This window comes from Neisseria sp. DTU_2021_1001991_1_SI_NGA_ILE_055 (genome assembly GCF_032342915.1).
In the GTDB taxonomy this organism is placed as follows: Bacteria; Pseudomonadota; Gammaproteobacteria; order Burkholderiales; family Neisseriaceae; genus Neisseria.
In genome coordinates this window covers 1038088-1153430 of record NZ_CP135440.1, presented here as the reverse complement: position 1 = coordinate 1153430, position 115343 = coordinate 1038088, and the positions used below count along the sequence as shown (strand labels likewise).

General features: G+C 50.7%; 100 protein-coding genes, 8 tRNA genes and 5 pseudogenes (1 of these 113 running past the window's edge). 52 read left to right on the top strand and 61 right to left on the bottom strand.

What is annotated here, in order from left to right:
* Positions 1–71, bottom strand: partial view of an O-acetylhomoserine aminocarboxypropyltransferase/cysteine synthase family protein gene (locus RRV97_RS05410; RefSeq protein WP_315612193.1) — the start only. It extends 1207 nt beyond the left edge of the window; 71 of the gene's 1278 nt are visible here — the first part of the coding sequence; it begins with the start codon at positions 69–71; its stop codon lies beyond the left edge, outside the window.
* A 193-nt stretch (positions 72–264) separates the two neighbouring features.
* On the opposite strand from RRV97_RS05410, the pseudogene RRV97_RS05405 reads away from it, so the two are divergent.
* Positions 265–472 (top strand): annotated as a pseudogene (locus tag RRV97_RS05405) (IS30 family transposase); the annotation flags it as partial.
* A 248-nt stretch (positions 473–720) separates the two neighbouring features.
* Here RRV97_RS05405 and RRV97_RS05400 read toward each other — a convergent pair.
* A tRNA-Ser gene (locus RRV97_RS05400) sits at positions 721–811 on the bottom strand.
* Positions 812–890: 79 nt separating this feature from the next.
* Positions 891–1670 carry a peroxide stress protein YaaA gene (gene yaaA, locus RRV97_RS05395; RefSeq protein WP_315612192.1) on the bottom strand — a complete coding sequence of 260 codons (780 nt, stop codon included), beginning with the start codon at positions 1668–1670 and terminating at the stop codon, positions 891–893.
* Between the two features lie 170 nt (positions 1671–1840).
* On the opposite strand from yaaA, the gene RRV97_RS05390 reads away from it, so the two are divergent.
* Entirely contained in the window at positions 1841–2230 is a 390-nt protein-coding gene (locus RRV97_RS05390; protein ID WP_003746001.1) for a RidA family protein, read from the top strand.
* A gap of 69 nt (positions 2231–2299) precedes the next feature.
* Positions 2300–3130 carry a symmetrical bis(5'-nucleosyl)-tetraphosphatase gene (locus RRV97_RS05385; RefSeq protein ID WP_049347976.1) on the top strand — a complete coding sequence of 277 codons (831 nt, stop codon included), beginning with the start codon at positions 2300–2302 and terminating at the stop codon, positions 3128–3130.
* A 54-nt stretch (positions 3131–3184) separates the two neighbouring features.
* Here RRV97_RS05385 and RRV97_RS05380 read toward each other — a convergent pair whose 3' ends face one another.
* Together RRV97_RS05380 and RRV97_RS05375 are read right to left on the bottom strand one after the other, a co-directional pair.
* Entirely contained in the window at positions 3185–4558 is a 1374-nt protein-coding gene (locus RRV97_RS05380) for an FAD-binding oxidoreductase (protein WP_315612191.1), read from the bottom strand.
* Between the two features lie 95 nt (positions 4559–4653).
* Positions 4654–4920, bottom strand: a complete 267-nt coding sequence (locus RRV97_RS05375) for a hypothetical protein (protein ID WP_003746007.1) — start codon at positions 4918–4920, stop codon at positions 4654–4656.
* Positions 4921–5428: 508 nt separating this feature from the next.
* On the opposite strand from RRV97_RS05375, the gene RRV97_RS05370 reads away from it, so the two are divergent.
* The 4 genes from RRV97_RS05370 (at position 5429) to RRV97_RS05355 (ending at position 15339) form a co-directional block, all read left to right on the top strand.
* Positions 5429–5911, top strand: coding sequence for a peptidylprolyl isomerase (locus RRV97_RS05370; RefSeq protein ID WP_003683125.1), 483 nt, complete (start codon positions 5429–5431; stop codon positions 5909–5911).
* 217 nt (positions 5912–6128) lie between these two features.
* Complete coding sequence (gene glgB / locus RRV97_RS05365; RefSeq protein ID WP_315612190.1) at positions 6129–10415, top strand: 1,4-alpha-glucan branching protein GlgB; 4287 nt, start codon at positions 6129–6131, stop codon at positions 10413–10415.
* Between the two features lie 144 nt (positions 10416–10559).
* Positions 10560–12545, top strand: a complete 1986-nt coding sequence (glgX, locus tag RRV97_RS05360) for a glycogen debranching protein GlgX (RefSeq protein ID WP_315612189.1) — start codon at positions 10560–10562, stop codon at positions 12543–12545.
* A gap of 313 nt (positions 12546–12858) precedes the next feature.
* Positions 12859–15339 (top strand): glycogen/starch/alpha-glucan phosphorylase, encoded by a 2481-nt coding sequence (locus RRV97_RS05355; RefSeq protein ID WP_315612188.1) that lies wholly within the window; start codon positions 12859–12861, stop codon positions 15337–15339.
* Between the two features lie 236 nt (positions 15340–15575).
* Here the strand turns inward: RRV97_RS05355 and RRV97_RS05350 are convergent, their stop codons facing one another.
* The 5 genes from RRV97_RS05350 to ribBA all read right to left on the bottom strand — a co-directional run bounded on the left by RRV97_RS05350 (position 15576) and on the right by ribBA (position 24852).
* Complete coding sequence (locus tag RRV97_RS05350) at positions 15576–16583, bottom strand: IS5 family transposase (RefSeq protein WP_315612187.1); 1008 nt, start codon at positions 16581–16583, stop codon at positions 15576–15578.
* A 108-nt stretch (positions 16584–16691) separates the two neighbouring features.
* Positions 16692–18185, bottom strand: coding sequence for a surface lipoprotein assembly modifier (locus RRV97_RS05345; RefSeq protein ID WP_315612186.1), 1494 nt, complete (start codon positions 18183–18185; stop codon positions 16692–16694).
* 218 nt (positions 18186–18403) lie between these two features.
* The gene (locus RRV97_RS05340; protein ID WP_315612185.1) at positions 18404–19348 is read right to left on the bottom strand and encodes a Slam-dependent surface lipoprotein; all 945 of its coding nucleotides are present in this window, start codon (positions 19346–19348) and stop codon (positions 18404–18406) included.
* Positions 19349–19630: 282 nt separating this feature from the next.
* Complete coding sequence (tdfG, locus tag RRV97_RS05335) at positions 19631–23257, bottom strand: TonB-dependent receptor TdfG (protein WP_315612184.1); 3627 nt, start codon at positions 23255–23257, stop codon at positions 19631–19633.
* 254 nt (positions 23258–23511) lie between these two features.
* A complete protein-coding gene (ribBA, locus tag RRV97_RS05330) occupies positions 23512–24852 on the bottom strand; it encodes a bifunctional 3,4-dihydroxy-2-butanone-4-phosphate synthase/GTP cyclohydrolase II (protein ID WP_003746015.1) in 1341 nt (446 codons plus the stop codon).
* 189 nt (positions 24853–25041) lie between these two features.
* Between ribBA and RRV97_RS05325 the strand changes: the two genes are divergently transcribed.
* Both RRV97_RS05325 and RRV97_RS05320 read left to right on the top strand, forming a co-directional pair.
* Positions 25042–25653 (top strand): DUF4230 domain-containing protein, encoded by a 612-nt coding sequence (locus RRV97_RS05325; protein WP_296186077.1) that lies wholly within the window; start codon positions 25042–25044, stop codon positions 25651–25653.
* Position 25654: 1 nt separating this feature from the next.
* The gene (locus tag RRV97_RS05320; RefSeq protein WP_204788109.1) at positions 25655–26113 is read left to right on the top strand and encodes a GIY-YIG nuclease family protein; all 459 of its coding nucleotides are present in this window, start codon (positions 25655–25657) and stop codon (positions 26111–26113) included.
* Positions 26114–26279: 166 nt separating this feature from the next.
* Here the strand turns inward: RRV97_RS05320 and RRV97_RS05315 are convergent, their stop codons facing one another.
* On the bottom strand, positions 26280–27527 hold the full coding sequence (locus RRV97_RS05315; RefSeq protein ID WP_315612183.1) for an N-acetylmuramoyl-L-alanine amidase: 1248 nt from the start codon (positions 27525–27527) through the stop codon (positions 26280–26282).
* Positions 27515–27985: a tRNA (adenosine(37)-N6)-threonylcarbamoyltransferase complex ATPase subunit type 1 TsaE gene (gene tsaE, locus RRV97_RS05310; RefSeq protein ID WP_315612182.1), complete on the bottom strand. Its 471-nt coding sequence runs from the start codon at positions 27983–27985 to the stop codon at positions 27515–27517. Before tsaE ends, RRV97_RS05315 begins: the two co-directional genes overlap by 13 nt.
* Before the next feature lie 171 nt (positions 27986–28156).
* On the opposite strand from tsaE, the gene pheA reads away from it, so the two are divergent.
* From pheA to prfH, 4 genes are all read left to right on the top strand, one after another.
* Complete coding sequence (gene pheA / locus RRV97_RS05305) at positions 28157–29245, top strand: prephenate dehydratase (RefSeq protein ID WP_003746022.1); 1089 nt, start codon at positions 28157–28159, stop codon at positions 29243–29245.
* A 432-nt stretch (positions 29246–29677) separates the two neighbouring features.
* Positions 29678–30685 (top strand): IS5 family transposase, encoded by a 1008-nt coding sequence (locus RRV97_RS05300; RefSeq protein ID WP_315612181.1) that lies wholly within the window; start codon positions 29678–29680, stop codon positions 30683–30685.
* Positions 30686–30866: 181 nt separating this feature from the next.
* Positions 30867–32000 (top strand): RNA ligase RtcB family protein, encoded by a 1134-nt coding sequence (locus RRV97_RS05295; RefSeq protein WP_315612180.1) that lies wholly within the window; start codon positions 30867–30869, stop codon positions 31998–32000.
* Between the two features lie 2 nt (positions 32001–32002).
* Positions 32003–32641 carry a peptide chain release factor H gene (prfH, locus tag RRV97_RS05290; protein WP_315612179.1) on the top strand — a complete coding sequence of 213 codons (639 nt, stop codon included), beginning with the start codon at positions 32003–32005 and terminating at the stop codon, positions 32639–32641.
* Between the two features lie 84 nt (positions 32642–32725).
* On the opposite strand, the gene RRV97_RS05285 is transcribed toward prfH, so the two are convergent.
* From RRV97_RS05285 to RRV97_RS05260, 6 genes are all read right to left on the bottom strand, one after another.
* Positions 32726–33955 carry an HlyD family type I secretion periplasmic adaptor subunit gene (locus RRV97_RS05285; protein WP_036490248.1) on the bottom strand — a complete coding sequence of 410 codons (1230 nt, stop codon included), beginning with the start codon at positions 33953–33955 and terminating at the stop codon, positions 32726–32728.
* Between the two features lie 89 nt (positions 33956–34044).
* Positions 34045–36252: a type I secretion system permease/ATPase gene (locus RRV97_RS05280; RefSeq protein WP_315612178.1), complete on the bottom strand. Its 2208-nt coding sequence runs from the start codon at positions 36250–36252 to the stop codon at positions 34045–34047.
* Positions 36253–36295: 43 nt separating this feature from the next.
* Positions 36296–37564 (bottom strand): TolC family protein, encoded by a 1269-nt coding sequence (locus tag RRV97_RS05275; protein WP_410505884.1) that lies wholly within the window; start codon positions 37562–37564, stop codon positions 36296–36298.
* Between the two features lie 264 nt (positions 37565–37828).
* On the bottom strand, positions 37829–39088 hold the full coding sequence (locus RRV97_RS05270) for an RsmB/NOP family class I SAM-dependent RNA methyltransferase (protein ID WP_315612177.1): 1260 nt from the start codon (positions 39086–39088) through the stop codon (positions 37829–37831).
* Positions 39089–39124: 36 nt separating this feature from the next.
* Positions 39125–39994, bottom strand: coding sequence for a DUF1853 family protein (locus RRV97_RS05265; protein ID WP_315612176.1), 870 nt, complete (start codon positions 39992–39994; stop codon positions 39125–39127).
* Between the two features lie 39 nt (positions 39995–40033).
* Entirely contained in the window at positions 40034–40849 is an 816-nt protein-coding gene (locus tag RRV97_RS05260) for an RNA methyltransferase (protein ID WP_107768798.1), read from the bottom strand.
* Positions 40850–41024: 175 nt separating this feature from the next.
* On the opposite strand from RRV97_RS05260, the gene RRV97_RS05255 reads away from it, so the two are divergent.
* The 6 genes from RRV97_RS05255 (at position 41025) to RRV97_RS05230 (ending at position 45726) form a co-directional block, all read left to right on the top strand.
* The gene (locus RRV97_RS05255; RefSeq protein ID WP_049344131.1) at positions 41025–41810 is read left to right on the top strand and encodes an inositol monophosphatase family protein; all 786 of its coding nucleotides are present in this window, start codon (positions 41025–41027) and stop codon (positions 41808–41810) included.
* Positions 41811–42074: 264 nt separating this feature from the next.
* On the top strand, positions 42075–42878 hold the full coding sequence (proB, locus tag RRV97_RS05250; protein WP_315612175.1) for a glutamate 5-kinase: 804 nt from the start codon (positions 42075–42077) through the stop codon (positions 42876–42878).
* 9 nt (positions 42879–42887) lie between these two features.
* Entirely contained in the window at positions 42888–44138 is a 1251-nt protein-coding gene (locus RRV97_RS05245) for a glutamate-5-semialdehyde dehydrogenase (protein WP_410505883.1), read from the top strand.
* An 88-nt stretch (positions 44139–44226) separates the two neighbouring features.
* A complete protein-coding gene (grxD, locus tag RRV97_RS05240; RefSeq protein ID WP_003681608.1) occupies positions 44227–44538 on the top strand; it encodes a Grx4 family monothiol glutaredoxin in 312 nt (103 codons plus the stop codon).
* 147 nt (positions 44539–44685) lie between these two features.
* Positions 44686–45312, top strand: a complete 627-nt coding sequence (gene upp / locus RRV97_RS05235) for a uracil phosphoribosyltransferase (RefSeq protein ID WP_003746048.1) — start codon at positions 44686–44688, stop codon at positions 45310–45312.
* A gap of 96 nt (positions 45313–45408) precedes the next feature.
* Positions 45409–45726, top strand: coding sequence for a DUF2322 family protein (locus tag RRV97_RS05230; protein WP_315612173.1), 318 nt, complete (start codon positions 45409–45411; stop codon positions 45724–45726).
* 61 nt (positions 45727–45787) lie between these two features.
* Here the strand turns inward: RRV97_RS05230 and trxA are convergent, their stop codons facing one another.
* From trxA to RRV97_RS05185, 10 genes are all read right to left on the bottom strand, one after another.
* A complete protein-coding gene (gene trxA, locus RRV97_RS05225) occupies positions 45788–46120 on the bottom strand; it encodes a thioredoxin TrxA (protein WP_003681479.1) in 333 nt (110 codons plus the stop codon).
* A gap of 125 nt (positions 46121–46245) precedes the next feature.
* On the bottom strand, positions 46246–47811 hold the full coding sequence (locus RRV97_RS05220) for a dipeptide ABC transporter ATP-binding protein (protein ID WP_315612172.1): 1566 nt from the start codon (positions 47809–47811) through the stop codon (positions 46246–46248).
* Between the two features lie 85 nt (positions 47812–47896).
* Complete coding sequence (locus RRV97_RS05215) at positions 47897–49450, bottom strand: fatty acid--CoA ligase (RefSeq protein ID WP_315612171.1); 1554 nt, start codon at positions 49448–49450, stop codon at positions 47897–47899.
* A 154-nt stretch (positions 49451–49604) separates the two neighbouring features.
* Positions 49605–49703 (bottom strand): DUF333 domain-containing protein, encoded by a 99-nt coding sequence (locus tag RRV97_RS11490; protein WP_410505882.1) that lies wholly within the window; start codon positions 49701–49703, stop codon positions 49605–49607.
* Between the two features lie 52 nt (positions 49704–49755).
* Entirely contained in the window at positions 49756–50541 is a 786-nt protein-coding gene (locus RRV97_RS05210; protein ID WP_315612170.1) for a TatD family hydrolase, read from the bottom strand.
* A 4-nt stretch (positions 50542–50545) separates the two neighbouring features.
* Complete coding sequence (locus RRV97_RS05205; RefSeq protein WP_003746058.1) at positions 50546–50899, bottom strand: PilZ domain-containing protein; 354 nt, start codon at positions 50897–50899, stop codon at positions 50546–50548.
* Positions 50900–50909: 10 nt separating this feature from the next.
* Complete coding sequence (locus RRV97_RS05200) at positions 50910–51890, bottom strand: DNA polymerase III subunit delta' (RefSeq protein ID WP_315612169.1); 981 nt, start codon at positions 51888–51890, stop codon at positions 50910–50912.
* 322 nt (positions 51891–52212) lie between these two features.
* Positions 52213–53529, bottom strand: coding sequence for an MFS transporter (locus RRV97_RS05195; RefSeq protein ID WP_315612168.1), 1317 nt, complete (start codon positions 53527–53529; stop codon positions 52213–52215).
* Positions 53526–53714, bottom strand: a complete 189-nt coding sequence (ccoS, locus tag RRV97_RS05190) for a cbb3-type cytochrome oxidase assembly protein CcoS (protein WP_049323541.1) — start codon at positions 53712–53714, stop codon at positions 53526–53528. The genes RRV97_RS05195 and ccoS overlap by 4 nt, the downstream gene beginning before the upstream one ends.
* Positions 53714–54019: an HLGFF motif protein gene (locus RRV97_RS05185; protein WP_003746064.1), complete on the bottom strand. Its 306-nt coding sequence runs from the start codon at positions 54017–54019 to the stop codon at positions 53714–53716. The genes ccoS and RRV97_RS05185 overlap by 1 nt, the downstream gene beginning before the upstream one ends.
* A 233-nt stretch (positions 54020–54252) precedes the next feature.
* On the opposite strand from RRV97_RS05185, the gene RRV97_RS05180 reads away from it, so the two are divergent.
* Positions 54253–55449: an acetate kinase gene (locus RRV97_RS05180; protein WP_315612167.1), complete on the top strand. Its 1197-nt coding sequence runs from the start codon at positions 54253–54255 to the stop codon at positions 55447–55449.
* A 155-nt stretch (positions 55450–55604) separates the two neighbouring features.
* Here RRV97_RS05180 and RRV97_RS05175 read toward each other — a convergent pair whose 3' ends face one another.
* Positions 55605–58367 (bottom strand): TonB-dependent receptor domain-containing protein, encoded by a 2763-nt coding sequence (locus tag RRV97_RS05175; protein WP_315612166.1) that lies wholly within the window; start codon positions 58365–58367, stop codon positions 55605–55607.
* A gap of 385 nt (positions 58368–58752) precedes the next feature.
* A complete protein-coding gene (locus RRV97_RS05170) occupies positions 58753–59214 on the bottom strand; it encodes a c-type cytochrome (RefSeq protein ID WP_315612165.1) in 462 nt (153 codons plus the stop codon).
* Positions 59215–59346: 132 nt separating this feature from the next.
* Between RRV97_RS05170 and RRV97_RS05165 the strand changes: the two genes are divergently transcribed.
* From RRV97_RS05165 to RRV97_RS05140, 6 genes are all read left to right on the top strand, one after another.
* Positions 59347–60171 (top strand): SDR family oxidoreductase, encoded by an 825-nt coding sequence (locus RRV97_RS05165; protein ID WP_315612164.1) that lies wholly within the window; start codon positions 59347–59349, stop codon positions 60169–60171.
* 113 nt (positions 60172–60284) lie between these two features.
* Positions 60285–60758, top strand: coding sequence for a Fur family transcriptional regulator (locus RRV97_RS05160; protein WP_049329244.1), 474 nt, complete (start codon positions 60285–60287; stop codon positions 60756–60758).
* Positions 60746–61675: a CobW family GTP-binding protein gene (locus tag RRV97_RS05155; protein WP_049351199.1), complete on the top strand. Its 930-nt coding sequence runs from the start codon at positions 60746–60748 to the stop codon at positions 61673–61675. The genes RRV97_RS05160 and RRV97_RS05155 overlap by 13 nt, the downstream gene beginning before the upstream one ends.
* A gap of 97 nt (positions 61676–61772) precedes the next feature.
* Positions 61773–62828: an ABC transporter permease subunit gene (locus RRV97_RS05150; protein WP_315612163.1), complete on the top strand. Its 1056-nt coding sequence runs from the start codon at positions 61773–61775 to the stop codon at positions 62826–62828.
* Positions 62829–62864: 36 nt separating this feature from the next.
* Positions 62865–63905 (top strand): ABC transporter permease, encoded by a 1041-nt coding sequence (locus tag RRV97_RS05145; protein ID WP_315612162.1) that lies wholly within the window; start codon positions 62865–62867, stop codon positions 63903–63905.
* A gap of 110 nt (positions 63906–64015) precedes the next feature.
* Complete coding sequence (locus RRV97_RS05140) at positions 64016–64696, top strand: sulfite exporter TauE/SafE family protein (protein WP_003680951.1); 681 nt, start codon at positions 64016–64018, stop codon at positions 64694–64696.
* Between the two features lie 84 nt (positions 64697–64780).
* Here RRV97_RS05140 and RRV97_RS05135 read toward each other — a convergent pair whose 3' ends face one another.
* The 3 genes from RRV97_RS05135 to xseA form a co-directional block, all read right to left on the bottom strand.
* A complete protein-coding gene (locus RRV97_RS05135; protein ID WP_315612161.1) occupies positions 64781–65590 on the bottom strand; it encodes a sulfite exporter TauE/SafE family protein in 810 nt (269 codons plus the stop codon).
* Position 65591: 1 nt separating this feature from the next.
* Positions 65592–66371, bottom strand: a complete 780-nt coding sequence (pssA, locus tag RRV97_RS05130) for a CDP-diacylglycerol--serine O-phosphatidyltransferase (protein ID WP_315612160.1) — start codon at positions 66369–66371, stop codon at positions 65592–65594.
* 123 nt (positions 66372–66494) lie between these two features.
* The gene (gene xseA / locus RRV97_RS05125) at positions 66495–67844 is read right to left on the bottom strand and encodes an exodeoxyribonuclease VII large subunit (RefSeq protein ID WP_315612159.1); all 1350 of its coding nucleotides are present in this window, start codon (positions 67842–67844) and stop codon (positions 66495–66497) included.
* Positions 67845–68024: 180 nt separating this feature from the next.
* Here xseA and lpxK point away from each other — a divergent pair, with 180 nt between their 5' ends.
* The 10 genes from lpxK (at position 68025) to rfaD (ending at position 75659) form a co-directional block, all read left to right on the top strand.
* On the top strand, positions 68025–69035 hold the full coding sequence (gene lpxK / locus RRV97_RS05120; protein ID WP_315612158.1) for a tetraacyldisaccharide 4'-kinase: 1011 nt from the start codon (positions 68025–68027) through the stop codon (positions 69033–69035).
* A gap of 64 nt (positions 69036–69099) precedes the next feature.
* Complete coding sequence (locus tag RRV97_RS05115) at positions 69100–69765, top strand: hypothetical protein (RefSeq protein ID WP_315612157.1); 666 nt, start codon at positions 69100–69102, stop codon at positions 69763–69765.
* A 49-nt stretch (positions 69766–69814) separates the two neighbouring features.
* Entirely contained in the window at positions 69815–70396 is a 582-nt protein-coding gene (locus tag RRV97_RS05110) for a DUF2059 domain-containing protein (protein ID WP_315612156.1), read from the top strand.
* Between the two features lie 58 nt (positions 70397–70454).
* A complete protein-coding gene (locus tag RRV97_RS05105; RefSeq protein WP_002221286.1) occupies positions 70455–70637 on the top strand; it encodes a Trm112 family protein in 183 nt (60 codons plus the stop codon).
* On the top strand, positions 70634–71395 hold the full coding sequence (kdsB, locus tag RRV97_RS05100) for a 3-deoxy-manno-octulosonate cytidylyltransferase (protein WP_315612155.1): 762 nt from the start codon (positions 70634–70636) through the stop codon (positions 71393–71395). Before RRV97_RS05105 ends, kdsB begins: the two co-directional genes overlap by 4 nt.
* 11 nt (positions 71396–71406) lie before the next feature.
* Entirely contained in the window at positions 71407–71925 is a 519-nt protein-coding gene (locus RRV97_RS05095) for a hypothetical protein (RefSeq protein WP_003746102.1), read from the top strand.
* A 72-nt stretch (positions 71926–71997) separates the two neighbouring features.
* Positions 71998–72645 carry an adenylate kinase gene (gene adk, locus RRV97_RS05090; RefSeq protein ID WP_003682888.1) on the top strand — a complete coding sequence of 216 codons (648 nt, stop codon included), beginning with the start codon at positions 71998–72000 and terminating at the stop codon, positions 72643–72645.
* A gap of 110 nt (positions 72646–72755) precedes the next feature.
* Positions 72756–73496, top strand: coding sequence for an orotidine-5'-phosphate decarboxylase (gene pyrF, locus RRV97_RS05085; RefSeq protein WP_315612154.1), 741 nt, complete (start codon positions 72756–72758; stop codon positions 73494–73496).
* A 54-nt stretch (positions 73497–73550) separates the two neighbouring features.
* Positions 73551–74513, top strand: a complete 963-nt coding sequence (rfaE1, locus tag RRV97_RS05080) for a D-glycero-beta-D-manno-heptose-7-phosphate kinase (RefSeq protein ID WP_315612153.1) — start codon at positions 73551–73553, stop codon at positions 74511–74513.
* Between the two features lie 141 nt (positions 74514–74654).
* Positions 74655–75659, top strand: coding sequence for an ADP-glyceromanno-heptose 6-epimerase (rfaD, locus tag RRV97_RS05075; RefSeq protein ID WP_315612152.1), 1005 nt, complete (start codon positions 74655–74657; stop codon positions 75657–75659).
* 198 nt (positions 75660–75857) lie between these two features.
* On the opposite strand, the pseudogene RRV97_RS05070 reads toward rfaD, so the two are convergent.
* From RRV97_RS05070 to ccoG, 11 genes and pseudogenes are all read right to left on the bottom strand, one after another.
* Positions 75858–76138 (bottom strand): annotated as a pseudogene (locus tag RRV97_RS05070) (transposase); the annotation flags it as partial.
* A 128-nt stretch (positions 76139–76266) separates the two neighbouring features.
* Positions 76267–76356, bottom strand: a tRNA-Leu gene (locus RRV97_RS05065).
* A gap of 21 nt (positions 76357–76377) precedes the next feature.
* Positions 76378–76455: transfer RNA gene (locus RRV97_RS05060), tRNA-Cys, on the bottom strand.
* 10 nt (positions 76456–76465) lie between these two features.
* A tRNA-Cys gene (locus tag RRV97_RS05055) sits at positions 76466–76539 on the bottom strand.
* Positions 76540–76570: 31 nt separating this feature from the next.
* A tRNA-Gly gene (locus tag RRV97_RS05050) sits at positions 76571–76646 on the bottom strand.
* Between the two features lie 21 nt (positions 76647–76667).
* Positions 76668–76743, bottom strand: a tRNA-Gly gene (locus RRV97_RS05045).
* A gap of 24 nt (positions 76744–76767) precedes the next feature.
* Positions 76768–76843: transfer RNA gene (locus tag RRV97_RS05040), tRNA-Gly, on the bottom strand.
* 34 nt (positions 76844–76877) lie between these two features.
* A tRNA-Gly gene (locus RRV97_RS05035) sits at positions 76878–76953 on the bottom strand.
* Between the two features lie 94 nt (positions 76954–77047).
* On the bottom strand, positions 77048–77608 hold the full coding sequence (gene pgsA / locus RRV97_RS05030; protein WP_315612234.1) for a CDP-diacylglycerol--glycerol-3-phosphate 3-phosphatidyltransferase: 561 nt from the start codon (positions 77606–77608) through the stop codon (positions 77048–77050).
* A 676-nt stretch (positions 77609–78284) separates the two neighbouring features.
* Positions 78285–78794 (bottom strand): FixH family protein, encoded by a 510-nt coding sequence (locus RRV97_RS05025; RefSeq protein WP_315612233.1) that lies wholly within the window; start codon positions 78792–78794, stop codon positions 78285–78287.
* 60 nt (positions 78795–78854) lie between these two features.
* Entirely contained in the window at positions 78855–80339 is a 1485-nt protein-coding gene (gene ccoG, locus RRV97_RS05020) for a cytochrome c oxidase accessory protein CcoG (RefSeq protein ID WP_049348432.1), read from the bottom strand.
* Between the two features lie 445 nt (positions 80340–80784).
* Between ccoG and tkt the strand changes: the two genes are divergently transcribed.
* Positions 80785–82764, top strand: coding sequence for a transketolase (tkt, locus tag RRV97_RS05015; protein WP_315612151.1), 1980 nt, complete (start codon positions 80785–80787; stop codon positions 82762–82764).
* A gap of 66 nt (positions 82765–82830) precedes the next feature.
* Here tkt and clpA read toward each other — a convergent pair whose 3' ends face one another.
* Positions 82831–85110, bottom strand: a complete 2280-nt coding sequence (gene clpA / locus RRV97_RS05010; protein ID WP_315612150.1) for an ATP-dependent Clp protease ATP-binding subunit ClpA — start codon at positions 85108–85110, stop codon at positions 82831–82833.
* Between the two features lie 3 nt (positions 85111–85113).
* Positions 85114–85425, bottom strand: coding sequence for an ATP-dependent Clp protease adapter ClpS (gene clpS, locus RRV97_RS05005; RefSeq protein WP_003679561.1), 312 nt, complete (start codon positions 85423–85425; stop codon positions 85114–85116).
* A gap of 257 nt (positions 85426–85682) precedes the next feature.
* On the opposite strand from clpS, the gene RRV97_RS05000 reads away from it, so the two are divergent.
* From RRV97_RS05000 to RRV97_RS04985, 4 genes are all read left to right on the top strand, one after another.
* A complete protein-coding gene (locus RRV97_RS05000) occupies positions 85683–85886 on the top strand; it encodes a cold-shock protein (protein WP_002217533.1) in 204 nt (67 codons plus the stop codon).
* A gap of 75 nt (positions 85887–85961) precedes the next feature.
* Positions 85962–86177 carry a hypothetical protein gene (locus tag RRV97_RS04995; protein ID WP_003746135.1) on the top strand — a complete coding sequence of 72 codons (216 nt, stop codon included), beginning with the start codon at positions 85962–85964 and terminating at the stop codon, positions 86175–86177.
* An 84-nt stretch (positions 86178–86261) separates the two neighbouring features.
* The gene (gene smpB / locus RRV97_RS04990) at positions 86262–86708 is read left to right on the top strand and encodes an SsrA-binding protein SmpB (protein ID WP_003679566.1); all 447 of its coding nucleotides are present in this window, start codon (positions 86262–86264) and stop codon (positions 86706–86708) included.
* Positions 86709–86778: 70 nt separating this feature from the next.
* A complete protein-coding gene (locus tag RRV97_RS04985) occupies positions 86779–87219 on the top strand; it encodes a hypothetical protein (protein WP_003682952.1) in 441 nt (146 codons plus the stop codon).
* A gap of 72 nt (positions 87220–87291) precedes the next feature.
* On the opposite strand, the gene RRV97_RS04980 is transcribed toward RRV97_RS04985, so the two are convergent.
* The 6 genes from RRV97_RS04980 to RRV97_RS04955 all read right to left on the bottom strand — a co-directional run bounded on the left by RRV97_RS04980 (position 87292) and on the right by RRV97_RS04955 (position 93445).
* Entirely contained in the window at positions 87292–87777 is a 486-nt protein-coding gene (locus tag RRV97_RS04980; RefSeq protein ID WP_315612149.1) for a DUF4189 domain-containing protein, read from the bottom strand.
* A gap of 171 nt (positions 87778–87948) precedes the next feature.
* Positions 87949–88899: a thioredoxin-disulfide reductase gene (trxB, locus tag RRV97_RS04975; RefSeq protein WP_311457819.1), complete on the bottom strand. Its 951-nt coding sequence runs from the start codon at positions 88897–88899 to the stop codon at positions 87949–87951.
* 108 nt (positions 88900–89007) lie between these two features.
* Positions 89008–90303 carry an FAD-binding oxidoreductase gene (locus tag RRV97_RS04970; protein ID WP_315612148.1) on the bottom strand — a complete coding sequence of 432 codons (1296 nt, stop codon included), beginning with the start codon at positions 90301–90303 and terminating at the stop codon, positions 89008–89010.
* 149 nt (positions 90304–90452) lie between these two features.
* A complete protein-coding gene (locus tag RRV97_RS04965; RefSeq protein ID WP_003679574.1) occupies positions 90453–91340 on the bottom strand; it encodes an ABC transporter permease subunit in 888 nt (295 codons plus the stop codon).
* Complete coding sequence (locus RRV97_RS04960; protein ID WP_003746146.1) at positions 91340–92305, bottom strand: ABC transporter permease subunit; 966 nt, start codon at positions 92303–92305, stop codon at positions 91340–91342. The genes RRV97_RS04965 and RRV97_RS04960 overlap by 1 nt, the downstream gene beginning before the upstream one ends.
* Positions 92306–92320: 15 nt before the next feature.
* Positions 92321–93445 carry an ABC transporter ATP-binding protein gene (locus tag RRV97_RS04955; RefSeq protein ID WP_003746147.1) on the bottom strand — a complete coding sequence of 375 codons (1125 nt, stop codon included), beginning with the start codon at positions 93443–93445 and terminating at the stop codon, positions 92321–92323.
* A 478-nt stretch (positions 93446–93923) separates the two neighbouring features.
* Between RRV97_RS04955 and radC the strand changes: the two genes are divergently transcribed.
* Positions 93924–94598 carry a RadC family protein gene (gene radC, locus RRV97_RS04950; protein ID WP_003746150.1) on the top strand — a complete coding sequence of 225 codons (675 nt, stop codon included), beginning with the start codon at positions 93924–93926 and terminating at the stop codon, positions 94596–94598.
* A 49-nt stretch (positions 94599–94647) separates the two neighbouring features.
* Here radC and RRV97_RS04945 read toward each other — a convergent pair whose 3' ends face one another.
* From RRV97_RS04945 to RRV97_RS04930, 4 genes are all read right to left on the bottom strand, one after another.
* Positions 94648–94932, bottom strand: coding sequence for an NF038104 family lipoprotein (locus RRV97_RS04945; RefSeq protein ID WP_315612147.1), 285 nt, complete (start codon positions 94930–94932; stop codon positions 94648–94650).
* Positions 94920–95252, bottom strand: coding sequence for a hypothetical protein (locus tag RRV97_RS04940; protein WP_004520787.1), 333 nt, complete (start codon positions 95250–95252; stop codon positions 94920–94922). Before RRV97_RS04940 ends, RRV97_RS04945 begins: the two co-directional genes overlap by 13 nt.
* Positions 95253–95399: 147 nt before the next feature.
* Entirely contained in the window at positions 95400–96095 is a 696-nt protein-coding gene (gene aqpZ, locus RRV97_RS04935; RefSeq protein ID WP_063067881.1) for an aquaporin Z, read from the bottom strand.
* Between the two features lie 334 nt (positions 96096–96429).
* Positions 96430–99483, bottom strand: coding sequence for a DNA translocase FtsK (locus tag RRV97_RS04930; protein ID WP_315612146.1), 3054 nt, complete (start codon positions 99481–99483; stop codon positions 96430–96432).
* A gap of 164 nt (positions 99484–99647) precedes the next feature.
* Here RRV97_RS04930 and RRV97_RS04925 point away from each other — a divergent pair, with 164 nt between their 5' ends.
* Together RRV97_RS04925 and RRV97_RS04920 are read left to right on the top strand one after the other, a co-directional pair.
* The gene (locus tag RRV97_RS04925; RefSeq protein ID WP_315612145.1) at positions 99648–100325 is read left to right on the top strand and encodes an energy-coupling factor ABC transporter permease; all 678 of its coding nucleotides are present in this window, start codon (positions 99648–99650) and stop codon (positions 100323–100325) included.
* A gap of 81 nt (positions 100326–100406) precedes the next feature.
* Positions 100407–100766, top strand: coding sequence for a CrcB family protein (locus tag RRV97_RS04920; protein ID WP_070461592.1), 360 nt, complete (start codon positions 100407–100409; stop codon positions 100764–100766).
* Positions 100767–100815: 49 nt separating this feature from the next.
* On the opposite strand, the gene RRV97_RS04915 is transcribed toward RRV97_RS04920, so the two are convergent.
* The 5 genes from RRV97_RS04915 to ppx all read right to left on the bottom strand — a co-directional run bounded on the left by RRV97_RS04915 (position 100816) and on the right by ppx (position 104936).
* Positions 100816–101442, bottom strand: a complete 627-nt coding sequence (locus RRV97_RS04915; RefSeq protein ID WP_315612144.1) for an NAD(P)H-hydrate epimerase — start codon at positions 101440–101442, stop codon at positions 100816–100818.
* Between the two features lie 22 nt (positions 101443–101464).
* On the bottom strand, positions 101465–102379 hold the full coding sequence (truB, locus tag RRV97_RS04910; protein WP_315612143.1) for a tRNA pseudouridine(55) synthase TruB: 915 nt from the start codon (positions 102377–102379) through the stop codon (positions 101465–101467).
* Between the two features lie 54 nt (positions 102380–102433).
* Positions 102434–102958, bottom strand: a complete 525-nt coding sequence (locus RRV97_RS04905) for a hypothetical protein (protein ID WP_315612142.1) — start codon at positions 102956–102958, stop codon at positions 102434–102436.
* 10 nt (positions 102959–102968) lie between these two features.
* Positions 102969–103340, bottom strand: coding sequence for a 30S ribosome-binding factor RbfA (rbfA, locus tag RRV97_RS04900; RefSeq protein ID WP_003685554.1), 372 nt, complete (start codon positions 103338–103340; stop codon positions 102969–102971).
* A gap of 87 nt (positions 103341–103427) precedes the next feature.
* A complete protein-coding gene (ppx, locus tag RRV97_RS04895; RefSeq protein ID WP_049323450.1) occupies positions 103428–104936 on the bottom strand; it encodes an exopolyphosphatase in 1509 nt (502 codons plus the stop codon).
* A 173-nt stretch (positions 104937–105109) separates the two neighbouring features.
* On the opposite strand from ppx, the gene RRV97_RS04890 reads away from it, so the two are divergent.
* The 8 genes and pseudogenes from RRV97_RS04890 (at position 105110) to RRV97_RS04855 (ending at position 114880) form a co-directional block, all read left to right on the top strand.
* Positions 105110–105733 carry a lytic transglycosylase domain-containing protein gene (locus RRV97_RS04890; protein WP_315612141.1) on the top strand — a complete coding sequence of 208 codons (624 nt, stop codon included), beginning with the start codon at positions 105110–105112 and terminating at the stop codon, positions 105731–105733.
* Between the two features lie 114 nt (positions 105734–105847).
* Positions 105848–107230, top strand: coding sequence for an MFS transporter (locus RRV97_RS04885; RefSeq protein WP_315612140.1), 1383 nt, complete (start codon positions 105848–105850; stop codon positions 107228–107230).
* A 1-nt stretch (position 107231) separates the two neighbouring features.
* Positions 107232–107759, top strand: a complete 528-nt coding sequence (locus RRV97_RS04880) for a single-stranded DNA-binding protein (protein ID WP_049323447.1) — start codon at positions 107232–107234, stop codon at positions 107757–107759.
* 162 nt (positions 107760–107921) lie between these two features.
* A pseudogene (locus tag RRV97_RS04875) lies at positions 107922–108916 on the top strand (IS5 family transposase).
* Between the two features lie 231 nt (positions 108917–109147).
* A complete protein-coding gene (locus tag RRV97_RS04870; RefSeq protein WP_315612139.1) occupies positions 109148–110578 on the top strand; it encodes an efflux transporter outer membrane subunit in 1431 nt (476 codons plus the stop codon).
* Positions 110579–110846: 268 nt separating this feature from the next.
* A complete protein-coding gene (locus tag RRV97_RS04865) occupies positions 110847–112508 on the top strand; it encodes an MFS transporter (RefSeq protein ID WP_315612138.1) in 1662 nt (553 codons plus the stop codon).
* Positions 112509–112594: 86 nt separating this feature from the next.
* Positions 112595–113750: pseudogene (locus tag RRV97_RS04860) on the top strand (efflux RND transporter periplasmic adaptor subunit).
* Between the two features lie 192 nt (positions 113751–113942).
* Positions 113943–114880, top strand: a pseudogene (locus tag RRV97_RS04855) (NAD(P)/FAD-dependent oxidoreductase).
* Positions 114881–115343 lie beyond the last annotated feature (463 nt).

Sequence of the window (115343 nt, the reverse complement as noted above, 5' to 3'; positions counted from 1 at the left end):
GGGACAGCAGCGGATTTGGTAGTCGGTTCGGATTGATAGCCTGCATGCAGGGCAATGGTTTCCCGTTTCATTTAAATATCCTTGTAGCGATTAAATAATGATAAATAGAGGCCAGCAGATTCGGATTTGAAGGGCAAACTTTCCATAACGGAAAAAGTCCGGTATGCAGTATATAGCCTTTCCTACAAGAAAGATTACCATGAACTACACGCAACTGACCCAAGAAGAACGATACCACATTCAAGACCTGTCCTGCCACCACACCATCATCGAATGACACCTCATCACAATACCGTTTACCGCGACCTTCTCCAAGATAAAAGCAACGGCGGTACTCTGTGGTAATATCTCGAAATATGCAGCAAACCCTACCGCAAACGATACGGCGACACACAGACCTGAAGCAAAATGCACAATTGCGTCGGCATAGGAAAAGCCCAGCATGGTTGAGAGAAAATTCCGCATTGGTGATGGGTAGGCTGATGCCATTGACGGCAAAGATTAGAAAAGCGGAGACCTTCGCAAAAGTCCCCCAAGTCTCTAAATGTCTGGGTAGGACTTTAGGGATTTGGGGGAATTTTAAAGGTATTAGGCTGTCTGAAACTGAGTTATAGAAAGTTTCAGACGGCCTTTACGGGATTCTTTGGATTTAAAAATAAAAAAAGACTTGAATCATCAAGTCTCGCATTTCATTTTCACTAGATAAAAAAATATTAAGAATGGCGGAAGCGGTGAGATTCGAACTCACGGAGGGCTATCAACCCTCGACGGTTTTCAAGACCGTTGCATTAAACCGCTCTGCCACGCTTCCGTTCTTGAAGCCGTAATATTAATGGAACTTACGGCCTTTGCCAAGTGATATTTTAGGGAAAATATCTAGTATTTTGTTTTTATTTAGATTGTTCTTCACGCATGAATACCCATTCGGCTTCGTTTGAAGCTGCTTCATTGAATGAATAGCCCTCGTAGTCGAAATTTTTGAGCATTTCAGGCTTGGTAATGCCGTGTTCTGCCGCGTAGCGTACCATCAAACCGCGCGCACGTTTGGCGTAGAAGCTGATGATTTTGTATTTGCCGTTTTTCTCGTCTTTAAAAATCGGCGTAATCAGGCGTGCGTTGAGTTTTTTGGTGTTGACGGATTTGAAATATTCTTGTGAGGCGAGGTTGATTAAAACGTCACTGCCGGCCTGCTTCAGCGTTTGGTTGAGCAGGTCGGTAATTTTATCGCCCCAAAATTCGTAGAGGTTTTTACCGCGCGAGTTGGCAAAGGCCGTGCCCATTTCCAAGCGGTAGGGCTGCATCAAGTCGAGCGGGCGCAGTACGCCGTATAGGCCGGAGAGCAGGCGGACGTGTTGTTGCAGGTAGTCGATTTGCTCCGGTTTGAGCGTATCGGCGGCAATGCCTTCATAGACGTCGCCGTTGAACATAAATACGGCCTGCTTGGCGTTTTCCGGTGTAAACGGCGTGTGCCATACGGCATTGCGTTCAGCGTTGAGCAGGGCGATTTTGTCGGAAACGTGCATCAGCTCGGCGATTTGCTGGGGGGCAAGCTGACGCAACTCCTGCATCAGGATTTCCGCTTCGGGTAGAAGGTCGGGCTGGGTAAAGCTGCTAACGGGGGAGGGGTCTTTTTCGTTGAGGTTTTTGGCTGGGGATAAGACAAAAAACATAATAATTTCGGCTTTGAAATGAATAATGTGTGGGATTGTAGGTTTAAAATCGAGGAAGAACAAGACGGGCTAAACGCATTAATTGAATGCTTTTATTGAAACGTATTTCTGTTGAAAGTAAAATTCGAAGCTTCCACCTGTTTCTGACATTTCTATTTGAGGAGAATATCATGTCTAAAACCATTATCCATACTGACAAAGCCCCTGCCGCGATTGGTGCATACAGTCAGGCAGTCCGCGCAGGCGATACGGTTTATATGAGCGGACAGATTCCTTTGGATCCGGCCACGATGACTGTGGTCGGTAATGGCGACTTCCGCGCCGAAGCCGTGCAAGTATTTAAAAACCTGCAAGCCGTAGCCGAAGCGGCCGGCGGTTCTTTAAACGATATCGTCAAACTCAATGCTTATTTGACCGATTTGGCCAACTTTGCCGTGTTCAATGAAGTGATGGCTGAATTTATCGAACAACCTTTCCCTGCGCGTGCGGCGGTTGGTGTAGCCAGCCTGCCTAAAGGCGTTCAGGTTGAAGCGGAAGCAGTATTGGTTTTAAACGCATAATTGATGTTTCAGACGGCCTGGGCTGGGCTTGAGGCCGTCTGAAAAGAATAACAACGGAAAACAATAATAATGGCACATTACGCAATCGGAGACATTCAAGGCTGCTTTGACGAACTGACTTTGCTGCTTGCCAAAATCGGCTTTAATCATGGTACGGACACCCTTTGGCTGGTCGGCGATATTGTCAATCGCGGCCCGAAGTCATTGGAAACCCTGAAATTTGCCAAAGAGCACGACAGCAGTGTGCAAATGGTTTTGGGCAATCATGATTTACATCTTTTGGCCGTCGGTTGCGGTGAAGGAACGCTCAAGCGTAGTGATACGGTTGAGCCGATTTTGACCCATCCCGAGAGTCAATCCCTATTGGACTGGCTGCGTCATCAGCCGCTTTTGGTGCGCGGCAACAGGCATGTGATGGTGCATGCCGGTATTTTGCCGCAATGGTCGGTTGATAAGGCCGAAAGCCTTGCCCGTGAAGCCGAGGATGAATTGCAAGGTAAAAAATACAGGAAATTTTTTGGCAAAATGTACGGTAACAAGCCGACTGCGTGGACGGATGATTTGACCGGCTACGAGCGCCTGCGGATGATTGTCAATGTCTTTACGCGTATGCGTGCGCTGACGTACAAAGGCGAATTGGATTACGAATATAAATCCACTTTGAAGAAGATGCCGCTTTACCTGCGCCCTTGGTTTAAAGCGCCTGATAGGCAGAATTTGGATTATATTACCGTGTTCGGGCATTGGTCGTCGTTGGGCTACGTTAATACAGACCAAGTGATTGCTTTGGATACCGGCGCGTTGTGGGGCGGAGAGCTGACAGCGGTCAATTTGGATACCAATGAAGTGATACAGGTACCGTCTTTGGGTGGATTGGACTGGAAAACGGCATTGAAATAGTTTGGATAAGATGAAAGGCCGTCTGAAATGTTTCAGACGGCCTTTTTGTATTGGTTAATCCAAAGAAGGCAGGAGTTTGCCCGGATTCATGATGCCATAAGGGTCAAGCTGATTTTTGATGGCATGCATCAGAGCAAGTTCGGCCTGTGTGCGCACTCGGGGCAGCCAATGTTTTTTGATGATGCCTACGCCGTGTTCGGCAGCAATCGTACCGTGGCAGGCAAGGATGTTTTCATAAACGATGGTATTGACGGCGTCTTCGTATTGGTAGGCTTCGTTGCTCAATACATTGGGCAGGAATGTATTGTAATGCAGGCTGCCGTCGCCTAAATGTCCGAAGCAGACAATTTGTATGCCGGGGAAACGGGTTTTCAGGGCAGGGGCGCATTGGCGGACAAAGGCTGCTACTTGGGCGATAGGGACAGCGATGTCGTGTTTGATGCTGGTGCCGAGTTTGCGTTGGGAAGCAGAAATATTTTCACGCAAGGTCCATAAGTCGGAGCGCTCTTGCTCGGATTGCGCCAAGATACTGTTTTCCCATCCGTTTTGATAGAGAAATTCGGCAAGCTTTTCATCCAAACCTGCGTCGGGAACAGAGTCGGCAAGTTCAATCAAAATATGCCATTCTGCATCGGCAGGCTTTTTGAGTTGGCTGAATTCCGAAGATAAATCGAGGGCAAAGCGGCTGATCAGCTCGAAGCTGGTCAAGCGTTCGGCAAAATGGCCTTGTACCGCAGTTAAAAGCGAGACGGCAGATTCAATATCATCTAGGCCTACCCATGCGGTCGCTTTGGTTTTGGGCTGGGCAAAGAGTTTGAGTGTGGCGGCGGTAATGATGCCTAATGTTCCTTCACTGCCGATAAAAAGATGGCGCAAGTCGTAGCCGGTCGTGTTTTTGTGTAGGGGCTGAAGGTGGGAAATCAGTTCGCCGTTGGGTAAAACGACTTCCAAACCCAATACCAAATCACGCATGCTGCCGTAACGCAAGACATTCAAACCGCCGGCATTACAGGCGATATTGCCGCCGATTTGGCAAGAGCCTTCGCTGGCAAGGCTGAGCGGAAACAGTCGTCCGGCTTCGGCTGCCGCCTTTTGAGCATTTTGCAAAATCACGCCGGCCTCAACCGTCATGCTGTTGTCGGCAAGGTTGATATCGCGGATGCGGTTTAGCTTGGAGAGGTTGAGCAGTATACCTTCGGTGGTTACCGTTGCACCGCATAATCCTGTATTGCCGCCTTGCGGGGTGACGCGGATGCGGTTTTCAAAACAGAAACGCATGATTTTCTGCACACTTTCGACAGAGTTCGGCTGTAAGACAATATCCGGCGAAGAAACAAAACGGCGGCGTTGGTCGTTTAACAAGGCCGGAGTGGCTTCGATGATTTCAGAGGCGGAAAGAAACTCAGCAAAACGGTCGTGAAGGTGCATGGCAGTCAGGCGGAAAAGTCGGGAAGGGGAGTGAGAGGAATGTAAAAAAGCAGGATACGCAATGGTATCCTGCTTTTTTTATATTCAAAAGAATATTATTTAGCAGCTTCAGAAGCGGCAGAAGCAGCGGCATCAGTAGCAGACGCAGCAGCTTCAGTAGCAGACGCAGCGGCTTCAGTAGCAGAAGCAGCAGCTTCGGTAGCGGCAGAAGCAGCGGCATCAGCAGTAGAAGCAGCAGCTTCAGTAGCAGAAGCAGCGGCTTCAGAAGCAGCAGAAGCGGCAGTTTCAGCAGCTTTATCAGCACCGCCACAAGCGGCCAAAGCTAAAGACAACAAAGCAGCAGCGAACAGAGATTTTTTCATTTTTAAGAACCTTTTTTAAATCGATTTAAACTAAAAATAGCCGTCAGACGGCCTATACAGTAGAAATTCATTGCTGAATTTTTCAATATTATGCCCCACGGGATAGGTCAATGCAACGTTGCGTAACCGTTTGCCGGCTAAAATCAATACGAAAATAGTGAAAATAATGTAAATCATATTGGCGCGCGAAAAATCATCTGAAAATATTCATTATTGATGAAGATTTTAAAAATACATTGTATTCAATGGGTTGTGTATTTTTATTTGTTATTGGTTTTAAGGGTTTGGAATGTTTTTGCTTTGGGGAAGTTTTTTGTAATTTAATCACTTTGTGTTGTGAAAAAGCAACTTCTGCGTATTGAAATCATTTGATTTTGCTTTTTTATATAGGCTTTTATCTTTTTGTCGCATTTGAACGGGGTATTTATTAAAGCAAGCCGATTGTTTGGTTGCGGCTGTGATAGAATAACCGTAGCGTAACTTTTAAATATTGATTAAGGACGGCATGATGTCTATTGTTAAAAATTCCGTAGTTTCCCTGCATTATGAAATGTACGATGCCAACAACCAACTGTTGGACAAAACCGAAGAGCCGATTGCTTACCTGCATGGCGGTTATGACGGTATTTTCCCTTTGGTGGAAGAAGCGTTGCACGGCAAAAATGTAGGCGATACCGTCGAAGTGGCTTTGTCGCCCGATGATGCTTTCGGCGAACAAGATCCTGAGCTGGTGCGTATTGAAGATGTCAGCGTGTTCCCTGTTGAAGTCGAAGTCGGCATGATGTTTGAAGCCGATGATCCGGAAACCGGCGATGTATTGATTTATCGTGTAACCGATGTTGCCGACGGCAAAGCCGTGGTGGACGGCAACCATCCTTTGGCCGGTATGAAAGTATTGTTCAAGGCGACTGTTGAGGGCGTGCGCGATGCGACCGAGGAAGAAATTGCCCACGGTCACGTACACGGTCCGCACGGTCATCATCACCACTAATCAGGCTTAAAGCATGATAAAGGCCGTCTGAAAAGGAATGAAATCCTCCTTTTCAGACGGCCTTTAAGTTTTTACAAGACAGATAAATAGGAAATTTTGGCTCAGGTCAAATCAAGCGGGGAAATATGGGGTTTGTTTGAGACTACAATGAATTACATATCACGGTGCGGCAGAATCTGTATTAAGATTCAGATATTGGTAAAACAGGCAGAATGCAATGAGTGAAACATTGGAGCAGCAGGCGGTGCAGGCCGGTATTGATTTAGGTTATCACGACATCAACGGCACTTATCATGTGACCAAAACGGAAGTTTTGGAATCGATTGTCGCTGTTTTGGATAAAAGCAAACCGGATTCAGACGACCTTTATTTGAATACGATGGTTGCGCATGAAAACGGCGAAGAATCTTTACAGATGCCGTCTGAATTTCATGGTGCGGAAGCGGTCGTATTGATTGATGAAGCAGATAAATGTCAGACCTTGACTGTGTATCCGGGCGACAACGATACGCTTTGGATTAAGCTGCCCCAACTGGCTTGCGGTTATTACACCTTGTCGGCCGAGACCGGCGGCAAAAGTTGCCTTGTGCGCCTGATTGTTGCGCCTAAATCGGTTTATCAGCCTAAACTGCTTGCCAATGGCGGACGGATGAATGGTTTGACCATGCATTTGTACAGCCTGCGTTCTGAGCGTAACTGGGGCATAGGCGACTTTACTGATTTGCTGAACCTGATGAAATATGCAGCGGAGAAAAAGCTGGATTTTGTCGGTATCAACCCTTTGCACGCTTTGTTTACCAGCAAGCCCGCCTTTGCCAGCCCGTATAGCCCTTCTTCGCGCGAATGGCTCAATCCGATTTATTTGGATGTTGAGAAGGTCGGTGCGTTTACTTATAACGAGCAACTGAAAAACTGGCTGGCGCAACCGAAAATCCGTCAGCGCATCGCTGCTTTGCGTATCACGGAAACGGTAACTTATACCGCGGTTTGGGCGTGCAAGCGTGATGCGCTGCACATGGCGTTTAACGCGTTTGAACAGGATACTTGCGAAGCCGCGGAAAATGAGCGCGCTGCATTTGAAGCGTTTGTATTAGAAAAAGGCAAAGCTTTGCAGGGCTTCGGTTTGTTTGAGGCTTTGGACCAGTATTACAGCCGTCCCGGGCAAGTGGGTTGGCAGTCATGGCCGTCTGAATTTCATCAACCCGATGGCGAAGCGGTAGAAAAATTCGCGCGCAACCATGAACGTGAAATCCGTTTTTATATGTGGCTGCAATGGCTTTGCGCGGAGCAGTTGCGCGAAGTCAACCAAGCCGCTGCCGAATACGGTGTCAAACTCGGCATTTACGGCGATTTGGCAGTCGGCGTGGCGCGCGGCAGCGCGGATACTTGGTTAAACCGCCAAGATTATTGTATGGACTTGTCAGTCGGCGCGCCGCCCGATCCTTTGGGGCCGACAGGGCAGAATTGGGATTTGCCGCCGCTTAATCCGTTGATGTTGAAGCATACGGGCTATGAAAAATTTGCCCATCTGTTGCGCGAAAACATGCGTCTGTATGGCGTATTGCGGATCGACCATGTAATGGCATTGTGCCGTTTGTGGTGGGTTTTAAACGGTAAAACAGCAGATTTCGGCGCGTATGTGCATTACGATGCCGAAGTGATGTTTGCTATTTTGGCGTTGGAAAGCCGGCGCAACCGTTGCGTCATTATCGGCGAAGATTTGGGGACGGTACCTGACGAAGCCCGCCATCTGCTCAACCGCTATCAGGTGTTCTCGTACAAAGTAATGTATTTCAGCAAGGGCTGGAACGGTTTCCAATTGCCGGAAGAATACCCCGAGCAGGCGATTACGGTCATCAGCACCCACGATGTTGCGCCCTTGGCGGGCTATTGGACAGGCAAAGATTTGGATACGATGTTCAAACTCGGTACTCTGCCCGATGCAGCCGCTTTTCAGATGGCCTTGGACGAGCGCGAACACGATAAAGCCGATTTGCTGGATAAATTGAAAGAAACCGGCTGTCTGGGTGCAGACATACAAATGCCGGCAAAAGCCGATGAAACCTTGCTGGCGGCTTTACACAAATACGGCGCATTGAGCCGCAGCAAGCTTTACGCCGTACAGCTGGAAAACCTGCTGGGCGTCATTGACAATCTGAATGTCCCGGGTGTAACCGAAGGCTATCCGAACTGGGCGCAGAAAATGCCGGTTTCTTTGGAAGATTTCCTACAACACCGCCTCATGGGCGGCCAACTTGCCATTATTGACGAGGTACGCATGAAAACAAACAGCCAAATCAAGACTTATCATGAACTTGACCAAATTGAGCGCGATACGGTCGAAAGCCTGTTTCTTGCCACCCATAGCGATGTATTCGCTTATCTGGGACGACACCGCCTTGCAGAGGGCGATGAAGTAGTACGCGTTTTGATTCCCGGCGCAGTAAGCGTGGATATCGTGAACCGCCGCAGCGGCGAACTCATTGTGCCGTCTGAAAAAATTGATGAACGCGGTTTCTTTGTGGCCGTCTTGCCCGATGATGCGCCCGATTACGCTTTGCGTATCCGTTACACCGAAGACACCGAGCCAGTGATTGAAGAAGACCCTTATCATTTCAGCTCTGCGTTGCAAGACATGGATTCCTGGCTGTTGGCCGAAGGCAAACACCTGCGTCCTTATGAGACTTTAGGCGCGCATTTTGCCGAGTTGGACGGTGTGAAGGGCGTACGCTTTGCCGTCTGGGCGCCCAATGCGCAACGCGTTTCCGTTATCGGCGAGTTCAACAACTGGGACGGCCGCCGCCATGTGATGCGTTTCCACCGCGACAACGGCATTTGGGACATCTTCATTCCTGCCGTCAAACTCAATGCCCTATACAAATTTGAAATCCGCGATGCCAACGGCAATGTGCGCGAAAAAGCCGACCCGTATGCTTTCGGTGCGGAACTGCGCCCGACCACGGCATCTATCGTGCGCGGTTTGCCTGACGAAGTGGAAGAACCGGCCTTCCGCGCCCGTGCCAACGCCATTGATGCGCCGATCAGCATTTATGAAGTACATTTGGGTTCGTGGAAGCGCAATCCGGAAAACAATTACTGGCTGACTTACGAAGAGCTGGCCAAAGAGCTGGTGGCATACGTCAAAGACATGGGCTTTACCCATATCGAGTTCCTGCCTGTTTCCGAATATCCGTTTGACGGCTCATGGGGCTATCAGGCAACCGGTTTGTATGCGCCGACCAGCCGTTTCGGTTCGCCGGAAGAATTGCGCGCATTGATTAAAGCCGCGCACGACGAGGGCATCAGCGTTATCCTCGACTGGGTGGTCGGCCACTTCCCGACCGATGATCACGGCCTAGCCAAATTCGATGGCACCGCGCTGTACGAACACGCCGACCCGCGCGAAGGCTACCATCAAGACTGGAATACCCTGATTTACAACTTTGGTAGAAACGAAGTGAAAAACTTCCTGCAAGGCAACGCCCTGTATTGGATAGAACGTTTCGGCTTCGACGGTATCCGCGTTGACGCGGTTGCTTCCATGATTTACCGCAACTACTCGCGCAAAGACGGCGAGTGGATTCCGAACCAATACGGCGGCCATGAAAACCTTGAAGCCATCGCTTTCTTGCGCGATACCAACACCATGTTGAAAGAGGAAGTTCCGGCTGCGACCGAAATTGCCGAAGAATCTACTTCATTTGCCAATGTGACCCGTCAAGAAGGTTTGAACTTCAGCTTCAAATGGAATATGGGCTGGATGAACGATACCTTGCGTTACATGATGGAAGACCCCATCAACCGCAAATATCACCACAACAAAATGACCTTCGGCATGATGTACCAGTACAGCGAAAACTTCGTCCTGCCGCTCTCACACGATGAAGTCGTGCACGGCAAACGTTCGCTGCTCGGACGGATGCCCGGCGACTGCTGGCAACAATTTGCCAACCTGCGTGCCTACTATGGCTTTATGTACGGCTTCCCCGGCAAAAAACTTTTGTTTATGGGCAGCGAGTTTGCACAAGGCCGAGAGTGGAACTACAACGAAGGATTGGATTGGTTCTTGCTGGAGCAAGAGGGCGGCTGGCACAAAGGCGTACAAGACTTTGTGCGCGAATTGAACCATGTCTATAAAGACACCGCGCCACTTTACCAGCTTGACCAATGGCCGGAAGGCTTTGAGTGGTTGGTTGCCGATGACGGCAATAATTCCGTATTCGTCTTCGAGAGACGCGACCGCGAAGGCAACCGCGTTATCGTCATCAGCAACTTCACGCCAGTAGTACGCGAAGGCTACCGCTTCGGTGTGAATTCCGCCGGCGAATACCGCGAAATCCTCAATTCAGACGACCTGCATTACAAAGGCAGCGGCGTTTCTGCCGGCGCAACGGTGGAAACAGAAGAAGTTTGGTCGCATGGTAAACCAAATTCCCTGTCTGTGACCGTACCGCCGTTGGCAACCGTTTACCTGTATCAGGCGGCAGTCAAAGACGAAGCGTAAATCAACTTTGAAGGTGGGCATCATGCCTGTCCAATCAGCTGAAAATTAAAGATAGTGACATCAATATGACTCAAGGCCGTCTGAAAGATTTTCAGACGGCCTTATATTGGACACGAAGCCAAATACATACCAAGGAATCATTCTATGTCTGCCAAATCATGGCATATCGAGGAAGGCAAGCCTTATCCCATGGGCGCGACCCTGACAAGCAAGGGCGCGAATTTCACCTTGTTTTCCATCAATGCCGAAAAGGTCGAATTGTGTCTGTTTGATAAGGATAAAGAAACCCGTTTGGAGATGCCTTCGCGGCGCGGTTCGGTATTTTACGGATTTGTTCCAGACGTTAAGGCAGGGCAGCGATACGGTTTCCGCGTGTATGGACGTGAAAACGCAGAATACGGCTCATGTTTCAATCCCAACAAATTGCTGATTGACCCGTATTCCAAAAAAATTGACGGCAAACCAAGCTACCGTAACGCCGAAGAAATGGCATGGTTCAGGCCGGAAGATGAACGCGACAATGCCGCCGTTGCGCCAAAAAGCGTCGTGGTCGGACGCAGCCGATTCAATTGGGCCAAAGATTGCCGTCCGGAAATACCGTGGGGCAAAACCGTTATTTATGAAGCCCATGTCAAAGGGTTGACCAAGCAATTCCCTGATTTGAAGTATGCAGGCACTTATAAAGCCTTGTGCGATAAACGGGTTTTAGCCTATTTGCAAGAATTAGGGGTAACGACGGTCGAGCTGCTGCCGATTCATTTTCATCTGGATGAATACCATCTTCAGCAGATGGGCTTGAGCAATTATTGGGGCTACAACACTTACTCCCATTTTGCCGTCGAGCCGTCTTATGCCGACAATCCCGAACGTGCGGCGGCAGAGTTTAAACAAGCGGTCAAAGCCCTGCATCAGGCAGGTTTGGAAGTGATTTTGGATGTCGTGTACAACCACACGGCCGAGCAGGACGACAAAGGCCCGATGCTGTGTCAGCGCGGTATCGACAACACCTTATGGTATTGGCACACCCCTTACGGCAATTATGAAAACTGGTCGGGTTGCGGCAATACGCTCAATATTGTCCGGCGCGATGTTACCCGTTGGGCGGCAGACAGCCTGCGCTATTGGGCGGAAGAGTTTCATGTCGACGGCTTCCGTTTCGATTTGGGAACCGTATTGGGACGCGAACCCGATTTCCAATCGTACGGCCGTTTTTTCCAAGTCCTGTATCAAGACCCTGTGTTGGCCGGTTTGAAACTGATTGTCGAAGCATGGGACATAGGCGAGGGCGGCTATCACTTGGGTAATTTCCCGCAACCTTTTGCCGAATGGAACGGCCGTTTCCGTGATGATATGCGCGCGTTTTGGTCATGGGAAAGCGGCAATTTGGGCGCATTTGCCGAACGCTTGGCTGGGTCGTCCGATATTTTCAACCACAGCGGCCGCCACCCGTCCGCCAGCATCAACTTCATCACTGCACACGACGGCTTCACTTTGCGCGATTTGGTCAGCTATAACGAAAAACACAACGAAGCCAACGGCGAAAACAACCGCGACGGGCATAATGAAAACATCAGCTACAACCACGGCGTAGAAGGCGAAACCGATGATGAAGAGGTTTTGCAAAATCGTGAATACACCTCCAAAGCGCTGCTTGCCTCCTTGTTTTTATCCAACGGTACGCCCATGCTTTTGGCGGGCGATGAGTTCGGCAACAGTCAGCAAGGCAACAACAACAGCTACTGCCAAGATAATCCGATTACATGGTTGGATTGGCAAAATGAGCCCCATGAGTTACAAAATTACACTCAAGCGCTGATACGCGTACGCAGCCGAATCAAGCTGCTGACAGATGATTGCTGGTGGGAAAAAGAGCGTGTGCAATGGCTCAATGCGGACGGCAGCCCGATGACCGAATATTGTTGGCACAACAGGGGCAGCAAGGCGATTCAGGTTGTTTTGGACGATGAATGGCTGCTGTTGGTCAATGCCAAACGTAGTCGTCAGTTATTTAACCTGCCTCAAGGCAATTGGGAAATTTCTTGCGTACCATCTGAGAAATTTAATTACGAAGAGGCTGGAAAATGTGTTGTCGAACACATGGGGATTTGGGTTTTACATAAAACGAATTAAATGAAAACCAAGCCGTTATATTGTTAACTCTTTGATATTTTGTCTGTATCCGTTGAGCCGAAGCTTGCATGGCATAAATGGAAATGCTGATAAGATGATGAGTGGTTTAATTTGTAATTAAATGTTTTATAAAGAAAAAATAATACGGAGTGGAATCTTTCAGTTATAATCCGTATCAAACCTGAAACAAACCTACCTATAAATTTTTCAGACGGCATTTATACTCCTTCAGGCCGTCTGAAAACTGAATGACGTTGTTTCTATAAACCATCAGGCGCGTTGTCCAAGTGCCTCAAATGAAAGAAAGGCTTCCATGGCTAAGCAAAAACTCCCCATCTCCGGCTACGATTACGTTATGCCCAAACCGGATGCAGAAACCATCCGCAAGTCCATTGTTTACAAGTTGATTTTCATCTTGGGCGTCGATCCTAAAGAAGCAACTTCACACCAATGGCTCAACGCCGCCATGTTGGCCGCACGCGACCTGATTGCCGAGGATTTCCTCAAAACACGCCGCGCGCACATCGACAACAGCAAACGCATGGTTTATTACCTGTCTATGGAATTCCTGCTCGGCCGTGCGTTTGTCAATGCGCTGATTAACGAAGGCGTTTATGCCGAGTTTGAAGAAGCCTTCAAACAACTGGGCAAAGAATTTGCCGATGTCTGCGAACAAGAAGAAGATCCGGGTTTGGGTAACGGCGGTTTGGGCCGTCTGGCCGCCTGCTTCCTCGACTCATTGGCAACCCTGCGCATTCCTGCCATGGGCTACGGCATCCGTTACCAATACGGTATGTTTAAACAAGAAATCGTGGATGGTCAACAAGTTGAAAAACCCGATTTGTGGCTCGACCAAGATTTGGCATGGCAGTTTGCCCGTCCGAACAAACAATATTCCGTCCGTTTCGGCGGTCAAGTGTTGAACTTGGGCAACAAAAAAGAATGGCAGCCGAGCGAAGAAATCTCCGCTTGGGCATACGATGAAATCATTCCGGGCTATGGCGGCGAATGTGCCAACCCATTGCGCTTGTGGACTGCACACGCAGGCAACCTGTTTGACCTTGCCGACTTCAACCGAGGCGACTATGCCTCTGCCGTTCGCGCACAAAACAGCGACGAAAACATCTCACGCGTCCTCTATCCGAACGACTCCACCGAATCCGGCCGCGAATTGCGCCTGAAACAAGAATACTTCTTGGTTTCCGCTTCTGTTCAAGACATCGTTGCACGCCACAAATGTCGGTTCCCAAGCATCCGCACTTTGGCGGACGAAGTCGCCATCCACTTGAACGACACCCATCCGGTGCTTGCCATTCCAGAATTGATGCGCATCCTGATTGACGAAGAGGGCATCGCATGGACTGAAGCATGGAATATGTGCTGTAAGATTTTCTCTTACACCAACCACACATTGATGAGCGAAGCCTTGGAAACTTGGCAGGTTGACCTGATGGGCCGTCTGCTGCCGCGCCATTTGGACATCATCTTTGAAATCAACGCCTACTTCCTCAATGCCTTACGCGCCATCGGCAACTTCGACGACGACTTTGTCCGCCGCGTATCCATCATTGACGAAACCCACGGCCGTCGCGTCCGCATGGCATGGCTTGCCGTGATCGGTTCGCACAAAGTCAACGGCGTGGCCAAAATCCACTCCGATTTGATGACTACATCCATCTTCGCCGACTTTGCCAAAGTATTCCCGGAACGCTTTACCAACGTAACCAACGGCGTAACCCCGCGCCGCTGGATCAACATCGCCAACCCGGGCCTGACCAAATTCTTGGACAAACATCTGGGAAACGAAGACTGGCGCCTGCATTTGGACAACCTGACCAAGCTCAACGACAAAGTGGACGATGCCTCCGTACAGGCAGAATTCGGCGCAGTGAAAAAAGCCGCCAAAGAGCGCCTCGCCAAATACATCGAAACCGAGCTGGGCATCAAGGTTAATACCGATGCACTTTTCGACATCCAAATCAAACGTATCCACGAGTACAAACGTCAAGCGTTGAACGTGATGCACATCGTCGACCGCTACAACAAAATCCTGGAAAACCCGGATTTCGATTGGCAGCCGCGCGTGTTCATCTTTGCCGGTAAAGCCGCTTCCGCCTATTACATGGCGAAGAAAATCATCCGACTGATTAACGACGTTGCCAAAGTCATCAACAACGACACCCGTATCCGCGACCTGATTAAAGTTGTGTTCATCCCGAACTACAGTGTCAGCCTCGCCCAAATCATCATCCCGGCCGCCGATTTGCACGAACAAATCTCACTGGCGGGTACAGAAGCATCCGGCACCAGCAACATGAAATTCGCCCTTAACGGCGCGCTTTGCATGGGTACGCTGGACGGCGCGAACGTCGAAATTTTGGAAAAAGTCGGCGCGGACAACTGCTTTATCTTCGGTAACACCGTCGAACAAGTCGAAGAACTCCGCCGCAACGGTTACGACCCATTGAGCTATATCGAGCGAGACAGCGACCTGCGCCGCGTCGTCAACCAAATCAGCCAAGGCACTTTCTCTCCGGAAGAACCAAACCGCTACAACGACGTGTTGCAACCATACGGCGACTTCTATCAACTGATGGCCGATTTCCGCAGCTACATCGACACGCAATACAAAGCGGACGAACACTACCGCAACGTATCCGCATGGCGCAAATCAGCCTTGATCAACATCGCCAACATGGGCTTCTTCTCATCCGACCGCTCCATCGCCGACTACTGCCGCGATATTTGGTACATCAAACCATTGAGCGAAAAAGAATTACCCGGCAGAAATTAAGCGTTAAGCAGATAACGAAAGCCGATACATCAGGAAGGTGTATCGGCTTTTTTCAGACGGCATGATATAGAAACGAGTAAAACAGTATGAGACCTTTGCAAAATTCCTTTCCTTCCGACAGCTGAGATCCAAACAAAGATTTTCGGCTGTTTTTGTTTCAAATATCCACTGATTCTACCCAAATCCCCCCTTAATCCCCCTTGGATACCTGATTAATCAGGCATCCGGGCCGCCTTTTAGGCAGCAACAGGCACACTTAGCCTGTTGGCGGCTTTCAACAGGTTCAAACACATCGCCTTCAGATGGCTTTGCGCACTCACTTTGATCAGCCCGAAATAGGCTGCCCGCGCATAGCGGAATTTACGGTGCAGCGTGCCGAAGCTTTGTTCGACCACATAACGGGTCTTCGACAAATATCGGTTACGTTTGGTTTGCGCTTCCGTCAGCGGACGGTTGCGGTAGGCTTTGCGCATAATGCCGTCCTGTAACCGATGCTCTTCCAGATGTTGCCGGTTTTCCTCACTGTCATAGCCTTTATCGGCATAGACGGTCGTACCTTTGGGCAGACCTTCCAACAAAGGCGACAGGTGTTTGCACTCATGGGCATTGGCTGGGGTAATGTGCAGTTTCTCGATATAGCCTTCCGCATCGGTACGGGTATGTTGTTTGTAACCGAGTTTGTAGAGGCCGTTTTTCTTTATCCAACGGGCATCGCTGTCTTTACTCGGTGTGGCTTGGCCGCTGACTTGTCCTTCCTCGTCGACTTCTATGGCCTGGCGCTGTTTGCTGCCGGCGGTCTGAATAATAGTGGCATCAACGACGGCGGCGGATGCTTTCTCTATTTTTAGGCCTTTTTCGGTCAGTTGGCGGTTGATCAGCTCCAGTAGTTCGGACAGGGTGTCGTCTTGCGCCAGCCAGTTGCGGTAGCGGCATAAGGTGCTGTAATCGGGGATGCTCAGTTCGTCAAAACGGCAAAACAGGTTGAAATCGATGCGGGTGATGAGGCTGTGTTCGAGTTCGGGATCGGAGAGGCTGTGCCATTGTCCGAGCAGGACGGCTTTGAACATGGACAACAGGGGATAGGCGGGACGGCCGCGGTGGTCTCGGAGGTAACGGATTTTTTGACGATTCAGGTATTGTTCGATCGGTTGCCAATCAATCACCTGATCCAACTTCAATAGCGGGAAGCGGTCGATGTGTTTGGCAATCATGGCTTGTGCGGTTTGCTGGAAGAAGGTACTCATGAAAAATCCCCTAAATGTCTTTGTGGGAATTTAGGGGATTTTGAGGAATTTTGCAAAGGTCTTAGTATGGTTGTATCGCTGTTTTAGTGTATTGCTAAATGACTCAATTTAAAATCGATATTTAAAATTTAGTAGCCATTCATTCTGACGGTAGCGGTAATGTGCTGTATTGCTATGGGAGACTGAGCGTCTGAAACGAAATTCAGGGTACACACCTTTAAGGTTCCACTGCGGAAAGCCTATAGCGGCTATCATCATGTATTGATTGTCGCGTCGCCGTCTGTTGTCACTGACAAAACTTGCCGCGTCATAAAGACTGCGGCGGTGAAGCAGGATGGCGTTGAGGTAAGTACCGCTTGAAAAAAAACTATACGCTCCCAGCCGTGTCGTATATTCTTTGCTGGAAGAGGATTTTTCGGGATAGGCTTTGCGTGTTGCATCAAAGTTGGCAAACAGTCTGCTTTGGTGTGTGAGAGAAAATTCTGCCCCTACGCCCAGTTCGTATTGCTTATAGTCGGCAAAATAATCTTTGCTTTGTCCGCTGTATCCGGTCTTTTTTGCTCCGGCATGTGAGTTAATGCGCCAGCGTGAGGAGAGTGTGTGCGACCAGTCGACATCCGCACCCCATGCGCGGTAGTGGGTGTGGCGGTTGCGGAAGTCGTATTCGAAATAGGGCAGCAGAGAAAAGGAGGAGCGTGCGTCGGCATAGGCATATCCCGCGTACAGCGAACCGTTGTGATAGCTGTAATCCGGCATAGCTACCGAATTTTTGTCTTTTTCCGTGTAGCGGTTGCCGTACAGCACACCGCGCACCTGTACACCATGATGCCCTTTGAGCGGGACGGTTTTTTCGGCGGTCGCGCTATAGGATAAGAAGGTCGAATCCGTTGGCGCAGGCAGGGTGCGCTCCATCAGGCACATGCCCGCGATTTCCCACACGCATTGGTTGATGCCGTTGCCTTGGTTTACATTGCTGTTGTAGCCGTAGCCTAGGCTGATTTGGCCGTGCCAGCGGTGGCGTTTGCCCAGTTCGGACAGGTAGTTTTCCACGATGGGGCGGGTTTCAGCAGGAATATCCGTTTTCAGAACTTTCTCAAACGCGGCGACGGACTCTTTGTTTTGGTTGTCTTCGGCATAAAACCGCCCAGCTTCGAGCAGCAGGCGGGGGTTGTCGGGTTCGGCTTCCAAGGCCGTCTGAAAACTGTTCCCCGCCGCGTGGAAATCCCCTTCGTCCCGTTTTTGCAGCGCATCAGCCAAATGAATCAGCGCGGGTTTGTGCTGCGGCAGTTTGGCGTAGCGGGCAGCGAACTGGCGCACCTTGTGCCACTGCCGCGCGTTGAGGGCGTGGTAAATCGCGCTTTCCAGCTCTTCCGCCGTATCGCCGACTTGATAGACTGTACCGTCTATCATGATGTAGCCGTCGTTTTCCCCCACTTCACCGCGTGCCTGTTCCGTGTCCAGCCAGCCGCTTTCGCGGTATTGCTGCGTTTGGCGGCTGCCCTCGTCCAGCAGGCGGCGGCGTTCGTCTGCGGCATCGTCGGACGGAGCGGCAAGGCAGACCGTACAGAGCGGCAGGAAAAGCAGGCAGAGGCGGTGGTTCATGGGATGGGGTCCTTTGGGCGGGGAGGCCGTCTGAAAGAAGTAAAAACAGAAATTCCGCAAGGCAATGCAGGTTTGCACGGCACTTCGGAAACAGGTCAGCCGCAGTATATTTATGCCTACTGCGGCTGTTGTTAAAAAACGGCGGTTTTCCTGATTGCGGGAACGTACGGCCAAACGCCGAAAACACCGGCATTCCCTAATCGCGTAAGCGGGCAAGGTTATTTTTTCGCACCGCCGAAGGCTACATCGTCGCCTTTGCCGTTGCCGCGAGTAGCATAGCCTGCCATGGCTGCGGCATTTGCGCCATAGAATCTACCTTCGATACCTTCTTTATTGGCCGAATTTTTAGAAGAGAAAGTGCCTTCTTGGAGATTGATTTTTGCATGATCAAAACTCAATTTATCATTACCACGATTGATGCTGCCACTCATAACGCCCTTGCTACCAAATTCGGCTTTTACCTGACCAGTATAGAAATCGTTTTTGCCCGGCGTGTGCTTGTTGATGCCGACCACATTATAGGTAGCTTCGGAAATTTTCAAATTTTCCAAATTACCTGTTGGATTCTCACCCACGAACCAAACCGTGCGGTTGCCGTCGTTCATATTCAAATCCGTGCTGTTGGCGATCTGATTGCTGTTGCCTTTGCGCGGTGCCCATTCGCCGAAGAAGACGTTGGTTGCCGCAGTCGGCACTTTGGCAAAGGTCATGCCGCCAAATTTTGGTGCAATCGGTAACTTGGGGTCGGCCATTTGGCGTACGCTGAACACTTCGGTGTTGTTGGCGCGTTTTTCATACCACACTTGGGCGAGTTTGGTTTTCGAGAACCAGCCCGCAATCGGGTTGATGTCGCCGGGTTGCAGGTATTTCGGATTGGCCGTGCCATTTGCATTGGCGTTCTGATTGCCACCGTTGATGGGCGCATTGCCGTATTTGTTGCGGATGCGCTGCGCGGGCCCGGCTTCGAGGTTGATGGAGTTGGACAGGCCTTTGCCGGTGCTGACCTTGATGCCCGCCGCACCTGCACCGAAGGGCAGAGAATCGGATTCGGCAGCTTGAATTAATTGTCTTTGACTTGAATCCCCACCTTTAACTTCTACTGCATAAGCAGAGCCGAAGGCGGTGGTCAGAAGGACGGCGAGGGTTAATTGTGATGCTTTCATGATTTTTCTTTCAAAGAAAAGATATGGTGGATACCGCTGTTTTGTCTTGAGCGGTAAGGTGTATCGGGTGTTACCGATAGGGGCATATTAATATAAATAAAAATATAAATCTAATTAAAACTCATTATCAAATATAAAGTGCGGATTGCATTTGTCAATATTTTATTTTTAATATCATTGCATTACCATCTAAGAAATACAAATATTTATTATAGTAACGGTAACAGGCTGTAGCCGACGGGCAGATTCCTGCCCATCGGCTACATAGGATACAGTCAAGCCCTAAAACCTGCCCTTGATGCCGAAGGTAATCGTCCTACCCGGGCCGGGGACCGGGGTGCTGGACATCGGGTCTAAGTAATAACGGTTGGCAAGGTTGGTTACGCCGAAGTTCAAGTCTATATGTTTCCCTATGCGGTAGCGGGCATAGGCATCCAAAAGGGTGGCGGCATGCCAGCCGTAGGGTTTGCCGTTGCGCTCATACACCTGCCCCGCGCCGTCGGCAATCAGCTTGTCGTAGTTTTTCCGTTCCGCCTTGCTGTGATGGATGGCGCGCATGCCCAATTCCAGTTTTTCGTTGAAGAAGCGCGTGCCGACATCGAGGGTAAGCGAATATTTCGGCTGCAGGGACTGGAAGAAGCGGCTGAGGCCGAAGCCGCCTTCCAAGCATTCGGGTACGCGCCGATAGTAATAGTCGAATTTGAAGGCGATGCCCTTGTCGCACACCATATGTTTCAAGCGGTAAGTGCCGCCGAAGGAGGCGAAGAAGCGGCCGCTGTCGAGGCGGCTTTGCAGCTCCACCCCCTTGCTGACTGCCTTGTCGTATTGGATCATGCCGCCGTCCATATTCGAGGTGTCGATTTGGTTTTTGATTTTATTGCTGTAGTAGGTGAGGCGGAGGTCGCCCTGGCGCAGTTTGGTGAAATGCGGGGCGAAATTGAAATTGTAGCCGACTTCCCAGTTGGTGCTTTTTTCCGGCTTCAGGCTGTATTCGGCCACAGTCTGGCTGCCGTACAGCCCGCCGCTGCCGGTGGCGGCGGTCAGTTCGTAAAGGCTGGGGAAGCGGCTCATGCGGGCATAGCGGGCGAAGAGGCGGTGGTTGTCGGCAAGATCGTAGCTGACCGACAGCATGGGCGACCAAGAATGCGCGTGCTGTTCCTGCGGCATGCGCCAGCGTTCGGCTTCGCCGAATTGATGCCGGATCCAAGCGGTACGATTGTAATCGCTGCCGTATTTCAGCACCGAGTCATTGCTGGTCTCTGACGGAATTTGGTTTTCATTGGCCATACGGTCCGTTGTTTCTTCTACTGAATTAAAACCAAATCCCATGTGGGAACCAGGATAATAACGGCGATAGCTGCCGCTTTTTCCCTGCGGATTGTTTACCCTTTCACGGTACATTTCCGGCGTAATCTGCACTTTGCCGTGATCAAATTTGCCTGCAACCATTGGAATAATCTGCTTACGGCGCAGGACATAGAGTACATCGTTGTTTTTATCCGCTTGGTGGCTTTGAATCAGGCTGCCGTCTACTTTTTGGTAGAAGCGCGTGTTAGAGACGAATGTGTCGCCTGGACGGTAGTCGTAACCGTTTTTTTCCTTAAAGCGGCGGTTGAGCCTTTGGTATTCCGGGTCTTCATCGTATGTATTATTGTTTCTATTAAAAATCTGCTCCATCCGTCGTGAGTCGGCAATATCTTCTTCATCCGCTAATTCAAAATACGGCATCATCAGGCCGGTAACATAGCTGTCCGAACCCAGGCCGTACTGATACCAGGGGTTGCGTGCGGCACGCTGCCGCGCCAGTTCGATATTGCGTCCTTTGAAGTTCTGATAGCGCACGCCCGCCTGTATGTTCAGGCGGGAAGTCGGTTTCCAGTCGAAGACCAGGTTCGCGCCCCATTCGCGCTTTTTCGCCGACTGCGGGCCGCCCAAGGCCGCCATGCGGGTCAGTACGCCGAAAGTATTCATCAAATCATTGCTGTCGGCGGTATCGGTGCGTTCTTCCAGTGTTTCGCGCTGGTAGTCGGCGGCGAGGGTGAGGCTGAGTTTGTCGGAAAGGCGGAAGCGGTTGCTGAGGTTGAAGCCGTTGCGGACGACGTCGGTACGCTGCCGCGCGCCAGGAACGATGATGCGGTCGGGATGTTCGATGTAGTAGCGTTCCTGATTCAGCTTTTGCTTCAGTTCGGCCAGATTCATCAGCTTGCCGATTTGGTTGGTCTGGTCGGTCAGCACATTTTTATCGGCGGGCGTGATGGCGTAGTAGCCGCCCGTATGCCCCATCCAGCGGTCTGTAATCGCACGGTTGTTTTCATCGTGTTCTGCCAGCTTGCGGGCGATTTTGTCGGGCGTGTCTTCTATCATGCGCAGCACTTCTTCATGGGTTCGCGCCGAACCGTAGGCGTTCCACGCCATCGCGCTTTCGCAGCTTTCCCCTCGCAGGTTAGGCGAGGGCTGTTTGCGTATGTTGCACCAATACCAAAGGTCGTACTCATAGTCGGGCGTAATGACACCGACGACGGGGCCGCCGCTCTGATGGCGGTTACTGTCGGTTTTCACCCGCCACATATCGGCTTGAAGGTCTATCCATTTGTTATTCTGCGGTTTCCATTCATAGCCGATTTTGTAGGTTTTGCTGTCGATTTTCGTGCCTATCCCCGGTGCCTGCTGCGCGGGTTCGTCTAGGGATTGTTCGGCGAAACCGAGTATCCATGCCGTTATCAGGGGGTTGATTTCGCCGAAGCCGATTTTGTTGTCCATATATTGCAGGCTGATTTTTTGGTTGCCCGGCAGATACCAGTTGTTTTTCAGCAGCAGGGTTTTGGTGTCGGTGTGGCTGTTCATAATTTCTTCGCCCGGCCGGAACAGGACGGCCATATTCGGCACCAGGCTGGCGGAAGATTTGCAGAGCATGTCTTTTTCCCGCCATGATTTGTCAGGATACTGGTCGTAACAGGCATCCGCACCGTAAATGGGGTTGTTGAGGTAGCTCTGATAACCGCGTTTGCCCGCGTAGTAGTTGCCTTTTTTGCGGTGGCTGTATGCGGCAAGGCCGTCTGTAATGTCGGTTTTGAAGGCGGCGGACAACATCAGCTGCCTGTCGTCTTTGAAGTTGGTGTGGCTTTTGCCGCCCGCATACTTCGTACCCGCTATGCCTTCGTCCAACAATAGGGCGGTGGGGGAAGGTTTGCCGGTATAGCCGGTCAATACATCGGGCATACCCGATACCCCGTCCGCCGTCGCGCCTATGGGTGAGAGGGTGCGATAGTCGCGGCCTAAGAATTGGCGTAGGTCGTTTTTCTGTGCCACGGTGTTGCCGGAAAACTCGGTTTTGACTTCGATTCCCCAGTTTTTGCCTTCGGGGATGATGTCGGCGGGTTCGATGGTGCGGATGGACATCGCACCGCCCACGCCTGATTTCACGCCGCGCGTGAGGGCCGGGCTTTTTTCAACTGCGATGCTGCGGAACAGGGCGGGATCGAGGTAGTTGCGGTCGCCTACGCCGTAGTTGTTGAGCCAGACATCAACTGTCTGCTCCGTACCGTCCAGCGTTACGGGGATACGGCCCTTGCCGGTGATGCCGCGTATATTGGGCGTAATCGCGCCGCCGGCGGTGCGGGTGTTCATGTTGTACACGCCGTTTAAGCCTTTGAGTACGTCGCCGGCGGATTGGACGCGGTAGCGTTCGAGGTATTCTTTACCGACATAGGCGTTGGAGACGTTTTTATAATACACATCGTCCGCGCCTTTTTGGTCGTTGGTACGTTTGCCACTGACAACAACGGTATCCAATTCTTGGTATTGTTCGGGTTGGGCTGAGGTTTCGATGACATTAGCAACGGTTAATGTGCTGAATGCGCTGGCAAGGCTGAGAATGATTATTTTGGGTTTGGGAGTAAAAGCAGACATAGTTTCTCTTTGTTAAGAATTTAATATAAGAGGTTAAAATACTCTTTTATATAAAAAACATAAAATTTTTAAATATTATTAATATTTATCTAATAATTGATTATTCTTATCATTATTGAAATAATCTAATAAATAGTCTTTTTTATCGTAATTTTATTTGGATCATATTTAGATAAATAGAGATACGAAAAGGCCGTCTGAAAACTTTCAGACGGCCTTTTGTTTCATTTGTTTTGAGCATCAATCAAGCAAGATTATTTTTCAGCTTCTTCAAAGCCGACGACTTCGAGGCCGAAGCCGGTGAGGCCGGTGAAGGATGACGGCTGGCCGAGGACGCGCAGTTTTTTGACGTTGAGGCCGGCGAGGATTTGTGCGCCTATGCCGTAGCTTTTGCTGTCCCATTTGTAGGCTTGGTTGGCGCCTTTGGGCAGGGTGCGGTCGAGCAGGGTGGCGCCGTCTTCGGTGCGGTGCAGGAGGATGACGACGCCGCTTTCGGCTTGTTGGATGCGCTCAAGGGCTTTGGGCAGCGACCATGAGTGGCGCGGGTTGGTTTGGATGAAGTCCATGACGCTGAAGGGTTCGTGGACGCGGACGAGGGTTTCTTCTTCGGCGGAAGGTGTGCCTTTGACAAGGGCGAGGTGGGTTTCGCCGGAGAGTTTGTCGACGTAAACGTGTTGTTGGAACTCGCCCCACGGGGTTTGTACGGGCGCGTTGCCCATGTCTTCGAGCAGGCTTTCGGTGCGGCTGCGGTATTCGATGAGGTCGGCAATGGTGCCGATTTTGAGATTGTGTTCTTCGGCGAATTTCATTAGCTCGGGCATACGCGCCATGGTGCCGTCGTCGTTGATGATTTCGCAGATGACGGCGGCGGGAATCAGGCCGTTCATTTGTGCTAGATCGACACCGGCTTCGGTGTGTCCGGCGCGGACGAGTACGCCGCCTTTTTGGGCGCGCAGTGGGAAGATGTGGCCGGGTTGTACGATGTCTTCGGGTTTGGCGGATGGGGAAACGGCGGTTTGAATGGTCAGGGCGCGGTCGGCGGCGGAAATGCCGGTGGTAATGCCGTGGGCGGCTTCGATGGAGACGGTAAAGTTGGTGCCGTATTGTGCGCCGTTTTTCTGGGTCATCATGGGCAGGCCGAGTTTTTCGACCATTTCGCCGTCCATCGGCAGGCAGACCAAGCCGCGTGCGTTTTTGATCATGAAGTTGATGGCTTCGGGGGTAACGAATTGGGCGGCCATCAGCAAGTCGCCTTCGTTTTCGCGGTCTTCGGCATCGGTGATGATGACCATTTTGCCGGCTTTGATGTCTGCTAGGATTTCGGGGATGGTGGAGATGTGGGACATGGTATTTCTTTCTTGGCTGATGGTGGGGGCGTGGCGGTCTTGGTGGTCTTGATCCAGCCACATGTCAGGCATATTGGCTGCCTGCTCGATTTTTCGGGCTTTTTTCTCGCCGAAAGATTTGTTTTTCAGCAGGGCGGACAGCTCGCCTTGGTTGATGGCGATGGCTTGGGCAAACTTGGTCTGCTGGCCGTTGTGGTGTTGTGTTATCCATTGCCGCAGGTTGTGGCGGCGCAGGTCGGTGGTATTCATGATGGGATGAAGTTGAATTGTGTGTAATGGATTGTAGTCTTGTCTTTACCAAAAGGCAAACTTTGTTTGCGGGGATTTTTTATTACTTTTTGGTAATGAAATTTATTGTTTCAGACGGCCTGAATATGGCTTGAAATTGATGGTTTTGGGAGAATATGGGGAATGTTTTGATGATTATTTTAACGGGGGATGTTTGAAATGAAAATGTTTGGGCGCGGATTGGCCGTGCTGGTGTTGTGTGCGCTGACGGCTGCGGGCGGCTGGTTTTATGCCCTGCATGGTCAGAACGAAGAACATCAGGTTTTGTCCCGCGAAGGGGTTTTGATGCAGATTAAGCAGATGAACCGCTTGGAAAGTACGGCATTTTATATCGATACAATTATCCGTACGGAGAAAAAAGGAGATTGGCGCAGGCTGTGGCAGGATTCGCAAAGCGGTATTTTTATTGTGCGCGGTAAGGTGTTGGCCGGTTTGGACTTGGATAAATTAGGCGCGGACAATGTCAATATTGTAGACGACAAGGTCTTAATCAGCCTGCCGGCGGTGGAAATTTTGAGCGTGGATTTGGAAAATATCGAAGTGTACGATATTCAGACCGGCTCGTTTAATTTACTGCCTATGGATAAGTCAGTATTTAAGACGGTGCAGGAAGAGGCAAGACGGCAGGTGTTGCAAAGCGCGTGCAAGGCTGAGATTTTGGAACATGCCAACCGTCAGGCGCAAACGCAATTGGAAAACCTGTTTGCATTGACGCAGACGAAGGTGTCTGTCTATCCGGCTGCGGTAGGGAAGTGCGGTTAATATGCGTTATCTTGACCGATTGATTGAACATTGTATACAAGCAAAAAAGCTTGTGCCTGACCGTACCTTTGAATTTACAACGTTGGAACAATTGCCCAGTCATGGACGCTTTATTTATGTTATCCAACAGATTGAAGGCGACATCAATACAACTTTTCAGCAATTTCAAAATTTTCGCTTACTTAAAACACATGCCTGCGCAAAATTAAATCGCCCAAGTCAGGTTCTATACGTAGGGTCTTCACGCCACAGTATTCGGAATAGATTGGCACAGCATTTGGGCTTCGGGCATAAAAGTACCTATGCATTGCATTTAAATCAATGGTATCAAGGCCAATATAAAATAACGATTCATCAATATGCCGATACACTTCCCGCTGATGTGCTGCAATTGATTGAAGATGATCTTGCTGATCAATTACAGCCGGCATTTGGTAAATCAGGTACCAACAATAAATAGCACGCATATGAGTGTAGAACATGTAATAGCAAAGATTGACAGGGTTTGGCTCAATTGTTATTTTGCCGCCATTCTCCCATGTTGCTGTATTGTTCATGCCAATAGATTGCTTGAAAAGATAAGGCCGTCTGAAAATTTTTCAGACGGCCTTTGTTTCATCAAGCCATTATCCGCGGCGTAAAACAGCGGTATTGATGTATTTTTGAATGCCTGATGCAATGGCTTGGGCGCATTGTTGGCGGAATGATTCGCTGCCGAGCAGCCTCTCTTCGGTAGGGTTGGAGAGGAAGGCGGTTTCCACCAAAATGGACGGAACGTCCGGAGCGCGAAGGACGGCAAAGTTGGCTTCGTCAACGCGGCCTTTGTGCAGTTGGTTGAGCTTACCCAATTCGGTCAGCACCAAATGGCCGAGTTTGCGGCTGTCGCGCAGGGTCGCGGTTTGGGTCATGTCCAAAATGGCGTTGTCGACATTGGGGTTGCCACTGGTCTGAATGCCGCCGATGGCGTCGGCGTTGTTTTGAGTTTGGGCCAGGAATTTTGCCGCCGAGCTGGTCGCGCCTTTGGTATTGAGCATGTACACGCCGGTACCGCGTGCGGACGGGCTGGTAAAGGCATCGGCGTGAATGGAAACAAATACGTCGGCATTGCGCGCGCGGCCTTTGGCGACGCGGATGCCCAATGGAATGAAGATGTCTTCGTTGCGCGTCATGAATACGTTGTAACCCAAGGCTTCGAGACGTTTTTTGGTTTCGCGTGCGATGGAGAGTACGACGTTTTTCTCTTTGAGGCCGCTTGGTCCGATAGCACCGGGGTCTTCGCCGCCATGACCGGGATCGATCATAATCACGGGACGGCGGTTGCCGCCGCTGCCGCGGTTGCTTTTAGGGGCAGGGGTATCGTATGCGATATTGGTATTTTGACGTTGTTTTGGGACATTGCCGTTGAGCAGGGCCATCATCGGGTCGTTGGCATCTGCGCCGTGCGGATAAAGGTCGATAACCAAGCGGTTTCTGAAGTTGCCGACGGGCGCGAGTGCGAAGACTTGCGGATGGGTGCTTTGTTTGAGGTCGATGACGATACGCACGGTGCTGGGCGTATTTTGACCGGCGCGGATGCTGCGGATGAAAGGGTCGTCAGACAGCACTTTGCTGGAAATGCCTTGTAGGACGCTGTTGATTTCCGCACCTTGGATATCCACGACCAACCGTCTGGGGTTGTCCAACATAAAATGTTGGTATTTCATCGAGTGGTTGCTCTCAAGGGTAACGCGTGTGTAGGCGTTCGCCGGCCAAATGCGGACGGCAAGGAATTGCGCAGGAGAGGCCGGTTTGGCCAATGCAGCCCCCACGGGCGTGAGGGTGAGAAACAGTCCTGTGCCTTGACGGAGAATGTGTCTTCTAGTTAATTTGACCATGATTCTAAACTTTTTCGGCCTTGGTTTGTGTGGGCGGAAAAGGTGCAGGTTCTGCCCTTATCGGTGTACGTCAATGTAATGGTAATGTCTGCCGGAGGCGTGAATTCCCCGCCTTGCTGCGGCCATTCGATGAGGCAGATGCTGTCGGGCGCAAACAATTCGTCCAAACCGGCATCTTCCCATTCCTCGGGCATGGTAAAGCGGTAGAGGTCGAAATGGTGGAGGGTGAATGTATCCAGCGGATAAGATTCGACAATGGTGTAAGTCGGGCTTTTGACTGCGCCCGTATGCCCAAGTCCGCGCAAAATCCCACGTGTCAGCGTGGTTTTGCCTGCACCCAGCCCGCCTTCAAGATAGATGGTCAGCGGAGCGGAAAGCTGCTTGCTCCATTCTTCACCCAGTTGCAGGGTTGCTTCTTCATCGGGCAGAAAACGGGTGTACAGTCCGTCTGAGTGCATGGAATAGGCCTTGTCGTTCAAAAGGCTTAATTATGATGGAATTGGCGGCGTTTGCAAACCTGATAGACGATAAAGTTAGATAAAGATAGTGTTGAGGCCGTCTGAAAACGGAATTCAGACGGCCTTTAATGTTAAAATGAAAATATCCCTCACAAAATTGCGAGACAGCTTATGCCTTTATCCATAGACGAACAATTATTGCCGCACCGCAATGCCATCGACAGCATCGATGCGGAAATCCTCCGTTTGCTCAACGAGCGCGCCGGTCATGCGCATGCTATCGGCGAATTGAAAGGGACAGGCGCGGTGTACCGTCCTGAACGGGAAGTGGCCGTTTTGCGCCGGATTCAGGATTTGAACCGCGGCCCCTTGCCGGATGAATCGGTTACCCGGCTGTTTCGCGAGATTATGAGCGAATGTTTGGCGGTGGAGCGTCCGCTGACGATTGCCTATTTGGGCCCGAAGGGGACATTTACCCAGCAAGCCGCCATCAAACATTTCGGCCACGCCGCACACACCATGGCGTGTACCACCATCGACAACTGCTTCAAACAAGTTGAAACGCGCCAAGCCGATTATTTGGTGGCGCCGGTGGAAAACTCGACCGAGGGTTCGGTAGGCCGTACTTTGGACTTGCTGGCCGTAACCGCGTTGAAAGCCTGCGGCGAAGTGGTTGTCCGCATTCATCACAACCTGCTGCGTAAAGACAGCCACGAAATCGGCGGCATTACCAAAGTTTTCGCCCATGCTCAAGCCTTGGCGCAATGCAACGACTGGCTCGGCCGCAACCTGCCCAATGCCGAGCGTATCGCCGTAGCCAGCAATGCCGAAGCGGCGCGTTTGGTTGCCGAATCTGACAGCCCGAATGTGGCCGCCATTGCCGGACGTATCGCCGCGGAAATTTATCAGTTGAGCTTTGCCGCCGAGTGTATCGAAGACGAGCCGAACAATACCACGCGCTTCTTGGTGATGGGGCATCAGGACACAGGCCGCAGCGGCAACGACAAAACTTCTTTGGTCGTATCCGCGCCCAACCGTGCCGGTGCCGTTACTGCTTTGCTGCAACCTTTTACCGAATTAGGCATTTCTATGACCAAATTTGAAAGCCGTCCAAGCAAATCGGTTTTGTGGGAATACCTGTTCTTCATCGACATCGAAGGCCACCAAAGCGATGAAAATGTCCAAAAAGCCTTGCAGCTTTTGGGCGAACGCGCTTCCTTCGTGAAAGTTGTCGGTTCTTATCCGACCGTTGTTTTGTAAGGATTATTGGGTATCAAAGGCCGTCTGAAAAGTTTTCAGACGGCCTAAATTATGTTCTCAATAGTTGCCATTTATGCAACATTATTGGCAGATTGATGTCAGTAAGTTTGCATGATTGGAAATGAACCCTCTATAATCCGAACGTTTTTAATATTTTCATGCAAAGAAAGGAGCAAGTCATGACACGCAATACTTCAATCCGCTCAATCACATTCTTTGCAGCCCAAGCGTCGGTCTGATTTTCGGATAACGCTTTTCGCATTCCATGTCGCCCGCTTCGGGCTGCTTTCCCTACGATTATCGGCTAGAAACCAGGCCGTCTGAACATTTCGCAGACGGTGGCTATTTATTGTCAGCCGTTGACGGTTTGAGACCTTTGCAAAATTCCTCAAAATCCCCTAAATTCCCACAAAGACATTTAGGGGATTTTTCATGAGTACCTTCTTCCAGCAAACCGCACAAGCCATGATTGCCAAACACATCGACCGCTTCCCGCTATTGAAGTTGGATCAGGTGATTGATTGGCAACCGATCGAACAATACCTGAATTGTCAAAAAATCCGTTACCTCCGAGACCACCGCGGCCGTCCCGCCTATCCCCTGTTGTCCATGTTCAAAGCCGTCCTGCTCGGACAATGGCACAGCCTCTCCGATCCCGAACTCGAACACAGCCTCATCACCCGCATCGATTTCAACCTGTTTTGCCGTTTTGACGAACTGAGCATCCCCGATTACAGCACCTTATGCCGCTACCGCAACTGGCTGGCGCAAGACGACACCCTGTCCGAACTACTGGAGCTGATCAACCGCCAACTGACCGAAAAAGGCCTAAAAATAGAGAAAGCATCCGCCGCCGTCGTTGATGCCACTATTATTCAGACCGCCGGCAGCAAACAGCGCCAGGCCATAGAAGTCGACGAGGAAGGACAAGTCAGCGGCCAAGCCACACCGAGTAAAGACAGCGATGCCCGTTGGATAAAGAAAAACGGCCTCTACAAACTCGGTTACAAACAACATACCCGTACCGATGCGGAAGGCTATATCGAGAAACTGCACATTACCCCAGCCAATGCCCATGAGTGCAAACACCTGTCGCCTTTGTTGGAAGGTCTGCCCAAAGGTACGACCGTCTATGCCGATAAAGGCTATGACAGTGAGGAAAACCGGCAACATCTGGAAGAGCATCGGTTACAGGACGGCATTATGCGCAAAGCCTACCGCAACCGTCCGCTGACGGAAGCGCAAACCAAACGTAACCGATATTTGTCGAAGACCCGTTATGTGGTCGAACAAAGCTTCGGCACGCTGCACCGTAAATTCCGCTATGCGCGGGCAGCCTATTTCGGGCTGATCAAAGTGAGTGCGCAAAGCCATCTGAAGGCGATGTGTTTGAACCTGTTGAAAGCCGCCAACAGGCTAAGTGTGCCTGTTGCTGCCTAAAAGGCGGCCCGGATGCCTGATTAATCAGGTATCCAAGGGGGATTAAGGGGGGATTTGGGTAGAATCAGTGGATATTTGAAACAAAAACAGCCGAAAATCTTTGTTTGGATCTCGGCTGTCGGAAGGAAAGGAATTTTGCAAAGGTCTCGGTTTCTATCCGTTTTAAAGAAAGCATAAACACATGGGCAATTATCCCCATCATATTCAAATTATTGCCGATTCAAATACATGGATTGAAGGCAACGCTGTCGTACAGCTTGAAACCACCGCCCGATTACCGCATATGCTGCGCGTTGCCGGAATGCCGGATTTACACGCAGGTCGCGGTTATCCGGTTGGCGCGGCATTTTTCAGCGACCGTCATTTTTATCCTGCCCTGATTGGGAACGACATCGGTTGCGGCATGGCGTTTTGGCAGACCGATTTACGCGCAGCCAAACTCAAACCGGCCAAACTCGCCAAACAGCTGGGCAATATCGATACGCCGTTGGACAAAGACGAACAGGTTGATTTGTTAGGCGACGTTGTCGATATGCGCCAATTTTCAGACGGCCTTGCCGTCGGTACGATTGGCGGCGGCAACCATTTTGCCGAGTTGCAAACCGTTGACACCGTTTATCGCACCGATTTGCTTCCACCCGATTTTGATGAAAACCATCTGCAACTGTTGGTACATAGCGGTTCGCGCGGATTGGGCCAGCAGATTTTGCAACGCCATATTGCCGCCTTCGGGCATCTAGGTTTGGCGGAAGAGGGCGAAGCGGCGACAGCCTATCTTGCCGAACACCAAACAGCCCTTGAATTTGCCAGCCTTAACCGCCGTTTGATTGCGGCCAGAATGCTCGACCGTTGGCGCGCAGAAGGAATATGCCTGCTCGATGTCCACCATAATTTTTTGGAACAAACCGAGATTGACGGCACAATCGGTTGGCTGCACCGAAAAGGCGCAACGCCCACCGATAAAGGCTTGGTCATGATACCCGGCTCGCGTGGCGATTACAGCTATCTGGTCCGACCTGCCGAAGATTGTCAAATTTCGTTGAATACTTTGGCTCACGGCGCAGGTCGGAAATGGCAGCGCGGCGAATGCAAAGGCAGGCTGTCGCACAAATATACTGCCGACAGCCTGCGCCAGACCGAATTTGGCAGCGTGGTTGTTTGTCAGGACAAAGCTTTGATTTTTGAAGAAGCGCCGCAGGCTTATAAAAGCATCGACAGCGTTATTGCCGCCATGAAAAATGCAGGTTTGATTGAATTGGTTGCACGGTTCAAGCCTGTTTTGACCTATAAAACCGGCGGTGAGTGTGGAGCATAAAGATGAAACAGAATACACCATTGATTTATCTACAAATTTCCACCGCGCAAGGGCCGGCGGAGTGCCGTATATTTGCCCGTTTCGTCTTGGGCAAATTGCTTGCCGAAGCCCAAGCCAAAGGCATTGATGCCGAACTTGTTAACGAAACCACCGATAAGCACGGCATTTTGTCGGCAACGCTCAAGTTGGAAGGTCAAAAAGCCGAAAGCTTGGCGCAAACTTGGCAGGGGACGCTTCAATGGATATGCCCCAGCCCCGTCCGTCCGAAACATCCGCGCAAAAATTGGTATATAGGCGTTTTCCGCTTGCCCGATATGCCGCAGACGTATGAAATGCCGTCTGAAAACGGAATCGAGTTTCAAACCTGCCGTTCGGGCGGTAAAGGCGGTCAGCATGTCAATAAAACCGAGAGTGCCGTCCGCGCTACCCATAAAGAAAGCGGCATTTCCGTGCGGGTCGAGAGTGAACGCAGCCAGCATGCCAATAAAAAATTGGCAGTAATGTTATTGGCGCAAAAGCTGGCGGAGTATCATGCCGGACAGGCAGGAAGTTTTGCGCAGGAGCAACACGCGCAACTCTATCAAGTTGAGCGCGGTAATCCGAAAAGAATGTTTGTCGGTACTGCTTTTAAGGAGAAGTAATTTGTCTGCCGGATAAGGAGGTATTTAAAACATAAATAAAAGGCCGTCTGAAAACTTTCAGACGGCCTTTTATCATTTTATCGATTAGCGTTCGCTTAACGCTTGTTTCATGCGCGTAATCGGTTTGATCAGGTATTGGAAGATGGTTTTTTCACCGGTTTTGATGTCCACCGTTGCAACCATGCCCGGAATAATCGGCATAGGTTTGCCGTTTTTGTCTTTCAGGGAGTTGTTTTCGGTTTGGACGAGAACGCGGTAATAGACTTGGTTCGGGTCGAGTTTCAGGTCGTTGGCACGGTTTTGCATGGAATTGCTGACGGTATCGGCGCCAACGAGGGTAACTTTGCCTTCCAAACCGCCGTAGATGGAGTAGTCGTATGCGCTGACTTTAACCAATGCAGGTTGGCCTGTGCGGATAAAGGCGATGTCTTGCGGACGGATATAGGCTTCGACCAGCAGTTTGTCGTCAACCGGGACAATTTGCATGATGTCTTCGCCTGCATTCACAACGCCGCCGATGGTGGTGACTTTTATGCCTTTGACGATGCCGCGCATAGGTGCGCGGATTTGCGAGCGTTCAACCGGGTCTGCGCGCATGGCAACGTTTTCTTTGGATTGCGCCAGCTCGGATTCGGCTTGCAAAAGTTCGTTGTTGGCATCAGCTTTGTAGCGGTTGCGGCGCTCGGAAATTTGGGTGGCCAAATCGGCAGACTCACGGCGCATTCTTAAGAGTTCGACTTCGGAAACCACGCCCTCGGCAACCATGGGGGCGGTAATAGCGATTTCGCGGTCAAGCGCAGCCTTGCTTTGGGAAAGGCCGCTGACGGCGTCGGTCATGGCTTGACGGCGTGCTTTGTAGGCGGCGATTTCGCGACGGCGAAGCTCGGGACCCACGCTGTCAGGGAAGGAGAGCTTGGTGCCGTAGGCCTCGGCTTTCAGGCGGGCAACAGTGGCTTCGAGGTTTTCGACTTTGGCTTCGCTTTCACGCAAAACGGCGGAGCTGCGCGTGTCGTCGAGTTTCATCAGAATCTGATCTTTCTCGACCATATCGCCTTCTTTAACCATGATTTCGGTTACGATGCCGGGGTCGAGGCTTTGAATCACTTGCTCACGGCTACTGGGAATGATATTGCCGTTGCCGCGGGTCACTTCTTCGACCGGGCTGTTGTAAGCCCAAATAACGAAGACAACCAGGAAAATGAAGAAAAGGATGATGACCCAAAATTGACCGCTGTGTTTTTCTTTTTGAAGGGCGGCGTTGAGGTCGTTGATGAGGTGTAGGTCTTTGGATTTGACGTTGTTTTCGCGGCTCATAATCGTGTGTCTTTATTGTGTTTGGTGGATTTTAACCATTAGGGCAGGCCGTCTGAAAGGGTAAGTAGGTTTTCAGACGGCCTTTTGCTTTATTGTGCTGCCGATTGAGGGGGGGCGGCTTGTTGTTGCTGTTTGGCGTTGGCAGCTTGTTGCTGTTGTTTGACGTTGGCTGCTTTGGCCTGTTCGTTTTGCATGAGTTTTTGCAATACCAGGTCGCGCGGGCCGTCCATCACGACTTTACCATTGTCCATGACAATGATGCGGTTGACGATTTGCAGCACTTGCGGACGGTGGGTTACCAAAAGCATGGTGCGGTTGCGACCCCATTGGGCGATGGCATTGAGCGCCATGCGTTCGGTAGCCTGGTCCAGGCTGGTGGTCGGCTCGTCCAGCAGGACGACTTTCGGATTGCGCAAGGTCATGCGTGCCAGGGCGATGATTTGTTTTTGACCGCCGGACAAGCCCAAGCCGTCTTCACCCAAAGGCATATCCAAACCGCGCGGATGGTTGCGGATGATTTTGTCGAGGCCGAAGCGGTTGAGCGCAATCAGCAGGTCTTGGTCGGTAGAGTAGCTGCCGGTACGCGCCAAGTCCATGTTTTCGCGCAATGTACCGAGGAACAGGCGTGGCGATTGGCTCAACAGCAGGACTTGGTCGCGCAGGAAGTTGGGGTCAAGCTGGCGCATATCGACGCCGTCAAGGGTAACGTTGCCTTTTTCGGTATCGTACAGGCCACTGGCCAGTTTGAGCATGGTGCTTTTACCGCTGCCGATACGGCCCAAAATGCCGACTTTTTCACCCGGTTTGATGGTCAGGCGCAAATCTTCGACGGCGCTGTTGTTGTCGGCTTGATATTTGAACGATACGTTTTCAAAGGTAATATTGCCTTGAACATTGTCCAAAGTAATGTATTTGCGTTCCGGATTGCGCTCGATAGGGCGGGTAACGATGTCGTTTACGCCTTTGAGGGCAAGTTTGGCTTGTTGGAAGCGGGTAGCCAAACCGGCGATTTGTGCCAACGGCGCCAAAGCGCGGCCGGACAGAATCACGGAGGCAATCAATGCACCCATGGTGATGCGTTCTGCATGGTTGTCGGCATGAATCAGATAGGTGCCGACGACGACCAAGAAGACGGTATTGAGCTGCTGCATGGCAACGGCGAAGTTGACCATGAAGTTGCTGGTGTCTTTGACTTTGATGGAGGAAGCGGAAGTTTTGGCGGTGTATTCGTCCCAGCGTTGTTGCGCCCAAGATGTGGCGTTGTTGGTTTTCAGGGTTTCGATGCCTTCGATGGCTTCAACGGCAAGGCCGGAGCGTTGCGAACCTTCTTTCATCGATTCGTTGATGTGGCGCGAGAGCGGGCGTTGTACGACAAAACCGACAATCACGACAATCGGAATGATGGTCAGGGGAACGAGCGCGAGTTTGCCGCCGACCATAGAAATCACGAAGATAAACAGCAACAGGAAAGGCAAGTCGACAATGGTCAACAGGCTGGCACTGGTCATGAACTCGCGCACGGCTTCAAATTCGCGCAGGTTGCTGGCGTATGAACCGGAAGAAGCGGGACGGTCTGCCAGACGCAATGCCATCACGCGGCGGAACAGGGCGGAGCTGATGATCAGGTCGGCCTTTTTACCGGCAATATCGGTCAAGTGGCCGCGAATCATCTTGGCGGCAAACTCAAACAAAATCGCCAATACTACGCCGATACTCAATACCCACAAGGTTTCATAGGCTTGGTTGGGAATTACGCGGTCGTACACATTCATCACATACAGGGAGCTGACAAGCGCAAGGAAGTTAATGATGATGGTGGCCAAGATGACTTGGTAGTAGTAACTGCGGAAACGCCAAATGACTTTCCAAAACCATGCTTTGGGCAAATGGTATTCAGGCAGCTCCGAGCGCATATCGGTAGCCATTTTGGGTTTGATAAACCAGCAGTAGCCCAAATACAGGCCGGAGAGCTGCTCATGGCTGAGTTCCTGTTCCAAACCGTCAACCTGGCGGATATGGTATTTGCGCTCTTGGCCGGAGCCTTCGATTTTGGTGATGACCGCGGCCTCTTCATTGTGCAGGATAATCATGACCGGCACGGCAAGCGAGGGGATGTCTTCCAGATTGCGTTTGGATAAGGTGTTTTCAAAGCCGTGGCTGCGCAGGACTTCGACCAGTGAGTGATAGTTGACCTTGAGCTTTTTATCGCGCACGACTTCTGCGGACAAAGCGGCTTCGGATACGGGCGCACCCAAAAGACGGGTCACTAAAACGATGTGTTCAATGATGGCTTTCATATTTTTTCGCGTAATGTTTTTGGTTTAACCGGCGGATATGGCTTTATTTTTGCGCCAAACCGACCCAAGCGGAGATTTTGGCCTGGGTATTTAAATAGTTGAGCGCCGCATCGCGGAAATCGTTGCGGGCGGCAACGTAATCCTGTTCGATGGAGGATAACTCGCTGTATGCGCTCAAAACATCGGTCAGCGTGCGCCGGGCGATTTTAAACTGCAATTCGTACACTTTGATGACTTCTTTTTGGGCGGCGATGTGTTGCGCCGTCAGTGCGGCACGCTGCTCGCTTTCCTGCATATCGATGGCCGACGTTTGGACGCGTTCGTTCATGTCGCGCAGGATTTGTTCTGATTTGGCTTCTGCAGCAATCAATGATTTGGCATTGCGCTCTACATTGTGTCGTGCGGCAATATCCAGCACATTCCATGCAACGTTTAAATAAAGCTGTCTGGTATTGCGCGTTGCACTGCCTTCCAAATTGAGGGCAGGCAGACGTTCGGCTTTGGAGGCGTCCAAATCGGCACGGACGCTGTCGCGCTCGGCCAACTGCGCCTGATAGGACGGATTATTGTTGCGGTTGGGGTTGTTGAAGCGTTCACTGATGGATTTTGCCGTGTCGTTTTTAAACGGATCTTCCAAGTCGTTGGCAGTCAGTTGGCGCGAGGTATAGCGGGACAGGCGGCTCAGCGCCAAATCCATGGTGCGGCGTTGTTGGGCAATGATGTTGGCCACTTGTAATTGGCGCGCGCGCGCTTCAATCAACTCGGAACGGCGGCCGGCATCATATTTGACGATGGTATTTAAGTCTTTTAAGAGGTTGTTGTGGCGCGCCAAAGTCTGCTCGTTGAGAATTAGGGTTTCTTTTGCACGCAATGCGCTCAGATAGAGGCGGCCGATATCGCTTCCCAGCTGCTCTTGGCTTTCGGTGTATTTGTGTTGATAGTATTCTTCGCGGCTGCGGTCGCGGCGGACGGCGGCTTCAATCGCGCCCCATGAATAGATGTTCAGGCTGCCGCGTACGCCGACGCCGTCTTCCATATCGTTGCTGGTGTATTTATTGTGTTGTGCCAGTACTTTGGTGCCGGTCAGGGTAACAACGGGGTAATGGCGCGCACGCGTGGCTTTGGTCGTGCTTTGCGCTGCTTCTTGAGTGGCTTTGGCTTCACGCACAATCGGGTCGCTGATTAAAGCATCCCTGAGGATGTCTTGCAGGCTGTATGCAGAGGTCGTCTGAAACGGCAGAAGACAGCAGGCGACGGCAACGGCCGATGACAATAAACGGGGCTTTGTGGGGGAAGAATAAATATGCGACATGATTTTTAACCAAATGATTTATATATTATCGTTGTCCGTATCGGGTATCGCTTGAGGCATGGCCGGGCGAATTTTGAACAAGAACACATACATTTACAAAGCATAAAGCATTTTTTCCGGCTTTTCACAATATTCTGATAAAAGGTCGAGATACAGGCCTCAAAGTATATTATTGCAAAGCGCGACTATCGTAATTTATGGTTTTAATGTAAGAAATCTATCGATAAGGCCGTCTGAAAGGAATTCAGACGGCCTTTTTCAACCTTAATCCTTACGTTGCAATACGGCGGCGAAGAAGCCGTCGGTTTGGTGTTCTCCGGAGTTGAGGCGCAGGTATTTGCCGGTATCCAAATCGACCTTCAGGCTTTGCAGCAGCTCGGCGCAATTGACGAGTTCAAACTCGGGATGTTCGGACAGGAAACGTTCGACCTGCTGCTCGTTTTCTTCCGGCAATACGCTGCAGGTGGCGTACACCAATCGGCCTTGCGGTTTTACCAGTTTGGAGGCGGCATCGAGGATGCTGTGTTGCTGTTCCAAAAGGTTGGCCACGGTCTCGGCGGATTGGCGGTATTTGAGGTCGGGATTGCGGCGTAAAGTACCCAAACCGGAGCAGGGCGCGTCCACCAACACGCGGTCGGCTTTGCCTGCCAGTCGGGAGATACGGATATCGTGTTCGCTGCTGATGCGTTCGGGGTGGATATTGGTCAGTCCGGCACGGGTCATGCGCGGTTTGAGGTTGGCAAGGCGTTTTTCGGCGATGTCGAAGGCGTAGATTCTCCCTTTGTTGGCCATTTGCGCGCCGACAGCCAAGGTTTTACCGCCGGCGCCGGCACAGAAATCGACAATGATTTCGCCGCGTTTTGCACCCACCAATAAGGCAAGCAGCTGGCTGCCTTCGTCTTGGACTTCCAGCGTGCCGTCCAAAAACAGTTCGTGTTTGTTAAGCGCGATTTTGTTTTTTAGGCGGATGCCCCAAGGCGAATAAGGCGTTGCCTCTGCATCGGCACTTTCGGCTTGCAACAAAGGCAACACTTTATCTCGTTTGCCTTTCAAAGTATTGACGCGGATGTCGAGCGGGGCAGGTTGGTTGATGCTGCGGCCGAAGGCGAGAATTTCTTCTTTGCTCCAATGCTGTTGCAGTTGTTCCACCAGCCATTGCGGCAATTCTGCGGCGGTATTCAGGCCCTCTGAAAACTCGGTTTTGCGGGCTTTTAAATTGCCGAGGAACGCTGTTTCTTCTTCATCAAGCAGGTCTTTGATTTGGCTGATGTTGGTACTTCTGCCGAGAACCAGCGCGGCAAGTGCGGCTTTACGCGGCTGCGCGTGCGGACGGCGCAGGGCGGTGCTGATTTTTTGATAGTGGCGCAGCGCGGCAAAGGCGGTTTCGGCGATTTCGTGGCGGTCTTGGCGGCCGAGCTTTTTGTGTTCGCGGAAGTAGGCGGAGAGGACGGCATCGGAAGGCTGTTTGAAAGTCAGCATTTCAGCCAAAACTTTGGCGGTGTGGTCGAGTTGTGCGGCGTTCATGATGTAATGGGTTTCTCTTAAAGTTAGTAAAGGGTTTCAGACGGCCTTCATAATGCGTTCGATTTCGTGCCAAAAGCCGTCCGGCCGTAATTCCAAAACGGCAATCAAGCCTTGGTCGATACGGCGGATTTCGGTTTCGTTCAATGTTTCGGTTTCGGCGACACGCGCAGGGGCGAGATAGGCCATGCGGTCGAGCAGATGGTAGCGGGTTTCTTGGCGTTCAAACCCGTATTCCGCCCAATCTTGAATATAGACGCCGTGCCAGCCGTATGGATTAAGTGGCGGCTCAAAAGCATGGAAATCTTGCGGAAAAAATCCGATACCGCGCACGATGGAAGCCTGGAGCGGATTTTCAGGAAGGTCTTGTGCGACTAAGGTTGCTTTGCCTTGCGGCGTATGCAGCAGCTGGGATTGCTGCACCAATTTGGCGGCTTTGTCCGTCAGCGTGTCTTTAGGATTGAGGCCGCGCAGGTTTTGCACTTGGTCTCCGCCGTAGTATTTACACGCCAGCTCGATATGGTAGGGCTGTTGGTTGAGGGAAACGACAAAATCCGCAGCACCTAAAGTTTGGCCGTCTGAAAAAACGGTCAGATTATATGCGTGCAGTTTGGCATGCGGGGCGTTGGCAAACCAGAAAGCCAACAGCTCTTCAGCATAAATGCCGAGACGATGGCCGAACGGGGCGCGTTGGACAAGGTAATCTTTTAGCGGAGCGGGATCGGCGTCCAATGCCAAAAGGTAACGGAAACCGTGTTCCCCCAATAGTTCGCGCACGCTCAATTCGCAACCGCTTTGCCACAAAGGCGGCGCAGTCAGCAGCGAGGCGAGGTCGCGGACGGGTTGGCTGGTGAGTTTCCACCATAATGCGTCTAGGGCGTAATTCATGCTTATCCGAATATCAGTCATGCCGTCTGAAAAGCTTGTAATGTTTTCAGACGGCCTTAATCAGTCTTTTTTATGGATACGGTGGCTGACGGTATTGAAAAAACCGCGCAGGATGTCGATGTCTTCGGTTTGCGTGTTGGCGCGTCCGAACAGGCTCTGCATACGGCGCATCAGGCGTTCGCCGTTGCGGCGGTTGAAAAAGCCGATGTCGTTCATCACGCTTTCCATGTGGGCGACCATGCCTTTGATTTGCTCATGGGTTGCGGCGTGGTCTTCCTGTTGAAGATGGGTCATGGGCGAATCGGTTTGGCTGAAGATTTCGTAGCATACGACCTGCACGGCTTGGGCGAGGTTGAGCGAGAAATAGTCGGGGTTGCCGTTGATGGTCATCAGTCGGTTGCAGGCTTGGACTTCTTCGATGCTCAAGCCGAAAGTCTCGTTGCCGAAGACCAGAGCCACTTTCTCGCCGCGGTTGGCGGCCTGCAGTAATTCGGGCACCAACTCGCGCGGGGTTTGCAGCGGCGCAGTAATTTCGCGGCGGCGGCTGGTCAGGGCGCAGGCGATGGTGGTGTCGGCAAGGGCTTCGTCCAAAGAAGCGGCAATGGTGGCATTTTCCAAAACGTCTGCCGCGCCGGAAGCGAGGATGAAACTTTCTTCCGGTAATTTAAATGATTGCGGATGCTCCGGGTCGAACACGGGCGGATTTTCCGTCATCGGAGTTGCCATCAGATTGGGGGCGACGATGGTCAGTTTGTGCAGGCCCATCGTTTTCATGGCGCGCGCGGCGGAGCCGATATTGGAAGGATGGCTGGTGCGCGTGAGGATGATGCGGATGTTGTCCAGATAAGCGGGCAGGGCGGGTTTTTCGGAAGTCATGTTTTATTTTCTGTTTGTACGGGAATCAGGTATAATGTGCCATCTTTTTGTTTTCAGACGGCCTTTTTCCATGCCGTCTGAAATGTTCTTTAACAGCATCGGAAACGATTAACAGCCTCTTGTGTGCCATGTTCGGCGCATTAGGGCGTATTTTACCTGAATTAGGAAGAAAACCATGAATCCGTTTTTAAATACCGCTTTTAAAGCCGCCCGTAAAGCAGGGCAAATGATGATTCGCGCCGCCGGCAATCTGGATGCCGTCAAAGTAGACAGCAAAGCATTCAACGACTTCGTTTCCGATGTTGACCGCAGCTCCGAAATGATTTTGGTGGAAGCGCTCAAAGAAGCCTATCCGCATCACAAAATCACTTGCGAAGAAGGCGGCTCCCACGGTAAAGCCACCGCCGAGTACGAATGGATTATCGACCCGCTCGACGGCACAACCAACTTCCTCCACGGCCATCCCCAATACGCTATCTCTATGGCACTCCTGCACAAAGGCGTGTTGCAAGAAGCTTTGGTGTACGCACCTGAGCGCAACGACGTATATATGGCTTCCCGTGGCAAAGGCGCGTTGCTCAACGACCGTCGCATCCGCGTTTCCAACCGCATCGAATTGAACCGCTGCCTGATCGGTACAGGTTTCCCTGTTGTCGATCAAAGCATGATGGACAAGTATCTAGCGATTTTGAAAGATTTCTTGGCCAAAACCGCCGGCGGCCGTCGTGAAGGCGCGGCTTCTTTGGATTTGTGTGCCGTTGCGGCCGGCCGTTTGGACGGTTTCTTTGAGTTTAATCTCAAACCTTGGGATATTGCCGCCGGTGCATTGATTGTCCAAGAAGCAGGCGGTATCGTTACCGATATGTCCGGCAATGAAGGCTGGTTGGAAAGCGGCGACATTGTTGCTGCCAATCCTAAAGTATTGGCGCAAATGCTGAAAATTATTTCTGACCATCAATAAGCGTTTGTAGGGAACGGTCTGTATTTATCGTGGCAGGCCGGATTCTCAATAATCGGTAAAAGGCCGTCTGAAACCTGAAATAGGGTTTCAGACGGCCTTTTGTTTTGTTGTTAACGGGTTCGGATAAAAACTGAAAATACAGCTTTTAAAGAAAGCGTTTTTTAATTTTGTCTGTATTTTCTATTGCTTCGCAGTTATGATGTAGATTAGCTTGGCTGAAATAATGCCGCGTGCAATCATAAAAATAGAAAGCAGAGGAGAATAATGAAACGAGATTTTGAAGCAGTAAAACGCATTGTCATTAAGATTGGAACCAGCTCTTTGGTGTTGCCAAACGGTAAAATTAATTTGGCAAAAATCGACCAACTGGCCTTTGTCATTTCCAGCTTGGTCGGAAAGAGCAAAGAAATTGTGCTGGTGTCTTCCGGCGCGATGGGCTTTGGGCTGAATGTCCTCAATATGGAAAAACGTCCGGCGGAAATGGCGCAGCAACAGGCTGTTTCCAGCGTCGGCCAAGTGGCCATGATGAGCCTTTACTCGCAGATTTTTTCCCATTATCGGATGACGGTATCGCAAATTCTGCTGACGCGCGATGTGGTCGAATATCCGGAAAGTTTGGCAAACGTTACCAATGCCTTTGAATCCCTGCTTTCCATCGGCGTCATCCCTATTGTCAATGAAAACGATGCGGTCAGCGTGGACGAGATGGACCATGCGACCAAGTTCGGCGATAACGACCGCTTGTCGGCAGTTGTAGCGAAAATCGTTAAAGCCGATTTGTTGATTATGTTGTCCGATATCGACGGTTTGTTTGATAAAAATCCGGCCGTTCACGCCGATGCCAAGCTGCGCAGCCATGTTGCCGATATTACCGAAGAAATTATTGCTTCTGCCGGCGGCTCGGGCAGTAAGTTTGGTACGGGCGGCATGTTCAGTAAGATTAAGAGCGCGCAGATGATGTTTGAACATCACGGCCAGATGGTGTTGATGAACAGCGCCAATCCGCGCGATATTCTTCAGGTTTTAGATGGCGCGCCTATCGGAACGTGGTTTGCACAAGAGAAATAGGGAGGTTTGATGAACTATATCGAACAGTTGGGCAAGAATGCCCAAAAAGCCAGCAAAACGTTAATCAGCTTGGGAAGCTTGGAAAAAAACAATCTGCTGCGTCAGGTTGCAACGGCTTTGGTTGAACAGGCTGAGATGATTTTGGCAGAAAATGCCCGCGATTTGGCTGCTGCAAAAGAAAACGGCATTTCGGACATTATGCTCGACAGGCTGCGTTTGAATCACGAACGCATCAAAGGCATTGCGGAAGGCGTTGAGCAGGTTGCCGATTTGCAGGACCCGATTGGGCAGATTGTCCGTGGCTATACCAATTTGGACGGTTTGAAAATTGTTCAAAAACGCGTGCCTTTGGGCGTGGTTGCCATGATTTTTGAAAGCCGCCCCAATGTTTCGGTCGATGCGTTTTCTCTGGCCTTTAAAACCGGCAATGCCATTATTTTGCGCGGCGGCCGCGATGCCATTTATTCCAATACCGCATTGATTGCCGTCATCAGGCAGACTTTGGTACAAGCGGGAATGGATGCCGATGTGGTGCAGCTGGTCGAAGATACCAGTCATGCCGCTGCCGAGGAATTGATGCAGGCGGTTGATTATATTGATGTACTGATTCCTCGCGGTGGCGCGCGCTTGATTCAGACGGTGAAAGAGAAATCGAAAGTTCCCGTCATTGAAACCGGAGTCGGTAATTGCCATATTTATGTGGATGACAGTGCCGATTTGGAGATGGCGGCCGATATCGTCGTTAATGCGAAAACGCAGCGTCCGAGCGTGTGTAATGCCGCGGAGTCTTTGGTTGTCCACGAAAAGATAGCGGAAGTGTTTTTGCCCAAACTGGAAGAAGCCGTTGCCAAAGTGCATCCGGTCGAATTTAGAGCCGATCAGGAAGCATTGCGTATGTTTAAAAATGCTGTTTTGGCAACCGAGGAAGATTACAAGACTGAGTTTCTTGACTATATTATGTCGGTTAAAACGGTAAAATCGGTGGAAGAAGCCGTCGATTGGATTAACGGCCATACGACGCATCACTCGGAAGCGATTGTGACCCAAAGTATTGCCCATGCCGAGTTTTTCCAAGAAAGCATTGATGCGGCGGCGGTTTATGTCAATGCATCCACTCGGTTTACCGACGGCTTTGTGTTCGGATTGGGCGCGGAAATCGGGATTTCCACCCAAAAAATGCACGCCCGCGGCCCGATGGGTTTGGAAGCGCTGACTTCGACCAAGTTCTACATCAACGGCAACGGTCAGATCCGACGTTGATAAACGCCCCTCAACTTCATCAATTTGCGTATAATGGCGGGAAATTTGATTTTTCCCGAACAACCGATTTAGCAAAAAGGAACACACCATGTCCTCTATCCACGATCAAATCAAAGAAGTCGTTACCACACACCGCGTCGTATTGTTCATGAAAGGCACGAAGCAATTCCCGCAATGCGGCTTCTCTTCCCGTGCCGTACAAATCCTGAATGCGGCAGGTTGCACCGACTATGTAACCGTCAACGTATTGGAAAACGATGCCGTACGCCAAGGCATTAAAGAATACAGCGACTGGCCGACTATTCCTCAACTGTACGTTAACGGCGAATTTGTCGGCGGCTCCGACATTTTGATGGAAATGTACGAAGCCGGCGAACTGCAAGAATTGCTGAAAGCTTAAGCATTTTAAATATTTACGCAATGTAAAATTGTTGACAAAGGCCGTCTGAAACCCTGATTCAGACGGCCTTTCGCATGAGTACGCACTTTGCGCGCCATGCGAAAAAAAGTATAATCCCCCTCCATCAACGCAATTCGGAAAATCAACATGAACGTTACCGTTATCAACCACCCTTTAGTCCGCCACAAACTCACGCTGATGCGTGAAGCGGATTGCAGCACTTACAAATTCCGCACGCTTACCACCGAGTTGGCACGTCTGATGGCATATGAAGCCAGCCGTGACTTTGAAATTGAGAAATATATTATTGACGGCTGGTGCGGCTCTATCGAAGGCGACCGTATCAAAGGCAAAACGCTGACCGTCGTCCCGATTTTGCGTGCCGGTTTGGGTATGCTCGACGGCGTACTCGACCTGATTCCGACTGCCAAAATCAGCGTTGTCGGCTTGCAGCGCGATGAAGAAACTTTGAAACCGGTTTCTTATTTTGAAAAATTTGTCGACAGTATGGACGAACGTCCCGCGCTGATTATCGACCCAATGTTGGCGACCGGCGGCTCTATGGTTGCCACCATCGACCTTTTGAAAGCCAAAGGTTGCCGCAACATCAAAGCATTGGTATTGGTTGCCGCACCGGAAGGCGTGAAAGCCGTCAACGAGGCGCATCCTGATGTAACCATTTACACTGCCGCGCTCGACAGCCACTTGAACGAACACGGCTACATCATCCCCGGTTTGGGCGATGCCGGCGATAAGATTTTCGGTACACGTTAATTGAAATGTTTAAGGCCGTCTGAAAAGTGTCAAACTCAACTTTCAGACGGCCTTGTTATATGGTTTGCTTTAACACCCACATCAGAAAGGACAATCATGAGCTTCCAAGATAATCTGGCCACCATGCCTGCCATCGATCATTTAAGCGGCTTGGATATTCTCGACAAAGAGGGCAATGTGGTTCATCACATTCCCAATGCACCCGGCAAACAAGGCTCGCTCAAGCTTTACCATGCTTTGGCGCAAGAGTTTGGCGGTAAACTTGACGCAGCGGCGGCAGAACGCGGCCTGGCATGGTTCGCCGAACATGTTGCCGATGCCGAAGCCAATCCGGGCAAACATCCGAATATTGATTTGCTGTTTAAAGTGAAAGCTGAAAATGCCAGCCTGACTTTGAAACCATTGGCTGCTTAATGAATACAAAAAAGGCCGTCTGAAAATTGTTTTCAGACGGCCTTTTTATATGCTTAAAACCTTAAGCGATAGAAGCTTCAACGAATGCAGTCAGTTGGCCTTTAGCCAATGCACCGACTTTAGTGGCAACGTTTTCGCCGTTTTTGAACACCATCAGGGTAGGGATGCCGCGAACGCCGAATTTGGCAGGAGTGGCTTCATTGTCGTCGATGTTGATTTTAACGACTTTCAGACGGCCTTGGAATTCGGAGGCAATGTCGTCCAAGATTGGGGCGATCATTTTGCAAGGGCCACACCATGGTGCCCAGAAGTCCAGCAATACAGGTACGTCGGATTTCAAAACGTCTTGTTCGAAGCTGGCATCGCTGGCGTGAATAATCAATTCGCTGCTCATGTTTGTTTCCTTTTGAATCGGGATTAAAAATATGTTGTTCAGGATAGTGGCAGACAGGGAAAATTTCAAGTGCCGCCACTAGGTAATAGTTTTTTTGAAATGCGCCTATCGTAATCCTTAAAGATTCAGACGGCCTCTTGGACCATGTGGCCGGAGTGGGCAATCAAATGGCGCGTGTAGTCGCTGGCCGGATTGGCAAACACGCTTTCGCATTCGCCCTCTTCAACGACTTGACCGTCTTTCAATACCATTACGCGGTGGGAAATGGCGCGGATGACGGCGAGGTCGTGGCTGATGATGATGAAGGCGAGGCCGTATTCTTTTTGCAGGCCGCTGAGCAATTCAAGGATTTGTTGTTGCCATTGGACATCGAGCGCGCTGGTTGGTTCGTCCAATACGAGGATTTTCGGGCGGACAATGATGGCGCGTGCGATGGCGAGGCGTTGGCGTTGGCCGCCGGAGAATGCGTGCGGATAGCGTTCAAGTGCGTCTTCGGGCAGGCCGACTTGTTTGAGGACTTCTTCGACGCGGCGGCGCATTTCTTCACGCGGCATTTCAGGTTCGTGCACGCGTAAGGCTTCGGAAACGGTATCAAAGACATTCATGCGCGGATTGAATGCGCCGAACGGGTCTTGGAACACCATTTGGATTTCGCGTCTCAATTCGCGTTTCCATGGCTCGCCGTTGACAATCAGACTGCCTTCGGAGTCGATAAGGTGCATAACGGCTTTGGCCAGTGTAGTTTTGCCGCTGCCGCTTTCGCCGATGATGCCTAAGGTTTCGCCGGATTTGAGGTCGAAAGAAATGGGGTTGAGAATGGTTTTGTCGCGTTTTTTAAACCAACCGTCCGATTCTTTGACGGAAAAGGCGACGTGTTCGGCCTTGAGTACGGTGGCCGGGTTTTCAGGCAAGGGGGCGACGCGGCGTGTTGTGCCGGCATTGAGCAGCATTTTGGTGTATTCGTGCTGCGGATTGGCGAAGACTTCGGCGGCTTCGCCGGTTTCGAGGATGCGGCCGTTACGCATAACGGCGATGTCGTCGGCAAAACGGCGCACGAGGTTTAAGTCGTGCGTAATGTAGAGCATGGTCATGCCGTGGTCTTCCTGCAGGCGCGAGAGCAGGTCGAGAATTTGGGCTTGGACGGCAACGTCTAATGCGGTGGTCGGTTCGTCGGCAATCAGGAGCTTGGGTTGGGCGGATACGGCCATGGCAATCATGGCGCGCTGGCGTTGACCGCCGGAAAGTTGGAACGGATAAGCCTGGGCTTTTTGCTCGGGTTGGTGGATGCCGGTTTCGTCTAGGAGTTCGATGGCGCGCGCCCATGCCTGTTTTTTATCCAAACCCAAATGCAGGGTCAGGACTTCGGCGATTTGTTCGCCGACGCGCATAACGGGGTTGAGGGCGGTCATGGGTTCTTGAAACACCATGCCGATTTCGCAGCCGCGCAGCTTTTGCAGGGCGCGTTCGGGCTGGGTCAGCAGATCGGTTCCGCAATATTTCAGACGGCCTTCAAAGCTAACCATCGGATTCAGGCGCATGATGCCTTGCGACAATACGGTTTTGCCGCTACCGCTCTCGCCGACCAATGCCAGCTTGCGGCCGGGTTGCAAGGTCAGGTTGATATTGTGCAGGACTTGCTTGCTCGGAAAGGAGCCGTTTAGGTTTTCGATTTCGAGTATAGGTGTCGTCATGGTCGTGGCCGTCTGAAAAGGTTTGTGGAATACAGGTTGTTTTCAGACGGCCTGCATGAATCAAGAGGCCGTCTGAAACAGCGGTTTAGTCTTGAAACTGTTCTTTGAGTTTGCGTTTTAACACTTTGCCGGTGGCATTGCGCGGCAGCTCGTCTTGGAAGACGATTTGTTTAGGGATTTTAAAGTTTGCCAACAGGCCGCGCAGGTGGCTGCGGACTTCGGCTTCTTCCAGTTTCATGCCTTCTTTGAGTTGGATAAAGGCAATGATTTCTTCATCGGCGTATTGGTCTTTCACACCGATGACGGCGGCGGCTTCCACGGCATCGAGTTTGTAAATGGCTTCTTCGATTTCGCGCGGATAGACGTTTTGGCCTTTGGAGATAATCAGGTCTTTTTTGCGGTCGACGATGAAGATGAAGCCGTCTTCGTCTATGGTGACGAAGTCGCCGGTTTTCAGCCAACCGTTGACGATGGTTTCATCTGTGGCGTCAGGCATATTGAGGTAGCCCTGCATGACCGATCCGCCTTTGATGATGAGTTCGCCCACTTTGCCGCGCGGCACTTCGACCAATTCGTCATCGACGGCTTTCACGGTCAGGCCAGGCAGGGCGACGCCGACGCTGGCGGTTTTTTGGCGCTCAGGCGTATTGACAGCAACAACGGGCGAGCATTCGCTCAGGCCGTAGCCTTCCAGTAATTTGGCGCGCGGGAATTTGGCTTTGAAGTCGTCAATGGTTTGTCCGGCCAAAGGCGCGCCGCCGCTGATAAACAGACGGACGCGGTTGAACCATCTGAAATACCAAGGAATTTTGGCTTTGCTCATGGCAGTGTAAATAGCCGGTACGCCGAGGAAAATGGTAGCGCGTTTGAGCAAAACCTGTTTCAACACGTTGGAGAACGGGAAGACGGATTTAACCAAAATAATCGAGCAGGCTTGATATATCGGCAGCAAAACCATGGCGGTCAGCGTAAAGCTGTGGAACATGGGCAAGAAGACGACAAAGCGGTCTTTGCTTGAAATTTGGAAAATTTGTTCGATGCCCGAAAGGTTGGAAAACAGGTTGCTGTAACTGATTAATGCGCCTTTGGGATGGCCGGTTGTGCCGGAGGTGTAGATAATGTGCGCCAAATCGTTGACAGACGGCTGACGGCTCAGATTCGGCTTGCCGGGGAATGTGCGTGCGGCATCGAAATAGCTGTCTTCGCCACTGGCGGCGTTGGTTTCACCAATCCAGATGATTTTATTGACTTTGGTTTTAGCTTTAATGTTTTTGAGTTCTTTGGCCAACGGCGCGGAGGCAAACATAAAGCGTGCGTCGCAGTCATTGAGGATGTAGGAAAATTCTTCGCTTTTCAAAAAGACGTTGAGTGGGACGGCTACCGCACCGATGGAAGTAATGGCGAAATAGGCGGCAATAAATTCGGGAGAGTTGGAAACGACAAGGGCGACTCTGTCGCCATATTGTACGCCTTGGTGTTGCAGATAGGCTGCGACGGTTTCTACTTCGCATTTGAGGGAGGAATAGCTGATTTTTTCTTTGTCGTTGAAAATGACTGTGCCTTTACCGTTTTTTTTGCAGGCTGCAGTCAGCATAGCGTAAAAATTAGGGTGGGTGTGCATTTCGGAGTTTGTGTCCATATTGTGTCGATGGGTGTACGGTTTCGATGAACCGTTTATTTCGAAGGATAGGTTTTACATCCTATCGGTAAAATAAGCAAGAGGCCGTCTGAAAATACTTTCAGACGGCCTCTTGCTTTGTCGGGCTTAGGAAAGTAATATTTTGAATTTAAACTTATTTATTGTTTTGATGGAAATATTTCCATTCTTCTAAGGTCCGGCCGTTCGGAAGATGGCACAAGCCGATTTTGTTGTCGTTTCTGTCTTGAGCCATTTTGAGTTTGCCGCTGCGTTTGAGGCAAAACCGATGGTAGAAAGCCTTAGAACTAGCCGTTGTTCAGACGGCTGTCGGGTACTTTCTTAAACAGGCGATAGAAATTGTCGCTGGTGTTTTGTGCCAATGTTTCCAAGCTCTCGCCGCGCAGATTGGCTACGAATTCGGCTGTATAGCGGACGTAGGACGGCTCGTTTTGTTTGCCGCGTTTGGGAACCGGCGCGAGGAAGGGGGCATCGGTTTCTACCAAGATTCTATCGGCAGGGACGTATTTGGCGGCTTCCTGAATCAGCGGCGCGTTTTTAAATGTCACAATACCGGAGAAGGAAATGTATAACCCTAAATCTAAAGCGGCTTTGGCAAAGGCGACGTCTTCGGAGAAGCAGTGGATCACGCCGGAGTTGGTGTGGCACTCTTTCAAAATCCGCAACGTGTCTTCGGCCGCATCGCGCGTGTGGACGATAACGGGCAGGCCGCTTTCGTTGGCGGCTTGGATGTGGTCGGCAAAGCGTTGATGCTGCCATGACAAATCGCCTTTACACCAGTAATAGTCCAAACCGGTTTCGCCGATGCCGACGATTTTGAGATGTTTGGCCGCTTCTACCATTTCGGCAACGGTAAATTCCTCCGCTTCTTGGCTGTCAGGATGTACGCCGATGGTGCAGTAGATGTGGTCGTGCGCCTGGGCAATGTCGAAGACTTCGGCAAAACTTTGTTTGCTGACGCTGATGGCAAGCGCTTGTTTGACGCTTTGCGCTTCCATATTGGCAAAGACTTCGGGCAGGCGGTCTTTTAGGCCGTCAAAGTTGAGATGGCAATGTGAATCGATTAAATGCATGGTATTACAGGGTAAAAGTAGTACGGTCGCTGCGCAGGCGCGGGCCGAGCTCGGCTTCGATCAGGTTTTTTGCCTGCTGGCAGCTTTCGTGTTCGGAGAAGGCAAGGCCTACGCCTTTGGGGCGGTGGGCCGAGGTGCGCGCCGGATTGATCCAAACGACTTTGGTTGGCAGGAAGCGTTTGGGATAGTCGGCGATTTCGACGGCCAAGAGAATGTCTTCGCCTAGGGAGAATACGTCATCGGTCGGCACGAACAGGCCGCCGTGTTCTAAAAACGGCATATAGCAGTTGTACAACAGATTGGGGTCTTTGAGTTGCAAAGCCAACATCTTCGCCGGAATGTCTTTTTTATTCATCATTTATTACCTGTTAGGGTTTGTTTTGCCAAAAATCTAAATATTCGATAAGCAGATACTCAAGTTGCATTTTAACACTCAAGGTATGGTATCCGTAAGGGTTGAGCGCGTTCAGACGGCCCAATAGGGCAAACAGCCTGCGTGAATCGGTTTTAGAGGCCGTCTGAAGCAGGGCTTGGGCATGGTGCGGATAATAAAGCGGCGCCATGCTTTGTTGTGCCAAGCCGACATCTGTCAGCCACTTTTGCAGCCAGTCGATGAAAACGGCCAGCGGTTGTTTTTGTTTGTCGAACGCAGCGGCGTAGTCGAGTATGGCCAACAGGCGCGGGGCGGCCAGCAACGTCAGCAATTCTTCGCGCAATGCGTCCAATTCGGGAGCCGGTGTGAATAAAGGCGCGCCGCTGTGGAATGCCAACAAGGCTTCGGCATTTTCCACACCCTGTTGGCGCAGATATGCCGCAGCTTGTTCATGGGTCGGCGAGGGCAGCACCATCTGGCGGCAACGACTTTTGATGGTGGGGAGGAGTTTGTCGCGAGCATGGGTAACGAGCAGGAAAACGACGTGTTGCGGCGGCTCTTCCAGAGCTTTTAACAAACTGTTTGCCGCCTGTGTATTCATGCTTTCCGCCGGATGTACCAATACCACGCGCAGGCCGCCACGGACAGCGGTCAGGTAAATGTTTTCCACAATATCGCGCACGGCATCGATTTTGATTTGCAGGAGTTTGCGTCCTATTGCCTCGCCTTCGGGAATTTCCGGCGTGAGTTCGTAAAAGTCGGGATGCGTGTTTTGGCTGAACAAATGGCACGAAGCGCACTCACCGCAGGGTTCATGACCGGACTTGGGCGATTCGCACAGCAATGCCTGCGCGACAAAGCGGGCAAACTCGGTTTTGCCGGTATTTTCTTTGCCGGTAAACAGCCAGGCGTTGGGACGGTTTTGCCAATGGGCGGCGAGCTGTTGCCATTGGGTTTCATGCCATGGATAAATCATATCGTTCGGGAACTATAAGGTAGGTGGTTATTATACGCTCAGGCCGTCTGAAAAAGTTTTCAGACGGCCTTTTATTAACTGCCTAAAAATTAATCAAATATCGTTTTGTTTTGAAATATCAAACATTAAGCCGACTTATTCACAGCCTTTACACACGCTTGTTTGGGGAAAATGTGCATTTTGTCCGGCGGTAAAGTTGTGCTTAAAATTTAGGCAGTCCTGTTTTTTAATGTTAAATCAGACAGTAATCTGATTTATGCACAAGCTGTCCACGAGATTGAACAGGGAAAATGTGCATGGTGGGGATACATTTCAGACGGCCTTATTTGCTGCTTTTCAACAAAGCGGTCAAATCCCCGATAAATTTCGGTTCCCGTTTGATGAGGTAAACAATCAACGGAAGATTACCCACGGCCACAATCAAATACAGCAGCGTAATGCTGTCGAACAACATCAGCAAAACCGCGCTCAGAATGGCAGCCGACACCATAAACACGCCGTTGATGATGTTGTTGGCGGCGACGGCGTGGGCGCGGAAGGTTTCGCTGCTGGCGGTTTGCAGCCAAGTGTAGAGTGGTACGGAGAAAAAGCCGCCGAAAAAGCCGATGGCCGACATCACGAGCATAATCGGATACGCTTGGGCTTGCGATAAAAACCAGATAATGCCGTTTAATTCGGTAAAGCGTTGGCCGTGGGTCAGCCACACCAGCAATAATCCACAGACCGTCAGCCCCAGAGTGCCGATGGTGACCAAGCCCAAAATCAGGCGCTCGTGGCTGAGTTTGGCGCATAATACTGAGCCGATGGCGATACCGATGGAGAACAGCGCCAACATCAAGTTGAACACATTATCGTTGCCGCCCAAATGGATTTGCGTGAACGTCGGCAGTTGGGTGGTATAAACCGAGCCGACAAACCAAAACCATGAAATACCGATGATGGACGTGAATACGGGACGATTGGCCGCCGCTTCACGAATCAGTGAATTCGTGCCTTTGATGATGTTCCATTCGATTTTTGTGTCCGGCATTTTAGCGGCTACAGACGGCATAAACAGGCTGGTCATCGTGCCGCCGATAGCGGCCAACAACACCAAACCGCCAACAATATACGGCGGAACGCCTGCGACTGCGGTGCCCAAAATCTGGCCGAGCAAGATGGCAATAAACGTACCCGATTCAATCAGGCTGTTGCCCATAATCAGTTCTTTGTCGTTGAGGTAATCGGGCAAAATGGCGTATTTCAGCGGGCCGAACAAAGTCGATTGCGTGCCCATGCAAAACAGGCAGATTAAAAGCAAAGGCGCGGATTGGATGTAGAAGCCATACGCCGCCACTGCCATAATGATGATTTCCAACAGCTTGATCCAGCGCGCCAAAACGGCTTTGTCGAATTTGTTGCTCAGTTGCCCTGAAAGCGCGGAAAACAGGAAGTAGGGCAGGATAAACAACATCGCGCCCAAGTTCAGCATTTGGCTGGATGGCAGAAAGTCGTTTTTGCCCAAACCGTAAAAACTGATCATCACGAATAATGCGGTTTTGAACACATTATCGTTCAACGCGCCCAAAAACTGCGTCCCAAAGAGCGGCGCAAAACGGCGGGTTGTGTGGAAATTCAGATTGTCTTTTTTAAGGCTCATTGTTCGGATTCTTTGTCTTCGTCTTTTTCGATCAGTTTTTCAGTGGAGTCGTCGTCCATCAAAATGCGGTGTGCAGGTCCTTCAAGGTCGTCAAACTGTCCGTTTTTACCCGACCACCAGAAAAACCAGCCGATAATAAAGGCCAAAATAATGCTGATGGGGACAAGGATAAACATACTTTCCATTACATCGCTCCGGTCAAATCGGTCAGGATAAAGGTTTTGCCGCTGATGGTCAGGTATTCGTTGCGCAGCGCGCCGATGTTTTTATCGTCAAAAAACAATTCGATACGGTCTTTGACCACGCGCCAGTATTGCGGAATATCGGTTTGCTCGAAAGGCGACAATACCGCCGCTGCGGCTGCGTCTTCACTTTGCAGCTTGATTGCGAAGCGTCCGCTTTGCGGCGGATTTTGCGACTCATCGTCTGCCAACATAATAAAAAATCCGGCGTGCTCGCCGTCTTGAGTGTGGATACTGAAATAATGCATATCGGGAAATCTTCAAAACCGCCGTCATTTTTCAGACGGCCTAAAATAAAATTCTGTCCATTTTACATCAAATATTAAATCAAGCAGCCGATTACATTTTTTGTTAGAATACGGCGTTTACTTTGTTAATCTGTTCAGACCGCTACCCACTACGTCCCACAAGGGGTGCAACATAGCCGGAGCAGCAGTAAGGTCCCGACAAAAATGCCGTCTGAAACCTCAAGGAGCATAAAATGACACAAAAATTAATCTTGGTTTTGAACTGCGGCAGCTCTTCCCTCAAAGGTGCCGTATTGGATAACGACAGCGGCGAAGTATTACTGAGCTGCCTGGCAGAAAAACTCAATCTGCCTGATGCCTACATTACCTTCAAATTTAACGGCGAAAAACATAAAGTTGAATTGGCTGCCAAGCCAGACCATACCGGCGCGGTAGAAGCACTGATGGACGAGCTCAAAGCCCACGGCCTCGACACTCGTATCGGTGCGATCGGCCACCGCGTGGTAAGCGGCGGCGAATTGTACAGCGAATCCATTTTGGTTACCGACGAAGTTATCGACGGTATCGAAAAATGTATTCCACTTGCTCCTCTGCACAACCCGGCCCACCTTTTAGGTCTGCGCGCTGCACAAACCATTTTCAAAGGCCTGCCGAACGTTGTCGTATTCGACACCGCATTCCATCAAACCATGCCTGAACACGCTTACAAATATGCTGTTCCACATGAATTGTATGAAAAATACGGCTTGCGCCGCTACGGTGCGCATGGTACCAGCTACCGCTTCGTTTCTGATGAAACTGCACGCTTCCTCGGCAAAGACAAAAAAGATTTGCGCATGGTTATTGCCCACTTGGGTAACGGCGCATCCATTACCGCCGTTGCCAACGGCCAATCTCAAGACACCAGCATGGGCCTGACTCCGCTGGAAGGTTTGGTAATGGGTACCCGCAGCGGCGATATCGACCCTGCCGTTTTCAGTTTCTTGGCTGAAAACGCCAACATGACCATTTCCCAAATTACCGAAATGCTGAACAAAAAATCCGGCCTGCTCGGTATCTCCGGTTTGTCCAACGACTGCCGTACCATTGAAGAAGAAGCTGCCAACGGCCACGCAGGTGCCAAACTGGCTCTGGAAATCTTCATCTACCGCTTGGCTAAATACATTGGCAGCATGACAGTAGCAGCCGGTGGTTTGGACGCCTTGGTATTCACCGGCGGCATCGGCGAAAACTCCGACATCATCCGCGAACGCGTATTGGGCTACTTGGGCTTCCTCGGTCTGTACATCGACCAAGAAGCCAACCTGAAAGCCCGCTTCGGCAATGCCGGTGTGATTACCACTGCCGACAGCAAAGCTGTTGCCGTTGTGATTCCTACCAACGAAGAATTGATGATTGCACACGATACTGCCCGTCTGAGCGGCCTGTAATCCGTCATGATTGAAAACCTGTCCGTAAGGACAGGTTTTTTATTGTGTATAGATGAAGAAAATTTTGAGGATATATCGAAAAAAGCCGGCAAATATTGTGTTTGTCGGCTTTTGAGTCAGTATTGTATCAAGAATGCTGATAGATAGAGATAGGTTTAGAACTTATAACTGATGGTAAACAGCAAAGTCCTGCCTCGTGCGTAGTTGTTCAAGACGGAGCGTGTCGTGCCGCCATATTTGCCGTTGCATAAACCGTTGGCATCACATTCGACCTCTTCATCATCCAAACCGCCTTTTCTTTCAAATACGCTGAAATAGCGCTGGGTTGCGGCATCGTTTGCGGCATCCAAAGGATCGATATAGCGTTTATTGAACGCATTTTGAATGTCGAAACGAAGGATAAGGTTTTTCTTCGGTTCATAATTGGCATAGAAATCAAAAATCAGCGGCTGTCTGTTGATGCTTTCTGTTTTTTTGATCGTCCTTCTGCCCATTTGGTGTGAAGAGTAGGTATTGGCGCCGGTTGTTCCGTCAACAAATTCCTCTTCAGTTGTTGCCCGTGTACTTTTGCCGTAATAGCGCATAATGCCGCCGATGGTCAATTTGTTGCCCAACCAGCGTGAGCCCAATTCAAACCGACCGTAATCTCGGGGCAGGCGGGAAATTTTGCTTAAGCCGTAGCCTTGTTTGATTTGGTCTTCTTTAGAAGAGTTGCGGGGCGATTCGCTGGCATCACTATAGTTGGTCGGCTGGTTGGTTTTTTGATAGGCGTAAGACAGGGTGGTAAAAAAGCGACCGAAATCATAGTTCATTTCCACTTCCAAACCATTTTTATGGACAGGTTTGGCGTAGTTTCGATGCTGGATGGAGTATTGCAGGCCGGTGCTGGTTACCCAGCTGGGTGCTTGATCCAAATCCCACCATTTGCCATAAACATTGTGGATATAGTTGTTGATCCTGCTGCGATAGGCGACCAGTTTGAAACCCAATACATCGTCCGGCTTGAAAATCCCTTTTTTGAAGGTATTGAAACCTATTTGGTAAGTATTGGCCTGTTCCGGCTTGAGGGCGGTATTGACGCCCGAGTCGCCGATTTGTGAAAAATACATTTCTTGAATATTCGGCATTCTATGCGTACGCGAATAGCTGATAAACGGCATAAAGTAGTCGTTGACATTGATGTTTAATGCCACCGAATGGTTTACCGCATGCTTTTTACCGGATTTGGTATAAACCGGTTCATAAAGGTCGCAGCTTGGTGTGCAATGCTGTTTATAAATTTCAGAATCTTCTCCAAATGCTTTTTTAAAGTCTTCTTGGGTATTGAAGTAGTCGGTATATTCGCCCTTGTAGCGGTAGTTGACCATATTGGCGCTGTAATTCAATTGATAAATGCCTTTTTTCAAGGAAGTATCAAAATAGAACGTATTGAATTTTTGCTGGCCTGAAGGTTGCAATATGGTTGATTTCTGAGGAAATATTCCTTTGTCTCCTTTGAAGCGGCCTAAAAAGCTGTACAGGCCGGCATCTTGATCTGGGCCGTCGTAAAAAAGGCTCAGCTCTTCCGGAAAGCGGTTTTTACTGTATTGGTTTTTAAAGAAATTGAAACCGACAGTAGCTTTTAAATCTGTTTTTTGGGGAAGTTTGAAAGAAAAGCTGTTGTTGATATCCAAAAGATTGGCTGTGTTTTTGGTTTCCAAATAATCAAGCAACCCCCATCCTGAAAAACGTGAGTTTTTCGGATATTTTTGTTTTCCCAAATTATGGGCGGCCAACACGTTTAAATCGACATAATCGCCAATGTTTAAATTGTAATTGGCTTGGTAGTTGCGGTTTTCTACTTTGCGGCTGCCGATACGGTTATTCATGGTACGAAGCTGAAGGTCCAGCTTGTTGTTGTCGTTTTCGTATTCCACTTTGACCAAATGGCTGTTTGAGCGTTGCTGCAGGCTGGTCGGGTCGATTGGAGTCAGATCCCATTGCGGTGCCAAATTCTCTTTCCAGCTTCTTTCCAAGTCATCGACATAATCTCTTTGTAAAACTTCAGGATCGTTATATTTTTTGGAGAAAGGGTAGTCCCAATAGCTTTTACCGACCGCATTGCGCTTGGAAAAGTCACGAACCCAGAGATTTTGTTCGTGGTCGAATTTCAATAAGTTGCTCTCAAAATATTCTTGTTTTTTACGGTCCAAATATTCCTCGCCAAAATTGCCGATACGCTGACCGCCGCCGCCTACTTTATAGTTTTGCTCGACATTACGGTGGCTGTAACCATATAACGCGCCAAGGCGCGCTCCGCTGTCAAACCATTTTTGTACTGCTCCGGTTGCCATAAAATTGCTTTTGGTGCTGTTTGTGCCGGTCAATCCTTTGGTCAAGAGGCCGAAGGTATTGTTTCCGTGTACCACATCGTCTACCCGTAAAGTACGGAAATTGGCTGTACCGGATAAGGTATTGATGCCGTTGGCACCCGAGAAACTGCCTTTGGTTACATCGACGCCGGCAATAAAATTGGGATCCAGTGCCGTGCCGAATTGAGAAGAGCTGCCGCTGCGTCCGGCATCGGCAGAAGTGGAATAGAATGTTTGGGTTACGCCGTCCACCATCGTATTGACACGTCCCAAGCCGCTATCGCCACGGATATTGACCGCCAATACCCCCGATCCCTTGTCTTGTTGGGTGAAAACGCCGGGCATACTCCGAACGATGGTATCGATGTTTTCGCTGGATTGATAAACGCGTTCACGCGAACTTTTGGCTTGGCCTTCGGTAAAAACTTTTTTCTCTTTGGCAATGTGTTTGCCTTTGACTTGAATTTCATCAAGCTCTTGAGTTGAAACCTCTTCTTCTGCGTGTGCGATGCTTGTTATAGCCAGTAAAGATAATGTTAGTAGATTTAATTTGAAATTCGGATTCATGATGGTTACCTCAGAAACGAAGTCGCTACTTTATAACATATTATTAAACTTTACAAATATTTTGATAATGGTTTTTATTTGTTAAAAAATAAAGTAAAATTTTGTTTTAGAATATAATCCAAGCGCATATGATTAATTTGGCTGAAAAGATAAAGCAGGTCTGAAGTTGAATTGGGTTGGTCGAGAAAAGGGGAGATTTAATTGAATTTAAACAGCCGGAAGAAGAAAATTTGATTGCGATATGTGAATTGAGCCGTCGGTTTCAAATGAAACCGGTAAAAAACATGAAATGCAAAATATAAAGTCGATATAGAAAGGTTTGAAGTCAGTTGAAGAAAAGGCCGTCTGAAAATGATATTTCAGACGGCCTTTATTGCTTTAAGCCTTATTCCGGACCGCGGAATGTGTCGTGGCAGGATTTGCAGCTTGCACCGGTTTCACCGTAAGCGGCTTTGATTTCTTCGAGCTTGCCGGTTTGGGCGGCGGCGTTGAGTTTTTCAACTGCTGCGACGAATTTTTCTTCTTCGGCTTTGAATGTGGCTGTGTCTGTCCAGATGGCAGGCAGGGCGCGGCCGTTGCCTTGAGGGTCGGATTCAAACAGGGTGAACGGTTTTTTGCTGTTTTCGGCGAAGGTTGCGGCAGCTTGTTTGAATTTTTCTACATCGTAAGGCTCTTCGTCTTTGACCATTTTGCCCATGCGGGTAAACTCGGGCATCATGGATTTGAACGCGGCCGTACGGTCTTCGGAAATAGGGCCTTTAGGCTGGGAAGGCGCACCGCTGCCGCCGCAGGCGGAAAGGGTGAGCGCCACTGTTGCCAAAGCAACAGGGAGAAAACGGGTTTTCATATGGAGTGTGTCCTATTGTGATGATATGATTATCGTTAAATTTAGAATCAGCCGGCCAACCACTCAGGCCGTCTGATAAGGCGTTATCATACCTTAAACCCAAGTCTGAAACGAGTATAGAAAGGAAACGATATGGCAATTTTGATTACCGGGGCATCGGCAGGATTCGGTGCGGCAATGTGCCGTACTTTTGTTGCGGCAGGCTATCATGTCATCGGCGCGGCACGGCGCGAAGACAAATTGCAGCAGTTGGCAGAGGAATTGGGCGAGCAGTTTTATCCTTTAGAAATGGATGTTTCGCGCACGGAGTCGATTCAAAACGCTTTGAACAGCCTGCCCGAGCATTTAGCTGAAATCGATTGCCTGATCAACAACGCCGGTTTGGCTTTAGGTCTGGATTCCGCCGATAAAGCCGATTTTGGCGATTGGGAAACCATGATTCAAACCAATATCATCGGCCTGACTTTTCTGACCCGCCAGATTTTGCCGCAAATGGTCGCGCGCAAACAGGGCTACATCATCAATTTGGGTTCGATTGCCGGCAGTTATGCTTATTCCGGCAGTAATGTCTATGGTGCAACCAAGGCTTTTGTGCGCCAATTCAGTATGAACCTACGCGCCGAATTGGCAGATAAAAATATCCGCATTACCAATATTGAACCGGGTTTGTGCGGCGATACCGAGTTTTCCAACGTCCGTTTCAAAGGCGACGACCAGCGTGCGGCCGAGGTTTATGAGAATGTCGAGTTTATCCAGCCGCAAGATATTGCCGATACCGCTTTATGGCTCTACCAGCGTCCGGCGCGGATGAACGTCAATTCCATCGAAATCATGCCGGTTGCCCAGACTTTTGCAGGCATGAAAGTTTACCGTGACGCGCCTGCTCCGGTGAAACAAGAAACGTTTGAAAAACAAAGCATGTCTTTGTTTGGAAAAATTAAATCTTGGTTTAAGTAATCGGCATCAGGCCGTCTGAACGTTTCAGACGGCCTCTTTGTTATCTGAAATTGAACAAACACGCTATAATGTAATTTTTTATTAACAAGGCCGTCTGAAAGGCTGTTTCAGTTATGAACGCAATCAAACAAAAAATCTTAGAACAAGCGCAGCGCGATGGCGTGCAGGTAACCGCATTGCGCGAGCAAGTGCTTGATATTGTTTTGAAACAAAGCGGCGTGATTAAAGCCTACAACGTTCTGTCGCAGATGCAGCAGCAAAGCGAGGGCGTGGTTGCGCCGCCGACGGCCTACCGCGCCCTTGATTTTTGGGCGGAACAGGGTGTTTTGCACAAAGTGGCGGCGGTCAACGGCTATATTTTGTGCAGCCACGCGCAGCACGAGTGCAACGACCATTGCCATGACCACGAAGAAGCCGAAGCGCACCACAGCGCGTTTATTTTGGTCTGCACCGAATGCGGTACGGCAGATGAGCAGACCTTGAGCCAAGAATGGGCGGCTTTGCGTGCAGGCGTGGCTGAAACCGGTTTCTCATTAAAAGAAGAACATGTTGTTTTAACAGGAATTTGTAAAAAATGTCAGAAGTAAAAAAGACTAAAGTCCACCTGATTTCAGGCTTCCTCGGAACAGGTAAAACCACCGCACTCAAAAGTCTGATGGCGCAAAAAGACCCAAACGAAAAATGGGTCATCATTGTCAACGAATTTGGCGAAATCGGCATTGACGGCGCCGTCTTGAGCGACAACGGCATTCCCGTGGCAGAAATTGCCGGCGGCTGTTTGTGTTGTACTGCCGGCGCGCAAATGGGTACGACCGTACAAAAAATGCTGCGCGATGCCCAACCCGACCGCTTGATGATTGAAGCCAGCGGCCTGGCGCACGCCGCCAGCGTTATCGACGAACTGAAAGCCAAGCCACTCGACAGTATGCTGGAAATCGGAGCCGTCTTTACCGTTGTCGATCCACGCCAATTCATTAATCCCGATTACGCGCAACAAGCCTTGTATAAAGACCAAATCGGCATTTGCGACGTATTGGTCGCCAGCAAAACCGACTTGTGCACGCCGGAGCAGCTTGCCGAATTTCACGATAAAGCGTCCAAGCTGTTCCCGCCTAAAGCCAAAGTGGTTGAAGTACAAAATGCGCAACTCGACATCCAATGGCTTGATATTCCCGTTGTCGAAAAATCGCGCTACCGCCTCAAAGCCCTGCCGGACAACACCATGGGCTTCCAGTCTCAAGGCTTCACGTTTCCTGCCGGACGTGATTTCGACGGTGAAAAACTGACCGATTTCTTCAACGACCTGCCTAAATTTACAGACGGCCTCGTCCGCGCCAAAGGCGTGTTCCAAGTGCTCGGTACATGGGTATGGCTCAACTGGGTGGACGGTCAATGGGGCGCAAACCAAGTTTCGTGGCGCCGTGACTCGCGCTTTGAGCTGATTGCCAAATCGTTTGACGCGGATTTAATTGAGAAGAAATTGCAGGAGGCCTTAGAGAAGTAAATCATCGGCCAAACGCTTATTAATCCGTTACTATATGCTGTCTGAGGTCAGTGGTTTCAGACGGCCTTCAAATCAAAAAATAGAGGAACACTTTATCATGTGGCGTTATATCTTTCATCGTTTGCTCCTTTTGATTCCCACGTTGTTGGGGATTTTGGCGATTACCTTCGCCGTCATTCAGTTTGTTCCCGGCGGTCCGGTGGAACAGATGGTTCAGCAGCTGACGCAGGGTGCGGTTGGCGGCGAGACGGCGGGACGCAGTATGCCTGGAACTTTGGCTAAAAACGGCAACCGCATCAGTGCGGAAGATTTGGCCGCTCTGAATGCTTTATACGGTTTCGACAAGCCGCCTGTGACGCGATTTGTGGATATGGTATGGAAATTCGCCCGGTTCGACTTGGGTGAGAGCTTTTTCCACCATCAAACCGTATTTGAGCTGGTAAAAGAGAAAATGCCGGTGTCGATGAGTTTGGGTTTGTGGACGTTCTTCCTGACTTATTTGATATGTATTCCGTTGGGTATTGCCAAGGCGGTCAGGGATGGTAGCCGATTCGATACAATTACGGGCATGATCATTTTGGTCGGCTATACCGTACCGCCGTTTGTCTTGGGCTTGGTGTTGCTGGTGTTGTTTGGCGGCGGCAGCTTTTTTGCCTGGTTTCCGCAGGGTGGTTTGGTCGGTGATGATTTCGATACGCTCTCTTGGGCAGGAAAAGTCAAAGATTATCTGTGGCATATGGCTTTGCCGATTACCGCTTCGGTGGCAGGCAACTTGGCGGTGATGACCGTATTGACGAAAAACGTATTCCTTGAAGAAATCCGCCGTCAATATGTTTATACCGCGCGAGCCAAGGGCTTGCCTGAGAAGCAGATTTTGTGGAAACATATTTTCCGCAACGCCATGATTCCTCTGATTACCGGTTTCCCGGCCGCATTTATCGGCGCATTCTTTACCGGAAGCCTGTTGATTGAAACGTTGTTCTCGCTGGACGGATTGGGTTTGCTGTCTTACGAGGCAGTGATGAAACGTGATTATCCTGTCGTAATGGGTACGCTGTACGTGTTCACGCTGATGGGGTTGTTGGCTAAATTGGTGTCAGATATTTCGTATTCGTGGGTCGATCCGCGCATTCACTTTGGCGGACAGAAATAAGGCCGTCTGAAAATATCTTCAATCTATTATTAAAGAATGTTTCGAACCATGAAAAAGAAAAAATCTACTTCAAACCCTACTTGGCAAGCCTTTAAACAGCATAAGCGCGGTTGGTTGGCTTTGCGGATTTTGGCCGTTTTGTTTGTCGTCACTTTGCTTGCACCTTTGTGGAGCAACGACAAACCTTTGTGGATACGTTATCAGGGCGAGTATTTCTTCCCTTTGGTAACTGAATACAATGAAGCCACATTTGGCGGCGATTTCGATACGCCGGCGGATTATCTGGATCCGCTTATCCGCCACAACATTACTTCAGACGGCAATTTTGCCTTTTACCTGCCCAATCCTTACGATGCCGATACCTTGAACGATTTTGATACGGTACCCGATCCGGCCAAACCGTCCGAACGGCATATCTTGGGAACGGACGACCGTGGCCGCGACCTGCTGGCGCGCTTGGTTTACGGTTTCCGTGATTCGCTGTTGTTTGCCTTGGTGTTGACCGTGGTGACTACCGTTATTGGCGTGATTGCAGGCGCGGTGCAGGGTTATTTCGGCGGTAAAACCGACCTTCTGATGCAGCGTTTTATCGAGGTTTGGGGCGGTATGCCGGAGTTGTACCTCCTGATTATCCTGTCTTCGTTCTTTAATCCGGGACTGTTGATTTTGCTGGTATTGCTGTCGCTTTTCGGCTGGATGGGCTTGTCCGACTATGTCCGCGCCGAGTTTTTGAAAAACCGCCAGACCGATTATGTTTTGGCGGCGCGCGCGATGGGTGTGGGCAACCGTGAAATCATGTGGCGCCATATCCTGCCCAACAGCTTGACGCCGGTATTGGCCTTCCTGCCTTTCCGTATTTCCGGTGCGGTACTCGCCCTGACCAGTTTGGACTTCTTGGGCTTGGGCGTACCTGCCTCACAGGCGAGTTTGGGCGAGTTGCTGGCGCAAGGCAAAGACAACTTGGACGCGTGGTGGATCGGCCTGTCTGCTGTTGCTACGCTGACGGTAATGCTGCTTTTGCTGGTTATGATTGGCGAAGGTTTGCGTCAGGCATTTGACGTACGCGCACGCAGTTAATTGCTTTTCTAAAGCGTGAAGAGGGTGGGCGGAAAAGCCTGTCCTGCATTCTTAGGGCCGTCTGAAAAGTTTCAGACGGTCTCATCCATTCGTTTGAATCATTAAAAACCATGAATCAAGAAATCACATTTCTTACTCTTTTTCTGCTCGGCTTTTTTGGCGGAACGCATTGCGTCGGTATGTGCGGCGGATTGAGCAGCGCATTTGCTTTGCAGCTGCCGCCACATTTAAACCGAATCGGGCTGATTGTATTGTTGAACTTGGGGCGCATCAGCAGCTATGTCGTCATTGGCCTGTTGGTCGGTTTGGTCGGGCAGGTCGGCATTTCCTTGGATGATACGCGCGCGGTTCAAAACGGTTTGTATATTGCCGCCAATGTTTTGCTGCTTTTGCTCGGTCTGTATCTTGCCGGTATTTCGACTGCCGCAACCAAAATCGAAGGCATCGGCAAACCGATATGGAAACGCCTGAATCCTTTACTGAACAAATTGCTGCCGATTAAATCTGTGCCAGCCTGTTTCGGCGTGGGCGTGCTTTGGGGTTGGCTGCCTTGCGGTTTGGTGTACAGCGCGTCTTTGTATGCTTTGGGCAGCGGCAATGCTTTGCACGGCGGACTATATATGCTGGCGTTTGCATTGGGGACCTTGCCGAATCTGCTCGCGATGGGCATATTTGCCGCGCAGTTGAAAACCTTTCTGCAAAAACGCATGGTTCGTTTGTGCGCCGGATTGTTGGTGGCAGGATGGGCGATATGGCGCTTGGCTGTATTTGCGATGGGGCAAATCGGGTAAGGTAAAAAGGTTTTATTTAGTTTGTTGTTTTGCAATCAAAAAGGCCGTCTGAAAGAATTTCAGACGGCCTTTTTACAAGAAAGATTAATGTATCAAATTCCAAGCCATTTTGGCGGCAATCAGCAGCAACATAATACCGAAGGCGATTTTGAGTTTTCGGGCGGGCAGCTTGTGTGCCGTTTTTACGCCGAGCGGCGCAAAGAGGATGGTGGCAATGCTCAATATGGCTACTGCCGGAAGATAGATAAAGCCTGCCGCGCCTTCAGGCAGGTTGGTAATATGCAAACCGTTGGCAAAATAGCCGATGGTGCCGGCAATCGCAATCGGCCATGCCAGACCTGAAGATGTGCCGATGGCACGGTGCGCCGGAAAGTTGCAATACAGCAGAAATGGAACGGATAGCGAACCTCCGCCGATACCGACCCAGCTTGAAGCCGCCCCAAAAAGCGTACCGACGGCTGTCAGGCCGGGGAGTTCAGGCAGGGTGCGTGAAGGTTTGGGTTTGGAATCGCGTAGGGTTTTAAGTGCGATAAAGGCAAGAAATGTAATAAAGAAAACCTGCAAAGCCAGCGTCGGCATATATTTTGCCGTTGCCGCGCCGAGGAGTACGCCGAGTATCATGCCCGGCGTCATTCGGCGGACGGTCACCCAATCGATGGCGTGCTTTTTATGTTGGGCGTACATACTGGAGAAGGTGGTAAACACCATTACGGCAAAGGAAGTGCCGATGGCGAGATGCTGGGCATAGGGGTGGCCGCCTATGCCTTGCAGTTGCAATGCCCATAAGACAACGGGGACAATCAGCGTGCCACCGCCTACGCCGAATAGTCCGGCAATAAAGCCCGCCGCGCTACCGACGGCGAGCAGGGAAAGGATGATGTCCCAAGACCACATTTCAGACGGCCTTGTCGTGTTTGTGAGTTTTATGGCGTTTTTTAAACCAACGGATGACTGCCATCACATAACCGGACAGGCTGTAACCGAGGAAAAACAGGAAGAGGACGAGTGAAGGCTTCCAGTTGATGAGCAGCAATACCAACACGGCCAACACCATGCCCATAAACGGCACTTGGCGGCGGATATTGATTTCTTTGAAGCTCCAAAACGGAATCTGCACAATCATGGAAATACCGGCAAACAGGGTAATGCCCAATGCCCACCAATGTACGCTTGGAAAGCGTTCGACGCTGTGGTTGACCCAAATCAGGCCGACAATCAACGCAGCGGCGGTCGGGCTGGGCACGCCGATAAACCAGCGTTTATCGACTTTGCCGATAAGCGTGTTGAACAGCGCCAAACGCAGGGCGGCGCAGGCGCAGTAGATAAAGGCGACGGAATAGCCGATTTTGCCAAACTGCCAAAGTTGCCATTTGTAGGCAATCAGGGCAGGCGCGACGCCGAAACTGACCATATCGGCAAGGCTGTCGAGCTGTTCGCCGAACGCGCTTTGGCTGTTGGTCAGCCGCGCCACGCGTCCGTCCATGCCGTCGAGCAACATGGAAAGGAAAACTGCAATCGCTGCTGTTTCATAACGTCCGTGCATGGACTGGGTGATGGCGAAAAACGCGCAAAACAGTGCGGCGATGGTAAAGGAATTGGGCAGCAGGTAAATGCTGTTTTTGCGGATGGAGTTGCGCGGTGGAATCGGATTTTCTGTATTTTGTGAGTTGTCCATAATGTTTCCGTATATGCTGCGGGTGCAGATAAGGCATTATACCGCATTGGCAGGTTAAGGATTTTTAAAAGGTAGTCGTAGTTTCACTTCATCGGCATAAAGTTTCAGACGGCCTTTATTGCGTCAGTCAAACAACTCGCCCTGCGCCTGCTCTTTGGTCACGCGTACGTCGGTTTCGCCGTCGGCAAAAGTGATGTGCAGTTTCTGCCCTTGTTTCAACGTATCGGTATTGCGGATGACTTGTCCTCGTGTGTTTTTGACGACCGAGAAGCCGCGTTCCAGAATATGTTGAGGTGAGACGGCTTCGAGCAATGCGGCTTGGGCGGTCAGGCTTTGACGGCGGTGGGTAAGCAGCTGGCGGAAGGAATGCGATAGGGTCGTCTGAAAGTGGTTGATGTTGTGTTTGTAAACGGAAACATCAGGACGGTAATGGTTCAGGGTTTGGGTTTGGCGTTCAAAACGGGCAGTATGGGCACGGAGGTTTTGCGTCATCGAGTAAGACAGCGTTTGCGCCAGCTTGCTGATTGAAGCGCGCTGATCGTCAAGTTTTTGGCGCGGATGACGGATTTGCCGCGCGAGCCAGTCGAGCTTTTGGCTGGCATCGAAATAGCGTTGTTCCAAAACGGTTTTCAGACGGCCTTGGGATTGGGCGAGGCGGTGTAACGATTCTTGACGGTTTGGGCTGACCAATTCTGCCGCGCCGGTCGGCGTGGGCGCGCGTACGTCGGCAACAAAATCGGCGAGCGTGAAATCGGTTTCGTGTCCTACACCGCTGACGACGGGAATCGCGCAGGCTTCGATGGCGCGCACAACTGGTTCTTCATTAAATGCCCATAAGTCTTCAATGCTGCCGCCGCCGCGACAGACAATCAACACATCGCATTCGGCGCGTTGCGAAGCGGTTTTAATCGCTTGGGCAATTTGCAATTCGCTGCCTGTGCCTTGTACGGGCGTCGGATAAACGATGACGGGAATTTCGGGTGCGCGGCGGTTTAATGTGGTTACAACATCGCGCAATGCCGCCGCCGCCAGGCTGGTGACGATGCCGATACATTGCGGACGGGCGGGCAATGGTTTTTTGCGTTCTGCCGAAAACGCGCCTTCCGCCTGCAACTGCGCCTTTAATCGTTCATAGGCTTCGTAAAGCTGCCCCAAGCCTTTGAGCCGTACTTCGTTCACCGTAATCTGAAATTCGCCCCGCGCTTCATAAATACTGATTTTTCCTGATACTTCGATATGGTCGCCTTCTTTCAAAGGCTTCGCCAAACGCGCCGCCGCACCTTTAAACATCGCGCAACGTACCTGCGCGCGGCTGTCTTTGAGTGAGAAATAATAATGTCCGCTGGCGGCACGGGTCAGATTGGACACTTCGCCGGCAATCCATAAACCTGCGAGATGGTCTTCCAACAAGGCTTTGGCGAGGGCGTTGAGTTCGGATACGGAAATGGAGGAGGGTGCGAAGAGTTCGGACATTGCGAAACAGAAAAATTGGGGAAAGCTGAATTATAAGGGTTTTAGGGCGATTCGTTGTATTCGTTTTTATGAAACTTGCGCCCTTTGTTTTAATATTATCAAAGCTGCATGTTCAGACAGCCTTGTCCGGGCAGGCTTGTGTTATATTATCGTTTGATTTTCGCTTCAAAAGCCGTGCGTATGCCCAAACTCCACCAAATTATCGAGCGCCATTGGCAATCCCCCAATCCGTTTTTGTCTTTGCTGCTCAAACCATTGTCCAAGTTGTTTGCCAAAATTGCGGCGAAACGGCGCAATGATTTTGTTTCAGGCCGTCTGAAAAGCGAAAAATTGCCTGTGCCAGTGGTGGTGGTCGGTAATATCCATGCAGGCGGGACGGGGAAAACGCCGATAGTCGCCGCGCTGGTGTCGGGCTTGCAGGAAAAGGGCGTTAAGGTCGGTATCATCAGCCGAGGTTACGGGCGTAAGAGTAAGGCGGTTCATGTATTGAATACAGCCAGCAGCGCGGCAGATGCAGGCGACGAGCCTTTATTGCTGTTTCGCCAAACCGATGCGCCGACGGCGGTAGGCAGTAGCCGTGCAGAAGCAGGCAGGGCATTGCTTGCAGCGCATCCGGAGCTTGAATTGATTGTGGCCGACGACGGCTTGCAACATTATGCCTTGCAGCGCGATATGGAAATTGCCGTATTCCCGGCGGTAGATACAGGGCGCACCAATTTGGATTTGCTGCCCAACGGCAGCTTGCGCGAACCTTTGTCTCGTTTGGCTTCCGTTGATGCGGTTGTCGTCAGCGGCGGAAAAGCAGATGCGGCGTTTAGGCCGTCTGAAAATATGTTTGCCAGCCATATTGAAACAGGGCAGATTTACCGTTTGAACAGGCCGTCTGAAAAATTGAATTTGGAAGGCTTGGAAAATCAAACCGTCGTCGCCGTCGCCGGTATCGCCAAGCCGGAGCGTTTTTTCGATTCGCTGCGGAACATGGGCATTACCTTGAATCAAACCGTCGCACTGCCCGACCATGCCGACATCGCAGCGGCGGACTTGCCCAATGCGGACATGGTCATTATTACGGAGAAAGATGCGGTCAAGTTTTCAGACGGACACGGCCTGAATCATGTGTGGGTGTTGCCTGTTTATGCGATAATTGAGCCGGACTTGGCGGCGTTTGTATCCGCGAATGTTTCAATCTAAATGCTTATAGATGTTTCACAGATGTTTTAAAGATGATCTTCAAACTACGCGATAGGAGTAAATCATGAAGTTAAAATATTTGTTGGTCGCTTGCGCAGCTTTATTTGTATCCACCCAAAGCTTAGCTGCTAAACCAAGTGATGAATCTGTAATGAAATGGTTGGATATTCAAAACATAAGCAATAATTATAGCGAGAAGGTACAACGTTCTTTGGAGATGGTGAATAAAGAGGACAATGAGCGCTTGTTAGCGATGACGCCCAAAGCGCAAAAAGCGCAGATGAAGGCGGTCATCAGCCGTTATATGAAAAATATGCAAGACGATTTGAGTCGCCCTGAGTTGAAAAAACAATGGTTGGATGAAGAAAAGCGTGCCGTACAGAAAGTATTTACACAAGAAGAAGTCGATGTAACCAACCGTTTTTTCTCTTCGGCTCAGAGAAAAAATATTTTGAAAAAGATAAGAAATTTACAACAGCATGGTGGAAATCTTGAGGATGTATTGAGCCAATCGGATATAGAAAAGATGGCTGAAGCATTTGGGCATGGTGCCGGTAAGTCTGCGCTCGAGAAAATTAAGCATTTCGATAAGCTGAGTGATGAGATTATCCACAAAACCATGAGTCAAAACTACCTCAATGCAAGCAATAAATATACGCCTGCTTTTGAGGAGCAAACACATGGTATTTTATGCAAAGGCAACCAACATTTGCCGAAGTGTGCCAAATAATTTTCCGACTATCTGAAAATATTTATTTTTTGTTGAAAGGTAGAAAAAGATGAAGCTGAAAACCTTATTATTGCCCTTCGCCGTACTGGTATTGTGTGCCAATGCGTTTGCCGCTACACCTAGCGATGAGTCACTGGAGCGTTGGTTGGATACGCAGTTTTTTGACCGGGAATTAGAAAAAAATATGATTGACGGTTTCAATGTTGGATTTAAACCGTATGCAGATAAAGCCCTTGCCAAAGTACCAGAAGCGAAAAAAGAGCAAATGGCAAAAGCTATTGATCGTTATCGCGAAAATGTTTTGAGAGATTTGATCACGCCCGAAGTGAAACAGACTATCCGCAATAATTTATTAAAGAATGCTAAATTAACATATACTCAAGAAGAAGTTGACGGCATGATTGCCTTTAATAGTTCACCTGTCGGGCAGGCTGTTGTTGTTAAGACTCCTTTTATGCTCAATCAAGCTATGAACGAACTAATGACTTTTGGATTGGCATTAACAGAGAAAGTTGCACAGCGTCATATGCCTGAATTTGCGAAAGAGATGCAAGGTATCATGTGCGGTGGCAAAAAACCTGATACAAGCTGTAAACAAGCCAAACAGGTTGGGAAAAAGCATAAGAAATAAATTATAGTCGTCTGAAAATATTTCAGACGACCTCCAATTTATCAAACGAAAGAAACCCATGGAAAAAAAATTCTTAGACATCCTCGTCTGCCCCGTTACCAAAGGCAGGCTGGAATATCATCAAGACAAACAGGAATTGTGGAGCCGTCAGGCGAAGCTGGCTTATCCGATTAAAGACGGCATCCCTTATATGCTGGAAAATGAAGCACGAGCGTTGAGCGAAGAGGAACTGAAAGCATGACCGAATTTTTCGTATTGATTCCGGCGCGGCTGGATTCATCGCGCCTGCCCGGAAAAGCCTTGGCGGACATCCACGGCAAACCGATGGTTGTACGCGTTGCCGAACAAGCAGCAAAAAGCAAGGCTGCGCGTGTTGTCGTTGCCACCGACCATCCCGATATTCAGACGGCCTGTCAGGCGCACGGTGTCGAAGTGGTCATGACTTCCAATCAACACGAAAGCGGTACAACGCGCCTTGCCGAAGCGGCCAGTACGCTGAAACTGCCGCAGCATCTGATTGTCGTGAACGTACAAGGCGACGAGCCTTTAATCGATCCCGAACTCATCAACCGTACGGCTGAAGTTTTAGTTGAAAACAATGTGCAAATGGCGACGGCCGCCCACGAATTGCACGATTTTGACGAGTTTATGAATCCCAACGTCGTCAAAGCCGTCCTCGACAAAAACCGCAACGCCATCTATTTCAGCCGCGCCCCGATTCCTTATCCGCGCGACGCCATGCGCGCCGAAAAACGCGAATTACCTTCAGAAACAGCTGTTTTGCGCCATATCGGCATTTATGCCTATCGTGCAGGTTTCCTGCAACGCTATTCCGAAATGGAAGTTTCTCCTTTGGAAACCATCGAATCGCTGGAACAATTGCGCGTCTTGTGGCACGGCTATCCGATTGCCGTTGAAATTGCTCGAGAAGCGCCAGCCGCCGGCGTGGATACACAGGAAGATTTGGACAGGGTAAGGGCTGTGTTCGAGGCCGTCTGAAAGGAAAAAACATGAATGATTTACGCCATTTGAGCCGTGACGAACAAAAACTGCTTGCCGATGTCGCTTTGCTGGTCAAAGACGACGATCAAGAGTTCAACTACGAAATGTTGAAAGTGGCCGCGCCCGACGAGGCCAGCGGCGAATTTTGGTTTCGCATGGCAGAAATGCTCAGCACCCTGCCGCCCAACCAGTCTTTAGATTTGCGCATGACCGGCGGACGGTTGGCGGTCGCCGTATCGATTTTATCGGTGTTGTTGCAGGAAAGCCCCGACATTCCCCAGCTTTGGGCACAAAAAGTGATTGCGCTCAACTATCTGGCACACGGCCATCGGACACGCGCCCTCGGTTTGGCGCAGCAGCCGGACAAAGCGGCAGAAGCCAACGAGGAAGAATATTTGGCAAAAGCCTTGTCCCAAAATCTACTTTCCACGTTGAAAGACGCGTTGGAACGCTTCCCCGAAGACAGCTGGTTTATCGAAATGCGCGATGATGCGTGGCAGCACTTTGGCGCAGAGCAGGCCGTCTGAAGTTTTGAACGATAAACGCAAGGCGTGTAGAATTAAACAAACATCAAATCCATAAACCAAGAAGGACTCATCATGAAAGTATTATTGTTGGGCGCACCCGGCGCAGGCAAAGGCACTCAAGCCCAATTCATCACCGCTGCATTCGGCATTCCTCAAATTTCTACCGGCGACATGCTCCGCGCAGCCATCAAAGCAGGCACCCCGCTGGGTTTGGAAGCAAAAAAAATTATTGATGAAGGCGGTTTGGTGCGCGACGACATCATCATCGGCATGGTGAAAGAACGCATCGCCCAAGACGACTGCAAAAACGGTTTCCTGTTTGACGGTTTTCCACGCACATTGGCACAAGCCGAAGCGATGGTTGAAGCAGGCGTGGATTTGGACGCGGTTGTTGAAATCGACGTACCCGACAGCGTGATTGTCGACCGCATGAGCGGCCGCCGCGTGCATTTGGCTTCCGGCCGTACTTACCACGTTACCTACAATCCGCCTAAAGTCGAAGGCAAAGACGACGTAACCGGCGAAGATTTGATTCAACGCGACGACGACAAAGAAGAAACCGTGAAAAAACGCCTTGCCGTTTACCATGAACAAACCGAAGTTTTGGTTGATTTCTACAGCAAACTGGAAGGCGAACACGCACCTAAATACATCAAAGTTGACGGCACTCAGCCGGTAGAAGCCGTGAAAGCCGAAGTATTGAAAGGTTTGGGCAAATAAGTTTTGCCAAAGTAAAATCATAAGGCCGTCTGAAAAAATATTTTCAGACGGCCTTATGTGTACAAAAGCTGTTAAAATCGAAGCTATAACCGTTTATCCGCAGGCATCTTATGAATCCCTTAATCTCCGACTTCCAAACCCAGCAACAACGTACTCCCGTTATCGTCGCCCTTGATTTTGCCAACGAAAAAGACACGCTCGGATTTGTCCGTAATCTTGACCCGACATTGTGTCAAATCAAAATCGGCAAAGAGCTGTTTACCGCGACCGGTCGCAGTTTGGCGGAAAGCTTAATCAATCAAGGTTTCAAACTTTTCCTCGATTTGAAATACCACGATATTCCCCACACCGTCGCTCAGGCATGCAAAGTTGCCGCCGATATGGGCGTTTGGATGGTCGATATGCACGCATCGGGCGGCCGCCGCATGATGGAAGCCGCCGTAGAAGCCGTTGCCGGATATCATACCAAGCCGCTTTTGATCGGTGTAACCGTGTTGACCAGCATGGAACAAAGCGACTTGGCAGAAATCGGTTTGAACATCGCCCCTGAAGAGCAAGTCATCCGCTTGGCGAAACTGGCGCAAAGTTCGGGCTTGGACGGCGTGGTATGTTCCGCTCAAGAAGCCGCACCATTGCGCCGCGAATTGGGACAAGATTTCGTCTTGGTCACACCGGGTATCCGCTTGGACGTTGCCGGCAATAACGACGATCAACGCCGCATCATGACACCGGCCGAAGCATTGGCGGCAGGCTCGACTTATCTGGTAATGGGCCGTCCGGTAACCAAAGCTGCCGATCCGGTAGCCGTATTGCGCGAAGTGAACCGCGTGGCGAACCTTGAAGCAAACTGATTTTCAGACGACCTTACAGGTTGAGGCCGTCTGAAAAAACACAACGGAGGCAATATGCCCACCAAGTTCCAACAAGAAACCCTCAAATCCCGTTTCGCGCAAGCCAAAGTCCTTGTTGTCGGCGATGTGATGCTCGACCGCTATTGGTTTGGCGATGTGTCCCGTATTTCTCCTGAAGCCCCCGTGCCGGTGGCGAAAATTGGACGTATCGACCAACGCGCGGGTGGCGCGGCAAACGTTGCGCGTAATATCGCCTCATTGGGCGGCAAAGCAGGGCTGTTGTCCGTAACCGGCGATGATGAAGCTGCGGATGCACTGGATGCGTTGATGGCGCAAGACAGTGTGTCTTCCTATCTGATGCGCGACAAGCAAATTGCGACTACTGTCAAACTGCGCGTTGTTGCTCGCAACCAGCAGCTTATCCGACTTGATTTTGAAGAGCCGCCGCATCGTGAGGTATTGGAACAAATCAAGCAGCAATACCGCGAAGTGTTGCCTGAATATGATGCCATTATTTTTTCAGATTATGGCAAGGGCGGTCTGTCGCATATTTCCGATATGATCGATTGGGCGAAACAGGCCGGTAAACCTGTTTTAATCGATCCCAAAGGCGACGATTACGAAAAATATGCCGGTGCTACGCTGATTACGCCGAATCGTGCAGAATTGAAAGAAGTGGTAGGCAGTTGGAAAAACGAAAACGATTTGACCGAAAAAGCCCAAAACCTGCGCCGTCATCTTGATTTGAACGCAATTTTGCTGACCCGAAGCGAAGAGGGCATGACCTTGTTCAATGAGGGTGAGCCGATTTATCAGCCTACACGGGCTCAAGAAGTTTATGATGTATCCGGTGCGGGCGATACCGTTATTGCCGGAGTGGGCTTGGGTTTGGCGGCAGGCTATACCATGCCCGAAGCGATGCACCTTGCCAATACGGCAGCAGGCGTTGTCGTGGCAAAACTTGGTACGTCGGTTTGCTCGTTTGCAGAGTTGAATAAGGCATTGGAAGAGCAATAATGATTGTTTCAGACGGCCTTAAAATTCTAAATGCCGTCTGAAAATAAGAATTGGAAAATAATCCAGACAGAAAAGTTTTTATTTTCAGATGGCATGATTACTTCAAGGCCGTCTGAAAAATCAAAATAAAGGAAACTCATTATGACCATTATCGTGACAGGCGCGGCCGGCTTTATCGGCAGCAACATCGTCAAAGCACTTAACCAGCGCGGTATTACCGACATTGTTGCCGTTGACAATTTGAGCAAAGGCGAAAAATTTAAAAACCTTGCCGAGTGTGAAATTGCCCATTATCTCGATAAACACGAATTCATCCGTCAAGTGCGCGGCCATCTTCTGCCTTACGATAATATCGAAGCGGTTTTCCATCAAGGCGCATGTTCCGACACCATGAACCACGACGGCCTTTATATGATGGACAACAACTATCAGTACACGCTCGACCTCTTGGATTGGTGTCAGGACGAACGTATTCCGTTCCTCTACGCTTCCAGCGCCGCCGTGTACGGCAAAGGCGAAATCTTCCGCGAAGAGCGCGAACTGGAAAAACCACTCAATGTGTACGGCTACTCTAAATTCTTGTTTGACCAAGTATTGCGCCGCCGCATGAAAGAAGGCCTGACCGCCCAAGTCGTCGGCTTCCGTTACTTCAATGTTTACGGGCAACAAGAGCAACATAAAGGCCGTATGGCATCCGTCGCCTTCCACCATTTCCACCAATACCGAGAACACGGCTATGTTAACCTGTTTGGCGCCAATGACGGCTACGGCAACGGCGAACAAACTCGCGATTTTGTCAGCGTAGAAGACGTCGCCAAAGTTAACCTTTACTTCTTCGATCATCCCGAGTTTTCAGGCATCTTTAACCTCGGTACAGGCCGCAGCCAACAGTTTAACGAACTCGCCGCCGCCACCGTCAACGCCTGCCGTGCAGCCGAAGGCAAGCCTGAAATGAGTTTGAAAGAGCTGGTTGAAGAAGAACTTATTCGCTATATTCCATTCCCAGATGCACTTAAAGGCAAATATCAGAGCTTCACTCAAGCGGATATTACCAAGCTTCGCGAAGCCGGGTATACAGAAGAATTTTTGGATGTAAAACAAGGCGTCAGCCGTTACGTGAAATGGATGCTGGAGAACTTGGTTTAAGTCCTTATTATTTTGGGAAATCTTAAAATGAGACCTTTGTAAAATTCCTTTTCTTCCCAACAGCCGAAATTCAAACACAAATTTTCGGCTGTTTTCGCCCCTAATTGTTCCTAATTCTACCCAAATACCCTCTTAATCCACCTTGGATACCTGATTAATCAGGCATCCGAGCCACCTTTTAGGCAGCAACAGGCACATTTAGAGCCTGTTAGCCGCTTTCAACAGATTCAAACGCATTGCCTTCAGATGGCTTTGCGCACTCACTTTAATCAGACCGAAATAGGCTGCCCGGGTGTAGCGGGACGGGACTTACGGTGCAGCGTACCGAAGCTTTGTTCGACCACATAACGGGTCTTCGATAGATGTCGGTTACGTTTGGTTTGCGCTTCCGACAGCGGATGTTTACGGTGGGCTTTGTGCATAATGCCATCCTGTAACCGATGCTCTTCCAGATATTGCCAGTTTTCCTCACTGTCATAGTCTGAGGCCTTTGCAGGAGCTTGTCACATTTGACACAAATCAGGCACAAACAAAAAAGACAGCCTTACAAATAAGCTGTCAATTAGAAATTTGGAATCTTAGATTTTCAATAAATTCAGATATTTATTGGTGCCCGGAGCCGGAATCGAACCGGCACGGCCGGTTTAGGGCCGACGGATTTTAAGTCCGTTGTGTCTACCTATTTCACCACCCGGGCATAGACAGTAAATTGAGAAATTGGAGGCGGGGGCGCGGATTTGAACCGGCCTGTATAAGGGTTGCACCCCTTATAGCATAAACACTCTGCCACCCCGCCATGAAAGGGATGGAGGCGAGAGTCGGAATCGAACCGGCGTAGACGGATTTGCAATCCGCTGCATAACCACTTTGCTATCTCGCCAAAACTACGTTTGAGTGTTGTAGTATGAAACTGGAGCGGGAAACGAGTCTCGAACTCGCGACCTCAACCTTGGCAAGGTTGCGCTCTACCAACTGAGCTATTCCCGCATATTCGGATGCATAATTTGATGGAGCGGGAAACGAGTCTCGAACTCGCGACCTCAACCTTGGCAAGGTTGCGCTCTACCAACTGAGCTATTCCCGCATTTGAGTGCATCTGAAATTAAACTGGAGCGGGAAACGAGTCTCGAACTCGCGACCTCAACCTTGGCAAGGTTGCGCTCTACCAACTGAGCTATTCCCGCATATTGAAAAAGAACAATCAACAAGTAATCGGAATGGAGCGGGAAACGAGTCTCGAACTCGCGACCTCAACCTTGGCAAGGTTGCGCTCTACCAACTGAGCTATTCCCGCTCTGATATTTGTTGCTTCGTATATCGAAGAAGACGCAATTATTATGGATTTAATCGCGTGCGTCAAGTGTTTTGTTTTTATTTTTTTAAAAAATTTATTTGAATTCTTTCCATGCCATTTTCAGGTAGTAGCACATTGACCAGATGGTCAATACAGATGCTATAAACATCAATATGTTACCAATGAGATAGAAAGGATCATTATATTTGTCTGTGCCGATAAGCAAAAGGAAGATGGCGATCATTTGGGCAGTGGTTTTGAATTTACCGATAGTGGCCACTGCAACGCTGCCGCGTTTGCCCATTTGTGCCATCCATTCGCGCAAGGCGGAAATGGTAATTTCCCGGCCGATAATAATCATGGCGAAGATGGCGTATGTTCTGCCAAGGCTGACGAGCAGGAGCAGGGCAACTGCGACCATGAGTTTGTCGGCAACGGGGTCGAGGAATGCGCCAAAGTCGGAAGTTTGTTTCCAGCGGCGTGCCAAAAAGCCGTCGAACCAGTCTGTAATAGCGGCAAGTGCAAAGATGACGGCGGCTGTCCAGTTGACGGTTTGTGGTTGAATCCATGTGTTCGGTAAATAGAATAGGATGGTGAACACGGGGATTAATAGGACGCGCATCCAGGTAAGTAAAATAGGTATGTTCCAAGGCATGGTTTGGGATCTTTTGGATGATGTGTCGGGTTGTTCATTATAGCTTATTTGTTCACTCTGCTTTTTGAAGTGTTGTTTTTTTGCCGACAAGTATCTTGGGCATAGATTTTTGTCGTGTGGATTGTGAAGAAAATCTGCTAAGGCCGTCTGAAAAATAGGCTGTTGCGGGGTGTAAATGTTTTTGGGTAGAGAAGTAGCTGCGAAATAGTGGGCAATAAGGTCTGCCTGCTGTTCGATATTTAATTGGTTGATGTGGGGTAAGGGGATGGGGTAGGCGTAAGCTTTGCGTTTTCTGTATCCGCCTTTGAGCATGATGAATATGCCGGAAAGCCAAACTTTGTGACCGCGCTGGTGTTGCCAGACATGTGTCAGCTCATGAATCAGCCAAATTTTGTAGGCTATGCCGGCTTGAGTGAAATCTTCGGGGCAGTGTTTACGCGGAAAGTATATGTTTCCATTGGGTGCAATGGCGGTATTGGCGTTGGGTAGAAGCGGAATGCCGCGATATATTTTGATGCGGTGGAAGTCTATGCTGTCCGCAAAAACTTGTTTTGCCATACGGACTTCGTTTTCGGTCAGTCGGCGCCAATCGGAAAAAATCATATTTGGAAGAGAATATAAGAGGGTATGAAGATTTCAGGCCGTCTGAAAGGTTTCAGACGGCCTGGGTCGGGATTTATTGTTCTGTTGAAGCGGCTTGTTTGCCGTTGTCGAACAATTTGTCCATGGGTGTCAGGTTGACTGCATTGCCTTGGCTGACTATCCATTTGTTTTCAACACGCCATACGCCTGAGGCATCTTCAACGCGTAAGTACCAATGGTTGGTTGGGCGTAAAGGCTTAAAGACTGCTTCGTATTCCATGCGGCCGTTTTGTGGTTCGACTGTTACGGCGCGCAGCTTGACGGTTTGGTCATCGGCTTTGCGCGTCGGGTGCATCAACAACAGGTTTAATGGCTGTTTGGTATCGAATTGTCCGCTGACGAATACTTTGGCGGCGTTCATATCCGGACTGATTAAAACCTGCACCTGAATTTGCCGTTTAACGGCTTCTTCATCGCGGTGAAGTTGGATTTCGATGTGTTTGCCGTCTTTGTAGTAATCGTCAGACACCAAGTCTGTCGTGTGTTCTTTTGCGACGAAGAACATGGAAACGCTGGCGATAACGACGAAGATGGGGCCGGCCATCAGCACCCAGGGCCAAATATGTTTGTACCAAGGTTTGATTTGGGGTTGTGGGGACACCGTTTATTCTCCGATAAAGGTTGCTTTTTCTTCTAAAGTAGTCGGTTTGGAGTCGGCAGAGCCGGTCTCGCGATAGGTAAAGGTAAATTCGATCGGATGGCTGCCTTTGTCGGCATATTCGGGAATGGTAGATACCTGTACCGGGATGGTAACGGTTTCCCGCGGCGCAATTTTAATACCGTTTTCAGGCAGGCCGGTCAGCGCGATTTCATCAAAGCCTTTGACGGTTGCAGTCATCAGTTGTTCGTTTTCACTATTGTTGATAATGCGCAGGTTATAGGCATTTTCCAACCAGCCTTGGCTGTTTTCGCGAACCATGACGCCACGGTCTTTCAGGATATCAACTTCGACCATTTTTCGGGTGGAAATGCCGACCAGGAAGGCGATGATGACCACCAGGAGTACTGCGCCATAACCGGCTACGCGCGGACGTTTCAAGCGTTTTTTGATGTCGCTTTCAGGGTATTCGTGTTCCAACGCGCCTTCGGTCGTATAACGGATCAAGCCGCGCTCGTAGCCCATTTTGTCCATGATTTCGTCACAGGCATCGATACACGCTGCGCAGCCGATACATTGGTATTGCAAACCGTCGCGGATGTCGATACCGACGGGACAGACTTGCACGCACATGGTGCAGTTGATGCAGTCGCCCAAGCCGCTGTCTTCTTTGTTGGCGGTTTTCTTGCGTGCGCCGCGTGGTTCGCCGCGTTCGGCATCGTAAGAAATAATCAGCGTGTCTTTGTCAAACATTGCACTTTGGAAGCGTGCATACGGACACATATGCAGGCACACTTTTTCGCGCATGATGTGGGCGAAGAAGAAAGTCATGAATCCGTAAAACGCTGCGGCAAACATCGCGCCGCCGCCTGCTGCTCCGGCAAACAAATCAGGAACAAACTGGCGGATCGGGACAAACCAGCCTGCAAAAGTGATGCCTGTCCATGCGCAGACAAGGAAAATCAGCAGGTATTTAGTGGCTTTGATGCGAATTTTAGTAAAGTTCCAAGGCGATTTTTCCAGTTTCAGGCGTTTGTTTCTATCGCCTTCGACCAAGTTGTCGATCCACAGCATAATTTCGGTGTAAACCGTTTGCGGGCATGAATAGCCGCACCACAAACGACCGGCAATGGTTGTCCACCAAAACAATCCGAATGCGCAAATCATCAGCAGCAAGGCAAGGTAGATCAAATCGCCCATGCCCAGCGACAGTCCGAAAATGAAGAAATGACGGTCAGGGATATTGAATAAAACCGCCTGACGGCCGCTCCAGTTGAACCATGGAATAACGTAAAATACAAACTGGGTCGCCAATACGGCGGCGATACGCAGTTTGGCAAAGCGTCCTTCCGCCTTTTTGGGATGGATGCGTTCGCCTTCGGGATGGATTTGAATCACGCTGGATTTGGGTTTGGAAGGTTTGGGCGGAGTGGCTTTTGCTGTTTTTTCTGTTGAGGGTGTGGTGTTTTCAGCTTGGTTTTCTGGTGACATTTCAGTGTTCCTTGATGAAGTGCACACAAGCCTGTTGTCATGGTAGTAGTTTGATGTGAATATTTTCAGACGGCCTTTTCGCGTGCATACAAATCATAACATTTGACTCTATTCAAAGCAAAAGAAGGACTTCATCTTAACAATGGATTCCTTGCGGCCGTTTGATGTAGGGCCGTCTGAAAAGGGCAGTATTCAAAGGTTTACGAATCAGTCTGTGTGCAAACTTATAGTGATTTGCTATTTACACGATAAAAATATATAAAGCACTGTTTCAAAACGAAATAACAGTTAATATCATCTATTCATTCCGTTTCGGGTAACCGAGTGGAAACAGGCCGTCTGACAAAGCGAATATCAAAAGCTATCCTTGAAAGCACGGCTGATTCAGGCGATAATCGGTACACCTTTTTTCATATTTCCAATCTTGTCCAAGGAAGGTCAAACCATGTCTCAACTGGCAAACGCAATCCGTTTCCTCTCAGTCGATGCCGTACAGAAAGCCAACTCCGGCCACCCCGGCGCACCTATGGGTATGGCGGAAATGGCGGAAGTGTTGTGGACGAAGTTCCTCAATCATAATCCGGCCAACCCAAAATTCTACAACCGCGACCGTTTTGTCCTCTCCAATGGTCATGCTTCCATGATTCTTTACAGCCTATTGCACCTGACCGGCTACAACGTATCCATCGAAGACTTGAAAAACTTCCGCCAATTGCACAGCAAAACCCCCGGCCACCCCGAATACGGTTACACCGACGGCGTGGAAACCACGACCGGCCCGTTGGGACAAGGTATTGCCAACGCAGTGGGCATGGCTTTGGCCGAAAAAATCTTGGCTGCCGAATTCAATAAAGACGGCTTAAACATCGTTGACCACCACACCTACGTCTTCATGGGCGATGGCTGCATGATGGAAGGCGTGTCGCACGAAGCCTGTTCGCTCGCCGGCACTTTGGGCTTGGGCAAGCTGATTGTTTTATATGATGACAACAATATTTCCATTGACGGTAAAGTGGACGGTTGGTTTACCGAAAACATCCCGCAACGCTTTGAAAGCTACGGCTGGCATGTGATTCCAAATGTAAACGGTCATGACACTGATGCCATTCAGACGGCCATTGAAGCGGCCAAAGCCGAAACCGGCAAACCTTCCCTGATTTGCTGCAAAACCTTAATCGGCAAAGGCAGCGCCAACAAAGAAGGCAGCCACAAAACCCACGGTGCGCCTTTGGGTGCGGACGAGATCGAAGCTACGCGCAAACATTTGGGTTGGGCTTATCCTGCGTTTGAAATTCCTCAAGAAATCTATGCTGCATGGGATGCAAAAGAAAAAGGTGCGAAACTTGAGGCTGAATGGAACGAACTCTTCGCTCAATATCAAGCCAAATATCCCGCCGAAGCCGCAGAATTCGTGCGCCGCATGGATAAAAAACTGCCGGACAACTTCGATGCATACGTTCAAGCCGCATTGAAAGAAGTGTGCGCCAAAGCCGAAACCATCGCCACCCGTAAAGCCAGCCAAAACAGCATCGAAATTCTGGCCAAAGAGCTGCCTGAGTTGATGGGCGGTTCTGCCGACTTGACGCCATCCAATCTGACTGACTGGTCAAATAGCGTCTCCGTTACCCGCGAACACGGCGGCAACTACATCCACTACGGCGTACGCGAGTTCGGCATGGGCGCCATCATGAACGGCCTTGCCTTGCACGGCGGCGTAAAACCCTTCGGTGCGACTTTCCTGATGTTCAGCGAATACGAACGCAACGCCCTGCGCATGGCGGCGCTGATGAAAATCAACCCAGTATTTGTGTTTACCCACGACTCCATCGGTTTGGGTGAAGACGGCCCAACCCACCAACCTGTCGAGCAAACCGCCACCCTGCGCCTGATTCCGAATATGGACGTATGGCGTCCGTGCGATACCGTTGAATCCTTGGTGGCGTGGTCTGAAGCCGTTAAAGCGGCTGATCATCCGTCCAGCTTGATTTTCAGCCGTCAAAACCTGAAATTCCAAGCACGCAACGAACAACAACTGAACGACATCAAACGCGGCGGCTACGTCATCAGCGAAGCCCAAGTCAACGCCCAAGCTGTCATCATTGCCACCGGTTCTGAAGTTGAATTGGCTCTTGAAGCGCAAAAAGTATTGGCAGAACAAGGTGTTGCCGTGCATGTCGTTTCCATGCCATCCACCAACGTATTCGACCGCCAAGATGCTGCCTATAAAGCTGCCGTTCTGCCGGAAGGTTTGCCACGCGTAGCCGTAGAAGCCGGACACGCCGACGGTTGGTATAAATACGTCGGTTTGAACGGCGCAGTAGTCGGTATCAATCGCTTCGGCGAGTCTGCACCTGCTGATTTGCTATTCAAAGAATTCGGCTTTACCGTAGACAATGTGGTTGCTACTGTTAAATCCGTTTTGTAAATCAGATTTTTGATTGAGATAAAAAGGCCGTCTGAAATTTCAGACGGCCTTTTATTTTTCAACTGGTTAAACAGTTTCTGCTTCAGGTTTGACCTTGTTTTTCTTAAACTTCAACACGGCTTCTTCTTTTGCTGCATCCCAGTCTATCCGCACGAAGCCGCCGTCGGCGAGTTTGCCGAACAGGAGTTCGTCGGCGAGCGGTTTGCGGATTTTTTCCTGAATCAGGCGGTTCATCGGGCGTGCACCCATTTGCGGGTCGAAACCTTTTCCCGCCAGATATTTGCGCAATGCCGGCGTGAATTCGGCTTCGACTTTTTTGTCGAGGAGCTGGTGTTCGAGCTGGAGCAGGAATTTGTCCACGACTTTGGCGATGACGGGTTCGGACAAGGGCGCAAACGGGATAATCGCGTCCAAACGGTTGCGGAACTCGGGCGTGAAGAGTTTGTTGATTGCCTGCATTTCGTCGCCACGCTCGCGTTTGGCGGTAAAGCCGAGGCTGGGGCGGCTGAGGCTTTCCGCGCCTGCGTTGGTGGTCATAATCAGGATGACGTTGCGGAAATCGGCACTCTTACCGTTGTTGTCGGTCAGTTTGCCTGCGTCCATGACTTGCAGGAGGACGTTGAAAATGTCGGGATGGGCTTTTTCGATTTCGTCCAAGAGCAACACGCAGTGCGGCTGTTTGTTGACGGCTTCGGTCAAAAGGCCGCCCCGTTCGAAACCGACGTAGCCCGGCGGCGCACCGATAAGGCGCGATACGGCGTGGCGTTCCATGTATTCGGACATATCAAAGCGTTGCAGCGGTACGCCCATCGAGTAGGCAAGCTGTTTGGCGACTTCGGTTTTGCCGACGCCGGTCGGGCCGGAGAAGAGGAAGCTGCCTATCGGTTTGTCCGGCAGGGCAAGGCCGGAGCGCGACATTTTGACGGCGGCAACCAGCGCGTCGATGGCGTTTTCCTGACCGTAAACCATGTTTTTCAAATCGCGGCCGAGGAATTGCAGCACTTGCTTGTCGTCATGCGAGACGGTTTTTTCAGGAATCCGCGCGACTTTGGCGATGACGGTTTCGATTTGCGCTTTGCCTATGACTTTTTTCTGTTTGGATTTGGGCAGAATCCGTTGCGCCGCGCCTGCTTCGTCCATTACGTCAATGGCTTTGTCGGGCAGGAAACGTTCGTTGATGTAACGCGCGGAAAGTTCGGCGGCGGCTTCGAGTGCGCCTTGCGTATAGCGCACTTGGTGGAAATCTTCAAACATCGGTTTCAAGCCGCGCAGGATTTGCACGGTTTCGGCGACGGTGGGTTCGACCACGTCGATTTTTTGGAAGCGGCGGCTTAAGGCGTGGTCTTTGTCGAAAATGGTGCGGTATTCGTCGTAAGTGGTTGCACCAATACAGCGCAGCGAGCCTTTTGCCAGCGCGGGTTTGAGCAGGTTAGATGCGTCCATCGTGCCGCCGCTGGTGCTGCCCGCGCCGATGATGGTGTGGATTTCGTCGATAAATAAAATGGCGTGCGGGATTTTTTCGAGCTGTTTCAAGACGGATTTGACCCGCGCTTCAAAGTCGCCGCGGTATTTCGTGCCCGCCAAAAGCGAACCCATATCCAGCGCGTACACTTCGGCTTCTTTCAGCGCATCGGGAATGTCGCCGTTGACGATTTGATGTGCCAAACCCTCCGCCAGTGCGGTTTTGCCCACGCCGGCCTCGCCGACTAAAAGCGGATTGTTTTTGCGGCGGCGGCACAGGATTTGTACCAGTCGTTCCATTTCATGTTTGCGACCAATCAAAGGATCAATGCGGCCGGCTTTGACTTCAGCGTTGAGGTTGACGGTGTAGTCGGAAAGGGAGCCGGTTTTTGGTTCCGCTTCTTCGCCCTCGCGTCCCAGGCCGTCTGAATCATTGCTGTCTTCGTCATCGGGTGAGCCATGGGCAATGCAACGCAAGACTTCAAAGCGCGTAATAGATTGCAATTTGAGGAAATAAACCGCATGGCTTTCGGATTCGCTCATCATGGCAACCAAAATATCCAAAGGCTCTACTGCGGCTTTGCCGGCAGACTGGGTATGCACCATCGCCCTTTGGATGACGCGTTGAAAGCCCAATGTCGGCTGGGTTTCGACCGTATCCAGAAGATGATCAGGAATTTGCGGCGTATTTTCGGCAACACTGGCGGCCAGCTGCTCGGACAGGACTTTCAAATCCGCACCACACAGTTTCAAGACATTCGGCACAGCCGCATCTTCTTCTATCAGCACCAAAAGCAGGTGTTCCAAGCTGATAAACTCATAACGCGCGTTGCGTGCTTCACGGTAGAGCAATTGCAGGATGTGTTCCAATTCGGGTGAAAGCATGGTTTAAACCTCTTCGACTATACATTTGAGCGGATGCCCTTCAGCTTTGGCGCGTTCCATGACCTGATGCTGCTTGGTTTGCGCAATATCGCGCGTGTAGGTGCCGCACAGGCCTTTGCCTTCGTGGTGCACCAGCAACATGACGGCCACGGCCTGTTCTTGTGCAAGCATAAAGACTTCGGTCAGGATTTCGACGACAAATTCCATAGTGGTGTAATCGTCGTTCAATAAAAATACGCCGTAACGTTTCGGCGGCTGTGTGTTGATATCGCTGAGCAGGGTATCGGATTGGTGGTCGGTATTCGGATGGTTCATAAGCTTAGATTTCAGTTTTCAGACGGCCTGTTTTAGAGTGCAAACCGTTTTCTGTTGTATTTCAGCCAATTTTTTCTATTTTCCCACTTTTTTGAAAACATAGCTTGACGTTTTGTCTTAACAAATGTAAAAAGACGGTTAAGCAGAAGTTGGCACTCGACCGCGTAATAAAAACGGGGGAGAAACGCTGAACGTTTTAGTTTGCTGTATGCCTTATTTTGCTGATTTTGTTAATTTTTAAGTATAGGAAGTTTCTAATGGCAACCGGTATCGTAAAATGGTTTAACGACGCTAAAGGTTTTGGTTTCATCACTCCTGACGAAGGCGGCGAAGATTTGTTCGCTCACTTCTCAGCGATCAACATGGAAGGTTTCAAAACCCTGAAAGAAGGCCAACGCGTGTCTTTCGACGTAACCACCGGCCCTAAAGGCAAACAAGCTGCTAACATTCAAGCTGCTTAATCAAATGCGCGGCGTAAGCCGTAAAATCATGGCGGGGTTTCCCGCCATTTTTTATGGGCGTTCGAGTTAAAAATTATGAATCCAAATTCATCTTATCAAAATGCTTTAAACCAGTTGGACGAGCTCATCCGTCATTTTCGCAGCGAAGGCGAGGTCAGCTGCGCCGTTGCCGAGCGTGAAGACCAAATTTTGATCCGCCTTGCCGATTTGAAACTGGATTTACGCCCTGAAGATGAAAAAGCCATTGCCGATATAGACCGCTTTTACCGCCGCCATGTTTTAAGCGAATAAACGTTTCAAAACCGTTTGCCGTTTTATTTTTTAAGCATGCCTGATAAAATAGGCCGTCTGAAAAGTTTGTAAAGAATCAGCACAATGAGTATTGCCAATAATAAAAAAGCCTTTCACGATTTCTTTATCGAAGACCAAATCGAAGCCGGTATAGTATTGGAGGGATGGGAGGTCAAAGCCATCCGCGCTGCACGCGTGCAATTAAAAGAAAGCTATATCTACTGGAAAAAAGACGCATTCTATTTGGTGGGCTGCCATATTACCGCATTGCCCACTGCCTCGACACACGTCAAACCCGACCCTGTCCGTCCGCGTAAGTTATTGTTGAAACAATCGGAAATCAACAAGTTAATCGGCAAAACCGAACGTGCCGGTTATACGATTGTGCCCTTAAACCTGCATTACACCCGCGGTAGAATCAAAGTGGAAATCGGTTTGGCCAAGGGTAAGAAACAGCATGACAAACGCCAAAGCCTGAAAGAAGCGGATTGGAAGCGTGAGAAACAGCGTTTGATGAAAAACGTACGTTGATTTTTTCAGACGGCCTTTGTATAAAGGCCGTCTGAATATTTATTGTTTGAACATTTTAAAAGGAAAACAGATGAAAACCATGATTTTAGCTGCGGCTTCAGCCGTATTGTTGCTGGGCGCGTGTTCCACTACGGAACAAAGAGTATTGAAACCTGAAGAGCTGACCAGCATCAAACATGTCTGCATCATTCAAAACGCAAAAGTAAGACCGCATGATTTGGATCGTGCTTTGTCCAAAGCTTTGGCAAAACGCGGCATTGGCAGCACGATTGTAACCGCGGATAACCGCGGCAAACTGTATGATTCTTCTTGCCCGTATAACCTGCGTTACAAAACCAAAGGCAATAACGAAATCTTGCGTAAAGGCGTATTTGTGTTGCGAAGCACCAAGTACGCGGTTTCTACGGTCAGCTACTCTTTGAACGATGAGAACCACTTCCGAACCAATCCTGATTTGGTGAAACAGGCCGAAGGCGTTGTCGCCAAATTGTTGGAAAAAAACAGCAAATAAAAGCCAGAATAAAAAACCGGCTTGCCGTGATATGGAGAATATCGGGCAAGCCGGTTTTATTTTCAGACGGCCTTAAATGGATTTGATTTTTTCCCAAAGGGTTTTGACCGTACCTTGATAGTAGGTTTCAGAAGTGCAATAGACTGTTTCTAAAGCACATTGTCCTTGAGAGCCGTATTTTTTGATACACTGGTTCAAGGCAATTTGATGCACGGTTTTGAAACGTGGGGAGGTAATGGCCACCACGTTTTGAGCAGTTAATTTGCCCATGGCTTTAGGGTAGGCAACCGCGATGCAGGTGTTGTGCAGAGGGACGACCGTTTTGCAGCCTGTTGCTTGGCCAGCGCCGATACCGGCTAAGGCATCTTGGCCTTTGCAGAATGTTTCGAGTTCTGCCGTCGCATCCAGTTGGGTGGCATTTTCTTTCGTGGTTTTGATTTGCAGCGCTTCATTGCTGTCGGCTGGGTTTTGCCACATGGCCAAGTAGCCGTAAGTATCGGCAGCCAGAGCGGCAGGATTCAGTGCGCAAAGGATAAGTGTCATTAGTGTTTTTTTCATGTTCGTTCCCTGTTTGTTGGGTATTTGTCGTTATTATAAAGCAAAAGTACTTATTTGATATAAATTTGCTTTTAAAATGAATATTTGAGTGTGGCAGATAGATTATAGGCCGTCTGAAATTTCAGACGGCCTGTTGATGATATTTTAAAGAATAGGGCGTAGTTTAGAGGCTTATACGCCGTGACGGTCAAGCCAACGTTCGGCATCAAGCGCGGCTTGGCAGCCGGAAGCTGCGCTGGTGATGGCCTGACGGTAGGTATGGTCTTTGACGTCGCCTGCCGCCCATACGCCTTCGATATTGGTTGCGCCGACATTGTCACCGGTACCGCCTTTGGTTTTCAGGTAGCCGGTTTCATCCATATCGAGTTGGCCTTTGAAGATGTCGGTGTTGGGTTTGTGGCCGATGGCGATGAAAACGCCTTTTACAGCGATTTCTTCAGTGCTTCCATCATTGTGTTTCAGGCGTGCACCGGTAACGCCGCTTTCGTCGCCCAAGATTTCATCGATCGAGCTGTTGAGCTTGAGGATGATTTTACCTTCTTCAACGCGTTGCATGAGTTTGTCCACCATGATTTTCTCGGCGCGGAAGCTGTCGCGGCGGTGAATCAGGGTAACGGTGTTGGCGATATTGGCAAGGTAGAGGGCTTCTTCTACAGCGGTATTGCCACCACCGACTACAGCAACATCTTGTTTTTTATAGAAGAAACCATCACAAGTTGCGCAGGCGGAAACGCCTTTGCCGGCAAAAGCTTCTTCGCTTGGCAAGCCTAAATATTTGGCGGATGCGCCGGTGGCAACGATGAGCGCATCGCAGGTGTATTCGCCCATATCGCCTTTGAGGGTAAACGGACGGTTTTGCAAATCGACGGTGTGGATTTGGTCGAAAATCATTTCAGTGCCGAAGCGTTCGGCATGAGCTTGGAAACGGGCCATCAGTTCCGGACCTTGTACGCCTTCTGCGTCGGCAGGCCAGTTGTCCACTTCTGTGGTGGTCATCAATTGTCCGCCTTGCTCAACGCCGGTAATGATTACAGGGTTAAGGTTGGCGCGGGCGGCATAGACGGCGGCAGTATAGCCGGCAGGGCCGGAGCCGAGGATGATGAGTTTGTGATGGTTGCTCATGATGGTTTCCTTGCTGATAAATGATTGAATTTTGTCGTGTCTACGCTTTCAGACGGCCTAAATTCTACTTGAATCTGCCGCCGTCTGAAATATGTTTGTCGTTTGGGTTTAGTGGCTGTCTTTCCATTGATAGTATTTGGAACCGAGGTAAGAGCCGAGTTTGCGCAGGAATGGTTGGGTAATAATGTTGCTGTGGCGCAGTTGCTCGAAAGGTTTCAGACGGCCGTCATCACCCATGATGGCTTCGGCAATTGCCAAACCGGCAATGCCGGTAATTGCCATGCCGTGTCCGGAGTAGCCTTGTGCAAAGAAAACGGTAGGGGCGAGGCGGCCGAAATGTGGGGCGAGGTTGCGCGTAATGTCGCATTCGCCGCCCCAAGAATGCTCGATTCTGACATCGGCAAGTTGTGGAAAAACTTTCAGCATGTCTTGGCGGACGAGTTCGGTCATGCGGTCTGGATCGTCGATAAATTCGTTGTCTTTGCCGCCGAAGAGAAGGCGGCCGTCGGCACTGAGGCGGTAGTAGTCGAGGACGTGGCGGTTGTCGCAGATGGCCATATTGTTGCGGATCAGGTCTTTGGCACATTCGCCCAGAGGCTCGGTGGCGATGATAAAGGTGCTGACGGCAATGGCTTTTTGTTCCAATACTTTGAATTTTGGGTGTAAACCGGCATAAGTATTGACAGCATAAACGAGGTTTTTGCACTCAACGCTGCCATTGGGTGTATGAACCAACCAGCCGTTATCGCATGGCTCGATACGTGTCATGGGGGACTGCTCAAAAAGTTGTGCACCTGCATCGGCTGCCGCTTTGGCAATGCCTAGGGTGTAATTGAGCGGGTGCAAGTGGCCGGATAAAGGATCAAATTGCGCGCCTTGATACATATCGCTGGCTAGTTGTTGCTTCAGCGTGGCTTTATCCCAAAGCTGGTAATGGCTTGCGCCATAATGTTTTTGGGCGTGTTCGTGCCATTGTTGCAATTCTTCCCAATGCTGAGGACGGACGGCGACGGTCGCGTAGCCGCGTTGCCAATCGCATTGGATATTGTGTTTTTGAATGCGCGAGTCAACCAGTTCAACGGCTTGCAGGGATTGCTGCCAGAACCATTGGGCCTGTTCTAAGCCGACTTGTTTCTCGATTTCTTCCATGCCGCAGGCAAAATCGCTGATGACTTGTCCGCCGCTTCGGCCTGATGCGCCGAAACCGATACGTGCGGCTTCAAGTACGATGACTTCATGGCCGTTTTCGGCAAGCGGTAGGGCGGTGCATAAACCGGTCAAGCCGCCGCCGATAACGCAGGTTTCAGTTTTCAGACGGCCTTCCAGCGTCGGATAAGACGGATGGGGATTAGCCGTGCTGACATAGTAGGAAGGAAGGTATTCTTTGAAGCTGGGATTGATCATGATTTGGGCTTTAGGTTTGTTTTCACTTCATTGAAAATAGGTTTTCAGACGGCCTAGAATATGGGCTTAAGTTTAGGCCGTCTGAAAGGATAAAATGCGGTTAATAAAACAGGCTGTTCCGACACTTTATCGGACAGCCTGTCTGCATATTAGGCGGCTTTCTCGGCTGCCAATTTTTCTTGGCGGTAGGCTTCGGCAGCCTCGCGTTCCCGTTTGGTTGCCTGACGCATCATCCAGTAGTTGACGACAATCACCAGCGTACCGATGATACCGATCAGGATGGTTGCCAAAACGTTCATCTGAGGGTCAAGGCCAAGTTTGATTTTGGAGAAAATCACTTGTGGCAATGTCGATGAACCCGGGCCTGACAGGAAGGAGGTAATCACCAAGTCGTCCAAAGACAGGGTAATGCCCAAGAGGAAGCCGGAAGCAATCGCAGGGGCAATCAACGGCAGGGTAATCACGAAGAAAATCTTCAGCGGACGGGCACCCAAGTCCATAGCGGCTTCTTCCAAGGATTGATCCAATTCCACCAAGCGCGAGCGGATGACGACGGTAATGTACGCCATGCAAAGCGTGGTGTGGCCGAGGAAGATGGTGAAGAAACCGCGATCGAAGTAGAGCGATTGCAGCAATTCACTGCCTTGCAGGAACATTTGCACCTGAATAATCAGCAGCAGCATGGACAAACCGGTAATCACATCAGGCATCACCATAGGCGCGGAAATCATACCGGCAAACAGGGTGCTGCCGCGGAAGCGTTTAATCCGTGCCATGGCGTAGCCTGCCAATGTGCCGAGTGCCACGGCGGCAAGCGAGGAAACGATGGCGATACGCAATGACAGCCAGGCCGCTTCCAAGATGGTGTCGTTTTCCATCAATGCGCCGTACCATTTGGTCGAGAAACCGCCCCAAACGGTAACCAGCTTGGATTCATTGAAAGAATAGATGACCAAAACCACCAGCGGAATATAGAGGAATGCCAGCGAGAGCAGGAGCATCAGTTTCAAGAACCAGGATAATTTGGTTTTCTGCATTATTTGCCTCCTTCTTCCAATTCGCGGTTTTCATAGTGTTGGAACAGGGCAATCGGTACAACCAGTAGGGCAACCATGACGACGGCGACGGCAGAAGCCAGCGGCCAGTTGTTTTGGTCGAAGAATGCCTGCCACAATACTTTACCGATCATCAGGTTTTCAGAACCGCCCACCAATTCAGGAATCACAAATTCACCGACGGCCGGAACGAAGACCAACATAGAGCCTGCGATGATGCCGGTTTTGGACAAAGGCAGGGTAATGGTAAAGAACGATTTGATCGGACCTGCGCCCAAGTCAGAAGCGGCTTCGAGCAGACGGTTGTCCAGTTTTACCAATTGTGTGTACAGCGGCAAAATCATAAACGGCAAATAAGCGTAAACCATCACCAAATTCAGCGAAAAAGCATTATAGAACAAGTCTAAAGGCTCGCTGATGATTCCGTATTTGATTAAGAAATTGTTGATGATGCCGTTGTGTCCCAATAAGCCCATCCATGCGTAAACACGCAACAGGAAAGAGGTCCAGAAAGGCAGCATGATTGCCAACAGCAGGCCGTTGCGCGCAGCCGGATTCGCGCGTGAAATGGCATAAGCGGTGGGATAACCGATCAACAGGCAGATGATGGTCGTCGTCAGCGCCGTCTTAATCGAAGACCAGTAGGTCATCAGATAGATATTGCTGTTTTCACTGTCACCAAACGGATTGAGCGTATTCCAAAAGTTTTGGAAAATGTCGGCGTAGTTCTGATAGCTGATGGCAATGTTCAGACGGCCTAAGTCTTCATCAATCGTTGTCAGCGGCGTAAATGGCGGAATGGCAATTTCTTGTTCGGCAAAGCTGATTTTCAATACGATGGCGAACGGAATCAGAAACAGAATCAAAAGCCAAATATACGGTACGGCAATCACTGCACGCTGGCCGGGGCGGCGGAACAGTTTGTTTTTCAGTTTTTTAAGGTTCATTGCATTTCCCTCAAATTAACTGAACAGAGGTGTCGGTTGGTTTTCAGGCCAGCTGATGTAGACAGTCTCGTCCCAAGTCGGCGGTGTAATGTTGCGCACATACCAATAAGGTGCGGGAACTTGGCTTTTGACGACACGGCCGTTGGCAAGTTTGATGTGGTAAATCGCGAAGCTGCCCAAGTAGGCAATTTCTTTGACTGTACCTTGGGCCCAGTTGTGCGCGCCCAAGTGTTCCGGTTTTTCTTTATGCAAATCAATATCTTCAGGACGGATACTGATCCAGATTTCATGGTCGTTTGGAACGCCCAAGCCGTGGTCGATGCGGACGTGGTTTTCCAAGCCGTCACATTTGACGATGGAGAAATCGGCGCGGTCGTCAATAACGACGCCGTCAAAAATATTGGTTTCGCCGATAAATTCAGCGGTAAAGCGGCTGTTCGGGTAGTCGTACACGTCGCTAGGTGTGCCGACTTGGCGCAATTGGCCGTCGGACATAATGGCGATACGGGTAGCCATGGTCATCGCTTCTTCTTGGTCGTGGGTAACCATGATACAGGTTACGCCGACTTGTTCCAGCGTGTTGACCAATTCCAGTTGGGTTTGTTGGCGCAGTTTTTTATCGAGTGCGCCCAAAGGTTCGTCAAGCAGCAGGATTTTCGGACGTTTCGCCAGGCTGCGCGCCAAAGCGATACGCTGTTGTTGGCCGCCGGAAAGTTGGTGCGGCTTGCGTTTGGCGTATTTGGTCATTTGCACCAGGCGCAACATTTCTTCGACGCGGGCGTCGATTTCGCCTTTAGGCATTTTGTCTTGTTTTAGACCGAAAGCGATGTTTTGCTCAACACTCATGTGCGGGAACAGGGCATAGCTTTGGAACATCATGTTGATTGGACGCTCATAAGGGGCAAGCTTGGTAATATCTTGACCGTCGAGAATGATTTTGCCCTGATTGGGGCTTTCCATGCCTGCCAACATACGCAGCAGTGTGGATTTGCCACTGCCTGAGCTGCCCAAAAGGGCGAAGATTTCGTGTTGATAGATGTCCAAGTCGATGTTATCGACAGCGTAATTGTCACCAAACTTTTTCACCAAGCCTTGGATTTGCAAATAAGGTTTGGCTGAAGACGCAGTGGTTGCGGTCATAATGGCAATACTCCAAAAAGAAAGACGAGTACCGGCAAAACGGATTTTCGAATGGGTGATAAAAAGCTGTTTGATTGCTGGCGGGAGTCGGACGGAGGCCGTCTGAAACTCTTGTAAAGCGCACGGGCAGCGTGGATAGAAAGCAGTTTAAGCCTCAGCTTTTGCTCTCGGCAAACTCAATATTATATTAGCCTAAGCCTCATAGGGGCAATATGAAAATGCTTGTAGTGGCTGATTTGAAGCAAATAGGAAAGGAAAGGCAGGCAGGGGAACAGGATAGCGAAAATGGGTAACGTTGTTTTTCTGCACAAAAGGATTTAATTTATATTCAAATGTCTTAAAAAATAATTCAAGATAGAATAAAATACGCAAATTGCATTAATTTTAATAAAGTCGTGCGGATTGCGTTTTATGCGGGCAAGATGGTTTTGTTCTGAATAAAAAAACCAAATCCGCTATATGAATAAAAAGGGAAAACATGAGCATTAAAGAATGGCCCGAGGGGGAGCGGCCGCGTGAGAAGCTGTTGGAGCGCGGCGCGGCGGCGTTGAGTGATGCGGAGTTGCTGGCGATTTTATTGCGTGTCGGAACGCGCGGCATGAGCGCGGTTGATTTGGCGCGTTATTTGTTGAGCGAGTTCGGCAGTTTGGGAAAGCTGATGAGTGCGGATGCCAAAACACTTTCTGCTTGCAAGGGCATGGGTTTGGCGAGCTATACTCAATTTGCAGTGGTCAAAGAAATCGGGCGGCGGATTTTGGGTGAAGATTTGCAGGAGCAGATGGTTTTGTCAAACCCGAAATCGGTTGCGGATTATCTGCGCTTGCATCTTGGGCATGAAAAAATCGAAGTCAGCGTTGCGTTGCTGCTCAACCGTCAAAATCAATTGATTGCGGTACGGGAATTGTCGCGCGGTACTGTGGCGGAAAATACGGTCTATATTCGTGAAATTGTCAAATTGGCATTGGATGAATACGCCGACAGTTTGATTTTGGCACACAATCATCCGGGCGGCTCGGCAAGGCCGTCTGAATCTGATGTGCAGTTTACAGAGCGTTTGAAACAGGCTTTAAGTTTGGTCGATATTACGCTGTTGGATCATTTTATCGTGACGGCAAAAGAAACCTGCTCTTTGCGCGAACAGGGCTATATGTAAGGGTGAATGTTCAGACGGCCTCAGTAGGATTCCGAGGCCGTCTGAAGGATTATTGCGTTACTTCATCGGATGATTCTTCTTTGTGGATGATTTCTTCCGATTTTGGCTTTTCTTTGCTCTTTTCTTTTTCTTTTTCTTTTTCTTTGTCCTTGTCTTTTTTGCCGTCAGGGATGGCGGCATCAATCACTGCCCCCGTTCCTTTAACAACCAATTTCCCGGCAGTCAGGACGGTCGTGGCAGCCAAATCGACAGCTGCGCCTACAACGCAGCCGTTAAGCGTCAGGCAAAGGGCAAGTGCCGGAAGCAGGCGTTTTGTGCATCTCAATGGCTGCATCCGCAGTGTCCTTCGTGATGATGGCCGCATCCGAGTGCTTCTTGCCAAGCATCATCGTCTCCGTCAAATTCTTCGACTTCGTCAAATTCACCGTTTTCTACCATGCTTACCAGCTCTTCCAAGCTTTCTGCGCCTTCTACCCAAAAGCAGGGAATATCGGGTGGTGTGTCGGGGGCAAGCAGGGCGGCCTGTTGGTCGTGCCAAGCAATCCAATAGCCGTTTTGTGTTTGTACGAATACGGCATCGGGATGGATGGTTTCGTTTTCGGTATTGACCAGCATTCTGGCGGCGATATCGGTTTGAAAAGGTAAGGTTTGCATGATGGTTTGAGAATGTGAGAAAAGGAAGTATTGTAACATGGCAAAAACAAACGCACCGTCTGAGTCAGGCGGTGCGTTTGTATCTCGGCAACTTGGGTGCGGTCAGTTTAGAGTATCAGCCGCACTGGGAATCTCATTCCGTCAAAATTATTTGTCGTCGTTAGCCAAAACGAAGCGGTAAATAGCTGCGCCAACTGCTGCGCCGGCAATAGGAGCCAACCAGAACAACCACAGTTGTTCAACAGCCCAGCCGCCTTGGAACAAGGCAACGCCGGTAGAGCGTGCAGGGTTGACGGAAGTATTGGTCACAGGAATGCTGATCAAGTGAATCAGGGTCAGACCCAGGCCGATGGCGATAGGGGCGAAGCCGGCCGGAGCCAGTTTGTCGGTAGAACCCATGATGATGATCAGGAAGAATGCGGTCAGGACGAATTCGATCAGCAACGCGGCCATCATGTCGTAACCGTTAGGAGAGTGTTCGCCGAAACCATTGCTGGCAAAGCCGGAAGCAACAGCATCAAAACCGGTTTTACCGGAAGCGATCAGATACAGAACGCCAGCGGCGGCAATCGCACCGATAACTTGGGATACGATGTAAGGCAACAGGTCTTTACCGTTGAAACGGCCGCCGATGAAGAGGCCGACGGAAACGGCAGGGTTGAAGTGGCCGCCTGAAATATGGCCGACGGCGTAAGCCATGGTCAGTACGGTCAAGCCGAACGCCAAGGCGACACCGGCAAAGCCAATGCCGAGTTCAGGGTAGGCTGCTGCCAATACTGCGCTGCCGCAGCCGCCGAATACCAGCCAGAAAGTGCCGAAAAATTCTGCAAAATATTTTTTCATTTGTTTTTCCTCGTAAAGGGTGGGGGTGTTGCCGAAGGCATGAATCATAATAATATTGTTTCTAATCGAAAAACGGATTTACCTGTTTTTTCCGCTCTTGACAAAAGGCCGTCTGAAAATGGTGACAAACGGGTAGAGATATGTATTTTGTAGGTTGAGTTTGGTTGATTGAACCTTATTTTTTGTAAAGTAAATGCCGTTAATGCAAAAACATTTTGTTTTGTAGGTAATATTATTTATAGATTATTAATTTGATTGGAATCTCTGAACCATATCTGATTTAAAAAGGCCGTCTGAAAAGTTTTCAGACGGCCTTGATTTAAGCAAGGATAAATTAATCCAGATGGTCGCTGCTTTGCGCCAAGATGGTGCGGTTGCCGTTGTTTTCCGCCGGGGAAACAATACCGTCGGCTTCCATTTGTTCAATCAGGCGGGCGGCGCGGTTGTAGCCGATGCGCAGTTGGCGTTGGATATTGGAAATGCTGGCCTTACGCGATTTCAAGACAACGGAAACGGCTTCGTCATACATGGGGTCGAGGTCGCTGTCGTTGCTGCGGCTGGTGCCGGTAAAGTCTTCGGTGGAACCGTTGCTCAAAATATCGTCGATATAGTCGGGTGCGCCAAATTGTTTCAGGTATTCCACTACGCGGTGAACTTCATTGTCGGAGGCGAATGCGCCGTGTACACGTTGCGGATAGTTGGTACCGGGTAGCTGGAACAGCATATCGCCTTGGCCGAGCAGGTTTTCCGCACCCATTTGGTCAAGAATCGTGCGGCTGTCGATTTTGCTGGACACTTGGAAGGCAATGCGTGTCGGAATATTGGCTTTAATCAGGCCGGTGATGACATCCACGCTGGGGCGTTGGGTGGCAAGAATCAAATGGATGCCGGCTGCGCGGGCTTTTTGGGCGAGGCGGGCAATCAGCTCTTCAATTTTCTTACCGGCGGTCATCATCAGGTCGGCAAACTCATCTACGATGACCACGATAAACGGCAGTTTTTCCAATGGCTCAGGGTCTTCAGGCGTGAGGCTGAACGGGCTGCCGATTTTTTCGCCACGAGCGGCGGCTTCGGCAATTTTTTGGTTGAAACCGGCAAGGTTGCGCACGCCCATAAAGCTCATCAGACGGTAGCGTTTTTCCATTTCGTTGACGCACCAGTTCAGGGCGTTTGCGGCCAGCTTCATATCGGTTACGACAGGGGCGAGCAGGTGCGGAATGCCTTCGTAAATGCTCAGCTCCAGCATTTTCGGGTCAATCATAATCATGCGCACGTCTTCAGGCGTTGCTTTGAAGAGCATGGACAGAATCATGGCGTTCACGCCTACGGATTTACCCGAACCGGTCGTACCGGCAACCAGCAGATGCGGCGCTTTGGCCAAGTCTGTCACAACAGGCTGGCCGGTGATGTCTTGGCCGAGGGCGAGGGTCAGTTTGGATTTAGATTCGGTAAACGCAGGCGAATTGAAGATTTCGCTCAAGCGGATCATTTGGCGTTTCGGATTAGGCAATTCCAAGCCCATGCAGGTTTTGCCGGGGATGGTTTCCACCACGCGGATGGAAGCCACGCCAAGCGAGCGCGCCAAGTCTTTTTCAAGGTTCAAAACGGCACTGCCGCGCACACCGACATCAGGTTCAATCTCGTAGCGCGTAATGACCGGGCCGGAATAGGAGTCCATCACTTTGACTTTAACTTTGAACTCGGCCAGTTTTTCTTCGATGGTAATGCTGTTTTCCAACAACTGTTCTTCAGTTTGCGAGGCGCTTGGGTCAAACTGCGGCGGCAGGAGCAGGGCAGTGGTCGGTAGAAGCGCATCGGTCAGTGTTGTTGAAGTCGGATGAACTACGCTTGGCATACTCTCTTGAACGCTTGGTTCTACGGTTTGCACAGGTGTTTCAACGACTGTCTGTGTATATTCAGACGGCCTTACGATTGTTTCAATAGATTCAACAGGTTCAATGGTTTCAACCGCTTGAATAGCTTCTGCTTCCGCTTGTACAGACGCTTCCGGCTCACCATCGAATTCTGTTTCTTCTTCCGCAGATTCGCTGATTAAATAATCGCGGATACTGCGTTCAGGCTGATTGCTAACATGCGCATTGACTTGCGAATCAAAAATCGGCACTTGGATTTTATGTTCGAAAGCAGGCGGCTCGGGGATATCGATCGGCGCAATCGAGGTTTGGAAAACGGGCGGCTCGGGAATATCGGTTTTCGCCATAGGGACGACCGGTACGGCAGGCGGCTCGACTACGGTTGCGTTTGGCGCGGCAGGTCGGGAGATATAAGGGGATTTTTTAACAGACGCAGCCGGTTTCGGACGGGATGGCGTTGCCGGTGCGGCAGGTTGTGGTGCAGCAGCTTCCGTAGCAGCTTGTTTACGCGCCCATCTTTCGGCGGCCGCTTCGGTATGGCGAACTTGACGGCGTAGGCTGGCAGGACGGCTGATTTGTCCCAAGTTGGCCAGAATTTCGTCATTTTCGATGGTGCGCGGAGAGTAGTCGCGCAATGGGGCGACGGCTGCGGCCAGTTTGTGGCGAGCGGCGGTACGGCGGGCTAGGTTGTCGTGAATATCTTCCGCTTGGATTTCAGAAGGGAATGCCTGCATGGAAGTATAGGGGAGGACGGCTTCTTTTTCGGCAGTTCTTAAGGCCGTCTGAACGGTTTCGATGTGCGGCGCATTGGCTTCTGCCACGCGGACATTATTGGCGCGCGCCAAGGCACGTTCGCGTGTGCGGCGCAAAACAGGATCGTTGTAGTCGATGATTTCCATGCCGGTCATCGGCAGGGATGAAGCGCGCAACAATGGGGTTTCGACTTCGTCTTTGTAAATCGGCGCATTTTTTTCGGCCAAATGCTCGTTCCATTCCTCAACCGCCGCTTCATGCAGGGAACGGGTGGCTTCTTCTAATGTGATTTCTTCAAAATTACTGTTTTGCACCAAAGACGGGCTGTATTCGGGCGTTTCCATTTGTGCAAACGGCGTGATTTTGGGAATACGTTCCGACTTGGCAGATTTGCGGGTTTTAGGCGCCACTTTGATTTCTTCTTCGGTCGTTGCGATGTGTTCCGGCTCTTCGGCAACGGGCTCTGCTGCGTGCTCTTTGTCTGTTTCGGCGCGTTGCGTTTTATTGTGTTCGAGCGCGGAAAGCAGGCGGATGCGGGCGATTTTATGGTTGTCGGCAGTGCGCTTGTTCATGCTGAACAAACGTTTCAGGCTGTCCAGTTGGCTGGCAAAACCGACCGGGCTGTCTTCTTCGTTGATTTCTTCTTCATCGCCACTGAGTCGTACCAATTCTTGGCGCCACTTTTGCTCTTGTTTCTGGCGCCACCAGAACAAGCCGGCTATGGCGGCCAGTAGAATTAAAGCCAATATTGTCCAAAGCATGCGTCCATCCCCTTAATTAAACGGCAAAGTCCGTTATTCTAACGCTTTTTTCGGGTAAACAAAACCAGCCGAAACAAGCTTTAACGGCAAAGACAGACAGGATTGTCAAAGCCATGGCTTGAGGCGCGTATAATAGGCCGTCTGAACATTTTGCGGATGAGAAGATGATTTTTCAAAACGGATGGTTTCCCGTTGGTGTCGTGATGGCGGCATGGCCTGTGTTGCTGGTGATTTTTGCTTTGTGTGCAAAGCAGGCATGGGTGTCGGTATCGCAGCATCGTTCCGCATTTTTGTTGGCTGCCGTGATGTTGCCGCTGGCTTGGAGTTTGAATGCCTCCCCGGAAAGCGGACAACTGGCCGGCATGAGCTATCATTTGCTTGCTTTAAACCTGACGGCTTTAATGCTGGGCACCTCTGCTGCCTTCTGCGTCAGCGTTTTGCTGTTTTTTCCGTATTTGTGGCTTTGGGGCGATTGGCATATGTTCCCCATCAACGCCTTGTCCGTATTGCTTCCACCTTTGTTGGTGAACTTGGGTTTCCGCCATTGGGTGTCGCGTTTGCCTGCCAATATCTTTATCTTTATTTTTCTGAATGGTTTTTGGGCCGCGGCGGTCGGCATGGTGTTTACCGGCGTGGTTTTGGTCGGTTTGTTGGACTGGGCGGATGTATTTGATACGGCGGTATTATGGAAAACCGCTTTTCCTGTTTTCTTCTTAATCGCTTGGGCAGAGGCATTTTTGAGCGGTATTTCAACAGCCATTTTTATCGCGCTTAAGCCGCAATGGATTTGTACTTTTGATGACGGCAGGTATTTGAAATCTGCGCCTAAGATTTGGCAATAAGATATGAAGGCATCTTTGTGTGGTTTTCAGACGGCCTCATGACCGGATGGCCTGTTTTTTGAATTGAATTCTTAACGTATTATGTTTGCTTATATTTTTCCCATTGTTTGCGGCGCTGCCGTCGGGGCTGTATTGCGTTGGCTGTTTGGCTTGGTGCTGGTGTCTTCTACGCCTTTTTCTATTGGTACATTGGCGGCAAACTGGCTGGGCGCGCTGCTGATCGGCGTATTGGCAGAACTCTTAACCGATCCGCAATGGCGTTTGCTTTGGATTACCGGATTTCTCGGTAGCTTGACCACATTTTCAGGTTTTTCAGTGGAGATGGTGGGTTTGATGCAGGCGCAACGCTGGGGCATGGCTTTGATGGCAACCTGTCTGCATGTTTTCGGTTCGTTTGGTTTGACGGCACTGGGGATTAAATTGGCGCAGATTTGGAAGTAAGCAAAAGTTACAGGGTGCAAAATTGCACCCTGTTATTTTTTATAGGTATTCAATCAATGCCAATAGGTAAACAGACGGTTTCTTGACAATAGGTTTTGCCGGACTCGCTTAGGTGTGCCGGTTTGTAGGCGGCAAAGGTGTAGGTCAGGTCTGCGCGGAATGTGTCAGGATCGGCTTCGGCGGTGTCGCAGTTGAGGCCGGTGGGAATATCGAGGGCGACTTTCAGGCCGTCTGAATGATTGAGTTGGCGGCAGAGGGCGGCGATTTCGGTTGGAAGTGCGTCGCTGAAGCCTGTGCCGAATATGCCTTCGATAATGATGTCGTAACCTTTTTTCAGACGGCCTTCCAGTTCTTGTGCGGATATCAATTCAATATGGGGCAAACCGTTGAGGCGTTCGCGATTGGTTTGAGCCAAGGGGGAGAGGTTTTCTCCGAGTGAAAACAGAATATCGATGTGCCAACCTTGCGCCTGCATATATCTTGCCATGACTAGGCCGTCGCCGCCGTTGTTGCCTTTGCCGCAAACGATCAGGGCGCGTCCGGCTTGAGGATGACGCTGCATGAGGTCTTGGGCGGCAGAGCTGCCGGCGTTTTCCATCAGTTGGTCGAAGCTTGTGCCTTTATCGACGGCTGCTTGTTCGCGTTCGCGCATTTGGGCGGCGGTATAGACTTTCATGATCGGCTCTCTTTGCAGGAAGTTATTGGTCGGCGGTATTCATCAGGCGCAAGGCTTTCAGACGGCCTATTTCTTTTTGATATTCCACCAACCCGATAAATGTGCCGTCTCGGCTGTACACACGGATGGGCTGCTCGGCGGAAATGTCTTCGCTGAACTGGGGGCGCTGGCCGTGTTTGAGCATGGTAACGGCGTAGTCGTTTAGCTCAAGTTTGGGGAAATGTTGCACCAAAACATCGCAAGGCAGCAGCAGGGCATCGCGTTCGGCTTCGTCCAATTCTGCCAAGGCTTCGAGCGTGTGGCTTTGGGCAATGGTAAAGCCGGCGGTTTCAGTACGGCGCAGGGCGGTCAGGTGGGCGAATGTGCCGATGTGTTTGGCGATGTCTTCGCTGAGGGTGCGGATGTAAGTGCCCTTGCTGCAGCGTACGTCTATCACGGCTTTGGGTGTATCAAATTCAGTGATATTAATGGAGTAGATGGTGATGTCGCGCGCTTTGCGTTCGATAACGATGCCTTTGCGTGCGTATTCGTACAGTGGTTTGCCTTCGTGCTTGAGGGCGGAAAACATGGGCGGCACTTGGCGGATATCGCCCGTTAAGGCGTGGCAGGCCGTCTGAAATTCGGACAATGAAATATCGGCGCGTGCGGTGGCGATGATTTCGCCTTCTGCATCGCCCGTGCTGCTGGCTTCGCCCAGTTTCAGCGTGGCGGTATAGGCTTTGTCGGCATCAATCAGATATTGGGCAAACTTGGTCGCTTCGCCGAAACAAACAGGCAAAAGCCCTGTGGCCAAAGGATCGAGTACGCCGGTATGCCCGGCTTTTTCGGCACGGAACAAGCGCCGCGCTTTTTGCAGGGCGGTGTTGCTGGAAAGTCCTTCGGGTTTGTCGAGAAGAAGAACGCCGTTGACCGGGCGTTTGGTGGGTTTGGTTGTCATATCGGGTAGGGGGTAATGTTCAGGCCGTCTGAAAGCATTCAGACGGCCTGTGTGTTAGCTTAATTCTTCATTCAATAATTCACGAACAGAGTGTTTTTCATCAATTATATCAATGCTGATTGCATCAAAGCCATTTCGTTTTAATGAGTCAAAACTAATAATGCGGCCATCAATTAAGGGGACTTGTCCTTCAGAATTGACGAAATCTTCATATTCATCTTCGTAGTCTATATTGTAATAAAGATGAATCAGAACTTGGTAAGTATACTCATCCAAATCAGTTAACATTCTGTTTTGCTTTTGATTTGGGCTATATTTGTCGCAAAACATAGCGTTATAGCCATGTTCCGTTCCATCAAACAATACAATTTCATTGCCGCTTACAGCTTCTACCGCCACAATTTTTACCGGAGCCTCGTCAGTATCGGTAATCAATCCATCAAAAGGCTCTCCATAGTAACGGATGTAGAATGTATTTCTACCTCGGCAGGATAATGAAAAGCAACGATGCTCGCCTTCAATTTGCAGGCTATCACTATGTGCATAGGCGGCTAAATGTTCGGGAATCAGATTGTTCATTCTAGCAGTATCAGTCTTCAACCGGTTTTTCCGCCGCCACTTGGTCGATCAGGCTGGAAATGCTCATGCCACGTTCGAGTGATTCGTCGTATTTGAAGTGCAGCTCGGGCGTTTTGAAGAGTTTGATGCGTTTGGCCAATTCGCTGCGCAAATGGCCTTTGGCGTGTTCCAAAGCTTCTTCGGTGATGTCGCGCGTGCTGTCGTCGAGGACGGTGTAGAACACGGTTGCGTGGCTGTAATCGCGGGTAACTTCGACTTCGTTGATGGTGATGAAGCCTGCGCGCGGATCTTTCAGGCCGGTGCGGACGAGTTCGGCCAGTTCGCGCATGATTTGTTCTTTGACACGGTCTTGGCGGGCGTAGCCGCGTTGGGGTTTTCTCATGGTTTTCCTTGATGTATGGCAGGCTGTCGTTTTCAGACGGCCTGCGGTTTGGATTTTGAACAGCTGCCTATTATAACGGAGCGCGGTTTATTGTGCTTGAACCGAGAAAGGCATATCGATTTTTTGCCATTGCGCGCTTTCGTAGTCCAGCGCATCGGCGATGAGGGGGTGTTGTTCCAGCCATTGGGCATTGATGCGCAAGATGAAGCTGTGGTTGCTTTCATCAATGCGAAGCTGGGTTTGCGGCGGTAAATCGAGCGGCAGGCGCGAGCGGCAGAAGAGGGCGGCCAGACGCAGGGACAATACGGCACACCACATGATTTCGTTGTCGCCGATAATGTCCGCCATTTTCTTGAGGTCGCCGCGATGGCCGATAACCAGTTGCGCCAAAATGGTTTGCTCTTTGCGTGAGAAGCCCGGCATATCGGCGTTTTCGAGAATGTAGGCGGAGTGTTTGTGATAACCGGTATGGGCAATATCCAAACCGATTTCATGCAGACGGCCTGCGCGGCTGAGGTATTGGTTCCACAGGGCAAGCTCTTGAACGGTTACGTTTTTGACGTGGCACAGGCTATTCATGAAGGCTTGCGCGGTATCGGCAACACGTTTGGCTTGGTTGAGGCTGACGTGGTAGCGTTTTTGGAACTCTGCCGTTGTCTGCTCGCGCATATCGACATTGAGGCTGCGGCCGATTAAGTCGTAGAACACGCCGTCGCGGAGGGCGGCTTCGGTAACGGTCATTTTAGTCAGCGAGAGTTCGTCGAAAGCGGCCATCATCACGGCCAATCCGCCCGCAAAAACTTCGACGCGTTCGGGTTTGAGGTTTTCAAATTTGGCTTTTTTAACCGAACCGGCTTCGATAATCCTATCGGCAAGATAACGCATGCCTTGGGCGGTAATGTCGGCTTCCTGCGGCAATTCGGCCGCCAAAACGTCGCGTATGGATTTGGCCGAACCGGACGTGCCGATGGCGAAATCCCAACCGGTGCGCTTCATCAGTTTGCTGATGCGTTGGATTTCGATACGCGCAGCGGAAACGGCGGCTTGGAAATCTTTGGCGGTCACTTTGTTTTGGAAGAAGCGCATGCTGTACGTTACGCAGCCCAAAGGCAGGCTTTCTGTGGTCAGCGGTTGCAAATCCGAGCCGATGACAAATTCGGTCGAACCGCCGCCGATGTCGATAACCAGCATTTTGTCGCCTTTGGGCGGCAGGGTATGCACTACGCCGGTGTAAATCAGACGCGCTTCTTCGCGGCCGGCAATGACTTCGATGGGGAAACCCAGCGCCGCTTCGGCACGGGGCAGGAATTGGGCGATGTTTTTGGCGACGCGGAAAGTATTGGTGGCCACCACGCGCACGTTTTCAGGTTGGAATCCGCGCAGGCGTTCGCCAAATTTTGCCAAACATTCCAAGGCTTGTTCTTGAGAGGCTTCGCTCAGGTTTTTTTGTTCGTCCAAGCCGGCAGCAAAGCGTACCATTTGTTTGAAGGAGTCGATGACTTTCAGCTGGCCGTTGTTGTTTTCACAAATTTGCAGGCGGAAACTGTTGGAACCCAAATCGACGGAGGCTAAAACGTTGGCGGGAGTGGTGGTCATAAAAAATACCGCTTGATTAGAAAAACCTAAATGTTACTTGAGGCGGTATCACTTGACAATAAAAGGAATACAGCTCTTTGATTCTGCTCATAGATGTATTTTATAATGCTGATTTTAAGCAAATATATCAAAGGCCGTCTGAACTTTTCAGACGGCCTAAAAAGAGAAAATACATGAAATCGGAAAACCAAGATTCCTTATTTTTATCGCGCCGCCGTCTGTTGCAAGTCGGCGGAGCCATGCTTTTGACGCCTGCGACCGCATGGGCGGGGGCGCAACGTGAAGAAACGCTGGCCGATGATGTGGCTTCCGTGATGCGCAGTTCGATCAATAGTGCCAGTCCTGCTCGGCTGGTGTTTACCGATGCAAGGGAAGGGGAGCGTTGGTTGGCGGCGATGTCTTCCCGATTGGCACGCTTTATTCCCGATGAAGGCGAGCGCCACCGCCTGCTGATCAATATCCAATACGAAAGCAGCCGCGCCGGACTCAATACTCAAGTGATTTTGGGTTTGATTGAAGTGGAAAGCGCGTTTCGCCAATATGCCATCAGCGGCGTGGGTGCGCGCGGTTTGATGCAGGTGATGCCGTTTTGGAAAAACTATATCGGTAATCCGTCGCACAACCTTTTCGATATCCGCACCAATCTGCGCTATGGCTGCACCATTCTGCGCCATTACAACAATATCGAAAAAGGCAATATTGTCCGCGCTTTGGCAAGGTTTAACGGCAGCTTGGGCAGCAACAAATATCCGAATGCCGTATTGGGCGCGTGGCGGAATAGATGGCAGTGGGGTTGAGCGGCTTGCGATTTGCCCCATGCAATTCCTTTGAATCCTGTATAATCAGAAAATCTGTTAATTCACACTTTCAGACGGCCTTTCGCAAATTTAAGGCCGTCTGAAACATTATTTATGGCAAGAGATAACCGCATTCAAATGTTTCCGCACGAATGGCGTGCCAGTACCACACTCTCCGGCGTTTACGCACTGCGTATGCTGGGGATGTTTTTGGTGCTGCCTGTTTTGGCGATGTATGCCGCTTCGTTGCCCGGTGCGGAAAACAATAAAGTGCTGGTCGGTATGGCGATGGGTATTTACGGGCTGACACAGGCTTTGCTGCAGCTGCCTTTGGGTATGGCTTCCGATAAGTTTGGTCGTAAAAAAGTGATTTATGCCGGCTTGATTGTGTTTGCGGCGGGTAGTTTTTTGGCCGCAGTTGCTGACAGCCTGCAGATGTTGGTTGCCGCGCGTGCCATTCAAGGCGCGGGCGCAGTCAGCGCGGCGGTAACGGCTTTGCTGGCGGATTTGACCCGTAACGAAGTGCGGACGCGTGCGATGGCGATGATCGGCCTGAGTATCGGCTTGACCTTCTCCGTCAGCCTGGTGCTCGCGCCGATGATTGCCAGCTTTATCGGCGTATCCGGCCTGTTTGCGCTGACCGGTATTCTGACGGTAATCAGTATCGGCGTGGTTGCTTGGATGACGCCTGATCCGGAAGTGTCAAAACTGCACGAAGACACGCAGGCGCAGCCTTCGCGTATGGGCGAGGTATTGAAAAACCGCCAACTGCTCAATCTCGACTTCGGTATTTTTGCCTTGCATGCGGCGCAAATGGCTTTATTTACCGCATTGCCGTTTGCCATGACGCAGTTGGGTTTGGAAAAAATCCATCACTGGCAAGTCTATCTGCCGTCAACCATTACCGGCCTGATTATTATGGTGCCACTGATTATCGTCGGTGAAACGCGCAACAAGCTCAAGCAAGTGTTTATCCTCGGTATCGTTTGCATCGCGACGGCGCAAATCGGTTTGCTGTTTGGCATGCACTCGATATGGTTGATTACCGCCTATTTGATTGTTTATTTTATTGGTTTCAATGTATTGGAAGCCAGCCTGCCGTCTATGGTATCGAAAATCGCCCCGTCCGATTTGAAAGGAACGGCGATGGGCGTGTATAACACATTACAGTCGGTCGGCTTGTTTGTCGGCGGCGCGACCGGCGGCTTATTGTTCCAAAAATATGGGTTTTCAGGCGTTTTTACCTTTTGTAGCGTATTGATGTTGCTGTGGCTGGTATTGGCACTCATCTTACCGGCACCGAAACCCGTCAAAAACCTCAGCTATCCGCTTAACGCCGAATGGCAGCAAAATCCGGATTTGCTCTACCAAAAACTGACCGAAATTGAAGGCGTCGAAAGCATCAGCTTCAGCGCAGACAAACAAACCATTTATATCAAGGCCTTGCAAAAAGGATTCGACCAAGAGGCCGCCGAAAAAATCATCACAGGAGTGTAAAATGTCATTGAATAAAGTTATCCTCATCGGCCGTCTCGGCCGCGACCCGGAAGTCCGCTATATGCCCAACGGCGAGGCCGTCTGTAACTTCAGCGTTGCCACCAGCGAAACTTGGAACGACCGCAACGGCCAACGCGTAGAACGTACCGAATGGCACAACATCACCATGTACCGCAAACTCGCAGAAATCGCCGGCCAATACCTGCGTAAAGGCAGCCAAGTGTACCTGGAAGGCCGTATCCAAAGCCGTAAATACCAAGGCAAAGACGGCATCGAACGCACCGCTTACGACATCATCGCCAATGAGATGAAAATGCTCGGCAGCCGCAACGACAACAGCGGCGGCGCACCATACGATGACGGCTACAACCAAGGCGGTCATTCAAGCCAAAGCAGTTACCAACAAGCGCCTCAACAGCAATACCAATCTGCCCCGGCGCAAGAACCCCCGGCAGCCCCGGCCCGTCGTCCTGCACCGGCACAACCGACCGCTCCGGTTGAAGATATCGACGACGATATTCCGTTCTAATGACGAAATAATAAAAGGCCGTCTGAAAAATAGACTTCAGACGGCCTTTAAAATGATTTAAAAGAAAATCCTACATTTGTACCGAGCCGCTGACGGTCAGAGACCTTTGCAAAATTCCCCAAAATCCCCTAAATTCCCATCAAGACATTTAGGGTATTTCCCATGAGCACCTTCTTCCGGCAAACCGCACAAGCCATGATTGCCAAACACATCGACCGCTTCCCACTATTGAAGTTGGATCAGGTGATTGATTGGCAACCGATCGAACAATACCTGAATCGTCAAAAAACCCGTTACCTCCGAGACCACCGCGGCCGTCCCGCCTATCCCCTGTTGTCCATGTTCAAAGCCGTCCTGCTCGGACAATGGCACAGTCTCTCCGATCCCGAACTCGAACACAGCCTCATCACCCGCATCGATTTTAACCTGTTTTGCCGTTTTGACGAACTGAGCATCCCCGATTACAGCACCTTATGCCGCTACCACAACCGGCTGGCGCAAGACGACACCCTGTCCGAACTGCTGGAACTGATTAACCGCCAACTGACCGAAAAAGGCTTAAAAGTAGAGAAGGCATCCGCCGCCGTCATTGACGCCACCATTATTCAGACCGCCGGCAGCAAACAGCGTCAGGCCATAGAAGTCGATGAGGAAGGACAAGTCAGCGGCCAAACCACACCGAGTAAAGACAGCGATGCCCGTTGGATAAAGAAAAACGGCCTCTACAAACTCGGGTATAAACAACATACCCGTACCGATGAGGAAGGCTATATTGAAAAATTGCACATCACCCCTGCCAATACCCATGAGTGCAACCTCTGTCCCCTTTGTTGGAAGGCACGACCGTCTATGCCGACAAAGGCTACGACAGTAAGGAAAACCGGCAACATCTGAAAGAGCATCGGTTGTTGGACGGCATTATGCGCAAAGCCCACCGCAACCGTCCGCTGACGGAAAATCAAACGAAGCGTAACCGGTATTTATCGAAAACCCGTTATGTGGTCGAACAGAGCTTCGGTACGCTGCACCGTAAATTCTGCTACGCCCGGGCAGTCTATTTTGGTCTGCTCAAAGTGAGTGCGCAAAGCCATCTGAAGGCGATGTGTTTAAACCTGTTGAAAGCGGCCAACAGGCTAAGTGCGCCTGTTGCCGCCTAAAAGGCGGCCCGGATGCCTGATTATCAGGTATCTGGGGAGGATTAAGGGGGTATTTGGGTAAAATTAGGAGTGATTGGGTGAGAAAACAGCCGAAAACCTGTTTTTGGGTTTCGGTTGTTGGAGGAAAAGAAATTTTGCAAAGGTCTCTGCCTTTTGCGTTGAAGTTTTCCAACCCCGCCCGATACGTTTTTCGTTATAATCATCCCGATTCCTGTTTATATATATTTCAAAATGTTCAAACGCTTCCCTTTATTTTTCCTCTGTGCCGCGCTGTTTTCGGGCTGCGCCACTCATCCCAAGCACACCCCCGCCGCCGTGGAAACCGCCGAAACGCTCGGTCTGCCCGCCAGCTCGCAGCCGCCGATTGCGCCGCAATGGTGGCGTGCGCTCAACGATGCCAAGCTCGACGGCCTGATTGACACCGCCCTCGCGCGTTCGCCCGATTTGGCGGCGGCACAGGCGCGCTTGCGGCAGGCGCAGGCGGGGGCGGATTTGGCGGATTCGCAGCGCGGCGTGAAGATTGGATTGGGGCTGAGCGGCGCACTGCTGCACCGCGACGGCGTAAACGAGCGCGAGAAGCCCGAACTCATCAGCGATTTGGAAAAGCGGCTGCTGGGCGACCACGGCACCAATATCACCTATGAATCGCTGCAACTGCAAGGGCAATGGTCGCCCGATGTGTTCGGCAAATACAAGCACCAGCTGGAAGCTGCGCTGGGGCAGCAACGCGCCGTGGAATACGAAATCGCGCAGACGCGGCTACTGCTGGCGCAGGGCGTGGCGACGTATTACCGCCAATGGCAGTTGCTGCTGGAAACGCGGCAGCGCGTGGCGCAGCGGGCGCAGTTGAATCGCGAACGCGAGCAGGTGGTGCGCGAGCTGATTCGCGCAGGACAACTTGCACCGAGCAAACTCTATGCCGTGCAACAGGGCAACAGCCGTTTTCAGGCTGCCTTGTCAGATTTGGACGGCAATATTGCCCAAGTGCGCCACGCGCTTGCCGCGCTGACAGGACAACCGGCGCAGGCGTTGGACACTTTCACGCCCAATCCCGCTACCACCACCCCCGCACCGCCCGTGTCGCAGCTCACCGCCGATTTGCTCGGCAAACGCCCCGATTTGGCGGCGCAGCGCGAGGCACTGACCGCCCGCCGCCATCTGGTTGCCAGCGCGAAAACCGAGTTTTATCCGAACATTACCATCAAGGCGCTGGCCGGCTTGTCCAATGTGGAAATCGGCAACCTGCCGCATTCGTCGTCATTTCTCGCCGGACTGCTGCCCAGCGTGAGCCTGCCGATTTTCACCTCTGGCGCATTGCGGGCGAACCTGTCGCGCAAGGAAGCCGAGTTTGACGAGCAGGCGGCGCGTTACAACAAAAACGTTTACACCGCCCTGCGCGAGGCGGCAGATGCGCTGACGCAATACGAAACCGCTGCCGCAGCCGTGCGCGACCAAACCGAGATGACCGCGCTGGCCCGCAAAAACGCCGCCGCCGCGCAAAGCCGCTACCGCGCGGGGTTGGACAACAAGCTTGACTGGCTCGCCGCGCAGGACGAAACCCTGCAAAACGAAGCGCAACTGGCGCAGGCACAGGCGAAGCTGTTTACCGCGTGGCTGGCGTTAAATACCGCCTTTGGCGGAGGTTTTGCGGCGGACAAATAAGGCAGCCTGAAAACGAGCAACGCGAGTTTCTGCGAAGCTAAAATCCTAAATGTCTTCTGAAACAAAATTTTGCTGTCATTCCCGCGCAGGCGGGAATCTTGGTTGAGCCGCATCAAAAGGCAGCAAAAACCACTGCCGCCGAAACCCGAACAAGATTCCCGCCTGCGCGGGAATGACGAAAGTTTGAGGCAGCCTGAAACGCAAAGGCTACCTGAAAACCAGCAAGCTAGTCGGGCATCCCTACCCGACCTACCCATAAGGACTCCCCATGCCCCTGCAATCCGGCGGCTACACCTTCAAGCCGCATGAAATGCCCTTTATGCCGGGTTCGCCCGCCTTGCCCGAGCATCCGAAAAAGCGGCGACTCGCGTATCTTGCCATCGGTTTATTACTCGCGCTGTCGTCGGGCTTCCAAAACGGGCTGCTCACCGCCTCGCTGCCGCAGCTGCGCGGCGATTTGTCGCTCGATTTGCAGCAGGGCGGCTGGATTCAGGCGGCGTATTTCATGGCTTACGCCTGCATGAGCGTCCTCTTTTTCAAAGTCCGCAAGGCGTATGGCCTGCAACGCTTCGTCCGCATCACCCTGTTCGCCCAGCTTGCCGCCAGCCTACTGCAACTGGTTTATCACCATTACGAAGTGCAACTCATCGCGTGTGTTGCCGCCGCCATCGCCGCCAGTGGCCTGCTGGTGCTGTCGATTTACTACATGATGCAGGGCTTTACCGGCACGAAAAAGCTGGTCGGGCTGGTGTTCGGGCTGGGTCTGATGCAGGTCGGCACGCCGCTGGCGCAGAGCCTCGTACCGCTGCTGTATGGCGACGGCAACCTCAACGGCGTGTTCGCCTTTCAGGCTACCCTCGCGCTCGCCTGCACCGCCTGCCTGTTCGCCCTGCCGCTGCCGCCCGGCATCACCGTGCGCAAATCGTTCACGCTGACCGACGCGCTCAGCTTTACCCTGTTCGCCTCCGGCATCGCGCTGTTGTGCGCCTTTCTCGTGCAGGGGCGCACGGTGTGGTGGACGACGCAGTGGCTCGGCTGGCTGCTCGCGGGCGGAGTGGGGCTGACGGGGCTGGCGTTGTACATCGAATCGACGCGGCACAAGCCGATGCTGGACTGGCACTGGATGACCGTGCCGCAAATCCTCATCTTCGCCGTGATGGGCACGATGGCGCGGCTCTTGACCTCGGAGCAGACCGTCGGCGCGGCGGGGCTGATGGGCGCGGTGGGCGTGGGCAGCGCGCAGATGAGCACGTTTTACCTGATTGTTGCGGGCGGAATGCTGGCGGGTGTGGTCGGCAGCCTGATTTTGCTGGATATCAACGACATCCGCCGCCCCGTGATGGTTGCGCTCGCCTGTTTCGCCATCGGTGCGTGGCTGGAAATCGGCGTGGGCATGCAGACCCGCCCCGCGCAACTTTATTTCAGCCAGTTTATCGTTGCCTTTGCCTCGCTGCTGTTTATGGGGCCGATGATGCTTGAAGGCGTACTGCGCGCGCTGGCGAAAAGCCCCGACCACATAATGAGCTTCTCCGCCGTGTTCGGCCTGTCGCAAACCCTCGGCGGGCTAGCAGGTGCGGCGGCATTCAGCGCGTTTTTAACTTACCGCACCCGCGACCACCTCGCCGCCATCGCGCAAAACCTGACCCTCTCCAACCCCGCGCTCGCCGCCGACATCCAGCGCAACGCCGCCGCCCTCTCCGCCACCCTCTCCGACCCGGTGCTGCTGCAAGGCCGCGCCGTCTCGCAAATCACCGCGCAGGCGGGCAAAGAAGTGTCGGTGGCGGCATACAGCGACCTGTTCGCGCTGCTGGCGGCGATGGCGGCGGTATCGACCCTCGTCGCCGTCGCCCTGTGGCTGTACCGCCGTTATTACAAGATTGATATTCTGGCGGCGGAGAAGGCGAAAGTGTTTGCGGCGTTGGGGAAATAGTGTGTCAGACGGCATTAAAGGCAGCCTGAAAACCACCGCACCAACCCATTAACCGAATCAACCCCCAAATCAACGGAAAGAAAAAAATGTCCCAACCCGACACCCCCGAACAACCCGACACCAAATCCCAAAAAACCGCCGTGCCGCAGCCCGAGATGCAGCCTGAAACGTCGTCTGAAACCCCGTCCGAGCCGCAAGAGCCCGCCCAATGGCAGCCTGAAAAACACCGTTTCGGCAGCATCGGCATACTCGCCGCCAGCGCAATCGGCGTGGTGCTTGCCCTGTATGCCTTCCGCCTGCCGCCCTTCGGCATGGGCGAGGTTTACACCAACAACGCCTATGTGCGCGGCAGCGTAACCGCCGTCAGCCCGCGCGTGGGCGGCTATGTGCAGAAAGTGGCTGGTGCGCGATTTTGACAACGTAAAAGCAGGGCAGCCGCTAGTGGAAATCGACCCCGCGCCCTACCGCGCCAAAGTCGCCCAAGCCGAAGCTGGGCTGGCGGGGCAGCAGGCGGCGTTGAACAAAACCGCGCAGGACAAAGCCTCCGCCCTCGCCGTCTCCAAAGCCAACCAAGCCGCGATTGACAACGCCCGCGCCCAGCTTGACCGCGCCCGCCGCGAATGGCAGCGCATACAGGCGGTGAGTGCCGATGCCGTGTCGCAAAGCAGCCGCGATGCCGCGCAAACCGCCGTTAAACAAGCCGAAGCGGGCCTGAAACAGGCGCAGGAGCAATACGCCGTGGCGCAGCAGAACATCATCAACACGGGCGTAGGGCGCGAGGGCGCACAGGCGGGCATCGCCAACGCGCAAGCCCTGCTGGACTTGGCAAAACAGGATTTGGGGCATACTGTGATTTACGCGCCCGCCAGCGGCAAACTCGGCGAAGTCAGCGTAAAACAAGGGCAGCTTGTGAGCGCGGGCACGCAGCTGATGTCCGTCGTGCCGCCCGAACGCTGGATCATCGCCAACATCAAAGAAACCGATATGGCCAACGTGAAAATCGGGCAGAGTGCCAGCGTGAGTATCGACGCACTCGGCGGCAAGGCGTTCAGCGGCAAAGTCGCCGAAATCTCGCCCGCCACCGCTTCCGAATTCAGCCTGATTAAAGCCGACAGCGGCACGGGCAACTTCGTCAAAATCGCCCAACGCATCGCCGTAAAAATCGTATTTGACGCAGGGCAACAGGATTTGGAACGCCTCGCGCCGGGGATGTCGGCGGAAGTGAACATTGCTACGAAGTAAGGTAAAAGGTCGTCTGAAAAGTTTTCAGACGGCCTTTCAGACTGCTTTTTTTATTGAAGTAAAGCAAATCGGGCATTATCCGTGCATCAATTGCCCAACCCACTCAACAAAAAGCAGCCTCAAACTCCATTCCCCCATTTTCAGGCTGCCATGTAAAATTCTATAATTACGCCTTTATGCCAAACCATTTATCTGCGAAAGTCCTACACCCAATTTGACGTTGCCGTCATCGGCGTAGGCCCGTCAGGCTCGGTTGCCTCCGCCCTGCTTAACAAACAGGGCTTCAAAGTATGCGCGCTGGAAAAACAGCATTTTCCGCGCTTTGTGATTGGCGAGAGCCTGCTGCCGCACTGCATGGAAATGCTGGAAGAAGCCGGTTTTGCCGATGCCGTGCGCGCCGAGAAAGGCTTTCAGTTTAAAAACGGCGCAGCGTTCACATGGCGCATTTCACGCGCATCACCGACAACATCGCCGCCGAAGCCGATTTTGACCGCAACAAAATCCTGATTACCACCCACCCGCAGCACCGCGACGTATGGTTTTGGACAATCCCTTTCGGCGACAATACCTGCTCGCTCGGCGTGGTCGGCACACCCGACAAACTGGCGGGCGATTCCGAAGCCGTGTTGAAACAAATAGTGGCAGAATGCCCCAATCTGGTTGAATTTTTTAAACATTCCGAATGGGAAAACGGCTTCCCCTACCGCAGCATCCAAGGCTATTCCGCCAATGTTAAAGCCCTGCACGGCAAACATTTCGCGCTGTTAGGCAACGCCGCCGAGTTTATTGACCCCGTGTTCTCATCGGGCGTAACCATCGCGCTGCATTCCGCCAAACTCGCCGCTGACCTGCTTGCCCGCCAGCTCAAAGGCGAAGCGGCAGACTGGCAGCGCGAGTTCGCCGAGCCGCTGATGGTGGGCGTAAACGCTTTTCGCACCTATGTGGACGGCTGGTACGACAACCGTTTCCAAAACGTGGTGTACGCACCCAACCGCGCGCCCGAAATCAGCCGCATGATTTCCGCCATTCTCGCGGGCTATGCGTGGGATACGGCAAACCCGTTTGTAGAAAAATCGGAACAGCGGCTGAACACGCTGGCGGAACTGGTGGGGGATTTGGCGTTTGAATAGGTGTTGATGTCGTCTGAAAACAGTTGCAGGTCGGGCATTGATGCCCGACAAACACCGACCTGTTTATCTTAAAATGAGACCTTTGCAAAATTCCCCAAAATCCCCAAAATCCCCTAAATTCCCACCAAGACATTTAGGGGATTTTGGGGAATTTTGCAAAGGTCTCAAAAGGAGAAGAAATATTACAAACAGCTGTTCCGTTAATTGAGCAAATTGATGAGTTATTTTTCGGAAAGTTGGATAACAACGAAGAACAATTTAAGCATTTTCTTGTTAGATTAAACAAAGAATAAGAATATTATTTATGGAGTTGTCAATTTTGATAGCTCCATACTACATTTGAAACTCAAAAATAGAGCATAGCTATAGAACAGAAATTTATTCAAGAGAATTATTTACACCAAAATATAGAAGTCCTCTGTTTTATTTTCAAAAAGTAAAACAGAGAACATAAATGGTTGGC

Excerpts from the sequence above, each read along its gene's own strand:
- RRV97_RS04885 (WP_315612140.1), top strand. The coding sequence starts at position 105,848 with ATGGCAAGAGATAACCGCATTCAAATGTTTCCGCACGAATGGCGTGCC.
- glgX (WP_315612189.1), top strand. The coding sequence starts at position 10,560 with ATGTCTGCCAAATCATGGCATATCGAGGAAGGCAAGCCTTATCCCATG.
- xseA (WP_315612159.1), bottom strand. The coding sequence starts at position 67,844 with ATGTCCGAACTCTTCGCACCCTCCTCCATTTCCGTATCCGAACTCAAC.
- RRV97_RS05390 (WP_003746001.1), top strand. The coding sequence starts at position 1,841 with ATGTCTAAAACCATTATCCATACTGACAAAGCCCCTGCCGCGATTGGT.
- RRV97_RS11490 (WP_410505882.1), bottom strand. The coding sequence starts at position 49,703 with ATGGCTCAAGACAGAAACGACAACAAAATCGGCTTGTGCCATCTTCCG.
- RRV97_RS04960 (WP_003746146.1), bottom strand. The coding sequence starts at position 92,305 with ATGAACCTTAAAAAACTGAAAAACAAACTGTTCCGCCGCCCCGGCCAG.
- RRV97_RS04930 (WP_315612146.1), bottom strand. The coding sequence starts at position 99,483 with ATGCTTTGGACAATATTGGCTTTAATTCTACTGGCCGCCATAGCCGGC.
- RRV97_RS05295 (WP_315612180.1), top strand. The coding sequence starts at position 30,867 with ATGGGCAATTATCCCCATCATATTCAAATTATTGCCGATTCAAATACA.
- RRV97_RS05145 (WP_315612162.1), top strand. The coding sequence starts at position 62,865 with ATGTTTCGAACCATGAAAAAGAAAAAATCTACTTCAAACCCTACTTGG.
- smpB (WP_003679566.1), top strand. The coding sequence starts at position 86,262 with ATGAGTATTGCCAATAATAAAAAAGCCTTTCACGATTTCTTTATCGAA.
- RRV97_RS05245 (WP_410505883.1), top strand. The coding sequence starts at position 42,888 with ATGAACTATATCGAACAGTTGGGCAAGAATGCCCAAAAAGCCAGCAAA.
- RRV97_RS05185 (WP_003746064.1), bottom strand. The coding sequence starts at position 54,019 with ATGCATTATTTCAGTATCCACACTCAAGACGGCGAGCACGCCGGATTT.
- RRV97_RS04965 (WP_003679574.1), bottom strand. The coding sequence starts at position 91,340 with ATGCAGAAAACCAAATTATCCTGGTTCTTGAAACTGATGCTCCTGCTC.
- RRV97_RS05105 (WP_002221286.1), top strand. The coding sequence starts at position 70,455 with ATGGAAAAAAAATTCTTAGACATCCTCGTCTGCCCCGTTACCAAAGGC.
- RRV97_RS05260 (WP_107768798.1), bottom strand. The coding sequence starts at position 40,849 with ATGACTTCCGAAAAACCCGCCCTGCCCGCTTATCTGGACAACATCCGC.
- RRV97_RS04865 (WP_315612138.1), top strand. The coding sequence starts at position 110,847 with ATGCCCCTGCAATCCGGCGGCTACACCTTCAAGCCGCATGAAATGCCC.
- RRV97_RS05385 (WP_049347976.1), top strand. The coding sequence starts at position 2,300 with ATGGCACATTACGCAATCGGAGACATTCAAGGCTGCTTTGACGAACTG.
- tdfG (WP_315612184.1), bottom strand. The coding sequence starts at position 23,257 with ATGTCTGCTTTTACTCCCAAACCCAAAATAATCATTCTCAGCCTTGCC.
- RRV97_RS05280 (WP_315612178.1), bottom strand. The coding sequence starts at position 36,252 with ATGAAAGCCATCATTGAACACATCGTTTTAGTGACCCGTCTTTTGGGT.
- RRV97_RS05300 (WP_315612181.1), top strand. The coding sequence starts at position 29,678 with ATGAGTACCTTCTTCCAGCAAACCGCACAAGCCATGATTGCCAAACAC.
- RRV97_RS04940 (WP_004520787.1), bottom strand. The coding sequence starts at position 95,252 with ATGCAAACCTTACCTTTTCAAACCGATATCGCCGCCAGAATGCTGGTC.
- ribBA (WP_003746015.1), bottom strand. The coding sequence starts at position 24,852 with ATGAATACCACCGACCTGCGCCGCCACAACCTGCGGCAATGGATAACA.
- trxB (WP_311457819.1), bottom strand. The coding sequence starts at position 88,899 with ATGAGCAACCATCACAAACTCATCATCCTCGGCTCCGGCCCTGCCGGC.
- RRV97_RS05000 (WP_002217533.1), top strand. The coding sequence starts at position 85,683 with ATGGCAACCGGTATCGTAAAATGGTTTAACGACGCTAAAGGTTTTGGT.
- RRV97_RS04880 (WP_049323447.1), top strand. The coding sequence starts at position 107,232 with ATGTCATTGAATAAAGTTATCCTCATCGGCCGTCTCGGCCGCGACCCG.
- RRV97_RS05215 (WP_315612171.1), bottom strand. The coding sequence starts at position 49,450 with ATGGACACAAACTCCGAAATGCACACCCACCCTAATTTTTACGCTATG.
- pgsA (WP_315612234.1), bottom strand. The coding sequence starts at position 77,608 with ATGCCTTGGAACATACCTATTTTACTTACCTGGATGCGCGTCCTATTA.
- RRV97_RS04890 (WP_315612141.1), top strand. The coding sequence starts at position 105,110 with ATGAAATCGGAAAACCAAGATTCCTTATTTTTATCGCGCCGCCGTCTG.
- RRV97_RS05170 (WP_315612165.1), bottom strand. The coding sequence starts at position 59,214 with ATGAAAACCCGTTTTCTCCCTGTTGCTTTGGCAACAGTGGCGCTCACC.
- ccoG (WP_049348432.1), bottom strand. The coding sequence starts at position 80,339 with ATGTCACCAGAAAACCAAGCTGAAAACACCACACCCTCAACAGAAAAA.
- RRV97_RS05115 (WP_315612157.1), top strand. The coding sequence starts at position 69,100 with ATGAAGTTAAAATATTTGTTGGTCGCTTGCGCAGCTTTATTTGTATCC.
- RRV97_RS05285 (WP_036490248.1), bottom strand. The coding sequence starts at position 33,955 with ATGAGCCGCGAAAACAACGTCAAATCCAAAGACCTACACCTCATCAAC.
- prfH (WP_315612179.1), top strand. The coding sequence starts at position 32,003 with ATGAAACAGAATACACCATTGATTTATCTACAAATTTCCACCGCGCAA.
- ppx (WP_049323450.1), bottom strand. The coding sequence starts at position 104,936 with ATGACCACCACTCCCGCCAACGTTTTAGCCTCCGTCGATTTGGGTTCC.
- RRV97_RS05025 (WP_315612233.1), bottom strand. The coding sequence starts at position 78,794 with ATGGCCGGCCCCATCTTCGTCGTTATCGCCAGCGTTTCCATGTTCTTC.
- RRV97_RS05320 (WP_204788109.1), top strand. The coding sequence starts at position 25,655 with ATGCGTTATCTTGACCGATTGATTGAACATTGTATACAAGCAAAAAAG.
- proB (WP_315612175.1), top strand. The coding sequence starts at position 42,075 with ATGAAACGAGATTTTGAAGCAGTAAAACGCATTGTCATTAAGATTGGA.
- pssA (WP_315612160.1), bottom strand. The coding sequence starts at position 66,371 with ATGGACAACTCACAAAATACAGAAAATCCGATTCCACCGCGCAACTCC.
- RRV97_RS05270 (WP_315612177.1), bottom strand. The coding sequence starts at position 39,088 with ATGAACGCCGCACAACTCGACCACACCGCCAAAGTTTTGGCTGAAATG.
- RRV97_RS05375 (WP_003746007.1), bottom strand. The coding sequence starts at position 4,920 with ATGAAAAAATCTCTGTTCGCTGCTGCTTTGTTGTCTTTAGCTTTGGCC.
- glgB (WP_315612190.1), top strand. The coding sequence starts at position 6,129 with ATGAGTGAAACATTGGAGCAGCAGGCGGTGCAGGCCGGTATTGATTTA.
- radC (WP_003746150.1), top strand. The coding sequence starts at position 93,924 with ATGAGCATTAAAGAATGGCCCGAGGGGGAGCGGCCGCGTGAGAAGCTG.
- RRV97_RS05140 (WP_003680951.1), top strand. The coding sequence starts at position 64,016 with ATGAATCAAGAAATCACATTTCTTACTCTTTTTCTGCTCGGCTTTTTT.
- RRV97_RS05275 (WP_410505884.1), bottom strand. The coding sequence starts at position 37,564 with ATGTCGCATATTTATTCTTCCCCCACAAAGCCCCGTTTATTGTCATCG.
- RRV97_RS04995 (WP_003746135.1), top strand. The coding sequence starts at position 85,962 with ATGAATCCAAATTCATCTTATCAAAATGCTTTAAACCAGTTGGACGAG.
- RRV97_RS05355 (WP_315612188.1), top strand. The coding sequence starts at position 12,859 with ATGGCTAAGCAAAAACTCCCCATCTCCGGCTACGATTACGTTATGCCC.
- rbfA (WP_003685554.1), bottom strand. The coding sequence starts at position 103,340 with ATGAGAAAACCCCAACGCGGCTACGCCCGCCAAGACCGTGTCAAAGAA.
- RRV97_RS05175 (WP_315612166.1), bottom strand. The coding sequence starts at position 58,367 with ATGAATCCGAATTTCAAATTAAATCTACTAACATTATCTTTACTGGCT.
- grxD (WP_003681608.1), top strand. The coding sequence starts at position 44,227 with ATGTCCTCTATCCACGATCAAATCAAAGAAGTCGTTACCACACACCGC.
- RRV97_RS05160 (WP_049329244.1), top strand. The coding sequence starts at position 60,285 with ATGAACGCAATCAAACAAAAAATCTTAGAACAAGCGCAGCGCGATGGC.
- yaaA (WP_315612192.1), bottom strand. The coding sequence starts at position 1,670 with ATGTTTTTTGTCTTATCCCCAGCCAAAAACCTCAACGAAAAAGACCCC.
- pyrF (WP_315612154.1), top strand. The coding sequence starts at position 72,756 with ATGAATCCCTTAATCTCCGACTTCCAAACCCAGCAACAACGTACTCCC.
- clpS (WP_003679561.1), bottom strand. The coding sequence starts at position 85,425 with ATGAACCATCCGAATACCGACCACCAATCCGATACCCTGCTCAGCGAT.
- trxA (WP_003681479.1), bottom strand. The coding sequence starts at position 46,120 with ATGAGCAGCGAATTGATTATTCACGCCAGCGATGCCAGCTTCGAACAA.
- RRV97_RS05195 (WP_315612168.1), bottom strand. The coding sequence starts at position 53,529 with ATGAGCCTTAAAAAAGACAATCTGAATTTCCACACAACCCGCCGTTTT.
- RRV97_RS05370 (WP_003683125.1), top strand. The coding sequence starts at position 5,429 with ATGTCTATTGTTAAAAATTCCGTAGTTTCCCTGCATTATGAAATGTAC.
- lpxK (WP_315612158.1), top strand. The coding sequence starts at position 68,025 with ATGCCCAAACTCCACCAAATTATCGAGCGCCATTGGCAATCCCCCAAT.
- RRV97_RS05200 (WP_315612169.1), bottom strand. The coding sequence starts at position 51,890 with ATGATTTATCCATGGCATGAAACCCAATGGCAACAGCTCGCCGCCCAT.
- clpA (WP_315612150.1), bottom strand. The coding sequence starts at position 85,110 with ATGCTTTCACCCGAATTGGAACACATCCTGCAATTGCTCTACCGTGAA.
- RRV97_RS05220 (WP_315612172.1), bottom strand. The coding sequence starts at position 47,811 with ATGACGACACCTATACTCGAAATCGAAAACCTAAACGGCTCCTTTCCG.
- RRV97_RS04980 (WP_315612149.1), bottom strand. The coding sequence starts at position 87,777 with ATGAAAAAAACACTAATGACACTTATCCTTTGCGCACTGAATCCTGCC.
- RRV97_RS05135 (WP_315612161.1), bottom strand. The coding sequence starts at position 65,590 with ATGTGGTCTTGGGACATCATCCTTTCCCTGCTCGCCGTCGGTAGCGCG.
- rfaD (WP_315612152.1), top strand. The coding sequence starts at position 74,655 with ATGACCATTATCGTGACAGGCGCGGCCGGCTTTATCGGCAGCAACATC.
- RRV97_RS05325 (WP_296186077.1), top strand. The coding sequence starts at position 25,042 with ATGTTTGAAATGAAAATGTTTGGGCGCGGATTGGCCGTGCTGGTGTTG.
- RRV97_RS04955 (WP_003746147.1), bottom strand. The coding sequence starts at position 93,445 with ATGACCGCAACCACTGCGTCTTCAGCCAAACCTTATTTGCAAATCCAA.
- RRV97_RS04870 (WP_315612139.1), top strand. The coding sequence starts at position 109,148 with ATGTTCAAACGCTTCCCTTTATTTTTCCTCTGTGCCGCGCTGTTTTCG.
- adk (WP_003682888.1), top strand. The coding sequence starts at position 71,998 with ATGAAAGTATTATTGTTGGGCGCACCCGGCGCAGGCAAAGGCACTCAA.
- RRV97_RS05265 (WP_315612176.1), bottom strand. The coding sequence starts at position 39,994 with ATGACTGATATTCGGATAAGCATGAATTACGCCCTAGACGCATTATGG.
- RRV97_RS05150 (WP_315612163.1), top strand. The coding sequence starts at position 61,773 with ATGTGGCGTTATATCTTTCATCGTTTGCTCCTTTTGATTCCCACGTTG.
- RRV97_RS05345 (WP_315612186.1), bottom strand. The coding sequence starts at position 18,185 with ATGAACCACCGCCTCTGCCTGCTTTTCCTGCCGCTCTGTACGGTCTGC.
- truB (WP_315612143.1), bottom strand. The coding sequence starts at position 102,379 with ATGACAACCAAACCCACCAAACGCCCGGTCAACGGCGTTCTTCTTCTC.
- pheA (WP_003746022.1), top strand. The coding sequence starts at position 28,157 with ATGCCTTTATCCATAGACGAACAATTATTGCCGCACCGCAATGCCATC.
- RRV97_RS05110 (WP_315612156.1), top strand. The coding sequence starts at position 69,815 with ATGAAGCTGAAAACCTTATTATTGCCCTTCGCCGTACTGGTATTGTGT.
- RRV97_RS05180 (WP_315612167.1), top strand. The coding sequence starts at position 54,253 with ATGACACAAAAATTAATCTTGGTTTTGAACTGCGGCAGCTCTTCCCTC.
- RRV97_RS05205 (WP_003746058.1), bottom strand. The coding sequence starts at position 50,899 with ATGATGAATAAAAAAGACATTCCGGCGAAGATGTTGGCTTTGCAACTC.
- RRV97_RS05165 (WP_315612164.1), top strand. The coding sequence starts at position 59,347 with ATGGCAATTTTGATTACCGGGGCATCGGCAGGATTCGGTGCGGCAATG.
- RRV97_RS04985 (WP_003682952.1), top strand. The coding sequence starts at position 86,779 with ATGAAAACCATGATTTTAGCTGCGGCTTCAGCCGTATTGTTGCTGGGC.
- rfaE1 (WP_315612153.1), top strand. The coding sequence starts at position 73,551 with ATGCCCACCAAGTTCCAACAAGAAACCCTCAAATCCCGTTTCGCGCAA.
- RRV97_RS05210 (WP_315612170.1), bottom strand. The coding sequence starts at position 50,541 with ATGCATTTAATCGATTCACATTGCCATCTCAACTTTGACGGCCTAAAA.
- kdsB (WP_315612155.1), top strand. The coding sequence starts at position 70,634 with ATGACCGAATTTTTCGTATTGATTCCGGCGCGGCTGGATTCATCGCGC.
- RRV97_RS04925 (WP_315612145.1), top strand. The coding sequence starts at position 99,648 with ATGATTTTTCAAAACGGATGGTTTCCCGTTGGTGTCGTGATGGCGGCA.
- tkt (WP_315612151.1), top strand. The coding sequence starts at position 80,785 with ATGTCTCAACTGGCAAACGCAATCCGTTTCCTCTCAGTCGATGCCGTA.
- upp (WP_003746048.1), top strand. The coding sequence starts at position 44,686 with ATGAACGTTACCGTTATCAACCACCCTTTAGTCCGCCACAAACTCACG.
- RRV97_RS05155 (WP_049351199.1), top strand. The coding sequence starts at position 60,746 with ATGTCAGAAGTAAAAAAGACTAAAGTCCACCTGATTTCAGGCTTCCTC.
- RRV97_RS05380 (WP_315612191.1), bottom strand. The coding sequence starts at position 4,558 with ATGCACCTTCACGACCGTTTTGCTGAGTTTCTTTCCGCCTCTGAAATC.
- RRV97_RS04945 (WP_315612147.1), bottom strand. The coding sequence starts at position 94,932 with ATGCAGCCATTGAGATGCACAAAACGCCTGCTTCCGGCACTTGCCCTT.
- RRV97_RS05315 (WP_315612183.1), bottom strand. The coding sequence starts at position 27,527 with ATGGTCAAATTAACTAGAAGACACATTCTCCGTCAAGGCACAGGACTG.
- ccoS (WP_049323541.1), bottom strand. The coding sequence starts at position 53,714 with ATGGAAAGTATGTTTATCCTTGTCCCCATCAGCATTATTTTGGCCTTT.
- tsaE (WP_315612182.1), bottom strand. The coding sequence starts at position 27,985 with ATGCACTCAGACGGACTGTACACCCGTTTTCTGCCCGATGAAGAAGCA.
- RRV97_RS05350 (WP_315612187.1), bottom strand. The coding sequence starts at position 16,583 with ATGAGTACCTTCTTCCAGCAAACCGCACAAGCCATGATTGCCAAACAC.
- RRV97_RS05340 (WP_315612185.1), bottom strand. The coding sequence starts at position 19,348 with ATGAAAGCATCACAATTAACCCTCGCCGTCCTTCTGACCACCGCCTTC.
- RRV97_RS04915 (WP_315612144.1), bottom strand. The coding sequence starts at position 101,442 with ATGAAAGTCTATACCGCCGCCCAAATGCGCGAACGCGAACAAGCAGCC.
- RRV97_RS04970 (WP_315612148.1), bottom strand. The coding sequence starts at position 90,303 with ATGATCAATCCCAGCTTCAAAGAATACCTTCCTTCCTACTATGTCAGC.
- aqpZ (WP_063067881.1), bottom strand. The coding sequence starts at position 96,095 with ATGAAAAAATATTTTGCAGAATTTTTCGGCACTTTCTGGCTGGTATTC.
- RRV97_RS05095 (WP_003746102.1), top strand. The coding sequence starts at position 71,407 with ATGAATGATTTACGCCATTTGAGCCGTGACGAACAAAAACTGCTTGCC.
- RRV97_RS04920 (WP_070461592.1), top strand. The coding sequence starts at position 100,407 with ATGTTTGCTTATATTTTTCCCATTGTTTGCGGCGCTGCCGTCGGGGCT.
- RRV97_RS05255 (WP_049344131.1), top strand. The coding sequence starts at position 41,025 with ATGAATCCGTTTTTAAATACCGCTTTTAAAGCCGCCCGTAAAGCAGGG.
- RRV97_RS05230 (WP_315612173.1), top strand. The coding sequence starts at position 45,409 with ATGAGCTTCCAAGATAATCTGGCCACCATGCCTGCCATCGATCATTTA.
- RRV97_RS04905 (WP_315612142.1), bottom strand. The coding sequence starts at position 102,958 with ATGAACAATCTGATTCCCGAACATTTAGCCGCCTATGCACATAGTGAT.